At 70.5% G+C, this 114,282-nt stretch carries 100 protein-coding genes, 2 tRNA genes and 1 riboswitch (1 of these 103 only partly in view); of the genes, 34 read left to right on the top strand and 68 right to left on the bottom strand.

All coding sequences use genetic code 11. The features are described 5' to 3' along the window. Positions 1-519, bottom strand: partial view of an NAD-dependent DNA ligase LigA gene (ligA, locus tag ASH02_RS07720; protein WP_057294532.1) — the beginning only. Its footprint begins 1,590 nt before the window's first position; only the first 519 of its 2,109 coding nucleotides appear in the window; the start codon lies at positions 517-519; its stop codon lies beyond the left edge, outside the window. A 111-nt stretch (positions 520-630) separates the two neighbouring features. On the opposite strand from ligA, the gene ASH02_RS07715 reads away from it, so the two are divergent. From ASH02_RS07715 to ASH02_RS07705, 3 genes are all read left to right on the top strand, one after another. Continuing rightward, entirely contained in the window at positions 631-1,251 is a 621-nt protein-coding gene (locus tag ASH02_RS07715) for an alpha/beta hydrolase (RefSeq protein WP_057294531.1), read from the top strand. Positions 1,252-1,364: 113 nt separating this feature from the next. Beyond that, positions 1,365-1,961, top strand: coding sequence for a TetR/AcrR family transcriptional regulator (locus ASH02_RS07710; protein WP_057294530.1), 597 nt, complete (start codon positions 1,365-1,367; stop codon positions 1,959-1,961). 76 nt (positions 1,962-2,037) lie between these two features. Continuing rightward, positions 2,038-3,687 (top strand): MFS transporter, encoded by a 1,650-nt coding sequence (locus tag ASH02_RS07705; protein ID WP_082599674.1) that lies wholly within the window; start codon positions 2,038-2,040, stop codon positions 3,685-3,687. Positions 3,688-3,788: 101 nt separating this feature from the next. Here ASH02_RS07705 and ASH02_RS07700 read toward each other — a convergent pair whose 3' ends face one another. The 13 genes from ASH02_RS07700 to ASH02_RS07640 all read right to left on the bottom strand — a co-directional run bounded on the left by ASH02_RS07700 (position 3,789) and on the right by ASH02_RS07640 (position 19,204). Then, positions 3,789-5,057, bottom strand: a complete 1,269-nt coding sequence (locus ASH02_RS07700; RefSeq protein ID WP_057294529.1) for a hypothetical protein — start codon at positions 5,055-5,057, stop codon at positions 3,789-3,791. Further along, entirely contained in the window at positions 5,050-5,565 is a 516-nt protein-coding gene (locus tag ASH02_RS07695; RefSeq protein ID WP_057294528.1) for a SigE family RNA polymerase sigma factor, read from the bottom strand. Before ASH02_RS07695 ends, ASH02_RS07700 begins: the two co-directional genes overlap by 8 nt. A gap of 154 nt (positions 5,566-5,719) precedes the next feature. Continuing rightward, positions 5,720-6,733, bottom strand: a complete 1,014-nt coding sequence (locus tag ASH02_RS07690; RefSeq protein WP_235539012.1) for a methionine synthase — start codon at positions 6,731-6,733, stop codon at positions 5,720-5,722. Continuing rightward, on the bottom strand, positions 6,730-7,836 hold the full coding sequence (gene mnmA, locus ASH02_RS07685; protein ID WP_057294527.1) for a tRNA 2-thiouridine(34) synthase MnmA: 1,107 nt from the start codon (positions 7,834-7,836) through the stop codon (positions 6,730-6,732). Before mnmA ends, ASH02_RS07690 begins: the two co-directional genes overlap by 4 nt. Before the next feature lies 1 nt (position 7,837). Continuing rightward, complete coding sequence (locus ASH02_RS07680; protein WP_057294526.1) at positions 7,838-9,016, bottom strand: cysteine desulfurase family protein; 1,179 nt, start codon at positions 9,014-9,016, stop codon at positions 7,838-7,840. A gap of 26 nt (positions 9,017-9,042) precedes the next feature. Then, a complete protein-coding gene (locus ASH02_RS07675) occupies positions 9,043-9,675 on the bottom strand; it encodes a nucleotidyltransferase domain-containing protein (RefSeq protein WP_057294525.1) in 633 nt (210 codons plus the stop codon). A 101-nt stretch (positions 9,676-9,776) separates the two neighbouring features. Further along, a complete protein-coding gene (gene proB, locus ASH02_RS07670) occupies positions 9,777-10,892 on the bottom strand; it encodes a glutamate 5-kinase (RefSeq protein ID WP_056892287.1) in 1,116 nt (371 codons plus the stop codon). Beyond that, positions 10,889-12,535 (bottom strand): GTPase ObgE, encoded by a 1,647-nt coding sequence (gene obgE, locus ASH02_RS07665; protein WP_082563485.1) that lies wholly within the window; start codon positions 12,533-12,535, stop codon positions 10,889-10,891. Before obgE ends, proB begins: the two co-directional genes overlap by 4 nt. 89 nt (positions 12,536-12,624) lie before the next feature. After that, complete coding sequence (gene rpmA, locus ASH02_RS07660; RefSeq protein WP_056675906.1) at positions 12,625-12,879, bottom strand: 50S ribosomal protein L27; 255 nt, start codon at positions 12,877-12,879, stop codon at positions 12,625-12,627. 75 nt (positions 12,880-12,954) lie between these two features. Next, positions 12,955-13,257, bottom strand: a complete 303-nt coding sequence (rplU, locus tag ASH02_RS07655) for a 50S ribosomal protein L21 (RefSeq protein WP_056675903.1) — start codon at positions 13,255-13,257, stop codon at positions 12,955-12,957. A gap of 191 nt (positions 13,258-13,448) precedes the next feature. Beyond that, positions 13,449-16,913 carry an Rne/Rng family ribonuclease gene (locus ASH02_RS25580; RefSeq protein ID WP_082620832.1) on the bottom strand — a complete coding sequence of 1,155 codons (3,465 nt, stop codon included), beginning with the start codon at positions 16,911-16,913 and terminating at the stop codon, positions 13,449-13,451. Positions 16,914-17,255: 342 nt separating this feature from the next. Beyond that, a complete protein-coding gene (locus tag ASH02_RS07645) occupies positions 17,256-17,963 on the bottom strand; it encodes a TIGR03936 family radical SAM-associated protein (protein WP_057294524.1) in 708 nt (235 codons plus the stop codon). Positions 17,964-18,022: 59 nt separating this feature from the next. After that, positions 18,023-19,204 carry a winged helix DNA-binding domain-containing protein gene (locus ASH02_RS07640; RefSeq protein WP_057294778.1) on the bottom strand — a complete coding sequence of 394 codons (1,182 nt, stop codon included), beginning with the start codon at positions 19,202-19,204 and terminating at the stop codon, positions 18,023-18,025. 142 nt (positions 19,205-19,346) lie between these two features. Here ASH02_RS07640 and ASH02_RS07635 point away from each other — a divergent pair, with 142 nt between their 5' ends. Genes ASH02_RS07635 through ASH02_RS07625 form a run of 3 tightly spaced genes read left to right on the top strand, consistent with a single transcriptional unit; the run spans position 19,347 to position 22,269 of the window. After that, on the top strand, positions 19,347-20,216 hold the full coding sequence (locus tag ASH02_RS07635) for a hypothetical protein (RefSeq protein ID WP_056892284.1): 870 nt from the start codon (positions 19,347-19,349) through the stop codon (positions 20,214-20,216). Then, entirely contained in the window at positions 20,213-21,022 is an 810-nt protein-coding gene (locus ASH02_RS07630) for a DUF4190 domain-containing protein (protein WP_056892283.1), read from the top strand. Before ASH02_RS07635 ends, ASH02_RS07630 begins: the two co-directional genes overlap by 4 nt. Further along, entirely contained in the window at positions 21,019-22,269 is a 1,251-nt protein-coding gene (locus tag ASH02_RS07625) for a CynX/NimT family MFS transporter (protein ID WP_235539011.1), read from the top strand. Before ASH02_RS07630 ends, ASH02_RS07625 begins: the two co-directional genes overlap by 4 nt. A 64-nt stretch (positions 22,270-22,333) precedes the next feature. Here ASH02_RS07625 and ASH02_RS07620 read toward each other — a convergent pair whose 3' ends face one another. Together ASH02_RS07620 and ASH02_RS07615 are read right to left on the bottom strand one after the other, a co-directional pair. Beyond that, positions 22,334-22,711 (bottom strand): nuclear transport factor 2 family protein, encoded by a 378-nt coding sequence (locus ASH02_RS07620; protein WP_057294523.1) that lies wholly within the window; start codon positions 22,709-22,711, stop codon positions 22,334-22,336. Between the two features lie 133 nt (positions 22,712-22,844). Beyond that, on the bottom strand, positions 22,845-24,812 hold the full coding sequence (locus ASH02_RS07615) for a TIGR03960 family B12-binding radical SAM protein (RefSeq protein WP_235530201.1): 1,968 nt from the start codon (positions 24,810-24,812) through the stop codon (positions 22,845-22,847). Positions 24,813-25,020: 208 nt separating this feature from the next. Between ASH02_RS07615 and ASH02_RS07610 the strand changes: the two genes are divergently transcribed. Then, complete coding sequence (locus tag ASH02_RS07610) at positions 25,021-28,851, top strand: adenylate/guanylate cyclase domain-containing protein (protein ID WP_162254305.1); 3,831 nt, start codon at positions 25,021-25,023, stop codon at positions 28,849-28,851. A 3-nt stretch (positions 28,852-28,854) separates the two neighbouring features. Here the strand turns inward: ASH02_RS07610 and ASH02_RS07605 are convergent, their stop codons facing one another. Beyond that, on the bottom strand, positions 28,855-29,760 hold the full coding sequence (locus ASH02_RS07605; RefSeq protein ID WP_056892280.1) for a hypothetical protein: 906 nt from the start codon (positions 29,758-29,760) through the stop codon (positions 28,855-28,857). Positions 29,761-29,979: 219 nt separating this feature from the next. Between ASH02_RS07605 and ASH02_RS07600 the strand changes: the two genes are divergently transcribed. The 4 genes from ASH02_RS07600 (at position 29,980) to ASH02_RS07585 (ending at position 35,333) form a co-directional block, all read left to right on the top strand. Next, positions 29,980-33,141 (top strand): MDR family MFS transporter/patatin-like phospholipase family protein, encoded by a 3,162-nt coding sequence (locus ASH02_RS07600; RefSeq protein ID WP_162262578.1) that lies wholly within the window; start codon positions 29,980-29,982, stop codon positions 33,139-33,141. A 134-nt stretch (positions 33,142-33,275) separates the two neighbouring features. Then, the gene (locus tag ASH02_RS26015; RefSeq protein WP_156393476.1) at positions 33,276-33,917 is read left to right on the top strand and encodes a sensor histidine kinase; all 642 of its coding nucleotides are present in this window, start codon (positions 33,276-33,278) and stop codon (positions 33,915-33,917) included. Then, positions 33,914-34,639 (top strand): response regulator transcription factor, encoded by a 726-nt coding sequence (locus ASH02_RS26010; protein ID WP_056675871.1) that lies wholly within the window; start codon positions 33,914-33,916, stop codon positions 34,637-34,639. Before ASH02_RS26015 ends, ASH02_RS26010 begins: the two co-directional genes overlap by 4 nt. Before the next feature lie 16 nt (positions 34,640-34,655). Next, on the top strand, positions 34,656-35,333 hold the full coding sequence (locus ASH02_RS07585; RefSeq protein WP_056675868.1) for a response regulator: 678 nt from the start codon (positions 34,656-34,658) through the stop codon (positions 35,331-35,333). 170 nt (positions 35,334-35,503) lie between these two features. Here the strand turns inward: ASH02_RS07585 and rodA are convergent, their stop codons facing one another. The 5 genes from rodA to ASH02_RS07560 are packed head-to-tail and all read right to left on the bottom strand — an operon-like array spanning position 35,504 to position 41,262. After that, positions 35,504-36,688, bottom strand: a complete 1,185-nt coding sequence (rodA, locus tag ASH02_RS07580; protein ID WP_056675867.1) for a rod shape-determining protein RodA — start codon at positions 36,686-36,688, stop codon at positions 35,504-35,506. Between the two features lie 3 nt (positions 36,689-36,691). Beyond that, on the bottom strand, positions 36,692-38,806 hold the full coding sequence (gene mrdA, locus ASH02_RS07575) for a penicillin-binding protein 2 (RefSeq protein WP_056892275.1): 2,115 nt from the start codon (positions 38,804-38,806) through the stop codon (positions 36,692-36,694). Further along, a complete protein-coding gene (mreD, locus tag ASH02_RS07570; protein ID WP_056675861.1) occupies positions 38,806-39,318 on the bottom strand; it encodes a rod shape-determining protein MreD in 513 nt (170 codons plus the stop codon). The genes mrdA and mreD overlap by 1 nt, the downstream gene beginning before the upstream one ends. 1 nt (position 39,319) lies before the next feature. Further along, positions 39,320-40,234: a rod shape-determining protein MreC gene (gene mreC, locus ASH02_RS07565; RefSeq protein ID WP_056675858.1), complete on the bottom strand. Its 915-nt coding sequence runs from the start codon at positions 40,232-40,234 to the stop codon at positions 39,320-39,322. Beyond that, positions 40,234-41,262 carry a rod shape-determining protein gene (locus ASH02_RS07560; RefSeq protein WP_056675856.1) on the bottom strand — a complete coding sequence of 343 codons (1,029 nt, stop codon included), beginning with the start codon at positions 41,260-41,262 and terminating at the stop codon, positions 40,234-40,236. The genes mreC and ASH02_RS07560 overlap by 1 nt, the downstream gene beginning before the upstream one ends. A gap of 303 nt (positions 41,263-41,565) precedes the next feature. Here ASH02_RS07560 and ASH02_RS07555 point away from each other — a divergent pair, with 303 nt between their 5' ends. Together ASH02_RS07555 and ASH02_RS07550 are read left to right on the top strand one after the other, a co-directional pair. After that, complete coding sequence (locus tag ASH02_RS07555) at positions 41,566-42,153, top strand: YciI family protein (RefSeq protein WP_056675853.1); 588 nt, start codon at positions 41,566-41,568, stop codon at positions 42,151-42,153. Positions 42,154-42,241: 88 nt separating this feature from the next. Continuing rightward, the gene (locus ASH02_RS07550; protein ID WP_056675850.1) at positions 42,242-42,781 is read left to right on the top strand and encodes a DUF937 domain-containing protein; all 540 of its coding nucleotides are present in this window, start codon (positions 42,242-42,244) and stop codon (positions 42,779-42,781) included. Positions 42,782-42,848: 67 nt separating this feature from the next. Here the strand turns inward: ASH02_RS07550 and ASH02_RS07545 are convergent, their stop codons facing one another. From ASH02_RS07545 to ASH02_RS07505, 9 genes are all read right to left on the bottom strand, one after another. Beyond that, positions 42,849-43,478 carry a PepSY domain-containing protein gene (locus ASH02_RS07545; RefSeq protein WP_056675846.1) on the bottom strand — a complete coding sequence of 210 codons (630 nt, stop codon included), beginning with the start codon at positions 43,476-43,478 and terminating at the stop codon, positions 42,849-42,851. A 207-nt stretch (positions 43,479-43,685) separates the two neighbouring features. Continuing rightward, a complete protein-coding gene (locus ASH02_RS07540; protein ID WP_056675841.1) occupies positions 43,686-45,056 on the bottom strand; it encodes a sensor histidine kinase in 1,371 nt (456 codons plus the stop codon). After that, positions 45,049-45,726 (bottom strand): response regulator transcription factor, encoded by a 678-nt coding sequence (locus ASH02_RS07535; RefSeq protein WP_056675836.1) that lies wholly within the window; start codon positions 45,724-45,726, stop codon positions 45,049-45,051. The genes ASH02_RS07540 and ASH02_RS07535 overlap by 8 nt, the downstream gene beginning before the upstream one ends. An 82-nt stretch (positions 45,727-45,808) precedes the next feature. Beyond that, positions 45,809-46,798: a hypothetical protein gene (locus tag ASH02_RS07530; protein ID WP_056675834.1), complete on the bottom strand. Its 990-nt coding sequence runs from the start codon at positions 46,796-46,798 to the stop codon at positions 45,809-45,811. After that, the gene (ndk, locus tag ASH02_RS07525; protein WP_056675831.1) at positions 46,798-47,226 is read right to left on the bottom strand and encodes a nucleoside-diphosphate kinase; all 429 of its coding nucleotides are present in this window, start codon (positions 47,224-47,226) and stop codon (positions 46,798-46,800) included. The genes ASH02_RS07530 and ndk overlap by 1 nt, the downstream gene beginning before the upstream one ends. A 42-nt stretch (positions 47,227-47,268) precedes the next feature. After that, positions 47,269-47,763, bottom strand: a complete 495-nt coding sequence (locus ASH02_RS07520) for a VTT domain-containing protein (RefSeq protein ID WP_056675828.1) — start codon at positions 47,761-47,763, stop codon at positions 47,269-47,271. A gap of 4 nt (positions 47,764-47,767) precedes the next feature. Next, complete coding sequence (locus ASH02_RS07515) at positions 47,768-48,136, bottom strand: DUF4233 domain-containing protein (RefSeq protein ID WP_235530199.1); 369 nt, start codon at positions 48,134-48,136, stop codon at positions 47,768-47,770. Next, complete coding sequence (gene folC / locus ASH02_RS07510) at positions 48,133-49,497, bottom strand: bifunctional tetrahydrofolate synthase/dihydrofolate synthase (protein ID WP_056675822.1); 1,365 nt, start codon at positions 49,495-49,497, stop codon at positions 48,133-48,135. The genes ASH02_RS07515 and folC overlap by 4 nt, the downstream gene beginning before the upstream one ends. A 39-nt stretch (positions 49,498-49,536) precedes the next feature. Then, on the bottom strand, positions 49,537-50,451 hold the full coding sequence (locus ASH02_RS07505) for a GNAT family N-acetyltransferase (RefSeq protein WP_056675820.1): 915 nt from the start codon (positions 50,449-50,451) through the stop codon (positions 49,537-49,539). Between the two features lie 117 nt (positions 50,452-50,568). Here ASH02_RS07505 and valS point away from each other — a divergent pair, with 117 nt between their 5' ends. After that, positions 50,569-53,193 carry a valine--tRNA ligase gene (valS, locus tag ASH02_RS07500; protein ID WP_056675817.1) on the top strand — a complete coding sequence of 875 codons (2,625 nt, stop codon included), beginning with the start codon at positions 50,569-50,571 and terminating at the stop codon, positions 53,191-53,193. 79 nt (positions 53,194-53,272) lie between these two features. Here valS and ASH02_RS07495 read toward each other — a convergent pair whose 3' ends face one another. The 4 genes from ASH02_RS07495 to ASH02_RS07480 form a co-directional block, all read right to left on the bottom strand. Further along, the gene (locus tag ASH02_RS07495) at positions 53,273-53,950 is read right to left on the bottom strand and encodes a hypothetical protein (RefSeq protein ID WP_056675815.1); all 678 of its coding nucleotides are present in this window, start codon (positions 53,948-53,950) and stop codon (positions 53,273-53,275) included. A gap of 154 nt (positions 53,951-54,104) precedes the next feature. Continuing rightward, positions 54,105-55,391, bottom strand: coding sequence for an ATP-dependent Clp protease ATP-binding subunit ClpX (clpX, locus tag ASH02_RS07490; RefSeq protein WP_056675811.1), 1,287 nt, complete (start codon positions 55,389-55,391; stop codon positions 54,105-54,107). A gap of 88 nt (positions 55,392-55,479) precedes the next feature. After that, positions 55,480-56,088, bottom strand: a complete 609-nt coding sequence (locus ASH02_RS07485; protein ID WP_056675808.1) for an ATP-dependent Clp protease proteolytic subunit — start codon at positions 56,086-56,088, stop codon at positions 55,480-55,482. Positions 56,089-56,092: 4 nt separating this feature from the next. Then, on the bottom strand, positions 56,093-56,725 hold the full coding sequence (locus ASH02_RS07480; protein WP_056675805.1) for an ATP-dependent Clp protease proteolytic subunit: 633 nt from the start codon (positions 56,723-56,725) through the stop codon (positions 56,093-56,095). Positions 56,726-56,895: 170 nt separating this feature from the next. Then, a riboswitch (SAM riboswitch) is annotated at positions 56,896-57,009 on the top strand. A 37-nt stretch (positions 57,010-57,046) separates the two neighbouring features. Between ASH02_RS07480 and ASH02_RS07475 the strand changes: the two genes are divergently transcribed. After that, entirely contained in the window at positions 57,047-58,258 is a 1,212-nt protein-coding gene (locus ASH02_RS07475) for an aminotransferase class V-fold PLP-dependent enzyme (protein ID WP_057294520.1), read from the top strand. Positions 58,259-58,280: 22 nt separating this feature from the next. On the opposite strand, the gene ASH02_RS07470 is transcribed toward ASH02_RS07475, so the two are convergent. The 11 genes from ASH02_RS07470 to ASH02_RS07420 form a co-directional block, all read right to left on the bottom strand. Beyond that, positions 58,281-58,742, bottom strand: a complete 462-nt coding sequence (locus ASH02_RS07470) for an SRPBCC family protein (RefSeq protein ID WP_056675798.1) — start codon at positions 58,740-58,742, stop codon at positions 58,281-58,283. Then, positions 58,739-59,908 carry a lipase family alpha/beta hydrolase gene (locus tag ASH02_RS07465; RefSeq protein WP_056675793.1) on the bottom strand — a complete coding sequence of 390 codons (1,170 nt, stop codon included), beginning with the start codon at positions 59,906-59,908 and terminating at the stop codon, positions 58,739-58,741. The genes ASH02_RS07470 and ASH02_RS07465 overlap by 4 nt, the downstream gene beginning before the upstream one ends. Positions 59,909-60,023: 115 nt before the next feature. Continuing rightward, the gene (locus ASH02_RS07460) at positions 60,024-60,893 is read right to left on the bottom strand and encodes an esterase/lipase family protein (protein WP_056675790.1); all 870 of its coding nucleotides are present in this window, start codon (positions 60,891-60,893) and stop codon (positions 60,024-60,026) included. A gap of 289 nt (positions 60,894-61,182) precedes the next feature. Further along, positions 61,183-62,583 (bottom strand): trigger factor, encoded by a 1,401-nt coding sequence (tig, locus tag ASH02_RS07455; RefSeq protein WP_056675786.1) that lies wholly within the window; start codon positions 62,581-62,583, stop codon positions 61,183-61,185. A gap of 50 nt (positions 62,584-62,633) precedes the next feature. After that, a tRNA-Pro gene (locus tag ASH02_RS07450) sits at positions 62,634-62,706 on the bottom strand. 34 nt (positions 62,707-62,740) lie between these two features. Then, positions 62,741-62,814: transfer RNA gene (locus ASH02_RS07445), tRNA-Gly, on the bottom strand. Positions 62,815-62,897: 83 nt separating this feature from the next. Continuing rightward, complete coding sequence (locus ASH02_RS07440; RefSeq protein ID WP_056675783.1) at positions 62,898-63,923, bottom strand: PP2C family protein-serine/threonine phosphatase; 1,026 nt, start codon at positions 63,921-63,923, stop codon at positions 62,898-62,900. Positions 63,924-64,030: 107 nt separating this feature from the next. Continuing rightward, positions 64,031-64,879 (bottom strand): Fpg/Nei family DNA glycosylase, encoded by an 849-nt coding sequence (locus ASH02_RS07435; protein WP_056675780.1) that lies wholly within the window; start codon positions 64,877-64,879, stop codon positions 64,031-64,033. Beyond that, complete coding sequence (locus ASH02_RS07430) at positions 64,872-65,381, bottom strand: ribose-5-phosphate isomerase (RefSeq protein ID WP_056675778.1); 510 nt, start codon at positions 65,379-65,381, stop codon at positions 64,872-64,874. Before ASH02_RS07430 ends, ASH02_RS07435 begins: the two co-directional genes overlap by 8 nt. 13 nt (positions 65,382-65,394) lie before the next feature. After that, positions 65,395-66,315 carry an alpha/beta hydrolase gene (locus ASH02_RS07425; RefSeq protein ID WP_056675775.1) on the bottom strand — a complete coding sequence of 307 codons (921 nt, stop codon included), beginning with the start codon at positions 66,313-66,315 and terminating at the stop codon, positions 65,395-65,397. A gap of 38 nt (positions 66,316-66,353) precedes the next feature. Then, on the bottom strand, positions 66,354-66,923 hold the full coding sequence (locus ASH02_RS07420; protein WP_056675772.1) for a hypothetical protein: 570 nt from the start codon (positions 66,921-66,923) through the stop codon (positions 66,354-66,356). 103 nt (positions 66,924-67,026) lie between these two features. Here ASH02_RS07420 and ASH02_RS07415 point away from each other — a divergent pair, with 103 nt between their 5' ends. Next, positions 67,027-68,274 (top strand): S1C family serine protease, encoded by a 1,248-nt coding sequence (locus ASH02_RS07415; RefSeq protein WP_082563478.1) that lies wholly within the window; start codon positions 67,027-67,029, stop codon positions 68,272-68,274. Between the two features lie 41 nt (positions 68,275-68,315). After that, positions 68,316-68,687 (top strand): DUF2568 domain-containing protein, encoded by a 372-nt coding sequence (locus ASH02_RS07410; RefSeq protein ID WP_082563477.1) that lies wholly within the window; start codon positions 68,316-68,318, stop codon positions 68,685-68,687. A gap of 20 nt (positions 68,688-68,707) precedes the next feature. Here the strand turns inward: ASH02_RS07410 and metG are convergent, their stop codons facing one another. After that, positions 68,708-70,501 carry a methionine--tRNA ligase gene (gene metG, locus ASH02_RS07405; RefSeq protein WP_056675763.1) on the bottom strand — a complete coding sequence of 598 codons (1,794 nt, stop codon included), beginning with the start codon at positions 70,499-70,501 and terminating at the stop codon, positions 68,708-68,710. Positions 70,502-70,574: 73 nt separating this feature from the next. After that, positions 70,575-71,300, bottom strand: a complete 726-nt coding sequence (locus ASH02_RS07400) for a lysophospholipid acyltransferase family protein (RefSeq protein WP_056675759.1) — start codon at positions 71,298-71,300, stop codon at positions 70,575-70,577. A 48-nt stretch (positions 71,301-71,348) separates the two neighbouring features. Between ASH02_RS07400 and ASH02_RS07395 the strand changes: the two genes are divergently transcribed. Then, complete coding sequence (locus tag ASH02_RS07395; protein ID WP_056675756.1) at positions 71,349-72,029, top strand: GOLPH3/VPS74 family protein; 681 nt, start codon at positions 71,349-71,351, stop codon at positions 72,027-72,029. Between the two features lie 18 nt (positions 72,030-72,047). Here ASH02_RS07395 and ASH02_RS07390 read toward each other — a convergent pair whose 3' ends face one another. Further along, entirely contained in the window at positions 72,048-73,313 is a 1,266-nt protein-coding gene (locus ASH02_RS07390) for an N-acetylmuramoyl-L-alanine amidase (RefSeq protein ID WP_156409728.1), read from the bottom strand. Positions 73,314-73,412: 99 nt separating this feature from the next. Continuing rightward, complete coding sequence (locus ASH02_RS07385) at positions 73,413-74,012, bottom strand: mycothiol-dependent nitroreductase Rv2466c family protein (RefSeq protein WP_056675750.1); 600 nt, start codon at positions 74,010-74,012, stop codon at positions 73,413-73,415. A 111-nt stretch (positions 74,013-74,123) separates the two neighbouring features. Here ASH02_RS07385 and pepN point away from each other — a divergent pair, with 111 nt between their 5' ends. Continuing rightward, the gene (gene pepN / locus ASH02_RS07380) at positions 74,124-76,667 is read left to right on the top strand and encodes an aminopeptidase N (RefSeq protein ID WP_057294776.1); all 2,544 of its coding nucleotides are present in this window, start codon (positions 74,124-74,126) and stop codon (positions 76,665-76,667) included. A gap of 130 nt (positions 76,668-76,797) precedes the next feature. On the opposite strand, the gene ASH02_RS07375 is transcribed toward pepN, so the two are convergent. Further along, the gene (locus tag ASH02_RS07375) at positions 76,798-77,187 is read right to left on the bottom strand and encodes a DUF5130 family protein (RefSeq protein ID WP_056675747.1); all 390 of its coding nucleotides are present in this window, start codon (positions 77,185-77,187) and stop codon (positions 76,798-76,800) included. Continuing rightward, a complete protein-coding gene (locus ASH02_RS07370) occupies positions 77,174-77,521 on the bottom strand; it encodes a hypothetical protein (RefSeq protein ID WP_156388844.1) in 348 nt (115 codons plus the stop codon). Before ASH02_RS07370 ends, ASH02_RS07375 begins: the two co-directional genes overlap by 14 nt. A gap of 88 nt (positions 77,522-77,609) precedes the next feature. On the opposite strand from ASH02_RS07370, the gene ASH02_RS07365 reads away from it, so the two are divergent. Further along, complete coding sequence (locus ASH02_RS07365) at positions 77,610-78,665, top strand: mechanosensitive ion channel family protein (protein WP_082563474.1); 1,056 nt, start codon at positions 77,610-77,612, stop codon at positions 78,663-78,665. Here the strand turns inward: ASH02_RS07365 and ASH02_RS07360 are convergent. Further along, positions 78,654-79,079, bottom strand: coding sequence for an OsmC family peroxiredoxin (locus ASH02_RS07360; RefSeq protein ID WP_056675739.1), 426 nt, complete (start codon positions 79,077-79,079; stop codon positions 78,654-78,656). The two genes, ASH02_RS07365 and ASH02_RS07360, sit on opposite strands and share 12 nt — an antisense overlap. Positions 79,080-79,194: 115 nt before the next feature. Here ASH02_RS07360 and ASH02_RS07355 point away from each other — a divergent pair, with 115 nt between their 5' ends. Continuing rightward, positions 79,195-79,581: a globin gene (locus ASH02_RS07355; RefSeq protein ID WP_056675735.1), complete on the top strand. Its 387-nt coding sequence runs from the start codon at positions 79,195-79,197 to the stop codon at positions 79,579-79,581. Here ASH02_RS07355 and ASH02_RS07350 read toward each other — a convergent pair. Further along, entirely contained in the window at positions 79,565-80,434 is an 870-nt protein-coding gene (locus tag ASH02_RS07350) for an acyl-CoA thioesterase (RefSeq protein ID WP_056675732.1), read from the bottom strand. The genes ASH02_RS07355 and ASH02_RS07350 overlap by 17 nt on opposite strands. Before the next feature lie 118 nt (positions 80,435-80,552). Here ASH02_RS07350 and ASH02_RS07345 point away from each other — a divergent pair, with 118 nt between their 5' ends. Then, positions 80,553-81,767 (top strand): acetyl-CoA C-acetyltransferase, encoded by a 1,215-nt coding sequence (locus tag ASH02_RS07345; RefSeq protein ID WP_056675729.1) that lies wholly within the window; start codon positions 80,553-80,555, stop codon positions 81,765-81,767. Between the two features lie 101 nt (positions 81,768-81,868). Continuing rightward, positions 81,869-82,387 (top strand): MarR family winged helix-turn-helix transcriptional regulator, encoded by a 519-nt coding sequence (locus ASH02_RS07340; RefSeq protein WP_056675726.1) that lies wholly within the window; start codon positions 81,869-81,871, stop codon positions 82,385-82,387. Between the two features lie 142 nt (positions 82,388-82,529). Here ASH02_RS07340 and ettA read toward each other — a convergent pair whose 3' ends face one another. Continuing rightward, complete coding sequence (gene ettA, locus ASH02_RS07335; RefSeq protein ID WP_056675723.1) at positions 82,530-84,212, bottom strand: energy-dependent translational throttle protein EttA; 1,683 nt, start codon at positions 84,210-84,212, stop codon at positions 82,530-82,532. A 139-nt stretch (positions 84,213-84,351) separates the two neighbouring features. Here ettA and ASH02_RS07330 point away from each other — a divergent pair, with 139 nt between their 5' ends. Both ASH02_RS07330 and ASH02_RS07325 read left to right on the top strand, forming a co-directional pair. Then, complete coding sequence (locus ASH02_RS07330; RefSeq protein WP_056675721.1) at positions 84,352-84,876, top strand: SigE family RNA polymerase sigma factor; 525 nt, start codon at positions 84,352-84,354, stop codon at positions 84,874-84,876. After that, on the top strand, positions 84,873-85,820 hold the full coding sequence (locus ASH02_RS07325) for a hypothetical protein (RefSeq protein WP_056675719.1): 948 nt from the start codon (positions 84,873-84,875) through the stop codon (positions 85,818-85,820). The genes ASH02_RS07330 and ASH02_RS07325 overlap by 4 nt, the downstream gene beginning before the upstream one ends. 36 nt (positions 85,821-85,856) lie before the next feature. Here ASH02_RS07325 and ASH02_RS07320 read toward each other — a convergent pair whose 3' ends face one another. The 4 genes from ASH02_RS07320 to ASH02_RS07305 all read right to left on the bottom strand — a co-directional run bounded on the left by ASH02_RS07320 (position 85,857) and on the right by ASH02_RS07305 (position 91,152). Further along, a complete protein-coding gene (locus ASH02_RS07320) occupies positions 85,857-86,357 on the bottom strand; it encodes a single-stranded DNA-binding protein (protein ID WP_056675716.1) in 501 nt (166 codons plus the stop codon). Between the two features lie 218 nt (positions 86,358-86,575). Beyond that, on the bottom strand, positions 86,576-88,231 hold the full coding sequence (locus ASH02_RS07315) for a GTPase family protein (protein ID WP_056675714.1): 1,656 nt from the start codon (positions 88,229-88,231) through the stop codon (positions 86,576-86,578). A 57-nt stretch (positions 88,232-88,288) separates the two neighbouring features. After that, on the bottom strand, positions 88,289-90,022 hold the full coding sequence (locus ASH02_RS07310; protein ID WP_235530197.1) for a dynamin family protein: 1,734 nt from the start codon (positions 90,020-90,022) through the stop codon (positions 88,289-88,291). After that, positions 90,019-91,152: a PrsW family intramembrane metalloprotease gene (locus ASH02_RS07305; protein WP_056675711.1), complete on the bottom strand. Its 1,134-nt coding sequence runs from the start codon at positions 91,150-91,152 to the stop codon at positions 90,019-90,021. The genes ASH02_RS07310 and ASH02_RS07305 overlap by 4 nt, the downstream gene beginning before the upstream one ends. A 49-nt stretch (positions 91,153-91,201) precedes the next feature. Between ASH02_RS07305 and ASH02_RS07300 the strand changes: the two genes are divergently transcribed. Next, positions 91,202-92,647 (top strand): aminopeptidase P family protein, encoded by a 1,446-nt coding sequence (locus ASH02_RS07300; RefSeq protein ID WP_235532472.1) that lies wholly within the window; start codon positions 91,202-91,204, stop codon positions 92,645-92,647. Next, a complete protein-coding gene (locus ASH02_RS07295; RefSeq protein ID WP_056675704.1) occupies positions 92,647-93,435 on the top strand; it encodes an endo alpha-1,4 polygalactosaminidase in 789 nt (262 codons plus the stop codon). The genes ASH02_RS07300 and ASH02_RS07295 overlap by 1 nt, the downstream gene beginning before the upstream one ends. Before the next feature lie 14 nt (positions 93,436-93,449). On the opposite strand, the gene ASH02_RS07290 is transcribed toward ASH02_RS07295, so the two are convergent. Next, the gene (locus ASH02_RS07290; protein WP_056675702.1) at positions 93,450-94,208 is read right to left on the bottom strand and encodes a class I SAM-dependent methyltransferase; all 759 of its coding nucleotides are present in this window, start codon (positions 94,206-94,208) and stop codon (positions 93,450-93,452) included. Between the two features lie 153 nt (positions 94,209-94,361). On the opposite strand from ASH02_RS07290, the gene pyk reads away from it, so the two are divergent. Continuing rightward, the gene (gene pyk / locus ASH02_RS07285; RefSeq protein WP_056675699.1) at positions 94,362-95,810 is read left to right on the top strand and encodes a pyruvate kinase; all 1,449 of its coding nucleotides are present in this window, start codon (positions 94,362-94,364) and stop codon (positions 95,808-95,810) included. Between the two features lie 192 nt (positions 95,811-96,002). Here the strand turns inward: pyk and ASH02_RS07280 are convergent, their stop codons facing one another. From ASH02_RS07280 to ASH02_RS07245, 8 genes are read right to left on the bottom strand one after another with little or no spacing between them, the layout of a single operon-like run. Further along, positions 96,003-96,707 carry an SDR family oxidoreductase gene (locus tag ASH02_RS07280; protein WP_056675687.1) on the bottom strand — a complete coding sequence of 235 codons (705 nt, stop codon included), beginning with the start codon at positions 96,705-96,707 and terminating at the stop codon, positions 96,003-96,005. A gap of 16 nt (positions 96,708-96,723) precedes the next feature. Continuing rightward, positions 96,724-97,566 (bottom strand): bifunctional allantoicase/(S)-ureidoglycine aminohydrolase, encoded by an 843-nt coding sequence (locus tag ASH02_RS07275; protein WP_056675680.1) that lies wholly within the window; start codon positions 97,564-97,566, stop codon positions 96,724-96,726. Then, positions 97,563-98,936 carry an allantoinase AllB gene (gene allB / locus ASH02_RS07270; protein ID WP_056675672.1) on the bottom strand — a complete coding sequence of 458 codons (1,374 nt, stop codon included), beginning with the start codon at positions 98,934-98,936 and terminating at the stop codon, positions 97,563-97,565. Before allB ends, ASH02_RS07275 begins: the two co-directional genes overlap by 4 nt. Positions 98,937-98,943: 7 nt before the next feature. After that, entirely contained in the window at positions 98,944-99,819 is an 876-nt protein-coding gene (locus tag ASH02_RS07265; protein WP_056675665.1) for a fumarylacetoacetate hydrolase family protein, read from the bottom strand. Between the two features lie 59 nt (positions 99,820-99,878). Beyond that, a complete protein-coding gene (locus ASH02_RS07260; protein ID WP_082563472.1) occupies positions 99,879-101,060 on the bottom strand; it encodes a glycerate kinase in 1,182 nt (393 codons plus the stop codon). Positions 101,061-101,071: 11 nt separating this feature from the next. Further along, complete coding sequence (gcl, locus tag ASH02_RS07255) at positions 101,072-102,847, bottom strand: glyoxylate carboligase (RefSeq protein ID WP_056675660.1); 1,776 nt, start codon at positions 102,845-102,847, stop codon at positions 101,072-101,074. 1 nt (position 102,848) lies between these two features. Further along, on the bottom strand, positions 102,849-103,751 hold the full coding sequence (locus ASH02_RS07250; protein ID WP_056675656.1) for a 2-hydroxy-3-oxopropionate reductase: 903 nt from the start codon (positions 103,749-103,751) through the stop codon (positions 102,849-102,851). A gap of 20 nt (positions 103,752-103,771) precedes the next feature. Beyond that, complete coding sequence (locus ASH02_RS07245) at positions 103,772-104,605, bottom strand: hydroxypyruvate isomerase family protein (RefSeq protein WP_056675651.1); 834 nt, start codon at positions 104,603-104,605, stop codon at positions 103,772-103,774. 119 nt (positions 104,606-104,724) lie between these two features. Between ASH02_RS07245 and ASH02_RS07240 the strand changes: the two genes are divergently transcribed. The 6 genes from ASH02_RS07240 (at position 104,725) to ASH02_RS07215 (ending at position 114,270) form a co-directional block, all read left to right on the top strand. Beyond that, positions 104,725-106,251 (top strand): PucR family transcriptional regulator, encoded by a 1,527-nt coding sequence (locus ASH02_RS07240; protein WP_056675643.1) that lies wholly within the window; start codon positions 104,725-104,727, stop codon positions 106,249-106,251. Positions 106,252-106,384: 133 nt separating this feature from the next. Next, positions 106,385-108,304 carry a 2-oxo-4-hydroxy-4-carboxy-5-ureidoimidazoline decarboxylase gene (uraD, locus tag ASH02_RS07235; protein ID WP_200950146.1) on the top strand — a complete coding sequence of 640 codons (1,920 nt, stop codon included), beginning with the start codon at positions 106,385-106,387 and terminating at the stop codon, positions 108,302-108,304. Between the two features lie 11 nt (positions 108,305-108,315). Beyond that, entirely contained in the window at positions 108,316-109,785 is a 1,470-nt protein-coding gene (locus ASH02_RS07230) for a xanthine dehydrogenase small subunit (protein WP_056675628.1), read from the top strand. Then, a complete protein-coding gene (gene xdhB, locus ASH02_RS07225; RefSeq protein WP_056675620.1) occupies positions 109,782-112,082 on the top strand; it encodes a xanthine dehydrogenase molybdopterin binding subunit in 2,301 nt (766 codons plus the stop codon). The genes ASH02_RS07230 and xdhB overlap by 4 nt, the downstream gene beginning before the upstream one ends. A 14-nt stretch (positions 112,083-112,096) precedes the next feature. Further along, a complete protein-coding gene (gene xdhC, locus ASH02_RS07220; protein WP_235532471.1) occupies positions 112,097-112,951 on the top strand; it encodes a xanthine dehydrogenase accessory protein XdhC in 855 nt (284 codons plus the stop codon). After that, entirely contained in the window at positions 112,951-114,270 is a 1,320-nt protein-coding gene (locus tag ASH02_RS07215) for a guanine deaminase (protein WP_056675610.1), read from the top strand. Before xdhC ends, ASH02_RS07215 begins: the two co-directional genes overlap by 1 nt. The last annotated feature ends 12 nt before the right edge of the window (positions 114,271-114,282 follow it).

Here is a 114,282-nt window from a genome sequence, read left to right as displayed (position 1 = left end):
CGGGAACTCGTCGGTGCCGGTGAGCCGGTGCGGGATCGAGTCGATGGTCTTGACGTTGGGCGTGACGTCTTCACCGGTGCGCCCGTCGCCACGGGTCAGCGCCCGCACCAGGCGGCCCTTCTCGTAGAGGATGTTGATCGCGAGCCCGTCGACCTTCAGCTCGCACAGCAGCGCCGGTTTCTCGACCCCGTCGCGCACCAGCCGGGCGTGCCACGCCTCGAGCTCGTCGTAGGAGAACGCATTGTCGAGGCTCTCCATGCGCTGGAGGTGGTCGACGGCGGTGAACTCCGTCGACACCGCTCCCCCGACCTTCTGGGTGGGCGAGTCGGGCGTGCGCAGCTCGGGGAACTCGTCCTCGAGCGCCTCCAGCTCGCGCAGGCGTACGTCGAAGTCGGCGTCGGACAACGTCGGGTCGTCGAGCACGTAGTAACGCCAGCGGGCGTCCTCGACCTGCTCGGACAGCAGTCGGTGGCGGTCACGGGCCTCGGGGGTCGCGGAGGAGACCTCGGAAGAACTCATGGGCACATCTTGCCGTGTCGCGCCCACAGTCGGGAGAGGCCATCCGATCCGCCCTTCCGCTCCGAAGACCACGTGCGAACATCGGACCACGCCCCATGAGAGGAACCCTGCGTGCACGAGCCCACCCTCACGCGGTACGACGCACCCAACGGCGGTCGTGGCGTGATCCTGATGCTGCACGGCGGCAAGCAGCACTCGTTCATGCCGGTCGACTGGCGCAGCACGTCCTGGCGCCGCTCGCACGCGATGCAGAAGTCGATCACGCCGCGGGCGCACGACGAGGGCGTCGGCACCTGGTTGCTGCGCTACCAGCACCGAGGCTGGAACGACGTGCACGCGCCCTCCCCGGTCCCCGACGCGCGGTGGGCCGTCGAGCAGGTCGTCCGGGCACTGGGCGACGTACCGATCGTCCTGCTGGGGCACTCGATGGGCGCGCGCACCGCCGTGCACGTCGCCGACCACCCGCAGGTGGTCGGCGTGGTCGCGTTGGCGCCGTGGTTCGAGAAGCACGACCCCGTGGCCACGCTGGCCGACAAGCACCTCGCGGCGGCCCACGGCAGCCGCGACCGGATCACCAGCCCCAAGGCCACCGCCGCGTTCGTACGCCGGGCGCGGGACGTCGCCTCCTCGGTCGAGATGCACGACATGGGGCCGGTCGGGCACTACATGTTCAAGCGCATTCCCCAGTGGAACGACTTCGCGATCACGAGGTCCCTGAAGTTCTTTTCGTGACGGACAGAAAAATTCTTTCCGGATCCGGGAATTGATTGGACGCCGGTCGCGGTTGGGTTCTACATTGATGAAACGAAACAGTTTCGTTCCATCCGAGAACGCGAAGGAAACACATGACACCGACCGGCCAGTCCGAGGTCTCCAGCCCACGGCCCCGCATCGAGGGCGACCGTGAGCAGGAGATCCTCGAGGCGACCCTGTCGGTGCTCTGCGACGTCGGCTACGACCGGCTGACCATGGACGCCGTGGCCACCAGGGCCAAGGCGAGCAAGGCCACCCTCTACCGACGTTGGTCCAGCAAGGCCGCCCTGGTGATCGACGCCTTGATCGCCGAGAAGCAACACCCCGACATCCCCGACACCGGAAGCCTGCGCGACGACCTGGTCCAGGTCAGCTGTGCCATGGGCGGGCTGTCCGACGAGAAGCCGATCGGCATCCTCGCCAGTGTCCTCACCGCGATCAACCGTGACCCGGAGTTCGCCGCGGCGTTCCGCGAGCGCTTCATCGGGCCCAAGGTGGCCGCCAACCGCATCATCTACGACCGGGCGCGAGAGCGAGGCGAGATCCGTGACGACCTCGACATCGACATCATCGCCCCGGCCCTCGCCGCGATCGTCCTTCACCGGACGTTCCTCCTCGGCGACGCCCCGACGCCCGAGCTGATCACCTCGGTCATCGACCAGATCATCGTGCCGGCCTGCCGGCGCTGAGTTCCGCACCACAGAACGGTCCGTCACCACGGGCCGTCGACCTCCCGACCGCTCGAAACCCGAGATTGGATCCACCATGTCCGAAAAGTCCCTGTCCGAGGCGCTACCCGAGGTCCCGCCGCCGGTCTCCAAGGCCGAGAAGAAGCGTCTGGCCTGGGCCCTCGTGCTGATCTCCCTGGCCCAACTGATGGTGGTGCTCGACAGCACCATCGCCAACATCGCCCTCCCGTTCATCGGCGAGGACCTCCACATCAACGAGGCGAACCTGACCTGGATCGTCACCGGCTACGCACTGGCCTTCGGTGGCCTGCTGCTGCTCGGTGGCCGACTCGGTGACCTCTACGGTCGTCGTCGCATCTTCATGGTCGGCGTCGTGGTCTTCGCGATCGCCTCGCTGCTCGGCGGCATCGCCTGGACCGAGCCGCTGCTGCTCTCGTCCCGTGCCCTCCAGGGTGTCGGGGCCGCAATGGCCTCCCCCGCCGCCCTCGCGCTGATCACCACCACGTTCCCGGCCGGCCCGCAGCGCAACCGCGCCTTCGCGGTCTACGCCGCCATGTCCGGCATCGGTGCGGCCGTCGGCCTGATCCTCGGTGGATGGCTCACCGGTCTCGACCAGCCCCTCGGCGTCGACGGATGGCGCCTGACCTTCCTGATCAACGTGCCGATCGGCCTGGTCGCGGCGGGCCTGGCCCCGCGCTTCTTCGAGGAGTCCGAGAAGCACGAGGGTTGGCTCGACATCCCCGGTGCGATCACCGGAACCTTCGGCCTGCTCGGTCTGGTCTACGGCTTCAGCCGCGCCGGCGACGAGCGCTACGGCTGGGGCAACGAGTGGACCATCGCCAGCCTTGCTGCCGGTGTCGCCCTCCTGGTGTTCTTCGCCGTGATCGAGTCGCGTGTCGAGCACCCGTTGCTCCCGGTGCGCGTCTTCGCCCACCGGACCCGCGCGGTCAGCTTCATCGCGATGATGATCCTGCCGGCCGCCATGTTCGCGATGTTCTTCTTCCTCAGCCTCTTCATCCAGAACGTCGTGGGCTACAGCCCGCTGCACGCCGGCTTCGCGTTCCTGCCGTTCTCGGTCGGCATGATCATCTCGGCCACGGCCGCGTCGAGCCTGATCAGCCGCGTCGACCCGCGCATCCTGGCCGGCACCGGTTCACTGGTCGCCGCCGCCGCACTGTTCGGGTTCTCCCGGCTCAGCGTCGACGAGTCCCCGAGCAACCTGCTCGGCGCACTCTCCGGTGACGCGGTAGGCGCGGACGTGAACTACTGGACCCAGATCCTGCCGTACGTGTTCCTGATGGCCCTCGGCATGGGCATGGTCTTCGTGCCGCTGACCCTGACCGCCGTGCACCACCTGCGGGCCCAGGACTCCGGCGTCGGCTCGGGCGTCCTGAACACCATGCAGCAGGTGGGCGGTGCGCTGGGCCTGGCCGTCCTCGCAACGGTCTCGCTGCACTTCACCCGCAACACCGGCGAGGAGATCGCACCCGGCCTGACCAAGGCCGCGATGGACGCCGGCCTGCAGGAGAAGCTCAGCCCGGCGAAGTTCGAGGAGACCATGGGTCAGCTGACCTACCTCGGCGCCTTCACCGACGGTGCGACCACCGCGTTCCTTGTGGGTGCCGCAATGATGCTGACCGCCTCGGTCATCATCTGGCTCTTCCTCGACGTCAAGCACGAGGAGCTCGCCACCGACGGCCCCGAAGCCCAGGTCCACGTCGGCTGATCATCTTCACCAAGTCACGAACGGGCCGGTCGGGAGTAAGTCTCCCGCCCGGCCCGTTCGGTCATTTCAGTCGAGGTCGATCACTGCGTCGGGTCACCGGGTCACTGGGGCGTCTCGAACTCCAGCGCGGAGCCCTCGTCGACCCGTTCCGGCGTGGTCAGCAGGTCGTACGTCGGATCGAGCAGCATCGCCTTCATCTCATCGAGCGAAACCTCGAGTTCGGGATTGGCGTCGGCGCTGAACGGCCTCTCGCGCATGTTCGTCGAGTCCAGGGAGATCTGCAGCAGTCGGTCGTCGTCCTGCAAGGTCACGCTCAGCCGTCCGGGTTGACGCACTGGACCGATCTCCCAGGTGACGCGCATGGTGCCGCGATCGGTCTCCTCCTCGACGCACCGGCCCGTGCAGGACCCCGGTGCCTCGTCACCGGGTGGGGCCGACGAGGCCGACAGGATCAACACGTTGGGTCCGGTCTCGATGCCACCCGGGAACAGGAGCCTCACGGCGGTGACCTCCTGCGGCGTGGTCTCCTCGAACTCCTCCTCCATGGAGGTCGGCTCGGCGGCCATGTGGTCCAGCGCGATCGCGGCCAGCGCCGGGAAGGTGATCGGCACTCGCGTCTCCGCAGTCTCGGTCTCGAATCCGTCGAGCCTCGACCCGGCGTCGACGGCCTCCTGCGTCGTCTTCAGCCCGAACCGGGGGTCGGTGGCGATCGACGTCATCTCGTCGACGCTGATCGACAGGTCGAGCTCGCGCGGGTCGCCGGTGATCTGGTCGCCGGCGTACATCACCCACGTGTACTCGCCCTTGCGCTGCTGGGCCACGATCACGATGCCGGGGTCCTCCTCCGGCATCTCCTCCTGCCACGCGAGCGTGACCTTGCCCTGGTCCGTCGACCACGAGTCGCAGGTGGTCCCGTCCTCGCCACAACCGAGGTCGTCGATCGCTCCCGGGGCCGCGGCGGCCAGGAGCAGGTCGCCATCCTCCGCCTCGCCCGGGTCGAAGCGCAGGTCCGCACCGACCGCGCCCGGGTCGAGGCTCCCCTTGAAGTCGTCCGCGTCACCCATGGACGCCGGCTCGGCGTCGACGTGCTCGAGCACGATCGCGGCGAGGGCCCCGGGAGTCGTGACCGCGACCAGGTCGGCCGGGGTGGTGGTCACCACGTTCCGGTCCGCGTCGCCGCCCTGGAGAGCAGCGACGACTCCCGCCGTACCCACGACGACGGCAAGGGCCGCGACCCCGGCCGCCCCGACCGCGAGGCGACGTCGGCGACGGGCGCGGTGGCCGACGTCGAGCAGTGCACCGGTGTCGAGCGGCGGTACGTCGATGGAGGTGGTGGCGTCGTGCAGACGATCGCCGAACGGGTCAGTCATGGGTTCCTCCTGCGGGGACGATCTCGGGGCCGAGGGTCGTGCGCAGCCGCTTCAGCGCGTCGGAGCACTGGCTTTTCACCGTGCCCTCGGAGATGCCGAGGATGCGAGCGGTCTCGGCGACGCTGAGGTCCTCGAGGTAGCGCAGCACCACGACCGCCCGCTGTCGCGGCGGCAGCCCGGCGACCTCGTCGACCAGCCAGCGCCGGTCCTCGGGGTCTGCGTCACGGGTTCCGCGGTCCGGGAGCTCGGCGGTCGCGTGCTCCTTCTGCCAGGACTTCCTGCGGAACCACGACAGCGCCGTGTTCACCAGGATCTTGCGGGTGTAGGCCTCGGCCGCATCCGCGACGCGCAGTTTGGGCCACGACACGTAGGTCTTCACCAGCGCGGTCTGCACCAGGTCCTCGGCGAGCGCGTGGTCGTGGACCAACAGGTAGGCGGTGCGGTAGAGCGCGGCCCAGCGTGCGCTCGCGAACTCCGCGAACTCGGCGTCCCCCGGTGGACGGGTCATGTGTGTTCCTCCTCGGCATGCACCCCATCAGATGCGCGTGACCCGCGGTTGGGTTGGGTCGGTCGCCGAAAGGAAGACTTCGCGACAAGGATGCGATTCACTGTCACCCGGTGACAGTGAATCGCATCGTTGTCAGAGCGTCGCGGGTTGGCCCTCAGCCGTCGAGGTTCGCCGCGCTCTTCCGGGAGAGTTCGAGTGCGGCGCGCGCCCAGGCCGGGTCGGCCCCGGCGAGGCCGCACGAGGGCGTGACCACCAGTCGGTCGGTCGGCTCGAGGCCGAGCATGTCGAGGAGCCGCAGCAACCGCTCGGAGACACTGCCCTCGGTCGGCCGCGGGTTCGGGACCAGGGACGGGACGGCGCCGAGCAGCACCCGGTCCCCCGCTTCGACGGCCTCGGCCAAGGCGTCGTACGACCCGGGCACGAGCAGGTCGAGGTCGATGCTGATGCCGCGGGCACCGGCGCCGCGGAGCAGCGCGATCGGCACGTCGGGGGCGCAGCAGTGCACGATCGGGGTGGCCCCGGCGCCGGCGATCGCGGCCATCACCTGCTCGAGTGCCCCTGAGGCCTCGGGCGGGTGCACGGCGCGGTGCTTGCCCCAGCCGGACGCAGTCGGGATCTGCGCGGCGAGGACCGCAGGGAGCGCGGGCTCGTCGACCTGCACGAGGATCTCGGTGGCACCCGGAACCCGACGGCGTACGTCGGCGACGTGGTCGCGCAGCCCTTCGGCCAGTGCCTCGGCGAGCTCGCGTCGGGCACCGTGATCGCTCAGGACCTTGTCACCACGCGGCTTCTCGACCGTGGCGGCGAGAGTCCAGGGCCCCGCGACCTGCACCTTGAAGACACCGGTGAAGTCCTGCACCTGCTCCTCGATCGCGTCGAGGTCCTGTGACAGGAGCGACCGGGCCCGGCGGTGGTCGATGCCGGAGTGGTCGGTCAGCCGCCAGCCGGCGGGCTGCAGGTCGGCACCAAGTCCGCTGACCACCGCGAGCCCACGGCCGGTCATGGTGGCGGCGGCGCCGCGCCCGGGCAGCTCGGGCAGGTGCACCAGGTCGGGCAGCTCCCCGACCACCACGCGCACGGCCTCGCCGAAGTCACGCGCGTTGTCGGCCTCGTTGGCCAAGGCTCCACCGCCGGGCATCGAGCCGATGCCGGTCGCCAGTGCGCTCACGCGGTGCCGACTGCCGTGCGCGACGTGGCCGAGATCGTTGCCGAGCCGACCACGCGGGTGCCGTCGTAGATCACCGCGGCCTGGCCGGGCGCGATGCCCTCGGCCGGGTCGAGCAGCTCGATGACGACGTCGTGCCCGTCCGTCGTGACGACGGCCCGGTGCTCGGAGCCGTGCGCCCTCAGCTGCACGGTGCCCCCGAGTCGCTCGGGGACGGTGCCGCACCAGCGGGCCTTGATGCCCTCGATCCGGTCGATGCGCAGCTCTTCGCGTGGGCCGACGGTCACGGTTCCGGAGACCGGCTCGATGTCGAGCACGAAGCGCGGCTTGCCGTCGGGCGCCGGGCGGCCGATGCGCAGGCCCTTGCGCTGGCCGATGGTGTAGGCCGTGGTGCCCTCATGCTGTCCGAGCACCTCGCCGGTGGCGTGGTCGACGATGTCGCCGCTGTCGTTGGGGGCCCGGTCGCCGAGCTTCTCCTTCAGCCAGCCGGCGTTGTCGCCGTCGGCGATGAAGCAGATGTCATGGGAGTCGGGCTTGTTGGCCACCATCAGGCCACGGCGCTCGGCCTCGAGGCGGACGTCGCCCTTGACCGAGTCGCCGAGTGGGAACAGCGAGTGGGCCAGCTGCTCCTGGGTGAGCACGCCGAGCACGTAGGACTGGTCCTTGCCCATGTCGACCGCGCGGTGCATCTCGATCAACCCGTCGGAACCGGTCTCGAGCTGCGCGTAGTGACCGGTGACCACCGCGTCGAAGCCGAGCGCCAGGGCACGGTCGAGCACGGCGGCGAACTTGATCTTCTCGTTGCAGCGCAGGCACGGGTTCGGCGTACGGCCGGCGGCGTACTCGGACATGAAGTCCTCGACGACGTTCTCGTGGAACTCGTCGGACATGTCCCAGACGTAGAACGGGATGCCGATCACGTCGGCGGCCCGGCGCGCGTCGTTGCTGTCCTCGATCGTGCAGCAGCCGCGGGCGCCGCTGCGGTAGGACTTGGGGTTGCGCGACAGGGCGAGGTGGATGCCGGTGACGTCGTGGCCGGCCTCGGCAGCGCGTGCGGCAGCAACGGCGGAGTCGACGCCGCCGGACATCGCGGCCAGAACCCTCATGTCACGAGCCCTTCCGGGCACCGGCCGCGCGGGCCCGCTCGACTACCGGACCGATCGCCTCGACCAGTGCGTCGATGTCGGACTGCGTGGTGGTGTGGCCGAGCGAGAAGCGCAGCGAACCCCGCGCCTCGGCCTCGGTGCAGCCCATCGCCAGGAGCACGTGCGAGGCCTGCGGCACACCGGCGTTGCAGGCCGAGCCGGTGGAGCACTCGATGCCGCGGGCGTCGAGCAGCATCAGCAGCGAGTCTCCCTCGCAGCCCGGGAAGCGCAGGTGAGCGTGACCGGGCAGCAGGTGCGCCGGTTCTCCGTTGCGCACGGCGTCGGGGACGATCGCGCAGACCCGGTCGACGAGCTGGTCGCGCAACGCGGCCAGCCGGACGTAGTGGTCGGCCTGCGACTTCACCGATGCCTCGACCGCGGCCGCCAGTCCGGCGATCGCGGGAGTGTCGATGGTGCCGCTGCGGATGTCGCGCTCCTGTCCGCCGCCGTGCACCAGCGGCGTGACCTCGAGCTCGCGGCGTACGACGAGGGCGCCGACCCCGAACGGGCCACCGACCTTGTGCCCGGTGAGCGTCAGGGCGTCGACTCCCGAGGCCGCGAAGTCGACCGGCACGGCGCCGATCGCCTGGACGGCGTCGGTGTGGACGGGAATACCGTGGGCGGCGGCCAGCTCGACGATCTCGTCGATCGGCTGGATCGTGCCGACCTCGTTGTTGGCCCACATCACGGAGATGAGCGCGACGTCGTCGGGGTTGCGCTCGACCGCGGCGCGCAGCGCGTCAATCTTGAGGCGACCGAGCGAGTCGACCGGCAGCAGCTCGACCTGCGCGTCCTCGTCCTCGGAAAGCCAGTGCAGCGGGTCGAGCACGGCGTGGTGCTCGATGGCGCTGCTGAGGATGCGGGGGCCCCGGTTCGCCGAGCGCATGCGGGCCCAGTAGATGCCCTTGAGCGCCAGGTTGTCCGCCTCGGTGCCACCGGAGGTGAAGACCACTTCGCCGGGTCGGCAGTTGAGGGCCTGCGCGATCTGCTCGCGCGACTCCTCGACCACCCGGCGCGCGTGACGCCCGGAGGCGTGCAACGACGACGGGTTGCCGACCGAGGTCAGCTGTGCAGTGAGTGCGTCGACGGCCGCCGGGAGCATCGGCGTCGTGGCGGCGTGGTCGAGGTAAACGGTCGTCATTGCATCTTCAAGGGTACGGCGCGCCGTCATATGACGCCTAACCACCGGTGCTCCGCGTCCTCACGACGTACGGCGTCGCGCAGCCACGCCCGCTCGTTCTCCCCGAGCAGTGGCCACGCGGCCACGAGGTCGCGCAGGTCCTTGGATCGGTCGAGGCGGGCCTTGTGCTGGAGCACGACCTCGGGCCGCAGGTAGCGGATGCCGTCGGCGGCCACCCAGGTCACGTCGTCCAGTGGCGCGTGCCATGCGGGGTCACGCCGCGAGACCCACTGCCCCTCGTGGTCCTCGCTGAGGATGCAGTCCATGATCCACGGTGCCGTGGCGTGCTCCCGCAACCAGACCTGGCTGGCTCCCTCGTGCAGCTCGGGCCACGTGTCGTTGACCGGGCGTATGGCGCCGGCCCCGGCACCCCACGCGTGGTAGCGCCCACGCACCACGTCGAGCAGCTTCGGCAGGTCACGCGCGAAGATCACCACGTCGATGTCCTCATGCGGCCGGGGGACGCCGGTGAACGCCTCGATCGCCCAACCGCCGACGACCCACCACGGTGCCTCGAAGTCGCGGAGGAACTCCACGGTCTCCGCCGGGTCGAGGGAGTCCCACGCGCCGTACAGCCGCTGGAACTCGATCTCTTCCTCGTCCTCGGTCAGGTCGGCCACCCGGACAGGTTAGAGGGTCCGCGGTCCAGCATGTCGGCCAGGGATTCGAGGACAGTCCCGTCCGCGGCACGGTGGCCGTCACGGTCCGATGGAGTCGACGCTCAGAGCAGCACGAGGTCGTCGCGGTGCACGACCTCGCGTTCGTAGGCCGCACCGAGCTCCTTCTTCAACGCGTGCGACGACTTGCCGGCCAGCGACGGGATCTCGTCGGCGTCGAAGTTCACCAGGCCGCGGGCCACGGGGACGCCGTCGGGCCCGACCAGGTCGACCGGGTCACCGCCGACGAAGCCACCGGTCGCGCCCACCACGCCGGCCGCCAGCAACGACGCACGCCGTTCGACGACGGCCTTGACCGCGCCGGCGTCGAGCAACAGCTGACCCTTGGGCTCGGTGGCGTGCGCGAGCCACAGCAGTCGCGTGGGCCGGCGCTTGCCGGTGGCGTGGAAGAGCGTGCCGACCGGCTTGCCGGCCAGGGCCTCCCCCGCCTGCGGGGCCGAGGTCAGGACGACGGGGATGCCGGCACCTGTCGCGATGGCGGCTGCCTCGACCTTGGTGTGCATGCCGCCCGTGCCGAGGCCGGCTGCGCCGGTCGACCCGATCGACAGGCCTGCCAGGTCGGCCGAGGAACGCACGTTCGGCACGAGCGAGGTGCCCGGGGTCGCGGGGTTGCCGTCGTACAGCCCGTCGACGTCGGAGAGCAGCACCAGAAGGTCGGCGTGCACGAGGTGGGCGACCAGGGCGGCCAGGCGGTCGTTGTCGCCGAAGCGGATCTCGGACGTGGCGACGGTGTCGTTCTCGTTGACGATCGGCACCACCCCGAGCTCCAGCAGCTTGGCCATCGTCTGGTGCGCGTTGCGGTAGTGGGAGCGACGGGTGACGTCGTCGACGGTCAGCAGCACTTGCCCGGCGGTGAGTCCGTGCCGGGCCAGCTCCTCGGTGTAGCGGTGCACCAGCAGGCCCTGGCCCACCGACGCGGCGGCCTGTTGCGCGGCCAGCCCGCGCGGACGCCGAGCCAGCCCCAGCGGAGCCAGGCCGGCGGCGATGGCACCCGAGGAGACCAGCACGACCTCGACGCCACGGGCGCGGACGGCAGCCAGCGTGTCGACCAGGTCACGAACTCGCGACGGGTCGATGCCGCCGGCGGCGGTGGTCAGCGACGACGACCCGACCTTGACCACGACGCGGCGCGCCGCGGTCACCTGGTCGCGCGCGCTCATGACTCGTCGGCCTCCGTGGCCCGCTCGGTGGTCGCGTCCTCGGCAACATCGGTGCCGTCCACCTGCTCGGCGACAGCGTCCTCGGAAGCATCGGTGCCTTCGCCGGCCACCTGCGCGTCGGGGTCGAACTCGTTCCAGTCGGGGTCTTCCTCGGAGCCGACGACGTACGACATGGGGCCGGCGTCGCCGCTGTCGAGGCGACGGGCCACGTCGGCACGGGTCTCGGTCTCGGAACGCTCGGGCATCTGCTCCTGGATGTCACGACGGCGGGTCGCCGCGGGGCGCTCCTCACGCAGCCGTTCGTCCTCGCCACGACGGCCGAGCATCTCCGCACCGGCCTCGATGCCGGGCTTGAAGTCGAAGACGACCGCGTTGTCGGCGTGGCCGATCAGGACGGCGTCGCCCTCCTCGGCGCCGAGCTCGACCAGCTTCTTCTCCACGCCGAGGGCGTTGAGGCGGTCGGCGAGGAAGCCCACGGCCTCCTCGTTGTTGAAGTCGGTCTGACGCACCCAGCGCTCGGGCTTCTCGCCACGCACGCGCCAGCCCTCGCCGGTCTCCTTGATCGTGAAGTCGCCCGAGCCGTCGGCCGACTTCGGACGGATCACCATGCGGGGCACCTCGACGACCGGCTTCTCCGCACGAGCCCGCGAGACCAGCTCGGCCATCGCGAAGGTCAGCTCGCGCATGCCCTCTCCGGAGGCGGCGCTGACCTCGAAGACCCGCAGGCCGCGGTCGCGCAGCTCCTCGACGACGAACGAGGCGATGTCGCGCCCGTCGGGCACGTCGACCTTGTTCAGGGCGACCAGGCGCGGGCGGTCCTCGAGGCCGCCGTACCGGCTGAGCTCGTTCTCCATGATGTCGAGGTCCTCGACCGGGTTGCGGCCGGGCTCGATGGTGGCGGTGTCGATGACGTGCAGCAGGGCCGCGCACCGCTCGATGTGGCGCAGGAAGTCGTGGCCGAGACCGCGTCCGTCGGCGGCACCCTCGATCAGGCCGGGCACGTCGGCCACGGTGAACGTCGTGTCACCGGCGCGTACGACGCCGAGGTTCGGCACCAGTGTCGTGAACGGGTAGTCGGCGATCTTGGGCCGGGCCCGCGAGATCGCCGCGATCAGCGAGGACTTGCCGGCGCTCGGGAAGCCGACCAGGCCGATGTCGGCGACGACCTTCAGCTCGAGGACGATGTCGAGCTCGTCGCCGGGCTCGCCGAGCAGCGCGAAGCCGGGCGCCTTGCGCTTGGAGGAGGCCAGTGCGGCGTTGCCGAGGCCACCGTTGCCGCCCTTGGCGATGACCAGCTCGGTGCCGGCGCCGACCATGTCGGCGATCACGTTGCCCTTGTCGTCGGTGACGACGGTGCCGTCGGGAATGGGCAGCACCATGTCGGCACCGTGGGCGCCGTTCTTGTGCGACCCGGCGCCCTGGCGGCCGTTCTCACCTCGGCGCACCGGGCTGTGGTGGTAGTCGATGAGTGTCGTGATGTCGGGGTCGACGCGGAGGATCACGGACCCGCCGGGTCCACCGTTGCCGCCGTCGGGGCCACCGAGAGGCTTGAACTTCTCCCTGTGGACCGACGCGACACCGTTGCCGCCCCGGCCTGCTGCGACGTGCAGCTTGACCTGGTCGACGAATGTCGGAACTGCCATGGAGATCTCCTGGTGGTCTAAATGCCGAAGGCGCCCCTAGATCCTAGGGACGCCAACGGGATGATGCGTGGGTGCGGGTGAGCGTCAGTTCACTCGCCCGGCAGGATGTTCACGACACGACGGCCGCGCTTGGTGCCGAACTCGACCGCGCCGCCGACGAGGGCGAACAGGGTGTCGTCACCGCCGCGGCCGACGCCGCTGCCCGGGTGGAAGTGCGTGCCGCGCTGGCGGACGATGATCTCGCCGGCGTTGACGGTCTGGCCGCCGTAGCGCTTCACGCCGAGGCGCTGGGAGTTCGAGTCGCGACCGTTCTTGGTGGACGCGGCGCCCTTCTTGTGTGCCATTTCTGAATCCTTTGTCGAGTCGAGGAACAACCAGGGCGGCAGCGCGGCGACGAAGTCGACCCGCTCGCCCCAATGTCACTGGGAGATGTCGGTGACCTTGACCTGGGTGTACTTCTGACGGTGACCCTGGCGCTTCTTGTAACCGGTCTTGTTCTTGTACTTCTGGATGATGATCTTGGGGCCCTTGGTGGCGCCGAGGACCTCGACGGTCACGGATGCCTTGTCGAGGCCGGTCGAGGTGACGTCTTCACCGTCGACGAGCAGGACCACGGGGAGGGTCACCGACTCACCGACAGCGGTCTCCACCTTGTCGATCTCGATGACGTCGCCCACGGCAACCTTCTGCTGGGTGGCGCCTGCGCGCACGATCGCGTACACCGCGGTCTCCTTCGTCGAGTGACTTCTACTTCAAATCTCTGGGCTCCGGGGCCAGTCACGCGCGGGCGCGGATGTCCGTCAGGACAACGCCGGGTGGTGGCCACGCAGAGAGGGCATACGGATGCATACCGAAGAGCAATACTACGGTTCCCGGGGCCCGACCGCAAAACGAGCGGACCCCGGTCGCCCGGTCAGTGCTTGCGGCCGCCCTTGTTCTTCACCGGGACGTGCAGGTCGGCGCCGCCCTCGGAGGCCGGAGCGCCTGCCTCAGCGGTCTCCGGTGCGGCCGTGGAGCCGGCTCCGGAGGCCCGGCTGGCACCGCGACGACCACGCGTGCGCGTGACCACCTTCGGGGCCTCGACGGGTGCTGCGTCGGAGACCTCGGGGGCCGCCGGCGGTGCGGTCACGGTGAGCGCCTCCACGACCGGGGTCGTGTGTACGCCGCTGGGCCGGCTGGCCCGACGACGGGTACGGGTGACCACCTTGGGTGCCTCGACCGGAGCTGCCTCGACGTGTTTCTCGGCCTCGACGGGCTTGTCGGTCTCGACAGGTGCCACGGCGACCGGCTTCTCGGCCTCGACCGGGGCCGACTGCTCGCCCCGAGCCTGGTTCTGCGTGCTGCTCCCGCCCTGCGCGTCCGCGTCGTCGGCAGCCCTGTCGGCTGCGGCGTCTGCCGTGTCCGACGTGTCGGCGGACCTCGTCGTACGACGGCGGTTGGCATTGCGCGAGCCGCGAGTGCGGGTCGTGGTGGTGGTCGTCGGTGCGGGTGCCTCGGCCGGGGCCTCGGACGTGGTGTCGACGGTGGGCTCGGCGTCGCCCGTCGCCTCGTCCGACGCGTCGACCGGGGACCGGTCGGCGTTCTCCGGACGGGCCACCGCGGCCACGTCCTTCGGCGAGGGCGGTGCCGGCGGGGTGGCCCGGGAGTCGTTGCCCCGCTGGTTGCCGTTGCCGCTTCCCTGGTTGCCCTGGTTGCCGCTGTCGTCGCCCTTGCGGCCGCGGCCGCGACGGCCACCGGAGCGGGCGCCGTCGTCGGTGTTCTTCTGCTCGACGGGCATGTCGTGCACCATGATGCCGCGGCCCTGGCAGTGCTCGCAGTCCTCACTGAAGGCCTCGAGCAGGCCGGTGCCGATCCGCTTGCGGGTCATCTGGACCAGGCCGAGCGAGGTGACCTCGGCGACCTGGTGACGGGTGCGGTCGCGACCCAGGCACTCGACCAGGCGACGCAGCACCAGGTCGCGGTTGCTCTCGAGGACCATGTCGATGAAGTCGACGACGATGATGCCGCCGATGTCGCGCAGCCGGAGCTGGCGGACGATCTCTTCAGCGGCCTCGAGGTTGTTCTTGGTGACGGTCTCCTCGAGGTTGCCCCCCGAGCCGGTGAACTTCCCGGTGTTGACGTCGACGACCGTCATGGCCTCGGTGCGGTCGATGATCAGCGAGCCACCGGAGGGCAGCCAGACCTTGCGGTCGAGCCCCTTGGCGATCTGCTCGTCGATGCGGTAGGTCGCGAACGAGTCCTTGCCGTTGGGCGACTCGAAGCGCTCGAGACGGTCCTGGAGGTCGGGCGCCACCTCGGCGACGTAGCCCTGGACGGTGTTCCAGGCGTCCTCGCCCTCGATGACCAGCTTGGCGAAGTCCTCGGTGAAGAGGTCGCGGACCACCTTGAGGGTCAGGTCGGGCTCTCCGTAGAGGAGCTTGGGAGAGTTGCCGGACTTGGCCTTCGACTCGATCTCGTCCCAGCGGGCCTTGAGGCGCTCGACGTCCTGGGTCAGCTCCTCCTCGGAGGCACCCTCGGCTGCCGTGCGCACGATGACGCCGGCGGTGTCGGGGACGATCTCCTTGAGCAGCGTCTTGAGGCGGCTGCGCTCGGTGTCGGGCAGCTTGCGGGAGATGCCGCTGGTGGTGCCGTCGGGCACGTAGACCAGGAACCGGCCGGCGAGGCTGACCTGGCCGGTGAGGCGGGCACCCTTGTGGCCGATCGGGTCCTTGGTGACCTGCACCAGGATCGACTGGCCGCTGGTCAGCACCGACTCGATCTTGCGGGGCTGGCCGTCCTTGTGACCGAGCGCGGCCCAGTTGATCTCACCGGCGTAGATCACGGCGTTGCGGCCCTTGCCGATGTCGACGAATGCCGCCTCCATGGAGGGGAGCACGTTCTGCACGCGGCCGACGTAGACGTTGCCGATCAGCGACGTCTGGGACTCGCGGGCGACGTAGTGCTCGACGAGGACCTTGTCCTCGAGCACGGCGATCTGGGTGAGGTCGGGGCGCTGGCGGATCACCATGTTGCGCTCGACCGACTCGCGGCGGGCCAGGAACTCGGCCTCGCTCACGATCGGGGCGCGGCGACGTCCGGCCTCGCGGCCCTCGCGGCGACGCTGCTTCTTGGCCTCGAGGCGGGTGGAACCGGCGACGGCGGTGATCTGGTCCTCGGCCGAGCGCGACTGGCGCACCCGGGTGACGGTGTTCTCGGGGTCGTCGGAGGCTCCCCCACCGGAGTCACCGGCGCGGCGGCGACGGCGACGACGACGGGTGCCACCTGCGCCGTTCTCGCCGGTCTCGTCGTCGTCTGCGGAGTCGTCCTCGTCGGTGTCGGCGTTCTGCTCGTTGCCCTCGCCCGCGGAGTCGGGGCCGTCGCCGGCCTTGCGACGGCGGCGGCCGCCACGGCGGCGACGACGACGCGGTCCGCCGCTCGTCTCTCCCGCCTCGTCGTCGGCGTCGGTGCCGTCGGTGCCGTCGATCGACTCATCAGGGGCGGCGTCGTCGGAGGCAGCCTCGTCGGCCTCTTCCTCGAGTTCCTCGGCCTTCGCCTTGGCACCCTTGCCCTTGCCGCCCTTGCCCTTGTTGCCGCCCTTCTTGGCCGGCTTGTCGGACTTCTCGGCTCCGGACTTCTCGTCCTCGGCCGGGGCATCGTCGGTCTGCGCCTCGTCGACCTTGGCGTCGTCGGCCTTGGCGGTCTGTGCGTCGGCTGCCTCGGGGGCGGTGGCCTTCTTGGCCTTGCCACCGGACTTCTTCTTGGGCTTCGGCTTCTCCTCGGCCGCCGCGCTCTCCGGCGCGGCGTCCTCGACGGCCGGCGAGGCGGTGGCCTCGGGCTCAGTGTCCTCGGGTGCGGCCGACTCGGCCTCGACCGAGACGACCTTGGTCCGGCGGGTACGCCGCACCGGTGCCTTGGTCGGCTCGGGAGCCTGGAACAGCAGTGCCGTGGCGGGTGCCGGCGACTCGGCCTCGGCCTCGGCCGTGGTGTCGGTGGCGGGCGCGTCGGTGGTCTCGTCCAGGGGCAGGACTTCCTGGGCGGCGACCTTCTTGGCTGCGGTGCGCTTGGCCGGGGCCTTCTTGGCCGCGGTCTTGCGGGCGGTGGTCTTGCGGGCCGCCGTCTTCTTGGCGGGGGCCGCCTCGGCGGGAGGGGCCTCGTCGGACGTCGGCGCGTCGCCGGCGACGGGCTCGACGGCCGGCTCGTCAGCCGGGCCCGCAGCAGCGGTCTTCTTCGCGGCGGCACGCTTGGCGGGCGCCTTCTTGGCCGCGGTCTTGCGGGCGGTGGTCTTGCGAGCCGCCGTCTTCTTGGCGGGGGCGGCGTCGGTCTCGACCGCCGCGGACTCGGTGGGCACCGGGTCCGAGGGAGTTGATTCCGTGGTGCCGGTGTTGTCGTCGTCGAGCATGTTGCGCTCCTCGGCAGCCGTGGCCCTTTCAGGTGGCCTGCTACCAGTCCGACGCGTGATGCTCCGTGTGGGTCACCACGCGTTAAGCCTTCAGGTGGCGACGAAGAACTCCGCAGGGCGTCATCGAGTGCCTGCCATGTCACCTGCCGCGGTCGCCGGGCCTGATCGTGTCGCTCTCACCAACACGGGGCCGCGTCGCGGTCTGGTGACGACCTCCACTCCATGTGCCGGTGCCTCGGGGGCCTCGGCGAGAACGTCGTCGGGTCGGTGTGTGCGGCAAGCCGCAGCACGGTGACCTGTGGCGAGTATCGCACACAGGCGCCGAAACCCGGCCAATGCCGATCAGGCCAGCGGGTCGCCGATCGCGCCGTCGTCGAGGAGGACGCCCTGGGCGGCCCGGGTCAGCAGGGTGCCGCCGGAGGCCAGGTCGAGGCCGGCCACCTGCGCCAGACCGGTGAGCACGTCGTCGGGTCGCACGCTGGGGACGCCGTGGACCAGCACGACGTCGATCCGCACGCCCCGCTCGGTGGCGGAGGCCGACATCGAGCGCACGGCGCCCCGGCAGTCGAAGGTGCGCAGGCCCTTCTTGGTCATCCGCTCGACCGAGACCTCCTCGGCAGCCAGGAACTGCGCGACCGCGTCGACGGCCACCTGGGCGTCGAGGGCGAGGTCGATCTGCCAGTGGCTGGCCTGCAGGTTGTCGGCCAGCGACCCGCCCGGCGACACGACGACCTCGAGGATGTCGAGCCCGTCGGGGAGCGCCTCGGCGAGGAGCTCGTGCATCGCGGCCGGGTCGACGATCTCGGCGAGCGCGATCTCGAGGTATTCGGCCTCGCTGGCGGACCCGGTCGGCGCCGCGCCGGCGTACGAGATGCGAGGGTGCGGGTTGAAGCCCGAGGAATAGGCCATCGGCACGCGGGCCCGGAAGACGGCGCGTTCGAAGGCCCGGCTGAAGTCGCGGTGGCTGGTGAACCGGAGCCGGCCCCGCTTGGCGTACCGGATGCGGAGTCGCTGGACCGGAGGGGCTTGTTGTTCGGGCTGTTCACGCACGGGGGCACGATATCGGGCGCGGCACGGTCACGCCGATTCCGCGCGGGCCGCCTCCGGGCTCAGGGCAGCCGGGCCGACTTCATCTGCCGGGATGCGTAGACGCTGGAGATGCGGACGCCGCCGAGCCAGCGGGTGAGCCGGTCGCACTCGACGTCGAGGGCGGCGCGCGCACCGGCCGGCAACGGGCCGCGGGGCACCACCGAGACCACGCCGGCGTCGTCCTGCACCCAGCAGCCGATGATCCGCCCGTTCCACCAGGCGGTGGTGCCGCCGTTGCCGTTGCTGTCGAAGAGATAGGGCACGTCGGCAGGGTCGAGATAGAAGTCGCGCTCCTTCCAGCCCATCGTGGTCGGGTCGAGCACCGGGAGCAGCGCGGCCCAGTCGTCGACCGGCTCGACCGGGTCGAGGTCGTCGGGCAGCACCCACCCGGTGCCACCCCCGTCGAGGGACACCTCGACCGCGTCGACGTCGGCGAGTGCGCGACGGGCCGCGGTGACGGTCGACCCGAGCCACCACTGCACGTCGCGGGTGGTGCCGGGGCCGAAGGTCCGCAGCCAGCGGCGGACCAGCTCGGCGTAGCCTTCGTCGGTCGAGAGAGGCTCGGGCAGGTCACCGATCCACTCCCCGGTGGGCGTCCACGCCGCCCGCGACAGCCGCCAGTGGCCGTTGTTGACGCCGCGCATGATCAACCCACGTGCGCCGAGCCAGGTCAGCACGCGCGGGGCGATCGGCACCTCTCCGCCCCACTTCGCGTCGGGGTTGCCGACCATGACCTTGCCGTCGAGCTGCGGCACCGCCTCCCGGATCTGCGTGGTGGACCGCGGTGCGTCGGCCAGCAGCGCGAGCACGGCCTCCTCGGCGCGGGCCAGCCAGGCTGCTCCGTCGTCGTCGAGACCGGCGCGGACGACGTCCTTGCTGATCTTGGCGTGCTCCTGCGTGGCCACCCGCGCCGAGGCACTCCCCCACGCCGCGGGCAACAGGTCGCGAGGGAAGACGAACAGCGTGCGGCGCATCGCGAGCTGCTTGACCAGGGTGCGGTCGTCGTACAACGCGGCCTCGACGTCGGCGACCGACGAGTCGGACCTGGCCGCGACGGCGAGGTGCACGCTGGGCGGCTCCGTGGCGTGCAGGACGGTCATCGCCCGGGTGGCCGGGACGGGGCCGTCGACCCGGTGCGCGGGGGCGATCGCATGGCGCCTGGCGAGGCGGGCCCGGCGCTGGTCGTCGTCGATGTGGTGCATGACCACCAGCATGCCGTCCGGCGCCGACACCCGGCTCGGGCACGCCCGGTGCGGGGAACAGGTTTGTGGAGGCCAACTGTCGGATAGTCTGCCCCCGAATCACCAACCGCCATGGGCCACAGCCGACCCGGAAGGTCAGTACATGTCGAACCAGCCGCCGTACCCCGGCCCACCCGAGGAACCGACCCGTCAGACGGGCGGCCAGCCGCAGAACCCTTACGGGCAGCCGCAGCAGCCTCAGAACCCGTACGGCCAGCCGCAGCAGGGCAACCCCTACGGGCAGCCCCAGCAGCCTCAGAACCCGTACGGCCAGCCCCAGCAGGGCGCACCGCAGCAGGGCAACCCCTACGGACAGCCCCAGCAGCAGAACCCCTACGGCCAGCCCCAGCAGGGCGCACCGCAGCAGGGCAACCCCTACGCGCAGCCGGGCCAGCAGAACCCGTACGCGCAGCAGGGTCAGCAGCAGTACGGCGGCCCGCAGCAGCAGTACGGCCAGCAGTACGGCGCGCCCCAGGGCGGCGGTTCCGGCGGCGGCAGCAAGAAGAAGTGGCTGATCCCGGTCCTCCTGATCGTGCTGATCGCGGCAATCGTCGGCGCCGTCTTCGGTGTCATGGCCCTGACCGGCGACGACGACAAGGACTCGGGCGTCGCCATCGACGACCTGACGGCCGGCACCTGCATCAGCAGCGACGACATCGCCGACGGCAGCGGCACGATCGACTCCATCGAGGAGACGAAGTGCGACGAGGACCACGACGCAGAGGTCTTCGCCACCTACGAGCTCAGCGGTGACGACGCCAAGGAGTTCGACATCGACGCTGCGGGCAGCAAGTGCGTCGAGGAGCTCGAGAGCAAGGGCACGTCGTTCGACGACCTGGCCAGTGACGGCAACGAGGTCCGCCCGCTGGTGGGCAGCGACGACCCGTCCGAGGGCGACCAGGTCGTGTGCTTCATCCGCAACAGCGACGGTGACGCACTCACCGAGCAGATCGTGTCAGGAGACAGCGAATGACCCAGCCCCCCTATCCGGGTTCCGAGGGCGAGTCGGGCGACCAGTCCGGCAACAACGACCTTCCGCCGACGCACCAGCCGTACGGCCAGAAGAACGACCCGCCGGCCTACGGTGGCGACCAGCCCGCCTACGGCCAGCAGCCCTACGGCCAGCAGCCGGCGTACGGCCAGCCTGCTGGTGACCCGTACGGCGCCTGGCAGGGCGGCAACGACGCCGGCAAGGGCACCGACGGCCTCTCGATCACCGCCTTCGTGCTGAGCATCGTGTGCTGCTTCCTCGGCATCATCGCGGTCATCCTCGGCATCATCGGCCTGGGCCGCACCAAGAACGGCCAGCGCAAGGGCCGCTGGGCTGCAGTCACCGCGATCATCCTCGGCATCATCGGGCAGCTGGCCGCGATCGGCATCGGCATCGCCATCTTCGTCGTCGCCAGGAACACGGTCACCCTCGACAACGCCGAGGTCGGCCAGTGCGTCAACGTCGACAAGGACGGCGACTCGGTGATGATCACCAAGAAGGACTGCTCCGACGACCACGACGCCCAGATCGTCCACGTCGGCAAGTTCGAAGAGGTCGAGAACTCCGGCTTCATGCCGTCCAACGCCGACGACGTCACTGACGCGGGCATCGCGCTCGGTGTCTGCTCGACGCTCGTGGGTGACCAGGCCGCCACCATCGAGGAAGACCTCGACGGCAAGGTCGAGTACGGCATCGCCAACGAGGACAACAGCCCCTCGTCCGACGAGAAGTTCCTCTGCTACGTCGGCCGCAGCGACGACGAGAAGCTGGACAAGAAGATCGGTTGAGCGACTCACCCGCTTCAAGGAACGGCCGTCGGAGCTTCTCCGACGGCCGTTCTGGTCATCGCGTCTCGGGCAACTTGCTGATCCTTGGCGCGATCGTGATGCTGGCGCTCAACCTGCGTCCGGCCGCGGTCAGCGTCGGCCCCGTGCTCGCCGAGGTCTCCGACGGGCTGGCCATGTCGCACACGCTGGCCGGCGTCCTCACCTCGCTGCCCGTCGTGGCGTTCGCCGGCTTCGGCGCACTCGCCCCGGGGCTGGCCCGGGCCGTCGGCGTCCACCGGGTCACGCTGCTCTCCCTGGTCGTGGTCGCGGCCGGCCTGGGGCTCCGGGCCGTCGTCGACTCTCCCGCTGCCTTCCTCGCGCTCTCGATGGTGGCGCTGGCCGGCATGGCCGCCGCCAACGTGCTGCTGCCCTCCCTGGTCAAGCTGCACTTCCCCGACCGGGTCGGCGCAGTCACCGCCATCTACACCACCGCCCTGGCGATCGGCCTGACCGGTGCCCTCACCCTCACCGTGCCGATCGCCGACACGTACGGCGGCTGGCGGATCGGTCTCGGTGTCTGGGCGATCGTCGCACTGGTGGCCGCACTGCCCTGGCTGTTCATGGTCGGGCACGACCAGCACCCCGACGCCGAGCCGCATGACATCCGGCTCGCCCAGGTCGCCCGCACCCGGCTGGGGTTGGCGATGGCGCTGTTCTTCGGGCTCCAGTCGCTGCAGGCCTACGCCGTCTTCGGCTGGTTCGCCCAACTGTGGCGCGACAACGGCTACTCCGCGACGCATGCGGGGCTGTTGCTCGGCGTGGTGGCGGCGGTCAGCATTCCGCTGTCGTCGTGGATCCCCGCGGCCGCTGCTCGCCGTACCGACCAGCGCGGCGTGCTGCTGGCCGTGATGGCCTGCTACCCCGTCGGGTACGTCGGCCTGATGCTGGCGCCCCACTCGCTCGCCATCCTGTGGGCGCTGCTGGTCGGCATCGGCGCCTGCACGTTCCCGCTGATCCTGACCATGATCGGCCTGCGCTCAAGGACTCCCGCGGGCACCGCCGCGCTCTCCGGATTCACCCAGTCCGCCGGCTACCTGCTCGCCGCGGTCGGCCCGTTCACGGTCGGCGCGATCTACGACGCCACGGGCGGCTGGACCTGGCCGCTGGCCTTCCTGCTGGCGCTGACCGTGCCGCAGCTGCTGATCGGGCTGTACGCCGCCCAGCCCCGCTTCATCGAGGACGAGCTGTCGCGACCCGTGCATTCTTGATGCGCGAACCGTGGGTTCTTGACGCGCCAACCGTGCGTTCTTGACGCCCATCGACCTGCCCGGGTCACCAGCGCTCGATCAGGCCTTCGGGTCGCGCGGGCGGGTCGTACGGCTCGGGCCAGAAGTCGGTGACCTTCGTGATCAGCCCGGCATCGTCGAACTCGAAGAAGGCCTGGGCGTCTCCGGCCTCGCTGCCGTCGAGCCGCCAGGTGAACCAGACGACTGCCTGGGTCCCGTCGCCGATCACGACGTACGGCGTCAGCTCCCACTCGCCGGGGTAGGTGCGGTTGAACTCGAGATAGCCCTCTCGTCCCGCGATCCGCTCACGGGTCTGCGGCATCTCGTAGACCACGTCGACGGTCATCAGTGCAGCCCAGGCCTCCCAGTCACGCCTCTGTAGGGTCTCGACGAAACGGCGGGCCAGGGCAGCGGTGTCGGTCATGCCGCACAGCCTAGAAGGCCCGGCACGCCCGGATGGCCGATGACTTCGGCCGCGAGAGTTGCAGTTCGTACGCGTTCACGCAGGAGACTCGTACGAACTGCAACTCTCGGTGAGCGATGGACCGGGCCCGCGGTCAGACGACGGAGAGCGGCAGGAGCCTCTGGCCGGTCGGGCCGATCTGGATCTCGGTGTTCATCTCGGGGCAGACGCCGCAGTCGTAGCACGGGGTCCAGCGGCAGTCCTCGACGTCGATCGACTCGGGGTCGAGCGCGTCCTCCCAGTCGGCCCAGAGCCAGTCCTTGTCGAGACCGGAGTCGAGGTGGTCCCAGGGCAGGATCTCGTCGTACTCGCGCTGGCGGGTGGTGAACCAGTCGAGGTCGACGCCGGTGCCCTCGAGGCCGCGCTCGGCGGCGGACTCCCAGCGCTCGAAGGAGAAGTGCTCGCTCCAGCCGTCGAAACGACCGCCGTCGCGCCACACCTCCTCGATGATGCGCCCGACCCGGCGGTCACCGCGCGAGAGCAGGCCTTCGATGATGCCGGGGCGACCGTCGTGGTAGCGGAAACCGATGGCGCGGGCGAACTTCTTGTCGGCCCGCACGGCGTCGCGCAGCTTCTGGAGACGGGAGTCGGTGGTCTCGTGGTCGAGCTGGGAGGCCCACTGGAACGGGGTGTGCGCCTTCGGCACGAAGCCGCCGATCGAGACCGTGCAGCGGATGTCGTTGCGACCGGAGACCGCGCGGCCCTCGGCGATCACCTTCTTCGCCAGGTCGGCGATCTCGAGAACGTCTTCGTCGGTCTCGGTCGGCAGGCCGCACATGAAGTAGAGCTTCACCTGGCGCCAGCCGTGGGAGTACGCCGCGGAGACCGTGCGGATCAGGTCTTCCTCGGTGACCATCTTGTTGATCACCTTGCGCATGCGCTCGGAGCCGCCCTCGGGCGCGAAGGTCAGGCCGGAGCGACGCCCGTTGCGGGAGAACTCGTTGGCCAGCGAGATGTTGAACGCGTCGACGCGCGTCGACGGCAGCGAGAGCGAGACGTTGGAGCCCTCGTAGCGGTCGGCCAGGTCCTTGGCCACCTCGGCGATCTCGGTGTGGTCGGCGCTCGAGAGCGAGAGCAGGCCGACCTCTTCGAAGCCGGACTTGCGGATGCCGTTCTCGACCATCGCGCCGATCGTCTCGATCGACCGCTCGCGGACAGGGCGGGTGATCATGCCGGCCTGGCAGAACCGGCAGCCGCGTGTGCAGCCGCGGAAGATCTCGACGGAGAAGCGCTCGTGCACGGTCTCGGCCAGGGGCACCAGCGGCTTGGCCGGGTAGGGCCAGGCGTCGAGGTCCATCAGCGTGTGCTTGCGGACCCGGTCGGGAACACCCGGCCGGTTCGGGGCCACGGAGCCGATGCGGCCGCGGTCGTCGTACGACACGTCGTAGAACTTCGGCACGTAGACGTTGTTGCTCTTGGCCAGGCGCAGCAGGAGCTCGTCGCGCCCGCCGGGACGGCCCTCGATCTTCCACTCCTTGATCACCTCGGAGATCGCCAGCACGATCTCCTCGCCGTCGCCCAGAACGGCCGCGTCGATGAAGTCGGCGATCGGCTCGGGGTTGAAGGAGGCGTGTCCACCGGAGAGCACGATCGGGTCCTCGTCGGTGCGATCGACCGCGTGCAGCGGGATCTGCGCCAGCGACAGGGCGTTGAGCATGTTGGTGTAGCCGAGCTCGGTCGAGAAGCTCAGACCGAAGACGTCGAAGGAGCGCACCGGGCGGTGGGCGTCGACGGTGAACTGCGGGATCGGGCCGTGCGCGTCGCCCTCGCGCATGATCTTCTCCATGTCGGGCCACACCGAGTAGGTGCGCTCGGCGACGATCCAGTCACGCTCGTTGAGGACCTCGTAGAGGATCGCGACGCCCTGATTGGGCAGGCCGACCTCGTAGGCGTCGGGGTACATCAACGCCCAGCGGACCGTGGGTCCTTCGGGCGCGCAGTCCCAGTCCTTGACGGTCGAGTTCAGCTCGCCGCCGACGTACTGGATCGGCTTCTGCACCGAAGGAAGCTTCGGCTCGAGACGTGAGAACACGGACTCGGGTGCGGTGATGGTGGCGGGCACTACGTAACCTCTCGGGGGCGCAAGGGGACGACAGACAAGGGTACGCCGGGGTGTCGGTGACCGCGATTCCTCGACCGGCGCCACCGGCCGTCCCGATCCCGGGCGCGGCATGCCCCGCCCGTGCGACAGCCGGACCCTCCCCAGATTTGGGGACGCCCGACCCGAGGGTTCCTGCGACGCTGGACGTGGAATGAGAGCTGTGGGTCCCGTGAACGTCCGACCGGAGCACGCGGCGTACCTGCCCCGCTTCCTCCCCCGATGGGCGGAGACCACCGAGGGCCTGGTCCACCGTGAGGTCGACGCGAGCCTCGTCATGTTCGACATCAGCGGCTTCACCAGGCTGACCGAGCGCCTCTCCGGGCAGGGACGAGCGGGCGCCGAGGAGCTCAGCGAGGTCCTCGACACCGTGTTCAGCGCGTTGGTCGTCGAGGCCGAACGCGAGGGCGCCGACCTGCTCAAGTGGGGCGGCGACGCCGTGTTGCTGATGCTCGACGGCGACGAGCACGCACCACGGGCGGCCCGTGCCACGCTCGGCATGCACCGGGTGCTGGCCAAGGTCGGGCACCTGAGCACCTCCGTGGGGCGGGTGGTGCTGCGTGCCTCCAGCGGCATCGATTCCGGCATCACACACCTGGTCCTGGCCGGAGACCCACTGGTGCACCGGGAGCTGATCGTGCTCGGCCCGACGGCGAGCGAGGTCTGCCGGGTCGACGCCAGCGCGGAAGGTGGGCAGATCGTGGTCAGCCCGGCCACCGCGCGGCTGCTGCCGACCGCGTCGCTCGGGGCGCAGGAGCCCCGCGGCCGACTGCTCAACGCGCTGGCCGGGGCGACTGCCGCTCCCCCGCACCCGACGGCCCCGATCCCCTCGGAGGTGGTCGCCTCCCTGTTGCCTCCGCAGTTGCGCACGCACCTCACGCGCACGCACGAACCCGAGCACCGCGTGGTCACCGCCGCCTTCGTCCTCTTCGACGGCACTGACGACCTCCTGCGCGAGCAGGGACCCGAGCACCTGGCCCGGGCGGTGGACGAGCTGGTGCGCAACGTGCAGGGCTCGGTGGCCAGGCACGGGGTCTCCTTCCACGAGACCGACATCAGCATCGGTGGCGGCAAGTTCATGCTCGTGGCGGGAGCGCCGCTCAGCACGGGCGACGACACCGATCACCTGCTCTCGACCGTTCGGCTGATCCTCGACCGGGCCGGTGAGATCCCGATCCGCGCCGGCATCGCACGTGGTCGCGTGTTCACCGGCGACCTGGGTCCCACGAGCCGGCGCACGTACTCGGTCAAGGGTCACGCGGTGAACCTGGCTGCACGCCTTGCCTCCAAGGCGGCCCCCGGTGAGTTCCTCGCACCCAGCGAGCTGCTCCACCACTCTCACCGCGGGTTCGACCTCACCACCCGGGCGCCGCTGGCCCTCAAGGGCATTGCCCGTCGGGTCAGCACGGTCGCGGTGGGCTCACCCCGCGGCGGGGAGGACTCCAGGGCCGCGACCGTGCTGGTCGGTCGCGAGGCCGAACTCGACGTCCTCACCTCGACTCTCGACCGCCTCGGCGGGGACAGCGCGGGCGCCGGACGCACCGGTGGCGCGGTGGAGATCGTGGGCGACCCCGGAATCGGGAAGACCCGACTTGTCTCCGAGGTGCTGTCCGGGGCGGACGACTTCGCGACGCTGGTCGGCTCGGGCGACCACGGCGGAGCCCAGGCCCCCTTCGGCGCCGTGCGCCCCCTCCTGGTCACCGCCCTGGGAATCGGTGGGCTCCGGGACCGCGTCGTAGCTGCCACACGGGTCCGTGACCGGGTCGACCGCGCGGCCCCGGAGCTGGTCGCGAGGCTGCCGCTCCTCGACGCGATCCTCGACGTCGGACTCGTCGACGTGCACGACGAGGTGGCTGCCCTGGACGAACAGTTCCGTAGCGAGGCCCTCCAGCAGCTGGTGATCGACCTGCTCGGCGCGCTCTTCCACGACCCACTCCTCCTTGTCGTCGAGGACACCCACCTGCTGGACGCGGCCAGCGGCGAGATCCTGTCGCGGATCGCGGCCGAGACGGGGCGTCGTCCGTGGCTGCTCGTCACGTCCTGTCGCGAGGACTCCGGAGGATGGCGGTCACCGGACGCCGAGCGAATCATGCTCGGACCGTTGGACACGAGCTCGGCTCGCACTCTTGCCGAGGTGGTGACCGCCGAGGCCCCATTGCCACCCGCCGCTGCGGAGGCGCTGGTACGCCGAGCCGGTGGCCACCCGCTGTTCCTACGCGAGCTCACCCTCGCTGCCGTACGAGGGGACGACCTCGGCGAGCCACCGGAGTCGGTCGAGGAACTGTTCGCCGTCCAGCTCGACGGCCTCCCCGGTGTCGACCGGGCGCTGCTACGTCGAGCCGCGGTGCTCGGCGACTCGTTTCCGCTGGGCCTGCTCGGCCGGATGCTGGAGGAGCCCGGCCGCGCACCCGTGGGACTGTCCGTCCTTCGTCGGGCGCTCGGCCGGCTGGACGGGTTCGTGGTCTCCGAAGAGGGCGGGCGGATGGCGTTCCGACATGCGATCCACCGGGAGGTGGCCTATGCCGGCCTCCCCTTCCGGACCAGGGCGGCGCTCCACGTCCGCGCGGCCGAGATCCTCGAGGAGGACCCCGGGGTGGCCGCCACGCACCCCGAGCTGCTGGCCCACCACTTCTTCGCCGGCGGCCGGTTCGAAGAGGCGTGGCGGCACGCCCGCAATGCCGGGCGTCGCGCCAACGAGCGCTTCGCACCGGCCGCGGCGGCCGACGCGTTCGCCCGCGCCGCGCAGGCCGGCCGCCGCAGCCACCAGGTCCCGCCCGAGGAACTGGCCAGCGATCTCGAGGCGCTCGGTGATGCGCTCTTCCTCTGCGGCCGTTCAGATGCCGCGGACACCGCCTATCACCAAGCCGGCTGGGCCAGTGGGCACTCCTCCTCCGGCACGGCACTGCTGATGCTCAAGCTGGCCAAGGTCGCGCAGCGGCAGGGGCGCCACTCGCTGGCCCTTCGAAGGCTGACCCTCGGCCTGCGCAGCGCCGGCGCCTCACCCGACCCCGACTCGGCGGCCCATCGGGCCCGGATCCTGGCCCGCCGGGCCGTGGTGCTGATCAGCCAGGGACGGTACGGCGCCGCCGAGGTCGCCGCACGGGAAGCCGTGGCTGTGGCCTTGCTGGCCGACGAGACGGACGCCCGCGCCCAGGCACACCTCGTGTTGCACAGCGTTCACCTCTTCACCGGCACCCCAGACCTCGACCACCACGGCGAGGCCGCCCTGCGACTGTTCGAGGAGACCGGCGACCTGGGTGGTCAGGCGCACTCGCTGAACAACCTCGCGATGCGCAGACTGCTCCAGGGCGACTGGGCCCAGGCCCTCGAGATGTTCGGCAGGGCCGCGGCCATGTTCGCCAAGGTCGGCGACGCGGCCAATGAGGCCAACGCGTCCTACAACCGGGCCGATCTGCTCAACCGTCAGGGCCGGTACGCCGAGGTCGCCGTGCAGTTGGAGGGGGTCATGCGGGTGGCCCGGGCGGTCGGCGACGAGGAGCTCGTCGGACTCGTCCTGCGCGAGCAGGGTCGGGCGCTGTCCAGGGACGGCCGGCCCGAGGGCCAGGCGCTCCTGCTGTCCGCCCGCGCGCTGCTGGACGGTTTGGGCGAGCCGCACGAGGTGACCGACACCGACATCGCGCTTGCGGAGGCGCACCTCATGGCGGGGCGCCCCCGCCCGGCCCTCGACACGAGTGCCGCGGCCATCGCAGCCGCCCGGGCACTCGGCGCCGTGACGCTGCTGCCCTCGGCGTACCGCATCCGCGCCGCGGCACTGATGGAGCTCGACGACCTCCCCGGTGCCGCGCTGGCGCTGACCGAGGGCCTCGAGCTCAGCTCGGCGACCGAGCTCGCGCACGAGCGCGGGTTCCTCAGGGTTGTGGCCGCTCGTCACGCCACGCTGACCGGGCGGGGCAACGGCTGGCCGACCCCCGCCGAGGCCCAGCGGACCCTGGAGGAGCTCGGGGTGGTCAGGGTGCCTCTGCCGTGGCCCACCGGCACGTGAGCGTCACGGGTGGCTGGCGCGGATGTCGAAGTCGAAGAGGAGCACGCTGAAGAGGTCTCCCGCGCCGTCGCGGTTGCTCTGCACCGCGTCGAGGCACACGGTCTGGTCGTCGCCGAGTCGTCCCTTGGCCGGGCACTGCGGGGCCTGGGCGAACGCTCCCTGGTTCGTCACGTCCACCAGGAGCGGGAACTGCCCCACGCCTCCCTTGCCGCACAGCGACTTGTCGCAGCCGATCACGAAGGACGCGGGCGCCACCTTCGTGTAGAGCGGCGCGCCCGACCCGTCCTTGAGGTCGACGGCGGCGGTGACCAACCCGGCCTGGTTCGTCGGGTCGGTGATGCAGGCGAGGATGCCGGTGCAGGCGCCCACGGACATCAGGATCTGGCCGTTGGCGCCGTTGGGCAGCTGAAGGTAGCCGCAGACCGGGGCGGTGGCGGTCGGGACGGCGCATCCCGGGTCGGTGACCGTCGTCGGTGCACCCGGCGTGCCGCCGGCGCGTACGGCCGTGGCGGCGACGTCGATGGTCGCCCCTCCGGGATCCAGGTCGACCCCGGAGGAGACGGCGACGTCCAGGACGACGCCGTTGCCGAAGGCGGAGTAGGTCGCCGTGATCGTGGTGCGGGACCCGCCCCTCGGGATCACCCCGCTCGGCCTCCCGGACAGCGCGCCCGGGCCGGACTGCTCCGACAGGACGACGGTGGTCGCCTTGGTGACCGGCAAGGGGACGCCCTGGGGGTCGCGCGCCTCCACGACGACAGAGAAGGGGCGCCCCTTCACGGCACCGGCGAGGCCCGTGCCGGCGTCGTTGACCGCCACGACCACGAGGGAGCCCTTCGACTGGCCGCCGACAGCAGACTGCGACACCACACCGGTCAGGGTCGCGGCCACGACGAGCGCGAAGACTGCCATGAGGCGGAGTGGACGACGAGCTGAGTGTCGGGACATGGGCGTCGCCTGTTCTGGTCGGGATTGGGCACCGTCTCCAGACTGGCCCCAAACCCCGCCGGGCGCATGCTCAGAATGGCGTACGCCGGCACGCCCGTCACCTCCCCCAGATGTATTAGCACCGCTGACCGAGCACGCCCTCGTCGGTGCTCTCTAGCCTTCGGACTGGGAAGGGGAACACGAGTGACAGTGCACCTGAAGTCGGCCTCGGACGCGGCAGGAACGAGCCGGTTGGCGCAGGGGACAGTGTTGTTCGTCGCGGCCATGGGCGCCTTCCTCGCCTTCCTCGACGTGACGGTCGTGAACATCGCGTTCCCCAGCATTCGCGCGTCCTTTCCGGGGACCTCCATCAGTGAGCTGTCGTGGGTCCTCAACGTCTACAACATCGTGCTGGCCGCGGCCATGGTCGTCTTCGGACGCCTGGCCGACCTGTTCGGGCGCCGCCGTCTCTACATCGCCGGGCTCACGCTCTTCGTGGCGGCATCGGTGCTGTGCGCGGTCGCCGGATCCGTGCCGTGGCTGCTGGTGGCCCGCGGGCTGCAGGCGTTGGGGGCCGCGATGCTGGTACCGGCGTCCCTGGCGCTGGTGGTGGAGGCCTTCCCCGCTGCGCGGCGGGCCCACGCGGTCGGCCTGTGGGGGGCCAGCGCCGCGGCGGCGGCGGGGCTCGGTCCACCGATCGGGGGCGCGCTGGTCGAGTGGGGCAACTGGCGCTGGGCCTTCCTGGTCAACGTGCCGTTCGGGCTCCTCGCGATCGTGGCGGCCCGGCGGGGCCTCGTGGAGAGCCGCAGCCCGGGACGTCGCAAGGTGCCCGACCTGCGCGGCGCCCTCGCCCTCGCGGTCGCCCTCGCCCTGCTGACCACCGCCATCACGACCGGGAACGACTGGGGCTGGACCAGCATCGGCGTCCTCCTGTGCGTGGTCGGCGCCGTGGTCGCCACCGCCGCCTTCGTCGCCAGCTCGCGCGTGCATCCTTCCCCGCTCGTCGACCGCGACCTGCTCCGGGTGCGTGGCTTCGTCGTCGCCAACACCGCATCGACGATCGCCGGCATGGGCTTCTACGCCTACCTGCTGACCAACGTGCTCTGGCTGCAGTACGTCTGGGGCTACGACGTGCTGACCTCAGGGCTGGCACTGGTCCCGGCGGCCCTGGTGGCCGCCGTGGTCGCTGGCGTGCTCGGACCGCTCGCACAGTCCCACGGGTACCGACTGGTCGTGATCCCCGGCGCGATCCTCTGGGCTGCCGCCTACGTCTGGTACGCGCTCGAGGTCGGCGTCGAGCCGCGCTTCGTGTCCGAGTGGCTGCCCGGGCAGGTGCTCAGCGGGATCGGCGTCGGGGCCACCCTGCCGATCCTGGGCAGCGCGTCCCTCGCCTCGGTCCCGGGAGGTGGTTACGCGACCGCGTCGGCGGTCAACGCGAGCCTCCGGCAGCTCGGGGGCGTGCTCGGCATCGCCGCGCTCGTGGCCATCATCGGTACGCCGGGCCCTGGCGAGGCCGTGGAGGCATTCCGCCACGGGTGGCTCTTCGCGGCCGCCTGCTTCGCGGCCTGTGCCGTGGTCAGCCTCGCGCTCGGGGGGCGGCACGAGGGCGAGGCGACCGGCGCCGACGACCTCCTCGCCACGGCCGGGAGGGGGCTCGTGATCACGGTTCCCGAGCCCGGTGCCGACGGCGCCGGGGACGAGGTGTCGACCGGGACGGTGGGGCAGGCAGACTCCCTCCTCTCCCGGCTCGGCCCGGAGGCCCGAGCAGACCTGGAGGCCTCGTCCGAGCGGGTCCTGCTCGCGGCCGGCGACGTGTTGTTCCGGGCCGGCGACCCGGCGGACGCGGCGTACACGGTGGTCACCGGACGGCTGGAGGTCTCGGTCGCCGGGAGGTCTCTCCGGCTGCTCGGCCCGGGCGCGGTCCTCGGGGAGCTCGCGCTGCTCACGGACTCGGACCGGAGCGCCACCGTCAAGGCCAGACGCGACTCCGTGCTCCTGCGGCTGCGGCCTCGGGCCTTGCGCGAGGTGATGGACAACGCGCCGGGCGCGGGGCGCGCGGTGGCCACGGTCCTGGCCGGTCAGCTGGCGCACCCCGCCGTACCCGTGCGCGGCCAGAGTGGCTCACGAACCGTCGCCGTCGTCGGGCTGCATCGCGGTGCCCCGTCGCGCGAGGTGGCCGAGGGGATCCGCTCCTGTCTCGTCCCGCACCTCGCCGTCGAGCTGACCGGCCCACTGGACGACGAGTCGCTCGCCCGTGCCGAACGGACGAACCCCTGCGTCCTCCTGGTCGCCGAGGACCCGGGGACCGACCCGGAGTGGTGGGCCCGGGCGGTCCGGCAGGCCGACCAGGTCGTCGCCGTCTGCAGCGGCGACCGGCGGCCCGAGCAACCGCGGCCCGAGCTGCCGCCCGGGCCCGACCTGGTCCTCGTCGGCCCGGGACCCACCGGGAAGGACCGCTCCGGGTGGGCGCGGGCGACCGACGCCTGGCAGGTGACCGCCGTCGACAACCTGGTCCCCGGTGCCCTGCGCCCCCTGGCCGATCGGATCACCGGTCGCTCCCTCGGCCTCGTGCTCGCCGGAGGAGGCGCCCGCGCACTGGCCCATGTCGGCCTCCTGGCGGCACTGGAGGAAGCCGGTATCGTCGTGGACCGGATCGCGGGCTGCAGCATCGGTGGGGTCCTCGCGGGCCTGCACGCGTCCGGCCGGTCCGCAGCCGAGATGCGCGAGATCGTGTACGCCGAGTTCGTGCGCCGCAAGCCGTTCTCGGACTACACGGTGCCGCGGGTGTCGTTGGCCAAGGGCGACCGCCAACGGGCCGCACTGCTCCGCAGCTTCGGCGAGACCACGATCGAGGAGCTGCCGGCGCAGTTCCGGTGCGTCAGCACGGACCTGCTCGCGCGTGAGGTGGTGGTGCACCGACGAGGAAGCGTGGTCGATGCCCTGATGGCCACGTCCGCGCTGCCGGGACTGTTCCCGCCGGTGCAGCTCGACGGTCGGCTGCTGGTCGATGGTGGCGTGCTCGCCAACCTGCCCACGGGGGCACTGCTCGAGCGGGACGAGGGCCCGGTGATCGCGGCCAACGTGGGGATGGGGGGCTCCGCCGAGAGCGGTGGTGCCACACGCAACGACCGAGCCCTCCGCACTCCCTCACTCGGCGAGACCCTCCTGAGGACCATGCTGATCGGAAGCGGCGGTGCAGCGGCCGGCGCGCTCGCGGCCGGTGCGACCGTGGTGACCCTGCCCTCGATGGGAGCCGGCCTGCTCGAGTTCCACCAGTTCGACCTGCTCTACGACGCCGGACTGCTGGCCGGCCGCCGGCTCGTGGCCGCCAGGGAGGGCGCGCCCGCACCTACCGCAGACGGGTGACGCAGCACCCCGGATCGATGGTCCGATGTGACTATTGTCCGTCGGCTGTGGGCGCCCATAGGTTGTAGGGATCAACCGCCTGTGGCACGGGCGGATGCTGCCCACCTCGGCTCCGGGCCGGCGGAGGGACACGCATGACCACGACAACGACGAGAGGTCGGGTGTCGCACGAGCCCGACGTCGACCCGGTGCGCGGCCTGTGCCACGACATGCGGCAACCTTTGGCGGCGATCCTGGCCCTCGCCTCCCCCTCGCCTCGCGACACCGCGGACGGCGACCTGCTCCGCAGGCTCGGGCTGATCTCCGACCAGACACGTTGGCTTGCCCGCCTGGTGGACGAGGTGCTCGTCGACGCGGCCGACGACGAGGTCGCCGCGCTCGACGTGGCTGCCTGTGCCTCCCTGGTCGTGGCGGCGTCCGCTGCCACGACCACCTGCGCGGTGAGTGTGGAGGGATCGTCGCCTCGGTGCCTCGCGCGTCCGACCGCCCTGACCCGCGCTCTCTCCTGCGTGGTCGACAACGCCGTACGAGCGGCTGGACCGGACGGCGCCGTCGCGGTGACCGTCGACCGGGAGGCAGAGCACGTCATCGTCACGGTCCGGGACGACGGCCCGGGTCTGGGGTGGGTGCCGGAGCGGACCTCCCTCGGACTGGCCCTCACCCGGGCGCTGATCGCCGCGTGCAACGGCACCTTCGACCTGCGGCCGCACCCGGACGGCGGCATGGTCGCCCGCATCGGTCTGGCCAACGCCCCTTCGTCTCCGGTGGCGTCATGAGGCTGGTCCTCGGCGACGACCACCTCCTGCTGCTCGAGGCGATGGCCCTGGGCTTCACGGACCATGGGCACGAGGTGCTCGCCCTGGCCACGACGCGCCGGCAGACCCTGGAGGCCGTGCGCACCCGCGCCCCCGACGTGTGTCTGCTGGACATCGGGTTCCCGGACGGCAGCGGTCTCGACCTGATCGGTCCGCTGCTGGCTGCGAGCGCGACCACCCGGGTGGTCATCATGTCCGGCTGGACCGAGCACACCTCGGTCGCCCGGGCCCTGCGCGAGGGCGCCAGCGGCTTCGTCGGCAAGGGAAGGCCCTTCCCGGACATCGTGTCGTACGTCGAGCGAGCCGGAGCCGGGCACCTGGCGGTGGACCCCGACCTGGTGCACGGGGCCGGGCACGGCGATGCGATCCGCCCGGATCCGCTCTGGCAGCTGCGCTTCCTGACCACTCGCGAGTGGGACGCTCTGGGTTGCCTCATGGACGGACTGACCACTGCCGAGATCGCGACGCGGCTCGGGGTGCGCGCGAGCACCGCGCGCACGCACGTGCAGGGCGTGCTCACCAAGCTCGGCGTCCACTCACGACTCCAGGCCGCCGCCCTGCTCACCGCCCATTCCTCCTCAGTCACCTGGCCTGCCCACCTGCGGGGTGGGGCCGTGACCTGGTCTCCCCCCGATGACGCAGCCGACGATGGCCCGCTCGGAGGTTCACGCCAGGCCATCTGAGGCGGAAGGTGGAACCGTGTCCACACGAACCAGGATCGCGATCGTGGACGACCATCGGGTCTTCAGCGACGCAATCGCAAGCCGCCTCGGCACGGAACCCGACCTCGTGGTGGTCGGCACGGCACGCGACTCCGCCGCGACGTGGGCCCTCTTCCGGGACCGGCCCGTCGACCTCGTCGTCCTCGATCTCTACTTGCAGCAGGAGGACGGCCTGGAGCTGGCAAGGGACCTGCTCGCCACGTGGCCGGCACTGCAGGTGGTGCTGGTCACCGGCATGGACGCCGACCATCGCGGCCTCGAAGCGCTCCGCTCGGGGGTCCGTGGGTGGGTGTCCAAGCTGGACTCCGCCGAGAGCCTGATCGAGGCGATCCGTGCGGTGGCCGACGGCCAGACCCGGGTGCCCGGGCGTCTCCTGACCACCGTCTGCGCATCATTGCCGGCCTGGGGCACCAGGGAGGCCGACGACGACAACGCGATCCGACGGCTCTCCGAGCGCGAGCTCGAGGTCCTGCGCTGCCTGGTCGACGGTCTCTCCCGCAAGGAGATCGCCCTGCGGTTGGGCATCGCGGCGAACACCGTCCGCTCACACGTCCAGAGCATCCTGCACAAGTTCGAGGTGCACTCGACCTTGACGGCTGTGGCCGTCGCCCGACGAGCCGGGGTCAAGGGCACTCCTCGGTCGGTCGGCCCCTGACGCAACCGGGCGGCCCCGCACTGAGCGCAAGGACTGCCGGTTCGTGCATCAAGCATTGCCGGTTCGTGCATCAACAATTGCAGGGTCGCGACGCAAGAGCACGCGGTTCGCGCATCAAGAACACACGGTTCGCGCATCAAGAACACACGGTTCGCGACGGTACGGCGAACTCAGCGGGAGACGAGGGAGCGCGGAGTGACGAACCGGGTCGGCAGTGAGGCCGTCGAGCGCAGGTGGATGTTCTGCAAGAGGCCCAGCGCGAGCATGCCGGCGAACATCGACGAGCCGCCGTACGACACGAACGGCAGCGGCACACCGGTGACCGGCATGATGCCCAGGCACATGCCGATGTTCTGGAACGCCTGGAAGCCGATCCAGCAGGCGATGCCGGCCGCGGCCACCCGCCCGAACATGTCCTCGGAGTGCATCGCGATCGCCAGGCTGCGCCACACGACGACGCCCAGCAGTGCGATCAGCACGCCGGCGCCGACCAGGCCGAACTCCTCGCCGGCGACGGTGAAGATGAAGTCGGTGTGCTGCTCGGGCACGAAGCCGGAGCGGGTCTGGGAGCCGTCGAAGAGGCCCTGTCCGAAGACTCCGCCGTTGCCGATCGCGATGCGGGCCTGCTCGACGTTGTAGCCGGCCCCGCGCGGGTCGAGCTCGGGGTTCGTGAACGCCATGAACCGGTCGATCTGGTAGTCCTTCAGGAACCCGGCCGCCACGGCCACCCACGCCACGACCACGCCGGCGCCCAGCAGGCCGGCCAGCCAGCGGCGCGGTGCACCCGAGATCGCCAGCACGCCGAACACGGTGGCGGTCAGCACCAGCATGGTGCCGAGGTCGGGCTGCAGCAGGATCAGCGCGGCGGGTACGGCGGCGATGGCGAGCATGCCGACCACGTCGCCGGTGCCGACCTTGCGACGCCACGACCCCTCGGAGCGTTCGGCGACGAGCAGGGCCATGCCGATCACCACAGCCAGCTTGGCGAATTCCGAGGGCTGGATCGACATGCCACCCAGCATCAGCCAGGAGCGCGACCCGTTGATCGTGCTGCCCATGACGAGCACCAGCACCAGCCCGATCACCGACGCGAAGTAGATCAACGGCGCGACGATCCGCACCCAACGGTGGTCGGTGGCCAGCACCATCACCATCAGCACGATGCCGATGGCGACATTGACCAGCTGCTTCTTGAGGTACGTCGTCGGGTCACCGTCGGTGAGCCCGTCGCGGTGGGAGGTGGCCGACCAGACCAGCAACGAGCCCAGGGCGACCAGCGCCATGGACGCGGCCATCAGGATCCAGTCAAGGCCCGGCGCCCTGCGCGCAGCCGGCGATTGCCGTGTGGGAGACATGGCCTAGTCCTTCTTCCTGGGCGGCAGCACGCTGCCGTCCTGGGCGAAGACCGGCAGCTCCTTGCCGGCCACGACTCCGGGGATCGCAGCGCGGTCGCGCTTCACGGCCTCGCCGTCGATGCCGTAGAGCGTCTCCCAGATCTTGCGTACGGCGGGCCCGGAGGTGCCCGAGCCGGTGCCGCCCTGCGAGACCATCATCACCACGACGTAGTCGCCGGAGTACGACGCGACCCATGAGGTCGACTGCTTGCCGTAGACCTCGGCGGAGCCGGTCTTGGAGCGGATCGGCACCTCGTCGAGCGGGAATCCGCCCATCCGCCAGGCCATCGTGCCCTGACGCGTGACGCCCTTCAGTGCGTTGTCGATGTAGCCGAGGACGCTCTTGGGCACCTTGACCTGCCCCTGCTTCTCGGGCTTGATCCGGCGGACGAGGTTGCCGGCGGGGTCGACGATCGCCTTGCCGACCCGCGGCTTCCAGAGCGTGCCGCCGTTGGAGATCGCGGCGTACGCCCGGGCCAGCTGGAGCGGGGTGACGATCGTGTCGCCCTGGCCGATCGCGAAGTTCACCGCGTCACCGGCGCGGTAGGCGTAGCCCTCCACGCAGAACTCGTGGGCGAACCGGCGCAGGAACGAGCTGGCGTCCTTCGGCGGGTTCTTCTCGAGGCCGCAGTAGTAGTCCTTCATCGACTCGTAGTAGGCGCGCTTCCACTTGCGGTCGGCGATGCGCCCCGACGCCTCGCCGGGGAGGTCGAGCCCGGTGGTGGAGCCGAAGCCGAACTTCTTGGCCTCCTCGACCAACGGGTCCTTGGCGTTGACGTCGGAGACGTCGGAGCCGAACCGGCGCCAGAAGTCGTAGCCGACGCGGTAGAAGAAGGTGTTGCACGAGACCTCGAGGGCCTTGTCGAAGCCGATGAACCCGTAGGCACCGGACTCGTAGTTCTTGAACGCGCGGTTGCCGACCTGGAAGGCCGACGAGCAGTTCAACCGGGTGTCGGTCGTGTAGCCGTGGGTCAGGGCGCCGGCGGTCATCATCGGCTTCCACGTCGAGCCGGGGGCGAACTGGCCCTGCGTGGCCCGCGACAGGAGTGGGGTGCCGGCCTGCTCGGAGTAGAGCCGCGCCAGCTGCTTCTGGGTGATGCCGTTGACCCACACCGACGGGTCGTACGTCGGCTGGCTGGCCATCGCCACCAGTCGACCCGTGCGGGCCTCCATCACCACGATGGCGCCGGAGTCGGCGACGTAGTTCTTGCCGGAGACCTCGTCGAAGGTCTTGCGCGCGGTCTTGATCGTCTCGGCCAGCTGCTGCTCGGCCACGGCCTGCACCTTGGCGTCGATCGAGGTGACCAGGGTGTCGCCCGGCGTGCCGGCGTCGAGGCTGTGCTCCTTCATCACCGCACCCATGGAGTTCACCTCGACCCGCTGGTAGCCGGGCATCCCGCGCAGGAACGCGTCGTACTCCTTCTCGACCCCTGCCCGTCCCACGCGTGAGGCACCGTTGACCGAGATGTCGTCGTCGGCCTCCGCCTCGTCGAGCTCACCCTCGGTGATCGGGCTCAGGTAGCCGAGGATGTGCGCGGCGTTGACGCCGTAGGGCTGGGGGTAGGCACGCACGGACTCCTGCTGGGCGAGCACACCGGGGTAGTCCTCGGCCTGCTCCTTGATCAGCAGCGCGACCCGGGTCTTGACGTCGGCGGCGATCGGCACGGGCTGGTAGGGCGAGCCGTTCCAGCACGTGCCGACCACGGCGTCGGCGTCGCCACAGTTGACCAGGCGCGCCTTGACGGCGGACACCTTGGCGCCGGTGGCCTTCGCCACCCGGCGGATCAGCTGGAGGCGTTGGTCCTCGGGCAGCTTGCCGAGCGTGGTGCGGTCGAGCGAGATCACCCACGAGCTGCGGTTCGCGACCAGTGGGCGGCCCTGCGCGTCGACGATCAGCCCACGGTCGGGCTGGAGCACGATCTCGCGGATCGACTGCGAGGCGGCCTTGGCCTGGTAGACCTCGCCGGCGGCGACCTGGAGGTACCAGAGCCGGGCGAACAGGGTGACGAAGAGACTCAGCACCAGGGCCTGGACCACGATCAGTCGCAGGCGGCTGCGCTCCCCCGTGCTCGACGCCATCAGTAGGCCACCTGGGCGGGCTCGAGCCGCCGGAACAGCAGCATCACCGGTGGCAGCACGAACGGCGTGAGCAGGACGTCCCAGACCACGGCGACCAGGATCACTTCGAGCATGTCGGACACGCCGACGACGGGGTCGCGCAGCAGCAGCCCGGAGAGGGCGAAGATCGAGGACCCGACGAACGACGCGGCGGCCACGGTCAGGACGGTGACGACCGCGGTGGGGCGGATGTCCTGGCGGGCCCGGCCTGCGAGATAGCCGACGATGACCAGGGCCAGCGCCCAGCGCCCGGCGATGTGGTCGGCGGGCGGTGCGAGGTCGATCAGGACGCCGGCGACGAAGCCCAGGGTGGCCGCGAACTGCGGCCCCCGGACCAGCGCGGCACCGACGACCACGAGCAGGGCGAGGTTGGGCACGATGCCGTCCCAGGCGAAGTGCGGGAACAGGCTCACCTGGAGCACGGTCGCGAAGGCCACCACGGCAAGGGCGACGAGGCCACGGAGCAGCGTCATGTCAGTCCTCTCCCTGTCCGGCGCGGACCACGTCACGGTCGGAGCTGGAGCCGGTGGGTACGACGACGCCGACCAGGTCGAGGGCGGTGAAGTCGACGAAGGGTTCGATCACGGCACGTCGGGAGGTCTCGCGCGGGCTGTTGATCACCGAGACCACGCGGCCGATCGGGACGCCGGCGACGTACGGCGTGCCGTCCTTGCTGCCCCACGTCGTGACGACGTCGCCGGCGTTGGCGACCACGGAGTCGTCCATCAGGTCGAGGTCGAGGCGGCCGGTGCTGTCGATGATGCCGCGACCGCCGAGGAAGCCGATCTCCATGCTCGAGGCCAGGCGGCCACCGACCACGGAGTCGGCGTCGACGATCAGGAGCACGGTCGCGGTGGTGCGGGTGACCCGGATGACCCGGCCGACGAGGCCGTCGTTGCTGAGCACCGTCATGTCGGCGTGGAGTCCGGAGTCGGTGCCGGCGTCGATGGTCACCGTGTGGGAGAACGACTGGCCGGAGCCGACCGCGATGACATGGGCCGGCACCAGGTCGTAGCCGGTGTCGGCGGCCGCACGCGTGAGGCCGTCGTACTCGGCGAGGCGGTTGCGGTCGAGCCCTGAGGTCTCGACGGTGCGCCGCAGCTCGGCGTTCTCGGCCTCGAGCTCGGAGACCTGCTCGCGGAGGTCCTTGCGGGTGCCGAAGTAGTCGGGGACGGCCGCGAAGGGTCGTACGACGCCCGCGGTGAACGTCTCGACGGGACCGAACGCCTCACCGGCGACCCGGCGGGCAGGTTCGATGGGCGAGTCCTGGCCGCCGTGGGCGTCGAGGGTGATCAGCGTGGCGCAGGCCAAGAGCAACGCGACGACCACGGACCCGGACGGACGGTTGCCCTTCTCGCGGCCGTCGGAGCCCTTCCAGCGTTGCTCCATCAGAACCGCCGCGGGTCGGTGACCAGCACCTGCTGGAGGGCTTCGAACTCCTCCACGCACTTGCCGGCGCCGAGGGCGACCGAGCTGAGTGGTTCGTCGGCGACGTGCACCGGCATGCCGGTCTCGTGACGGATCCGCTCGTCGAGGCCGCGCAGCAGTGCGCCGCCCCCGGTGAGCACGATGCCGCGGTCCATGATGTCGCCGGCCAGCTCGGGAGGCGTCTGGTCGAGCGTGGTGCGCACCGAGTCGACGATGTTGTGCAAGGGCTCCTCGAGGGCCTGGCGGACCTCCGCGCTGGAGACCACGACGGTGCGCGGCAGGCCGGAGACCATGTCGCGGCCGCGGACCTCGGCCTCGGGCTCCTTGGGCAGCGGGAACGCCGACCCGAGGGTCATCTTGATCTCTTCGGCGGTGCGCTCCCCCAGCATGAGGGAGTACTCCTTCTTCATCCACGCGATGATCGCCTGGTCGAGGTCGTCGCCGGCGGTGCGGATGCTGAGACTGGTCACGATGCCGCCGAGTGAGATCACCGCGACCTCGGTGGTGCCGCCGCCGACGTCGACGACCATGTTGCCGGTGGCCTCGTGCACGGGGAGCCCTGCGCCGATCGCCGCCGCCATCGGCTCCTCGATGATGTAGACGCGTCGGGCGCCGGCCTGGTAGCCGGCCTCCTTGACGGCGCGCTGTTCGACCGCGGTGATGCCGCTCGGCACGCAGATCACCAGGCGGGGCTTGGCGAAGTAGCGACGGCGGTGCACCTGCTGGATGAAGAAGCGCAACATCTGCTCGGTCGCGTCGAAGTCGGCGATCACGCCGTCCTTGAGGGGCCGGATCGCGGTGATGTTGTCCGGCGTACGGCCGATCATCCGCTTCGCCTCGTGGCCGACGGCGAGGATCTCATTGGTGGTGGAGTTGAGGGCGACCACGGACGGCTCGTCGAGCAGCACGCCCTTGCCGCGGACGTAGACGAGTGTGTTCGCCGTACCGAGGTCCACGGCCATGTCGCGACCGATGAGGCTGTTCGCCATCCGAAACCCTTGCTCGTGTGCGGTAGTTGGGGGAAGTTGCGTGTCGCAACCGCACGACACGCCCGCATCCGAGGGTAGGTTCGGCGACCGGCGTTCCCCGGTAGGACACGCGGTAACAGGCCCGCAGCGGTCGTGGCCGGCGGGCCGGTCAGTTGGCTGCCCGCAGTCAGAGTAGGACTTGGACCTCCGGACACCATGGTGGTGATCGCTGCCTGCTACGCGGCGGGCAGCCCGGAACGCCCGTCGCCGACGAGCCAGACCCCTGGCTCTCCGGACGCATGACTCCGACAACCAAGGATCCGCATGGACTACCTCATCCACAGCCGCGCCTCAGCCCTCGCTGCGGAGACTGACGACGACCACGATCTCGACGAGCGCCACTGGGCGTACTACGACAGGGTCGCCGACGCGCTGACGGCGCGCGGCCCCCTGTTGGGCCCCGACCGACAATCCTGGTTGGGCAGCATCCACGTGCTGGAGCTGCCCACCCCCGAGGCGGTTCTGGCGTTCATCAATGACGAGCCGTACCACCAGGCCGGGGCGTACGCCGAGCACTCGGTGTGGCGCTTCACCAACCTCATCGGCCGCACCATGTGGGAGTTTCCTCAGCCCGTGGACCTGCCGATGTTCTTCATGCTGGTCCGTCCGGAGAATTCGGCCGCACTGCAGGACAGCGAGTCGTGGCAGCTCCCTCCCGGCGTGGCCGGGGAGCTCGCGGTCTGCGGGATCCTTGAGGAGGCGGACGCCGAACACAGTCCTGCCCGGGGCGTCGCGGTCGCCGCTCCCGCGCCGAACCGTGACGCAGCGAACGCGGTGTTCGAGAAGGCGTTTCCGTCCCTGGCCGGGGAACCGCTGGAAGTTCACGACTGGCGCTTCGGCGGCCGCCAGTGACCCGCCAGTCCGGGCGCGGGACCACCGCTGACACTGCGGCTCACTGAGGCCATGGTCAACCCGCGGCTCCGCGCAGTAGGTTGCCTCCATGTCAGACATCGACGACCTCCTGGCCTCCCTCCCCCTCGACCGGATCAGTGCCGATCTCGGTGAGGACCCGGCCGCCGTGGAGCAGGCCGCCAGGGCCGCACTGCCCGCCTTGCTCGGCGGCCTCGACGCCAACGCCCAGGATCCGGCCGGCGCCGCGTCGCTCCTCGACGCGCTCGGCCAGCACGAGGACGGCGACCCCGCCGACCTGTCCCGGGTCGACACGGCAGACGGCGAGAAGATCGCGGCCCACATCTTCGGCAACCAGCAGGACCAGGTCATCAACCAGCTCGGCAGCACCGGCGCCTCGTCGGGCCTGGTCAAGAAGCTGCTGCCCATCCTGGCGCCGATCGTGCTGTCCTGGCTGGCGTCCCGGATGACCTCGAAGGGCGCCGCCCCCTCCAAGACCGAGGACAAGTCCGTGCTCGGCAGCGTGCTGGAGCAGGTGCTCAAGGGCGCCATCGGCGGCGGCGCGTCCGGCGGCGCGGGCAAGATCATCTCCGACGTGCTCGGCGGCCTGCTGGGCGGCGGCCGCCGCTAGCCGCGGTCAGACGCAGAACGGCGTGCATCCCGTGGGGACGCACGCCGTGTCTGGGTCTGGGAGGAGATCAGTCGTCGCGATGGCTGTCGAGAACAGTGAAGTCCTTGTCGAGCCGCACGCTCCACTCGGTGCCGTCGGCCTTCGTCACCTCGACCTCGTAGCGTCCGGCACCGCCGTCGTCATCGCGGTCGACGTCGGTGACGTTGCCGCTCCCGATCTCCGCGAGCGCGGCCTTCTTCGCCGCGGTGTCCTCGGCGGCGGTCAGCGGCTTGTCGTCGGCGTCACGGTCACCATCGCGGTCGTCGTCGGTGCGGCCGTCGTCGTCGCGGTCGTCGTACCGGTCGTCGTCGGGGCCGTCGGTCTCGGTGCCGACCACCTTGTAGTCCTTGTCCAGACGTACGTCGACCTCGGTGCCGTCCTCGCGGGTGACCTCGAGCTCGTAGAACCCGTCATCCTTCTCGGCCTCGGTGACCTTGCCGCCACCGGCCGTGTCGACCGCCACCTGGGAGGCGCGGTCACGCTGGTCGCCACGGAGGTCGTCGTCGGCCGACGCGCTCCACACGACTCCTCCCACGCCGAGCACCGCGAGCGCTGCCACGGCCGGGACCAGCACCCGGCGGCTGCGCCAGCTGGGCGTGCCGGTGGCGGCTGCCTCGTCGTTGTTGGTGCCGGTCTCGTTGGTGGGTGTCTCGTTCATGGGACTCGTCCTCTCGTTGATTTTCAAGCGATGAGACGAGCCTGTCAGCGGGCCGCTGAACCCACGCTGAAAGCACCTGAAGGCCCTTTCAGGCTGGCGATCAAGCGCAAATCCACTGCAGACTGGTGGCTGCTGGCTGTTTCGCCGACCAGGGACAGCCAACAGCCACCAACGAGTCACCGGGTGCGCGTCGCGGAGCGAGCGCGATCAGGCGCGTGGGAGCCGTACGACGAAGCGCGCGCCGCCTGGCGCGGACGCGGTGACGGACGCTTCTCCGCCGTGGGCGCGGGCGATCTCGCGCACGATGGCCAGGCCGAGCCCGGAACCGCCGTCGTCGCGGGCCCGGGCCTCGTCCAGACGGACGAAACGCTCGAAGATGCGCTCGCGCTCCCCTTCGGGCACCCCGGAGCCGTCGTCCTCGACGACCAGCTCGACGCCGGCCGGGTCCGAGGACACACTGACCCGCACCTGGGTGCGTGCGTGCCGCAGGGCGTTGTCCACGAGGTTGCGGGTCACCTGCGCCAGGGCGGCCCGGTCGCCGAGCACCCGGCCCGGAGCGATGGCGCTGCCATCGACGTGGACCTCCCGCGGCTGCCCGAGCCGGCGGGCCCGGTCGACCTCGGCCAGGGCCAGGTCGTCGAGGTCGACCTCGCGGGCGGGTCCGCCGGCCACGCCCTCGTCGGCGCGGGTCAGCATCAGCATCTGCTCGACCAGCCGTTGCATGCGCGCGGACTCCTCGAGCACGGCCTCCGCGAGCTCGCCCTCGGGCATGGCACCGGGGTGCGACATCACGACCTCGGCGGTCTGGCGCATGCCGGCGAGGGGCGAGCGCAACTCGTGACTGGCGTCGGAGACGAAGCGTTGCTGCCGGTCCCGCGAGGTCTCGAGCCGGTCCAGCATCGAGTTCATGGTGCGTGCGAGACGGTGGATCTCGTCGCGTGATGCGGGCACGTCGACCCGCCCGCTGAGATGCTCACCGGTGATCTGGTCGACCTGCCCGCGCATGCGGTCCACCGGGGCGAGGGCACGGCCGACGACGACCCAGGTGGTGGCGCCGACCACGAGCAGCACGAGGGGAAGGCCGAGCCCGAGCAACGGGACCAGCGCGGACGTCGACTCGTCGGCGTCCTCCTGGGAGATCCCGACACTGACGACGTAGTCCCCCTCGTCGGCGTCGGCCTCCTCCGCGGCCACCACGTAGTCGTGGTCGCTGCCCGGCAGCTCGACGCCTCGAGCGTCGTCGTCCGGCAGCTCGGCCGCCACCGCCTGTGAGGTGACGACGACGGACCCGCCGGGGCCGCGCACCACGATCACGACGTCGTCGGGGTCGTCGTCCTCGTCATCGTCGTCCCCCGGCTCGTCGGCGCCGAGAGACTCGGGTACGCCGGTCTGCTCGATCTGGTCGGCCAGCGACGAGGCGCGCTGCTCGGCGCTCGTCTCGAGACCGTCGAGCAGCGACTGCCGCATCAGCACGACCAGCAACGCGGCCCCGGCGGCGAGGGCCACGAGCACGACCAGGAGCGCCCCGACAGTGGCACGCAGGCGCACCGAGGCCCGGCCGCCCAGTCGGCTAGCCACCGTTGCCCGCCAGTCGGTAGCCGGCTCCGCGCAAGGTCTGGATCGCCTCGCGCCCGAACGGCCGGTCGACCTTGTTGCGCAGGTGGCGGATGTAGACCTCGACGATGTTGGGGTCGCCCTCGAAGTTGACGTCCCAGACTGCCTCGAGGATCTGGGTCTTGGAGACCACGTCGCCGGTGTGCCGCATCAGGAAGGCGAGCAGCGAGTGCTCCCGCGCGGTCAGCTCGAGCTCGGTCTCGCCCCGCCACACGCGTCGCGCCGCCGGGTCGAGGCGCAGGTCGCCGGCCTCGAGCACGGTGGGGCGCTCGGTGGCGCCGCGCCGGATGATCGCGCGCAGACGGGCCACCAGGACCGGGAACGAGAACGGCTTGGTCAGGTAGTCGTCGGCACCGGTGTCGAGCCCCTCGACCTGGTCCCACTCGCCGTCCTTGGCGGTGAGCATCAGGATCGGCGTCCAGTTCTCCTCCTCGCGGAGGGTGGCGCACACCCGGTAGCCGTTGATGCCGGGAAGCATCAGGTCGAGCACGATCGCGTCGTAGTCGTTCTCGCGGGCCAGCCACAGCCCGTCGGTGCCGTCGGCCGCGACGTCGACCGCGAAACCCTCGGCCTCGAGTCCGACCTTCAGGGATCGGGCCAGCCGCTTCTCGTCGTCGACCACCAGCACGCGCATGGGGTCGATTGTGACGGGTGCCGGCTGAACGCGCGCTGAACGCGCCGCCGAGCGTCGCACTCGCCGTTCGAGGCCGTGTCGCCTAGAAGTCGCAGGCCGACCGTGCGCGGAGCACCGTGGCCCGGTCGAGCCGCAGCAGCATCGGCACCCGCTCCTCGTCGATCCACGGTTCGGCGCCCGCCTCGCTGACCACCCAGAGGTCGCGTCCGCGGAACTGCACGTCCTCGGCGCCGGGGACCGACGCGACCTCACGTCTGCCCGGACCGTGCAGCTCACCGCACGAGATACGCGACGACGAGTGCCACACCCCGGCCGCGTCGCCGGTGATGCCCTGCACCCGGTTCGGCACGCGACCGCGCCCGGTCACCCCGGCGTCGGTCGCGTCGCGCGCGTCGTGGCGGAGGTCGTCGACGCCCGGGCGTCGTACGTCGTCGAGCGCGAACCACGTCATCCGGCCCGACCCCTCTGCGGCGTACGTCGCGAAGCCGAGGCGCCCGTCGTGGATGAGCAGTGTCGACCCCTTGATGCCGGGCTCGATCCGCCAGACCCTCACGACGGGGTCTCCGCGGCCGATGCGGTCGGGGTCGAGCAGCCAGAGGCGTTCGGCCTCGGCCAGCCAGAGGCCGTCGTCGGTCAGCTCGAGGCCGCCGCCGTGCCGGCAGAACGTGAGGCGACCGCCGTACACGTCGGCCTCGATGCGCGGCGTGAACCCGGTCGTGCGCCCGGTGCGCAGGTCGACCTTCGCCACCTGGCACGCGCGATCGGTGCGCTTCTCGACCCAGCCGTAGCCGCCGACGTACGCCGTACGCCCGCGCAGCGCCAGGCCCTGCGGCACGAACCCGTCGTCGGCGTGGTCGATCCAGTACGCCGCACACACGGCGTGGTCGACCGGGTAGGAGCGCAGCCGCTTCGCGCCGTACGACGGCGCCCGGCCGCGCACCTCGTCGTGCGAGACGCCCCGGCAGCGGTCACCGGGTTCGGCGCGTGGTTCGTCGGAATCGCCGGAGTCGCCGGAGGAGGTGCACCCGGCGAGGAGCAGGAGCAATCCCAGGACCGCCCCCGCGATGCGCATCAGAGCTCGGGGAACCAGATGCCGATCTCGCGGGCGGCCGACTCGGGAGAGTCGGAGCCGTGCACGATGTTCTGCTGCACCTTGAGGCCCCAGTCACGGCCGAGGTCGCCGCGGATGGTGCCGGGCAGGGCGCCGGTCGGCTCGGTGGACCCGGCCAGGGACCGGAACCCCTCGATGCAGCGCTGGCCCTCGATGACCATCGCGGTCACCGGGCCGGAGGACATGAACTCCACCAGGGGCTCGTAGAACGGCTTGCCCTCGTGCTCGGCGTAGTGCTCGGCGAGCTGCTCCCGGGTCGGGGTCAGGACGGCCAGCGCCACGGGAACGTAGCCCTTGGCCTCGATGCGGCGCAGCACCTCCCCGCTGAGTCCGCGACGGTAGCCGTCGGGCTTGACCAGGACGAGGGACTTCTCGATCGATTCGCTCACGGCGCACAGCCTAACCAGCGGAGCAGCGAGCCGGTCCCCCGGTCAGGCGGTACGCCGGGCGCGGCGCCGGAGCAACCCGATGCCCAGTCCCGCGGCGAGCACGACGACCACGGCAGCGACCACTCCCCACTCGGTCGAGAGGCCGGCGCCGATAGCGGCGTAGAACGCCGAGATCCCGATCGTGGTCCACACCAGCGCCCAGGCCGCGCACCCCGGAAGCATCACGAGGGTGTAGCGCCAGGCCGGCATCCGGATCACGCCGGCGCCGGCGTTGACCACGGTCTGGGCGCCGATCGTCAGGAACGAGAGCGGGACGGCGAGGGCGCCCCACCGACGCAACGAGTCGACGCCGCGCCGGGCCGACGTACCGTCGAGCCAGGCATGCACCTTCAGCGCGAAGCCGTGGGTCGGTGCGGTGTGGTCGAGGGCCTGCTGGGTCACCGCCCTGGCGATCCAGTACGTCGCCTGGGCGCGCAGGAACACCACGACGAAGAAGACGGCCCAGACCGTCGGGCCGGACCCCTCTGGGAGGTGCACTGCCTCAGTTCTCGGCCTCGTAGGCGGCGTACGCGGCGGCCCGTTCCCGTTCGATCTTCTTGCCGAGGAAGTAGGCCGTGCCCCACAGCAGGGCGAACAGTCCGCCGAGGAAGAACATCGTCGGCACCAGGAAACCGAGCGCGATCGCCGCGACCTGGATCGCCCAGCCGAGGCCGTAGGCCCACTCGGCGCGCAGCATGCCGGCCGCCACGATGCAGGCGACGGCCAGGCCGAGGCCGAGGGTCAGGGCGGTGCCGACGGACACGTCGGCGATGGTGATCAGCACGGGCGTGGTCAGGCCGAGCGCGATCGCCTCGAGGGTGAGGATGCCCGCGCACATGCCGCGGCGAGGTGACCTCTGCGGCCCGCTCACTGGTTGCGCCCCTTCAGCATCGCCCTCGCCTCGCCGACGGTGACCACGGAGCCGGTGACCAGCACGCCGCCGGCACCGAAGGTGTCGCTGATCGCCTCGCCGGCCTCGGCCATCGTGGTGGCCTGGTCGATCGCGTCGGCCAGGCGCGGCGTCGTCGTGACCCGGTCCTCGCCGAAGACCTCGCGGGCCACTTCGGCCAGCGCCTCGGCACTCTTCGACCGGTCGGTCGAGTTCTGGGTGCAGATGATGTGGGAGAAGTGCGGCTCGAACGCAGCCAGCACACCCTCGTAGTCCTTGTCGGCCATCACGCCCATCACCCCGATCAGCGGCGAGAACGCGAAGGAGTCCTCGAGCGCGGCCGCCGTGGCCTCGGCGCCGTGCGGGTTGTGAGCGGCGTCGAGCACCACGGTCGGGCTGCGGCGGATCACCTCGAGTCGACCGGGTGACGTGACGGAGGCGAACGCCTCACGCACCACCTCGTCGGAGAGTGCCTCGTCGCCGGCGAAGGCCTCGACGGCGGCCAGGGCGACCGCGGCGTTCTGGGCCTGGTGGGCGCCGTAGAGCGGGAGGAACAGGTCGTCGTACCGCCCCCGGAGGCCCTGCAGGCTGATCGTCTGGCCGCCGATGGCCGGCACCCGGGTGATCACGCCGAACTCCATGCCCTCACGCGCCACGGTGGCGTGCACCTCGGCCGCGCGGGCCAGCAGCACCTCGGCCACCTCGGGGGTCTGCTCGGCAATCACGACCTGGGCACCCTCCTTGATGATGCCGGCCTTCTCCTGGGCGATGGCGGTGGCACTGTCGCCGAGGTACTTCGAGTGGTCGATCGCGATCGGGAGCACGACGGCCACCTGGCCGTCGGCCACGTTGGTGGCGTCCCACGAGCCACCCATGCCGACCTCGACGATGGCCACGTCGACGGGGGCGTCGGCGAACGCGCTGAACGCCATGCCGACCACGGTCTCGAAGAACGACAACGGGTGGGGCTGGTCGGAGTCGACCAGGTGGGTGTAGCCCGCGACGTCGTTGAACGCGCGGACGAACGCCTCGTCGTCGAGCGGCTCGCCGTCGATGCTGATCCGCTCGCTCATCTTCTCCACGTGCGGACTGGTGAAGCGACCGGTGCGCAGGTTCATGGTGCGCAACAGCGAGTCGATCATCCGCGACGTCGAGGTCTTGCCGTTGGTGCCGGTCAGGTGGATCACCGGGTAGGAGTGCTGCGGGTCGCCCAGCAGCTCGGTGAAGGCACGGATCCGGTCAAGGCTGGGCTCCAGCTTGCTCTCGGGCCAGCGGGACAGGAGTGCGTCCTCGGCCTCGGCGAAGCTCTCGGCGGGACGGGGCTGCGAGGAAGGTTCAGTCATGGCGCCTTGAGTCTAGTTGCGGACTCTCGCGCCCACGATTCACGGTTCGAGGCGCAGGATCGCCATGTCGACGACGGGCCGGTAGCCCAGCCGCTGGTAGATCGCGTTCGAGACCGGGTTGGCCTGGTCGGTGAACAGGCACACCCGCACGCCTGCTTCGACGTACGACCTCGACACCTCGGCCACGGCCGCGCTGGCCAGGCCATGCCCGCGGTGTTCCCGCGGCGTGTAGACCGGCCCGATGCGGGTCACGCCGTACGACGGCAGGTTGGCGCCGGTGACGTGGACCGGGACGTCGTGCTCGTCGACCCAGACCCAGATGCGCTCCTCCGTGATCCGCTCGAGGAGGTCCTCGATCCCGAAGCTCTCACCGACCGTCGGGTCGGACGTGCGGCCGGCCTGCTCGGCGGCCTCGACGCGGAAGGCCCGGAACCAGCCGAGGCAGAGCTCGGCCTCGGCCGGCCTGGCCAGTCGCAACGACCCGGCCGGCAGCGTCGATGGCGGGGTCAGCTCGCCGAGCTCGAAGAGCCGGGTGTGCTCCTCGATGACCGCGCGGCCGCCGCTGAGCAGCGCGAGCTCGTCCATCAGCTGCTGGGCCGCGGGCAGGGCGCCGTTCGCCGCGGCGATCACGGCGCCACGGGCGTGCAGCACCCGGGCCAGCTCACGGGCACCCGCCTCCGGCATCTCCTGCACGAACAGTGGGTACGGCGGGAACGGTGCCGTGCGCATCGCCGTACCCACGACGGCGCCCGAGGCATCGCGCACGGCCGCCCACCACTGCTCGTGGCCGCGGTCGACGACCGGCTCGCCGGCGTCGCGGGCCCGCGCCATCCGGGCCGTGACGGTGGTGACGACGGTGCGGGTGACCGGGTCCTCGGCCAGGTGGTCACCGGCCACCGCGAGGAAGTCGCGCGGGTCGGTGAAGAGCTCCAGGGTCACGTCGTCGTCCGCCATGCACGAACGCTAATCGGGAGGGCCCGGCTCGGGGATCGGGTTTTCGCCGGATCCGCCGCCGTCCGCCACCGGGAACGGGTTCGCGGCACATCGCTTCCCACACGTAACATTCGGCCCATGACTGAGAACCCTGACAACGCCGACCTGTCCGAGACGACGCCCGCCGCCGCGCGCGCCGTCGTCGTACCGGACAAGCCCGCGCTCGAAGGGCTCGAGGCCAAGTGGTCCGAGAAGTGGAAGGCCGAGGACACCTACCGCTTCGACCGCACCCAGCCGCGCTCGATGGTCTACTCGATCGACACTCCCCCGCCGACCGTCTCCGGCTCGCTGCACGTCGGCCACGTCTTCTCCTACACGCACCCCGACCTGATCGCGCGCTACCAGCGCATGCAGGGCAAGTCGATCTTCTACCCGATCGGCTGGGACGACAACGGCCTGCCGACCGAGCGCCGGGTGCAGAACTTCTACGGTGTCCGGTGCGACCCGTCGCTGCCGTACGACCCCGACTTCACCCCGCCCGAGAAGCCCGACCCGAAGAAGCAGGTGCCGATCAGCCGGCCCAACTTCGTCGAGCTCTGCGAGGAGCTCGTGGTCGAGGACGAGAAGGCGTTCGAGGCCCTGTGGCGCACCGTCGGCCTGTCGGTCGACTGGAAGGAGCACTACACGACCATCGGGCCGAAGGCCCAGACGGTCAGCCAGCGCGCCTTCCTGCGCAACTTCGCCCGCGGCGAGGCCTACCTGCAGGAAGCCCCCACCCTGTGGGACGTCACCTTCCAGAGCGCGGTCGCCCAGGCTGAGCTCGAGGCCCGCGAGTACGCCGGCGCCTACCACCGGGTCGCCTTCCACAAGCCCGACGGAGACCAGATCTTCATCGAGACCACGCGTCCCGAGCTGATCCCGTCGGTGGTGGCGCTGATCGCGCACCCCGACGACGAGCGGTACGCCGAGCTGTTCGGCACCACGGTCACCTCGCCGGTCTTCGGCGTCGAGATCCCGGTGCTGGCCCACACCGCGGCCGAGCCCGACAAGGGCGCCGGCATCGCGATGTGCTGCACGTTCGGTGACCTCACCGACGTCACGTGGTGGCGCGAGCTCCAGCTGCCGGTGCGCACCCTCATCGGCCGCGACGGACGCTTCCTGCGCGAAACCCCCGACTGGCTCTCCTCCGAGCAGGCCTCCGCCGCCTACGAGGAGCTCAAGGGCAAGACCGCGTTCAGCGCCCGCGAGGCCGTGGTCGCCCGGCTCAAGGAGACCGGCGACCTCGACGGCGACCCCAAGCCGACCAAGCGGATGACGAACTTCTACGAGAAGGGCGACAAGCCCCTCGAGATCGTCGCCACCCGCCAGTGGTACATCCGCAACGGCGGCCGCGACACCGAGCTGCGCGACGAGCTGGTCGAGGACGGCAACGCCATCACCTGGGTGCCGACCCACATGAAGCACCGCTACGACAACTGGGTCGGCGGCCTCAACGGCGACTGGCTGATCTCGCGCCAGCGCTTCTTCGGCATCCCGTTCCCGGTCTGGTACTCCCTCGACGCCGAGGGCGAGCCCGACTACGACCACCCGCTGCTGCCCACCGAGGACCAGCTGCCGGTCGACCCGTCGACGGTGGCCCCGCAGGGGTACGACGAGGGGCAGCGCGGCAAGCCGAACGGCTTCATGGGCGACCCCGACGTGATGGACACCTGGGCGACCTCGTCGCTGACCCCGCAGATCGCCGGCGGCTGGGAGTCCGACCCCGACCTCTTCGGGCGGGTCTTCCCGATGGACCTCTGCACCCAGGCCCACGACATCATCCGCACCTGGCTGTTCTCACGGGTGGTCCGCTCGCACCACGAGAGCGGTGCCGTGCCGTGGACGCACGCGATGATCTCCGGCTTCATCATGGACCCCGACCGCAAGAAGATGTCGAAGTCCAAGGGCAACGTCGTGGTGCCCAACGAGATCATCGACAAGTTCGGCGCCGACGCCGTGCGCTGGCGCGCTGCGATGGCTCGACCCGGTCTGGACTCGCCGTTCGACGAGACCCAGATGAAGGTCGGCCGTCGCCTGGCGATGAAGGTGCTCAACGCCTCCAAGTTCGTGCTCGGCATGGTCGGGGCCACCGAGCTGAACCCGCCGGCGATCTCCGCTCCCCTCGACTGCGCGCTGATGGGCGGCCTGGCCAACGTGGTCACCGAGGCGACCGAAGCCTTCGAGGCCTACGACTACACCAGCGCCCTCGAGGCCGTCGAGAAGTTCTTCTGGGAGTTCTGCGACGACTACCTCGAGCTGGTCAAGGAGCGGGCGTACGCCGAGGACGGCGGCAGCGCCACCGAGTCGGCCCAGGCCACCCTCGCCGGAGCCCTGCACGTGCAGCTGCGCCTGCTGGCGCCGTTCCTGCCCTACGTGACCGAAGAGGTCTGGTCGTGGTGGCAGGAGGGTTCGGTGCACACCGCGTCCTGGCCCACCGCCACCGAGCTGGGCTCGGCGGCCGCCGCTGACCCGAGCATGCTGACCCACGTGGCGGCTGCCCTCGGTGGCATCCGTGGCGCGAAGTCGCAGGCGAAGGTCACCCAGCGCACCGAGGTCACGCGGGTGGAGTTCACCGGCACCCCCGAGGCACTGGCTGCCATCGACAAGGCCCGTGACGACCTGAGTGCGGTCGGCAAGGTCACCGGCGAGTTCGTGCTGACCCCTGTCGAGGACGCCACCGCCCTGACCGTCGCGGCCGAGCTGGCTCCCGCTCCCGAGAAATGAGCATCGACCTGTCGTGAGTTCGCGAACTCACGACAGGTCGCCGCGAACTGGCGACGGGTCGACACGAACTGGCGACGGGTCAGCGGTGGTGGCCGTGCGCCTTGCCGTGGTGGCCGTGCGCCTTGCCGTGGTGGCCGTGCGCCTTCGAGTGGCTGTGCGCCTTGCCGTGGTGGCTGTGCGCCTTCGAGTGACCCCGTGCCTTGCCGTGACCGTGACCGTCGAGCTTGAAGTGACCGCGGGCCCTGAAGTCGCCGCGGACCTTCAGGTTGTCGACACGCAGGTTCAGGCTCTTGTGGTTCGCCTTGCCGTGCGCCTTGCCGTGCTTCGAGTGGTCCAGGACGGAGGCGTGCGGCCCGGCCGGCCGGCGTACGGTCACCCGCGGCTGGGCGCGATGCACATTCGTGCTGCGGGCCTTGTGGTGCGAGGTGGCCTTGCGCGGAAGGTACGCCGCACGGGCGCGCGGCTTGGCCTTCGTCCTGGTCGTCGGCGAAGTCGTGGCCTGCTCCGGCCCGGAACTGCTCGACGTGGGCCCGGCGGTCTCGCTCGGCCCGGTCAGTGCGACGAGGACGCTCGGAGACGTGGTCCGTCGTGCGTCACCGCCGAACAGGTCGGCTCCCGTGTTGATCGCGGACGCGGCGAACCGCGGCAGCCCGGGGGCGTTGATCGCATCCGACTTCACGGTGAAACCCATGAAGACAGCACAGATCACCGCAATCACCACGAAGGCGAACAGCGGCTTCTTGTGTTCGGAGCTCATGCACGTCCCTGACTCGACCGGACCAGACGCGTCAATCTTCCCTGAACAGGTCGAGATTCACCGCATCAGAAGCGGGAAATGACCCGAACGGACTATGCGCACCCACCCGTGTCGGCCCCCCGGGCCGCACGCGGTGATCAGGCCCGGCGAGGGGTCAGGCCGACTTCTTCTTCTTCGGCTCGGCCTCGCGCGGGATCAGGGTCGGGTTCACGTTGTCCTCGACGACTTCACCGGTCACCACGACCTTGGCGATGTCGCCTCGGGACGGGACGTCGTACATGACGTGGAGCAGGACTTCCTCGATGATCGCGCGCAGGCCGCGGGCACCGGTGCCGCGCTCCATCGCCCGGTCGGCGATCGCGGCGATGGCCTCGTCGGTGAACTCGAGCTCGACGCCGTCGATGGCGAAGAGGCGCTGGTACTGCTTGACCAGAGCGTTCTTCGGCACGGTGAGGATCTCGACGAGCGCCTCACGGTCGAGCTTGGTGACGCTGGTGATCAGCGGGAGGCGGCCGATGAACTCGGGGATCAGCCCGAACTTGGTGAGGTCTTCGGGGCGCACCTGGGACATGAGGTCCTCGGCGTCGCGTTCGGCCTGGCCGCGGACGTCGGCGGTGAAGCCGAGCGTCTTCTTGCCGACCCGCTGCTCGACGATGTGCTCGAGGCCGGCGAAGGCACCTCCGACGATGAACAGGATGTTGGTGGTGTCGATCTGGATGAACTCCTGGTGCGGGTGCTTGCGCCCGCCCTGGGGCGGCACCGACGCCGAGGTGCCCTCGAGGATCTTCAGGAGGGCCTGCTGCACGCCCTCGCCGGAGACGTCGCGCGTGATCGAGGGGTTCTCCGACTTGCGGGCCACCTTGTCGATCTCGTCGATGTAGATGATGCCGGTCTCGGCCTTCTTGACGTCGTAGTCGGCGGCCTGGATCAACTTGAGCAGGATGTTCTCGACGTCCTCACCGACGTAGCCGGCCTCGGTCAGGGCCGTGGCGTCGGCGATCGCGAAGGGCACGTTGAGCATGCGCGCGAGGGTCTGGGCCAGGTAGGTCTTGCCGCACCCGGTGGGGCCCATGACGAGGATGTTGGACTTCGCCACCTCGACGGCCTCGTCCTTGGCGTGCTTGCCGGCCGTGTCGAGCGACGCACCGGCCTGCACCCGCTTGTAGTGGTTGTAGACCGCCACGGCGAGGGACTTCTTCGCGTGCTCCTGGCCGATCACGTAGGAGTTGAGGAACTCGAAGATCTCCTTCGGCTTCGGCAGCTCCTCGAGACCCACCTCGGAGCGCTCGCTGAGCTCCTCCTCGATGATCTCGTTGCAGAGGTCGATGCACTCGTCACAGATGTAGACACCCGGTCCGGCGATCAACTTCTTGACCTGCTTCTGGCTCTTTCCGCAGAAAGAGCATTTCAACAGGTCGCCTCCGTCACCAATGCGTGCCACGGGCGGTCATCCTTCCTCTGCCTGATCAACTTCTCGACGGTACCCCGTGCCCGGCCGCTTGCGCTGCCGGACACGAGGTCCGATCGGGTCATGCGAGCGCGGGGAGCGCCTTGCGGGATTCGAGGATCGCGTCGACCAGGCCGTATTCCACGGCCGCGTCGGCGGTGAGGATCTTGTCGCGCTCGATGTCGCGGCTGACCTCCTCGACCGGCTTGCCGGTGTGGTCGGCGATCATCTTCTCGAGCAGCTCACGCATGCGGATGATCTCGTTGGCCTGGATCTCCAGGTCGGAGATCTGGCCGCCCTGACCCTCGGTGTAGGGCTGGTGGATCAGGATGCGGCTGTTGGGCAGCGCCAGGCGCTTGCCGGGCGCACCCGCGGCGAGGAGTACGGCGGCAGCCGAGGCAGCCTGCCCCAGGCACACGGTCTGCACCTCGGGCTTGATGAACCGCATCGTGTCGTAGATCGCGGTCAGCGCGGTGAAGGAGCCACCGGGGCTGTTGATGTAGATGGAGATGTCGCGATCGGGGTCCATCGACTCGAGGCAGAGCAGCTGCGCCATCACCGCGTTGGCGATGTCGTCGCTGATCGGCGTGCCGAGGAAGATGATGCGGTCCTCGAAGAGCTTGCCGTAGGGGTCGATGCGCCGGAACCCGTAGGAGGTGCGCTCTTCCCACTGGGGGATGTAGTAGTTCATGGGGTCAGGCCTTTCCGTGGGCCGGGCGGCCTTCGTCTGCGGTCTCGCGGGCGTTGGTGATCACCTTGTCGATGAGGCCGTACTCGAGGGCCTCGCCGGGGGTGAACCAACGGTCACGGTCGGAGTCGCGCTCGATCTCTTCGATGGTGCGGCCGGTGTGGTGGGCGATCAGCTCACCGAGCTGCTTCTTGAGCAGCAGGCTCTGCTGGGCCTGGATCTTGATGTCGGAGGCCGAACCACCGATGCCGCCCGACGGCTGGTGCATCATGATGCGCGCGTGGGGCAACGCGTAGCGCTTGCCCTGGGTGCCGGCGCAGAGCAGGAACTGGCCCATCGAGGCGGCCAGGCCCATGCCGACCGTGGCGACGTCGTTGGGGATGTAGTTCATCGTGTCGTAGATCGCCATGCCGGCGTCGACGGACCCGCCCGGACTGTTGATGTGCAAGAAGATGTCGGCCTCAGGGTCCTCGGCCGAGAGGAGCAGGAGCTGGGCGCAGATCGCGTTGGCGTTCTGGTCGCGCACCTCGGAACCGAGGAACACGATGCGCTCGCGGAGCAACCGCTGGTAGATGTGGTCGTCAAGCCCGTAGGACGCGCCGCCGCCGTTGGCTTCGACAGAGCGTCGGGGCTCATTCATGTGGCTCTGATTCTGGTTCACGAGAGCGACATTAGCCGCCCGGACCGACACATCCACGCGTCGGACACCCCTGTTCGCCCACAGCAGATTCGACAGGCGGGGCCATCCCGGAGCGAACCCGGGATTCCCGGGTCGCGGCCGGGCAGGGTTCCGGCTAACATCCTGACCACGGTCATGAGTGCCAGCACCAAGCCCCGGCTTGCTGGCCGCCAACCCTCCTCCGCGGTGGGGTGGCCCGGGTGACGACCTGGCCCGTTGCGCGGTGCAACGGGCAAGCGCGGATCTCGACGCTTCGGGGTCCCGGAAACCCGGAGGTCACCCATGTCCCTGCTCGCCACTCTCCCTGCCGTCGTCGGTGCCGATCTCACGGTGCCCGTCGGCGACGGCGTGCTGCCGTACGCCAACCTCGACTACGCCGCCTCGGCGCCCTGCCTGGCCGCTGTGCAGGAGGCGGTCACCCGGGCCCTGCCGACGTACAGCAGCGTGCACCGGGGTGCGGGCTACGCCTCGCAGGTCACGACCCGCGCCTACGAGGAGGCACGCGGGACCGTGCGGGAGTTCCTCGGCGGGCCGCAGGCCGTGGTGTTCGTGCGCAACACCACCGACGCCTTCAACCTGCTGGCCCGGGCCGTGCCCAATGGCACCGGCGTGGTGGTCTTCGACTCCGAGCACCACGCCACGCAGCTGCCTTGGCGCCACGCCGTACGCCTCACTCCCCCGGCCACCCCGGCCGCGGCCGTCGCCGCCGCACGCGAGGCGCTGGAGGCCTGTCCGGTCGGGCCGCGACTCCTCGTGGTCACCGCCGCCTCGAACGTCACCGGCGAGCTGTGGCCGGTGCGGGAGCTCGCCGACCTGGCCCACGCGTGCGGCGCGCGGATCGCGGTCGACGCGGCGCAGTACGTCGCGCATCGACCGCTCGACGCCACGGGCCTGGACTACGTGGCCTTCTCGGGTCACAAGCTCTATGCACCCTTCGGGACGGGCGTGCTGGCTGGCCGGGCGGACTGGCTGCGCGCCGCGGCGCCGTACCTCCGCGGCGGTGGGGCGACCCGCAGCGTGGCCCTTGACGGGCGCGTCGAGTGGACTGCGGACGCCGAGCAGCGACACGAGGCCGGCACCCCCAACGTGCTCGGCGCGGTCGCCCTCGCCGCTGCCTGCCGCGAGCTCTCCGCCGACTGGGACGCCGTCGTGGCGGCCGAGACGCGCCTCCTCGAACGGCTGCGTTCGGGCTTGGCGCAGGTGCCCGGCCTGCGCGAGCTCAGCCTGTGGGGACCCGACCACCCACGGCTCGGCATCCTGGCCTTCACCGTCGAGGGCCACTCAGCCCGCGACGTCGCACAGCATCTCGCGGACAGGCACGGCATAGGCGTGCGCGACGGCAAGTTCTGCGCCCACCCGTTGCTGGCCCACCTGCTCGGCGGGTCCGGCGGCTGCGACGAGGACGGTACGGCGGTGCGCGCCAGCCTCGGCCTCGGCACGGTGGACGAGCACGTGGACCGCCTCGTCGCCGGGCTGCGCGAGCTGGTGGGGTGACCGGCTCGAAACGGTGCGGAGCTCAGCGCTCGACGGCGGCCTTCAACCGGTCGAGGGTGCGGGCCATGCCGGCCTCGAGCTCGTCGGCGTGGTCCTCCTTGCCACCGAGGGCCAGGGTGGCGAACACCCTGCCCAGAAGGGTCAGCTGCCGTGGCACGGGCCGACGGTGCACGACACGGGTGCCGCTTCCCGACTCCTCCAGCTCGTAGATCCAGCGGGCGCCGCTGGACGTGGTGTCCCAGCTGAGGCGGCGGACCGGCTCGACCTCGGCGACCACGTTGCGCGTCGGCCACACGACGAGCTTGCGCCGGTTCACGCCGAGGTACCACTGCCCGACGCGCAGGCCGCCCCTCTTCAGCGGCAGCATGCGCACGGTCTCGGGACTCAGCTCGGGCATCCGGGAGAGGTCCGAGAGCACCGCCCAGACCTGCTGGGGCGTCGCCTCGATCGTGGTCTCGGCGCGCAGCTCTCGCTCGGCGGTCATCGCAGCCAGCTCCTCATCGCGTCGTGGACGTCGGGGTGGTTGAGCAACCCGAAGTGGTCGGATCGTGGCACGTGCAGCACGTCGGCGTCCGGGAAGAGGTCGGGGTGCCTGCGGGAGCGGCCGTGCGCGGACGGCACCCGCACCAGCAGGTCACCGACCAGGTGCCCGACGGGGTGCCGGGCCGACCCGGTGAGCGTCGCCGCGACGAGGCGGTAGTGCACCCCGGGCAGCGGCGGTACGTCGTGGCCGAGTCCGTCGACCAGGTCCTCGATGCCGACCGAGCGGTGGTCGAGGATGCGCCCGAACGCCGAGGTCTCCGGCAGGTGGGCCAGCAGCCGGCTGCCGTGGCCGACGGCGATCGCGAGCGGTGCTCCGGCGTGGGGGCTGCCCAGGGTGATCACGTCGCTGATCAGGCCCGTCCACGGCCGGTCGTCGTCGATCGCGACGGCGCAGGCGGCGCGCGCCACGAGCCCGCCCATCGAGTGGCCGACGAGGGCGATCTGCGAGACCTCGACGGGCCACCCCGTGGTGAGGTCGCGCAGCAGGGCGGCCACCTCGATGCCGTTCTCGCGGATCGGACGGCCGGTGTTGAGCCGCACCATGACCACGCTCCAGCCGAGGCCGGCCAGGGTCTCGGCGTACGTGCTGCCGACGGTGTCGCGGTGGAGGTCCCAGAAGGACTCGTTCTCGGACAGCCCGTGGAGGAGCACGGCGACCCGGCCGGTCGCAGCCGGGAAGGCCTCGGCGAGGGCGTCGGGCGTAACCGGCACGTCGCGGCCGTCGCGTCGTACGGCGGTGGTGATCGAGAGGCGCGACCCCTCGTCAGCGAAGCGGTCGCCGATCAGCCCGTTGAGCGCGGCCCGGACGAACCTGCCGCGCGGCGAGTCGTCGAGGCGTGGGCCGACGCCTTGGCTGCCGGCGGCCTTCAGGGCGACGGTCCCGGCGGAGAGTGCGACGCCGATCGAGGTGTAGACGGTCGACGAGATGCCGTCGTGCACGAGTCGGACGCCGCGGGCCTTGCCGCCCGTGGCACGGTCGAGCACGCCGTACACCCGTCCGGCCCAGGCCCGGTGGGTGTCACGGACGGTGCGCAGCACGATCTCGTCGCCGTACGCCGGCAACAGGCCGAGCACGTCGACGACTCCGGGACCGGACGCGTCGCGCATGGTGCACCTCCAAGAACATTGAGTGCACACATGTTCACTCAATTGTCGGGGTCAGCGCAACCCGTTGAGGGTCAGGTCACCCCGAACGGCCGCGCGAACTGCCCCCGATCGAGGCTCAGGCCAGCCAGGCGAGCATGGCCTGGTGCACGTCGGGATGGTTGACCAGCCCGATCTCGTGCGTCGGCACGTGGTGCAGCGTTGCGCTCGGGAAGAGCGAGCGGGCCTTGCGGGGACGCATCGGCAACCGGTGCCGCCACCACAGCACGTCGCCGAGCAGCCCGCCGAGGCGGCTCTGCTGCAGGCGGGTGTGCGGCGTGATCAGGGCGTAGCGCGCATGCGGCAGGGGCTGTGCCGACACGTCCACCACGTCATCGGTGACGATGCCGGCCAGCTCCTCGTCGACCCGACGGGACAGCGGGACCATGGTGCGCCCTGCCGGCACGGCGAGGTGCGGCGTGCCGAGGAGCACCACGTCGGAGACCAGCTCGTGCCATGCGTCGGGCGTCTGGTGGCGCAGTGCGCAGGCCGCGCGCAGCACCAGTCCCCCGCGACCGTGCCCGACCAGCGCGATCCGGCGTACCGGCACCGGCCAGCCGTCGACCAGGGCCTGGAGCGTGGTCGCGATCTCGACGGCCGTGCCCTCGCCCGGGGACACCCGCACGTTCACGGGCGTCCAGTCGAGCAGCGCGGCAAGGCGGCTGGCGTAGGTGCCACCCACCTGGTCGAGGTGCCGCAGCCAGGCCGATTCGTCCTCGTCGGTGTCGGGCACCAGCACCACGATGCGGTCGGTGGCGTGCGGGAAGGCCGACTCGAGGGCGGCGGGCTCGGCGGCCACATCGGCGCCGGCAGCGCGCAGCGCGACCGGCGCCAGGTCGGGGTCGGGCCGGGTGCGGACCAGCGGCGCGGCCAGTGCCAACGGCGAGCTCCGCAGGCCCAGGCGCCACAGGAGGCGCCACGGCGCGGTGACGACCGACGAAGTGCTCACCGGGACAGTGTCCGGGGTGCCGGTGGCCGGGACAACCATCCACGCCGTGATGAGACGCGCGATCCGCCCACCCGAGGGCTACCCCTCGTCCTCGACGTGTTCATGTGAACAGGCAGTTCGCGTGTCGGGGTGAGACGGTGACCGCGCACCGTGCCCCTCGCCGGTCGAACTGCCTGCACAAGTGAACTCCAGCGCTGGCCGGACAATGCGCAACGCGCCCCGGTCAGCACAGCTGCTGTCCGGGACGCGTCGTCGACGGTGTTGCCCAAGCGGCTGCCCGGGCGGTTGCTCAGGCCTCTTCGGTGGTCTCCGCGTCGGCGTCCGCTGCGTCCGCGGACGCCTCTTCGGACGTCTCGGGCTCGCCGATGGTGCCGTCGGGGCGGAGGTTCTTCAGCTCGACCACGTTGCCGGAGGCGTCCTTGACGACCGCCGACTCGACGATCGTGGCCAGCGCCTTGCCGCGCAGGATCTCCTGGACGAGGTCCGGGATGTGGTTGTGCTCGAACATGTGGTTCGCGAACTCCTGCGGGTCCTGGCCGGACTGCTGCGCGCGACGGATCAGGTGCTCGGAGAGCTCCTGCTGGTCGACACCGAGCTCCTCCTTCTTCGCCACCTCGTCGAGGATGAACTGCGCGGTCACCGCGTCGCGGACCCGGCGGTCGAGGTCGGCCTCGAACTCCTCGACGGTCTGCTTCTCGTCCTCGAGGTACTTCTCCATCGTCAGGCCTGCGTAGACCAGCTGCTGCTCGACGTTCTGGCGACGGGCGTTGAGCTCCTCGGTGACCAGGGTCTCGGGAAGCGGGATCGAGACCTGCTCGAGCAGCTTCTCCAGGACGGCGTCACGGGCCTCGGCGGCCTGCTCGAGGCGCTTGCCGCGGGTCAGGCGCTCACGCACGTCGGCGTTGAACTCGTCGACGGTGTCGAACTCGGAGGCCAGCTGGGCGAACTCGTCGTCGACCTCGGGCAGCTCCTGCTCCTGCACCTGGCCGACCGTCACCTCGACCTCGACGGGCTCGCCGACCAGGTCGCCACCGACCAGCTCGGAGCTGAAGTTCTTCGTCTCGCCGGCGGCCATGCCGACCAGCGCCTCGTCGAGTCCGTCGAGCATGCCGCCGCGACCGACCTGGTAGGACATGCCGGCGACCTCGGCGCCCTCGAGCACCTCGCCGTCCTTGGTGGCCTTGAGGTCGAGGGTCACGAAGTCGCCGTCGGCGGCCACGCGCTCGACGGTCTTCAGGGTGCCGAAGCGCTCACGAAGGGCCTGCACCTGCTCCTCGACGTCGGCGTCGCTCACGGCGACGTCCTCGACCTGGGCCTCGACGCCGTCGTAGGCCGGCACCTCGATTTCGGGCTTGACGTCGACCTCGGCGGTGAACTCGAGGGTCTCGTTGTCCTCGAGCTTGGTCACCTCGATCTCGGGCTGGGCCAGCGGCTCGAGGTTGTTCTCCTGGAGGGCCTCGATGTACTTCTTGGGAAGCATCTCGTTGATCGCCTCGTCGAGGACGGCGCCACGGCCGACCTGACGGTCGATGACCGCTGCCGGGACCTTGCCACGGCGGAAGCCGGGGACGTTGATCTGCTGGGCGATCTTCTTGTACGCCGCGTCGAGGCTCGGCTTGAGCTCCTCGAAGGGCACCTCGACGGTCAGCTTGGCCCGGGTCGGGCTCAAGGTCTCGACGGCGCTCTTCACAGGTTTCTCCTCATGGGTCAGGGAATGGTGCGGGTGCAGGGGATGTGCTGTCGGGGCGACAGGACTCGAACCTGCGATCTCCTGCTCCCAAAGCAGGCGCGCTAGCCACTACGCTACGCCCCGCCAAGTAGCCGTCAGAGCGAGCCTGAGCGGCACTTGGAGCGGATGACGGGAATCGAACCCGCGTAATCAGTTTGGAAGACTGAGGCTCTACCATTGAGCTACATCCGCGCGCACATTTGTGCGGTGTCATGGTGCCACATGCGCGGGGGTCGCTCCCAATCAGGTTCACCCGGCTGCGGGCAGCCGAGCAGTCAGCGGCGGTGCAGCAACAGGAGCGCCCGGTCGTCGTTGCGCGAGCCGAGCGCGTCGATCAGTCTCCGTGCGGCGTTGTCGAACCCGCTGCGCAGCAACCGCTCGCCCTGTCCCTGGAGCTTGTCGATGCCGAGGCTGATGTCACGGGTCGGCGTCTCGACCAGACCGTCGGTGTAGAGCAGCACGGCGTCACCCGAGCGCATCCGGCCCCGCACCACCGTGAACTCGGCGTCGTCCATGAGTCCGAGGATCGGGCCCTCCGACTCGTGCACGATCCACTTGCCCGACCCGGCCAGCAGCTGGATCGCGGGTGGGTGCCCCGCCGTACGCACGGCGAAGTCACCGGTGTCGAGGTCGATGGTGAGGTGTACGGCGGTCGCGAAGCCCTCGTCCCAGTTCTGCCGCATCAGGTAGTCGTTGGCGGCCGGCAGGAACTCCTCCGCGGTGAGCGCCACCAGCAGCCCGCCGAACGCCCCCGAGAGCAGCAGGGCACGGGTGCCGGCGTCCTCGCCCTTGCCCGACACGTCGACCACCACGAAGTCGAGGCGGCTGTCGTTGCCCTTGCGTGAGGCGACCACGAAGTCGCCGGCGAACGGCGTACCGCCGGCCGAGCGCAGCGCCGACTCGGCGTACCAGTTGGCCGGGAGGTCGGGCAGCGTGCCCTGGCTGAGGATGCGGTCGCGCAGGTCGACCAGCATCGACTCCCCCTGCATTCCGGCGACGCCGAGGCGCGAGCGCCGGAACGACGAGAGGAGCGTGATGAAGCCCAGCAGGAACAGCACCACCACCCCGATCACCAGTCGAGGTGTGAGCGGCGACTGCTTGGTGACCGCGAACGCCAGCACGGCAAGCACGAAGACCAGGAACCACGGCAGGTCTCGCGGGCTCAGGAACAACCCGCCCAGGAACATCGGCAGCACGACGAGGGTGAGCGGCCAGACGCCAGGCGCGACCGCGAAGAGGGCGGCGCACACCGCGGTGAGGACGATCAGTGACATCAGGGTGAGGTTGTCGGTGGCGACCATCCTGCGCCGCCACGTGGTCCACCGTCGCCTCGCTCGCCTGCTCAGGGGTTGACCGGACCGGGCCACGTCAACCCCTCTCTGGAGACGAACACCGGAAATTCCAGCCCTTACCCTAGGCCAGCGCGCGAGCGGAAGCGCGGCTGACAGCGTGGACACCAGAACGAGTTTCGGCCGACCAGCGGCTCCGTCCTGATCGCCGCACCACACACGTGGCATGCGCGACCAGTACGACGGTAGACGTAGACCTCGCCTCCGTGGTCGTCTTTCCGCGGATCTCTTCCCATCGCCTCGGGGGTGTGCTCCGGGCGCACCGTGTCGATCCGGCCAACCCGGACGCCGTACGACATCAGCTCGACGAGGTCGTCCCAGATCGCCTGGAACTGGCTGCGCCGCAGGCTCCGGCCCGGCCGCAGCGGGTGCATCCGGTGCCGGAAGAGCACCTCGGCGCGGTAGACGTTGCCGACGCCCGCGATCACTGCCTGGTCCATCAGCAGGTCGCCGATCGGGCGGTGGCTGGCCGAGATGCGGCGCCAGGCCCGCTCGGGGTCGGCGTCGGCGCGGAGCGGGTCCGGTCCGAGCCTGGCCAGGATCGCGTCGCGTCCCGCCACTCCGGTCAGGTCGCACTGGGTGGCGCCACGGAGGTCGGCGTACGCCGGCCGCTCGCCGCCGGCGAACAGGCGGAGCCGCACCTGGCCCTGCGGGTGCGGGATCTCCTCGACCCCGGCCGCGACGTCGAACTTGCCGATCAGGCCGAGGTGGACGTGGACGAACCGCTCCCCCTCGAACTCCACGAAGAGGTGCTTGCCGGCAGAGTCGGCACCGACCAGCAGGCTGCCGTCGACGACGGCCGCGTCGGCGGCCGAACGGCCGGTGGGACTCTGCACACGCACGGTTCGGCCGGCGAACGCGTCACCGAGCTCGTTCGCCAGACGGCGGAGGGTGTGTCCCTCAGGCATCCGCGGGCCCGCGCAGGGCGGACTCCGGCAGGGGCGGCAGCTCGCCGTCGATCTCGTACGTCGACAGCTGGCCGATGCGACGCACGTGGCGCTCCTCGTCGGTGAACGGCGTGGCCAGGAAGACCTCGACGAACCGGGTCATCTCCTCGACGGTGTGCATGCGACCGCCCACCGAGATGACGTTGGCGTCGTTGTGCTCGCGGGCCAGCACGGCGGTCTCCTCGGACCACACGAGGGCCGAGCGGACACCCTTGACCTTGTTGGCCGCGATCTGCTCGCCGTTGCCCGAGCCGCCGATCACCACACCGAGGCTGTCCTGGCCCTCGGCACGCTCGGCGGCGACACCCTCGGCCGCCCGCAGGCAGAAGACCGGGTAGTCGTCGAGGGCGTCGTAGACGAACGGGCCGTGGTCGACGACCTCGTGGCCGGCCTCGACGAGCCAGTTGAGCAGGTGGTCCTTGAGTTCCAGTCCGGCATGGTCGGATCCGAGGTGAACGCGCATGCGGCGGATTCTGTCAGACGAGCATTCGCAGGAATCCGGCGACCTGACGGGTCAACGGCTCGGCCGCGTCGAACGCGTCGGGGTGGCGCCAGAAGCCGTGTACCATGCCCAGCTGCCGGCTCGCCACGACCTGGACGCCGGACTCGGCGAGCAGGTGCGCCAGGTGCTCGCCCTCGTCGCGCAGCGGGTCGTGCTCGGCCGTGACGACGAGCGTCGGCGGCAGGGTGTCGAGGTTCTTCGCCAGCAACGGCGCAAAGTCGGGGTCGGTGTGGTCGGCGGGCGTGGCGGCGTACTGCTCCCAGTACCACTGCGCCTCGGCCCGGTCGAAGCCCTCGGCCGCGGTCTCGTAGGACTCGAAGCCGCCGGTCGGGTCGAGGAACGGGTAGATCAGCGCCACGCCCGCGAAGCGTCCCGGGTGGCGCAGCGCGGCGACCAGCGCGAGGTTCGCCCCCGCACTGTCACCGTGCACGAAGACGGGGATCCTGTCCCGCCGTTGCGCGTCGTCGTACGTCAACCAGCTCTGGCCGGCCAGCGGGAAGTTCTCTTCCAGCCAGGCGAGCACCGTGTCGACGTCGTCGGGCGCTGCGGGGAACCGGTGCTCGGGTGGCCGGCGGTAGTCGACGCTGAGCACTGCGAGGCCACTGCGGTTCGCCAGCCGACGGCAGGCGGCGTCGTGGACGTCGACGTCGTTGAAGACGAAGCCGCCGCCGTGCAGGTGCACGACGAGCCCGGCCGTCGACGAGGCCGGTCGGTAGAACCGGCACGGCACTCCCCCGGCGTCGACGTCACGCACCTCCGCCACGTCCTCGCGGGGTTGACGGGCCGCGACCGCGCGCGCCTCGGCACGCGCGGCCGCGATGTCGTACGACGGATCATTGACCGGCTGTACGCCGGCCTGGGCTTCGACGGCGCGCCGCGCCTGGGGATAGAGCACGCCCGGATCGTAGCCAGCCCGACAGCAGGATCAGTGGGTCAGCGGGCCAGCAACGCGTCGAGGCCCACGGCCACGGCGGCAGCGACGCGGAAGTCGACGCGCTGGTCGTGCACCGTGACGGTGTACTTGTCGCGCAGCGATCCCTTGCGCTCACTGGAGAACAGCTGGGCGCCGTTGGGGTCGGTGAAGTCGAAGTGGAACCGCAGGAACGGGATGTCGCTGAACCGGCGGAGCACGGCCACCAGGCCGCTGCGCTCCTGGCCGGTGCCGGCGAACCCGGGCCCCTCGATGTGGAAGGTCGAGCGGAACAGGCTGGCCTTGAAGTCCTTGCGGAAGAAGCCGATCGGCTGCCCCTGCTCGTCGGTCACGTCGTAACCGGCGTTGAGGTCGATCTTCTTGCGGGCCTTGAAGCCGAAGACCGGGCGGGTCTTGGCGGCGTCGCTGAAGAAGGTCACCTGCTCCTTGAAGGCCATCCGCTTCTGCTCGGCGAGGGCGAGAAGCTGTCCTTCGGTTCCGTCGGGGTTGGCGGCGATGATCTCGTAGCGGTTCACCATCATGGTGATCTTCTGCTTGACGAAGAACTGGGGGACGTACATCTCGGCTGTCATGGTCTGGACCTTAACCAGCCGGACAGCACCACAAACCCGGACCCACACCGAACTCACAGGTTCTTCTGAAGAGATCTTGGGTTTTGCGCGGTGAACTCTTCCCATGGCCCCCTCAACCTTCCCGCCGCAACAGCCCACGTCACCTCTCCCGCCGCAGCAGCCCGCACCGACCGCGGGCGCCGGCAAGTCGCGTCGACGTTGGCGACCGGTGGCGGCTGGGCTCGCCGTGGGAGCCACGCTCTCCGCGGCCGTGGCAGTCCCCCTGACCTGGCAGCTGGTGGACGCCTCGAACGACGGCGCCCGCATGGGCGCGAGCGCAGCGCCGGCGAGCGGCACCGACCTGCCGGGCACCGGCGACTCCGACATCTCCGGTGGCGGATCGACCACACTGCCGTACGGCGACCAGGGCCAGGTGCAACCCCAGGACATCGGCCGGTCGACAGCCGAGGCGGCCACCGACGAGCAGTCGAAGGGCGTGCTGCTGATCGAGAGCACCCTGACCGACGGGTCGGGTGCCGGCACGGGGATGGTGATCGACTCGGACGGTGTGGCCCTGACGAACTACCACGTCGTCGACGGCGCCACCGACCTCAAGGCGACCGTCGCGGCCACCGGTGAGACCTACCCGGTGACGGTGATCGGGCACGACGAGTCGGCCGACGTGGCGCTGATCCGGCTCGAGGGCGCCAGCGGTCTCGACACGGTCGCCACCGATGACGACGACGTGGCGACCAGTGACGCCGTGACCGCGGTCGGCAACGCGCAGGGCCAGGGTTACCTGACCGCCCTGGGCGGCACGGTCACCGCGACCGGGCAGCAGATCACCGCCGGCGGCACCGGGTCCTCCGAGCAGCTCACCGGCCTCGTCGAGACCGACGCCCCCGTGGTCGGCGGCTACAGCGGCGGCCCGATGTACGACGCCGAGGGCGAGGTCGTGGGGATCACCACGGCGGCGGCCTCCAACGGCACCCGCAGCTATGCGATCCCGATCGACACCGCCCTGGCGGTGGCCCAGAAGATCGAGAGCGGCGACGAGTCCGGGACCGTGCAGATCGGCCCGAACGCGTTCCTCGGCATCTCGATCGCCGCCACCACCGGAGCTGCGAACGGCGGCACGGGCAGCGGCGCGACAGTCGCGGGCGTCGAGGACGACGGCCCCGCCGCGGGAGCCGGGATCGTCGCAGGAGACACCATCACCGCGGTCGGCGACGCCACGGTCGGCTCGGCCGAAGACCTGCTGGCCGCGGTCGCCGACCACGAGCCCGGCGACAGCGTGCAGATCGCCTGGACCGACGCCTCCGGCGCCACCCACCAGCAGACGGTCACCCTCGCGGAGAGCCCGCTCGCCTGAGCCTGACCCGGGCCACGCCCTGCGGGCCCTAACCTTGCGGCATGACGCGAGTGCAGGCCCCAGCGGCCGTCGGCTGGACCGTCCTGACCCTGGTCTTCGTCGACGAGCTGCTGGCCATGGCGGCCGCGGGGGTCTGGGGTGCCCACGCCGGTGGAGTCCCCCTGGCCGTCGTCATGCCGGTCGTCGTGGTCGCCGTGTGGTGGGCGTTCGCCTCACCCAAGGCGCCGTACGGCGGGCCGGTCGTCCGACCGGTCACCAAGGTGCTGGTCTTCGGACTCGCCACCGCCGGCCTGGCGCAGGCCGGTCACCACGAGTGGGCGCTGGCCTTCCTCGCGTTCTCCGTGATGGTCAACGCCGCCGCACAACTGCCCGAGGTGCGGGGCCTCACCGAGTCAGCCGACCTGGCCGGCTGAGCAGGCTCAGCCGAACAGGGTCACTCGGCGAGCCGGGCCAGCTCCTCGTCGACGATCGCGGTGTCGAGCTTCACGAAGACGGGGGTCGGCTTGGCGACCGGCGTACCGACCTTGATCGGTGCCCGCTCCCAGGCCCGCACCCCGGTGTAGTCGCCGGTGATGATCGGGTAGCCGGCACCGCCGTCGAGGTCGTCGGCCTCGACCACGTGCGGCATCGGCTGCACGTCGCCGGCGCCACCGAAGACCTCGTCGACCGCGTTGGCGGAGAACGGCAGGAACGGCGACAGCACGAGATTGAGGTCGGCCACGCACTGGGCGACCACGTGGAGCACGGTGCCGAGCCGCTCGCGCTGGTCGTCGCCCTTGAGGGTCCACGGCGCGGTGTCGGTGACGTACTTGTTCACCTCGGCGACAGCCCGCATCGCCTCGCTGATCGCCTGCTTCTGGCGGTGGGCGCCGAGCAGCTCGCCGACGCTGCCGAAGGCGGCCTCGACGGTGGCCAGGATCGTGGTGTCCTCGTCGGTGAGCTCACCGGCGGCCGGGATCTCGCCGAAGTTCTTGGCGATCAGGGTGGCCGTGCGGTTGACCAGGTTGCCCCAGCCCGCGACGAGCTCGTCGTTCGTGCGGCGCACGAACTCGGCCCAGGTGAAGTCGGAGTCCTGGTTCTCCGGGCCGGCCGCGGCCACGAAGTAGCGGAACGCGTCGGGCTGGTAGCGGCTGAGCAGGTCGCGGACGTAGATCACGACGCGCTTGGAGGAGGAGAACTTCTTGCCCTCCATGGTGAGGAACTCGCTGGAGACCACCTCGGTCGGCAGGTTCAGCTCGCCGTACTCGCGCGGCTTGCCGCCCTTGTCGCCCTTGCCGGAGTAGGCCAGCAGCTCGGCCGGCCAGATCTGGCTGTGGAAGGTGATGTTGTCCTTGCCCATGAAGTAGTAGGACAGCGCCTCGGGGTCGTTCCACCAGGCGCGCCAGGCGTCGGCGTCGCCGGAGCGACGGGCCCACTCGATGCTCGCCGAGAGGTAGCCGATCACCGCGTCGAACCAGACGTAGAGCTTCTTGGTCGGGTTGTCCTGCCAGCCCTCGAGCGGGACCGCGATGCCCCAGTCGATGTCGCGGGTCATCGCCCGCGGCTTGATCTCCTTGAGGATGTTCTGGCTGAACCGGATCACGTTGGGGCGCCAGGTGCCCGATGCCTCACGCTCGTCGAGCCAGCCGGTCAGCGCCTCGGCCAGCGCGGGCAGGTCGAGGAAGAAGTGCTGGGTCTCGATGAACTCCGGCGTCTCGCCGTTGATCTTCGACTTCGGGTTGATCAGCTCGTGCGGGTCGAGCTGGTTGCCGCAGTTGTCGCACTGGTCGCCGCGCGCGCCGTCGGCGCCACAGATCGGGCAGGTGCCCTCGATGTAGCGGTCGGGCAGGGTGCGCCCGGTCGACGGCGAGATGGCGCCGTACGTCGTCTGCTCGACGAAGTAGCCGTTCTCGTAGACGCCCAGGAACATCTCCTGCACGACGGCGTGGTGGTTGCGCGCCGTCGTACGCGTGTAGAGGTCGTAGGAGATGCCGAGCGCGGTGAGGTCCTCGGCGATCAGCCGGTGATTGTGGTCGGCGAGCTCCTGAGGGGGTACGCCGGCCTCGTCGGCGGCGATCAGGATCGGCGTGCCGTGCTCGTCGGTGCCGGAGACCATGAGCACGTCGTGGCCGGCCATCCGCATGTAGCGACTGAAGACGTCGGAGGGCACGCCGAAACCGGCCACGTGGCCGATGTGGCGCGGGCCGTTTGCGTACGGCCAGGCGACGGCGGACAGGACTTTGCTCATGGGGGTGATCCTAGATGGGTCATCTGGGTCGGGCGGTCGGGGCCGGTCACACCGGTTTCCCAACGATGGATCACTACCGGTGGCGCAGCCTGTGCACCAGCACACCGAGACCGACCGCAGCCACGCCGGCCGCGATCACTCCGGGGCGGGACTTCAGTCGTCGGTAGTCCTCGTCGATCGTGGGCCAGAGCGTCTGCGCGGTCAGGGCCTGGGCCAGCTCCGGGGTGGCGGTCAGGTCGTCGACCGGGACCGGCTCGCCGAACGCGATCTGCACTCGGCGCGGCAGCGGCCAGCGTCGCTTCTCGGTGCCGGTGATCGCCGTCGGGATGATCGGTGCGCCGGCCTCGATGGCGATCCTTGCGGCCCCGCGTCGTGGCGTGCCCAGGGACAGCGGGTCACTGACCCGGGTGCCCTCGGGGAAGAGCGCCAGCACGTCGCCGCGCTCGAGGATCGCCTTGGCGGTCTCGATGGCCTCGGCGTCGGACTCGCCGCGCTTGACCGGGAAGCCGCCGAGCAGCAACAGGAGCCGGCCCCTGCGGCCGCGGAACAGCTCGGACTTGCCCATGAAGAAGATCCGGCGCCTGGTCACGGCGGAGATGAAGAAGGCGTCCCAGAAGCTCTTGTGGTTGGGCGCGATCACGGCCGGCCCGTGCTCCGGGATGTTCTCCCTGCCGGTCGCGCGCATCATGAAGAGCAGCCGCAGGACGGGCATCATCAGCACCTTCACCAGCAGCCAGGCGACCTTGCTGGTGCCGCGTCGGGCGATCTCGTGGGCTTCCTCATGGCTCAGGTCAGGCATGCCGACATGCTGTCACGCCGCCTTCCCGCGGGCGCTACGGTCGTGGTCATGTCCACGCTGATCGCCGAAGACCTGCTCCTGCTCCTGCTCGACGACGACTCCGGGAAGCTCGACGCCACCTACCTCACCCCGCTGCTCGGCGGTGCGGTGCTGATCGAGCTGGCCATGGCCGAGGCCCTCGAGGTCCGCAAGAACGGGACCTGGTCGTCCGCGAAGGTGCACGTGCTGACCGACGCCCGGCAGCCGGCCGACGCGATCCTGGTCGAAGCGCTGCGCACCATCGGCGACAAGGAGCGCACCGCCCAGGACCTCGTGAACCGCCTCGGCAAGGGGCTGAAGGAGACCCTGCTCGAGCGCCTGGTCGCGCGCGGCATCATCGCCCACGAGGAGGACAGGGTGTGGGGCATCTTTCCCCGGGAGCGGTGGCCCGCGATCGACTCCAGCCACGAGGACGCCGTACGCCGGCAGCTGGCTGGGGCCCTGCTCGAGGGCGCGCGGCCCGCGGACCGGACCGCCGCGCTGGTCGCGCTGCTGCACGCCGTGAGCAAGGCACACCGCATCCTCGCTGACAACCACGGCATCGCCGCCAAGCAGATCCGCAGCCGGGCCAAGGAGATCGCCGACGGCGAATGGGCGGCCAAGGCCGTGCGCGACGCGGTGGCCTCGGCGCAGGCCGCGATGACCGCAGCCACCACGGCCGCCACGACAGCCGCAGTCGTCTCCTCCTGACGGCCTCGGTCGACGCCGTCAGCTGTAGTAGCGGAGCCGGCGCTCGGCTCGCGTGCGGATGTCCGGCAGCAGCCGGTAGAGGCGTGCCCCCGGGCAGGCCGTGTCGTTGGTGTCGCGGTGACCGTCGATCCGGTACAGCGCAACCCGCCTGCCGGCCGGATACTTGTCGCTCCCCTTGGAGTACATCCAGGTGCGGCCCGTTGCGTGCTGGCCGTCCAGGTCGAGCTTCCAGGCCGCGAGACGGACGATCGCGGTGACGGCGTACGTCGTCGGGTTCCTGGACTCGTAGTTGCCGATCACCGCGATGCCGACACTGTTGTGGTTGAAGCCGAGGGTGTGCGCCCCGCGGACTCGCTTGCGGGCCCCACCCGACCGGCCGATCCAGCTGCGGCCGAAGCGGTCGACCAGGAAGTTGTAGCCGATGTCGAACCAGCCGAGCGTCTGCGTGTGGTAGCGGTACATGCCGCGCAGGATGGCGGGGACGTCGGCACGCGAGTAGGTGTTGGCCGAGGCCGTGTGGTGCACGTGCACCTGCTTGATGATGTTGGTGTAGACCGGGGAACCGTTCAGGTAGTCGGGGTTGGGCTTCCACACCGACCGGTCGTAGAGCGGCGGCCGGGGCGCCTTGTTCGGGCGGGCAGCCGCCGACGTCGTGCCTGCCGACGTCGTCCGGGCCACGGTCGTCGCCGTCGCCGCACCCGGACCCTGCGTCGCGGACGCGGCCGGGGTCGCGGTGGCGTCCGCGGCCAGCGCACCCGGGTCGATCAGCACGAGGTCGAGGCCGGTCGTCGCCGTCGTGCGCACCTGGACGCCGTCTGACCTCCCGACCCAGAGCAGCTCGGTGCCGCGTCTCGTGGCCTGCCGTGACTCGGCGTCACCGACTGTCGGCCCGTCGGTCAGCGCCTCGAGATGCGTCCACTCCGACCAGCCGCGCGCGTTGCGGAAGCGCACGTCCACCTCGGGCCGGCCGCTGGCCCAGGTGACCGCGACCATCTTGTAGGCGTCGGTGGTCAGTCGCTGCGTCAGGTGCCGCCCACGCGCATCGGCGACCAGTCCGCGACCTCGCGCCAGCGGCACCGTCGCGGCCCGCACGACACTGCCCTTGTCCTTCACCAGGGGGACGTCGGGAGCGGCGCCGCTCGTGGTGCGCGCGGCGTGGTCGTCGGTGTCGTCGCCCGACCACAGCAGGGCGACCAGGCCGGTGCCCACGAGGGCGGTGACGACGGCCAGGCACAGGGCAACGCGAACGGGCGGGCGGACATGGTCTTTCCGAGTAACAGACATGACCTGATCCATCATGCGTCACATCCGTCACAAATTCGACTCTGCGCGAGCCGTCGACGTGTCGTCGTACGGCCCGCGCACGGTCGCCGTACGGGCGACTCAGCTGAAGTCGAGGTCTCCGGTGCGGGTGCGCTTGAGCTCGAAGAAGTACGGGTACGCCGCCAGCCCGACCGCCGCGTCCCAGAGCTTCCCGGCCTCTTCGCCGCGGGGCACCTTGGTGATCACCGGGCCGAAGAACGCGGAGCCCTCGATCGAGATCACGGGCGTCCCGACGTCCTCGCCGACCTGGTCCATCCCGGCGTGGTGCGACTTCTTCAGCGCCTCGTCGTAGTCGGTGGAGTCCATCGCGTCGGCCAGCTCGAGCGGCAGGTTCGCCTCACCCAGCGCCTTCTCGACCAGGTCGCGGTCGATCGGCTTCTTCTCCAGGTGGATCTGGTTGCCCATCGCCGTGTAGAGCGGCAGCAGCACCTCGTTGCCGTGCGCCTGCTCGGCGGCGATCGCGACCCGCACCGGGCCCCAGGCCGGCTCGAGGAGCTTGCGGTAGTCGGCGGAGATGTCCTTGTCCTGGTTGAGGTAGGCGAGGCTCATCACGTGCCACTCGACCTCGATGTCACGCACCTCCGCGACCTCGAGGACCCACCGGGAGGTGAGCCAGGCGAAGGGGCACAGCGGGTCGAACCAGAAGTCAGCTTTCGTCATGCAACGATCAACCGGCCGGGTCCGGCGATTGTTCCCGGCCTCACAGGACTTGCTCCCGGGAGGTCGGTAACAATTGGATCGCGTTGTGACGTGGGTGACATGATGCGCAGCATGCCTGGAACCAACCTCACCCGCGAGGAAGCGCAGATCCGCGCCGCCCTCCTCAGTGTCGAGTCCTACACCGTGGACCTCGACGTGACCACGTCCGAGACCACCTTCGCCTCGACGACGACCGTGCGCTTCACGTGCACCGAGCCCGGCGCGACGACGTTCGCCGACCTGGTCGACGCGACGATCCACTCGATCACCCTGAACGGCGAGACCGTCGACCCCGCGACGGCGTACGCCGACAGCCGGATCACGCTCGCCGGCCTGGCCGCCGAGAACGAGCTCGTCGTGACCGCCGACTGCACGTACTCCCACTCGGGTGAGGGTCTGCACCGCTTCGTGGACCCGGTCGACGACCGGGTCTACCTCTACTCGCAGTTCGAGGTGCCCGACGCCCGTCGCGTGTTCACCACCTTCGAGCAGCCCGACCTCAAGTCCGTCTTCACGTTCAACGTGACCGCGCCGTCGCACTGGAAGGTCGTCTCCAACGCGCCGACCCCGTCTCCCTCCGACCTGGGCAACGGCAACTCGGTGTGGAACTTCCCCGAGACCAAGAAGATGTCCACCTACATCACCGCGGTCGTGGCCGGCGAGTACCACGAGGTCCTCGACACCTACGAGGGCAAGTTCGGCACGATCCCACTTGGCCACTACTGCCGCCAGTCGCTGGTGGAGTTCCTCGACCGCGACGAGCTGGTGAAGGTGACCAGCCAGAGCTTCGAGTTCTTCGAGGAGCAGTTCGACTTCCCCTACCCGTTCGAGAAGTACGACCAGCTCTACGTCCCCGAGTACAACATGGGCGCCATGGAGAACGCCGGCTGCGTGACACTGCGCGACGAGTACCTCCCCCGCTCCCGCCAGCCGCGCTCGTTCTACGAGTTCCGCACCTCGGTGATCACCCACGAGATGGCGCACATGTGGTTCGGCGACCTGGTCACGATGAAGTGGTGGGACGACCTCTGGCTCAACGAGTCGTTCGCCGAGTGGGCCTGCTACTGGTGCGAGGCCGAGGCCACCGACTTCACCGACGCCTGGACCGGCTTCGCCAACGCGCGCAAGCAGACCGGCTACCGCCAGGACCAGATGCCGTCGACGCACCCGATCGCGGCCGACAACTACGACCTCGAGGCGGTGGAGGTCAACTTCGACATGATCACCTACGCCAAGGGCGCCTCCGTGCTCAAGCAGCTGGTCGCGTGGGTGGGCCTCGACCCCTTCCTCGCCGGCCTGCGCCAGTACTTCAAGGACCACGCCTACGGGAACTCCGAGTTCACCGACCTGCTCAGCGCCCTCGAGAAGGCGTCGGGCCGCGAGCTCGACAGCTGGGCCAAGGAGTGGCTGCAGACCGCCGGCGTGAACACGCTCGCCCCGGTCTTCGAGCTCGACGCCGAGGGCAACTACTCGTCGCTCTCCGTCGCCCAGACCGCCCACCCCGACTGGCCGACGCTGCGTCGCCACCGTCTCGGTATCGGGTTCTACAACCGGGTCGACGGCACGCTGGTCCGCGACACCTATCTCGAGGTCGACGTCGAGGGCGAGTCCACCGACATCACCGAGGCCGTCGGCCTGGCGCAGCCCGACCTGCTGCTGCTCAACGACAACGACCTGGCCTACGCCAAGATCCGGCTCGACGAGCGGTCCCTGGCGACGGTCATCGACGGGCTCTCCTCGCTCGAGGACTCCCTGGCCCGGGCGCTGTGCTGGGGCTCGGCGTGGGACATGACTCGCGACGCGGAGATGGCGGCCACCGACTTCGTGAAGCTGGTGCTGGCCAACATCGGCACCGAGACCGACTCGTGGGGCGTCAGCCGCATCCCGACGTACGCCGCCCAGGCGGTGCACAGCCTCTCCGCACCCGCCAACCGGGCCGCGCTCTCCGACCAGTGGGAGACCGGGCTCCGTGAGCTGCTCGGGTCGGCCGAGCCGGGCAGCGACCACCAGCTGACCTTCGCCCGCAGCTTCGCCGCGACGGCACACACCGACGCAGCACTGGCCGACCTCGAGGCCCTGCTCGACGGCTCACTGGTGCTCGAGGGCCTCGCCGTCGACCAGGACCTGCGCTGGGCGCTGCTGACCGCGCTGGCCAGCGCCGGTCGCGCCGACGACGCCCGCATCGACGCCGAGCTGGAGAACGACAACACCATCTCCGGCAAGGAGCACGCGGCCGCCGCCCGTGCCGCACGCCCGGACGCCGACGCCAAGGCCGCCGCGTTCCAGGCCGCCATGCTCGACGCGTCGACACCCAACGAGACCGCGCGCAGCATCGCGCTCTCGTTCCACCAGCCGGGGCAGGAAGAGGTGCTGGCGCCGTACGTCGCGAAGTACCTCGAGGCCGCCGACTCGGCGTGGAGCACACTCGGCGCGCACAAGGCGTCGGTGGCCATGGAGTACATGTTCCCGCGGGTGCTGGCCTCGTCCGAGCTGCTCGAGAGCGTGGACGCCTGGCTCGCGTCGACCCGGGCCAACCCCGGCGCGAAGCGCTACGTGCTCGAGGGCCGGGCCGACGTCGCCCGCTACCTGGCCGCCCAGGAGCGCGACGCGCAGTAGCTCCGGCGCGCTTCCCACGAAATACAGTTGCTCCCCACGGAAAATTCTCCGTGGGGAGCAACTGTTTCCCCGGTGCACCGGGGAAAACGACAGCGGTGAACCAGCCTGCCGGGCGTCGGCCGGGCGTCAGTCAGGCGTTGGTCTGGTGCAGGGTCTTCGGGCCGTGGGCGTGCTCGGCGATCTGCGTGATGCCCTGGCGCACGCCGTCGGCGAGGTTGCCCTCGGCGAAGTGCGACTGCATCGCGGTCACGACGTGCGCGATCTCGGCGTCGGTCACCTTGCGGCGTACGGCGGCACCCGTGACGATCTCGAGGATCCGCGAGCCCGGGTCGACCAGGATCAGGATGCTCTTGGTCGGTGCGACCAGGGTGTTGTGCAGGCGCGTCGCGAACGGCCGGGGCTCACCCTCGACCGGGCCGACGAACACCGAGAACTCGAAGCGGCACAGCTGCTCCGCCTTGCGGATCGTGGTGTCGATCGCGAGCCGCTCGGCGTTGCTGAAGTAGTCACCACTTGCCACTTGCGCCACCCGCCTGCGAAGCCTCGGTGTCGGGAGCGGCGAGCTCGTCGTTGCTCTTGCGCGGGCCGCCGAACCACTCGGGGTCGGGGCCGTGGGCGCCGCCGGAGAGCTTCTCGCCGCGGGCCAGGGCCGGCAGGTAGACGGCCAGGGCGATCAGGAGGAACAGGAGGATCGGGACACCCGCGAGCAGGGCGAGAGCGTGCACCGGGTCGACGTCGGCCGGGTTGCTCCAGCCGTCGGGCACGCTGGCTCCGGCCGGCGAAGCGAGAATCACCCCTCCACCGACGATGCCGAGCATCGCCGTGGCTGTCGCGAACCGTGCAGCGCGTCGCATCGCGCGAAATTCAGTCGAGGTGTTCACACCCAGCATGATATCGGCTCCTGACTTTGCCTCGCGCCATGGTGCCCGTAGCCTCCGTCACATGCCAGCACTCGACCAGTACGACCAGTGCGGACAGGACGGAGCAGTCTCCTGCCGCGTGGTCTGGAAAATGACCGGAAACGAGACCGCGGCCGACCTCGCCGAGTGGCTGATCGGCAAGCCCCTGGCGATCGCCGGGCTCATCCTGATCGCGCTCGTCGCGAGGTGGCTGCTCCACCGACTGATCGACCGGGTCGTGCGCCAGACCGAGGACGGATCGGTCACCGGGCGGGTCAGCAACATGACGTTCGGCGGCCGTTCCGTCGGCTCACGCTTCGGCATCAGTCCCACCGACGCCGCCACCCGCAGGATGGCTCGGGCGCGCACCATGGGCTCGCTGCTCAAGAGCATCGTCACCGGCGTGATCTTCACGATCGTGCTGATCATGACGATCTCGGAGCTCGGCTACGACGTGGCTCCACTGATCGCCAGCGCCGGAATCCTCGGTGTCGCGCTCGGCTTCGGCGCCCAGGCGCTGGTGCGCGACTTCCTCAGCGGCATCTTCATGATCTTCGAGGACCAGTACGGCGTGGGCGACTCGATCGATGTCGGCGAGGCCACCGGCACGGTCGAGGCGGTGGGCCTGCGGGTCACCCGTCTGCGCGACGTGAACGGCACCGTCTGGTACGTCCGCAACGGCGAGATCCTGCGAGTCGGCAACATGAGCCAGAACTGGGCCCGCACCGTGCTCGACGTGGCCGTGGCCTACCACGAGGACATCTCTCGCGTACGCCGCGTGCTCGCCGACGTCGCCCACGACCTGTGGCAGGACGACGAGTTCCGCGGTGTCGTCATCGAGGAGCCGGAGATCTGGGGCGTGCAGGAGGTCGGCGCCAACGGCGTGCTGATCCGGGTCGCCCTGAAGACCGCGCCTCAGGAGCAGTGGGCGGTCGGTCGCGAGCTGCGCCAGCGGATCAAGGCGCGCTTCGACTTCGAGGGCATCGAGGTGCCCTATCCCGAGTGGGTCGTGCGGGACCCCGCCCACCAGGGCAGTGCCGTGGCACCGACGGGCTCCACGGCACCCACCCCGGAGGCGGACGGCTCGTCAGCCGAGTGACGCGCTCAGCGTGATCGTCGTACCCGTGAGGGCCTGACTGACCGGGCAGTTCGCCTTCGCGTCCTCGGCGGCCGCGACGAACGCTGCCTCGTCGATGCCCTCGACCGCGCCGACCACCGTCAGGTGGATGCCGGTGATGCCGGTGCCCGGGGTGAACTCGACGTCGGCCTTGGTGTCGAGCGTCGTCGCGGGGGTGCCGGCCTTGGCCAGGCCGTTGGAGAAGGCCATGGAGAAGCAGGCCGAGTGTGCGGCGGCGATCAGCTCCTCGGGGCTCGTCTTGCCGCCCGGCTCCTCGGCGCGGGCCGGCCAGGACACGTCGTAGGTGCCGAGTCCGCTGGAGTCGAGGGTGACCTTGCCGGAGCCCTCGAACAGGGTGCCTTCCCAGCGAGTGCTGGCGGTGCGGGTCGTTGCCATGGTGCTCCTCCGTGTGCGGATGGGGTGCCGGTGTCGGCGGGACGCTGCCGAGTCTTCCACGGCGGGGTCGGCCCCGGGTAGGAGTCGGTTCGGGCGTCCCGGCCACAATGGGGGCATGGGCAGCGACGACGTGACGTTCTACGACGAGATCGGTGGCTTCGAGACCTTCCGCCGCATCGTCGGCCGGTTCTACGAGGGCGTCGCCACCGACCCGCTGCTGCGGCCGATGTATCCCGAGGAGGACCTCGGGCCCGCGACCGAACGCTTCACGCTGTTCCTGGTGCAGTATTGGGGTGGCCCCACGACCTACTCCGACAACCGTGGCCACCCTCGTCTTCGCATGCGGCACGCGCCGTTCACGGTGACCCCGGCCGCGGCCGAGCGCTGGCTGGTGCACTTCCGGGCCGGTCTCGACTCCGTCGAGCTGACACCAGAACAGGACAAGCGGTTCTGGGACTACGTGACACACGCAGCCCAGTTCATGGTCAACTCGCTCGAGTGAGCTCGCGCCGCAGCACCTCGCGGTAGGCCTCCGGGGCCGGGGCCGCGGTCTGCGTCTCCTGGTCGAAGGTCACCATCACGACTCGGGCCCGGCTCAACACCCGCTCGCCGTCGAGGATCTCCGACTCGACGACGAACGACGAGTTCCCCACGTGTGAGATCCGGGAGCGGACGTCGTACGCCTCGGGGCGGAAGAGGATCGGGGTCTTGTAGGTGACGTTCATCTGGGCCAGCACCATCGGCACCCGGGTGGTGCCCTCGCTGACGCCCTCCCAGATCTGCATCATGTAGGCGATGCGGGCCTCCTGGAAGTACTCGAAGTACTTCACGTTGTTGACGTGGCCGTAGACGTCGACGTCGGAGAACCGCACCCGCAGCGGGTAGTGCCCACCCTCCACGGCGGGAGCCGGCGTCAGCGGCGCGGTCGGCGGCAGCGGGCTGTCCTCGAGGAACCGGGTCAGGGTCGCGCGCTCGTCGGCCGAGATGCGGCGCGGCCGTTCCTCGGCGAAGACGAACGGGGTGAGCACCGAGGTCGCCTGCAGGTAGACCACGCGGCCCTCGGGAGTCTCGTCGTACACCTCGTAGGCCATCGTGAACGTGGCCGCCCTGATCTCGCTGACCCAGCTCTCGATCTTGACCGGCTCGGCACGGAAGGTGAGCGGGCGGGTGTACTTCACGTCGTGGCTGACCACGACCACGCCCTCGGCCAGGTCGTTGGCGCGACTGTCGGGGGCGTGCGTCAGCAGCATGTCGATGCGCGCCTCCTGGAGGTAGTCGACGTACGTCACGTTGTTGACGTGACCGAGCAGGTCGAGGTCGGCCCAGCGGATGGGGCACTCGTAGACATGGCGCACGCCGTCAGTCTCCCAGAGGGATGCGGGCCCGGCTGATGGGACCTCCTCCCCGGACAGACGTCGGACCGGATTACTCTGGCCGGAGTAGCACGACCCCTTCACCCCTGATCGGAGAAACATGCCCGAGGCAGTCATCGTTTCCGTTGCTCGCTCCCCCATCGGGCGAGCCAACAAGGGCTCGCTCAAGGACTTCCGTCCCGACGATCTCACCGCACTGATCGTCAAGACGGCGCTGGACAAGATCCCTGCTCTCGACCGCAACACGGTCGACGACCTCTACCTCGGCTGCGGTCTCCCCGGTGGCGAGATGGGCAACAACATGGGGCGCATCGTCAACGTGCTCAACGACATGGACCAGGTGCCGGGCGCAACGATCACCCGCTACTGCGCTTCGTCGGTGCAGACCACCCGGATGGCGTTCCACGCGATCAAGGCCGGCGAGGGTGACGTGTTCATCTCGGCCGGCGTCGAGACGGTGTCGCGCTTCAAGAACGGCACCTCCGACCACATCCCGAACACCCGCAACGCGGTCTTCGACGACGCCATCGCGCGCACCGACAAGTACGCCGAGGGCGGCCAGGACTGGCACGACCCGCGCGAGGACGGCCTGCTCCCCGACGCCTACATCGCCATGGGCCAGACCGCGGAGAACGTCGCCCGGCTGCGCGGTCTTGACCGCAAGGAGCTCGACGAGTTCGGCGTCCGCTCGCAGAACCTGGCCGAGAAGGCGATCAACGACGGCTTCTGGGCCCGCGAGATCACCCCGGTCACCACGCCCGACGGCACCGTGGTCTCCACCGACGACGGTCCCCGGGCCGGCGTCACGTACGACGCGATCTCGCAGCTGCAGCCGGTCTTCCGGCCCGACGGCGTGGTCACCGCCGGCAACTGCTGCGCCCTCAACGACGGCGCCGCGGCCGTGGTGATCATGTCCGACACCAAGGCCGCCGAGCTCGGCCTCACCCCGCTGGCGCGCATCGTGTCGACCGGCGTCTCGGGCCTCTCCCCCGAGATCATGGGCCTCGGCCCGGTCGAGGCGACCAAGCGCGCCCTGGCCAACGCCAACATGAGCATCGGCGACATCGACCTCGTCGAGATCAACGAGGCGTTCGCCGCCCAGGTCGTGCCGTCGTACCAGGACCTCGGCATCGACATCGACCGGCTCAACGTCAACGGTGGTGCGATCGCGGTCGGCCACCCGTTCGGCATGACCGGCGCGCGCCTGCAGAACACGATGATCAACTCGCTGGACTGGCACGACAAGTCCACCGGCCTGATCACCATGTGCGTCGGTGGCGGCCAGGGCATGGCGCTGATCCTCGAGCGCGTCTGAGCTCCACACCGCCTGTACGAAGGCCCCCGGGACACTCCCGGGGGCCTTCGTCATTCGCGACATCGCATGTTCGGGGGTCCCGCACGTCTAGACTGCCCGGCATGACGGACAGCATCTCGGACGCTGCCGCCGCGAAGACTCGTTGGCTCGATCCTGATCAACAACGTGCGTGGCGTGCATACATGGTGGGGACCACCCTGCTCACGGACCGCCTCGACGACGAGCTTCGTGACGCCTTCGGCATCGGCCTGAACGAGTACGAAGTGCTGGTGCGCCTCTCCGAGCGCGAGGACCACTCCCTGCGGATGTCCGCGCTGGCGGACGCCATGCGGTTCAGCCGGAGCCGGGTCACCCACACCATCAAGCGTATGGAGGCCGCCGGCTGGGTGCGCCGCAGCGAGGCCACCGACGACGGGCGCGGCATCTTCGCGCACCTCACCGAGACCGGTTTCGCCCTGCTGGTCAGGGCCGCCCCGATCCACGTGGCCGGCGTCCGCGCCCACCTGGTCGACCTCGTCGCGGGCGACGACTTCGCCGCGATGGGCCGGGTCATGGACGCGGTCGTCGACCAGCTGGCCGAGGACCACCCCGAGGCCGATCTCCGCACCCCCGGCAGCTGAGCGGCCTCGTGGGCGCTCGCGGAGCGACCACGATCGTGCACAGGGGCTGTCTAGACACACGAGAACGCGAAGAAGCGACCCGGACCATGCAGGTGCACGGTCCGGGTCGCTTCACGTCGTACGGCGGGTGCCGCCATCCGAGTCAGTCGCGGGTGAGGCGGCGGTGCGTGACGCGGTGCGGACGGGCCGCGTCTGCGCCGAGGCGCTCGATCTTGTTCTCCTCGTAGGAGGCGAAGTTACCCTCGAACCAGAACCACTTGGCCGGGTCCTCCTCGTCGCCCTCCCACGCCAGGATGTGGGTGGCGACACGGTCGAGGAACCACCGGTCGTGCGAGGTGACCACGGCGCAGCCGGGGAAGTCGAGGATCGCGTCCTCGAGTGACGACAGGGTCTCGACGTCCAGGTCGTTGGTGGGCTCGTCGAGGAGCAGCAGGTTGCCGCCCATCTTCAGGGTCAGCGCCAGGTTGAGGCGGTTGCGCTCACCACCGGAGAGCACGCCGGCCTTCTTCTGCTGGTCGGGGCCCTTGAAGCCGAACGACGCGACGTAGGCCCGCGAGTTCATCTCGAAGTTGGCGACCTTGATGAAGTCGAGCCCGTCGGAGACGACCTCCCACACGTTCTTGTTGGGGTCGATGCCGCCGCGGCTCTGGTCGACGTACGACAGCTTCACCGTCTGGCCGACCTTGAGCTCGCCCTCGTCGGGTTGCTCGCCGCCGGTGATCATGCGGAACAGCGTGGTCTTGCCGACGCCGTTCGGGCCGATGACGCCGACGATGCCCGCGCGGGGCAACGTGAACGACAGGTCGTGGAACAGGGTGCGGTCGTCGAAGCCCTTGGCCAGGTCATGGGTCTCGAGCACGATGTCGCCGAGTCGTGGGCCTGCCGGGATGTTGATCTCGGACGTGTCGATCTTGCGCATCCGGTCGGCTTCCTTGGCCATCTCCTCATAGCGCGCGAGACGCGAGCGGCTCTTGGTCTGCCGGGCCTTGGCGTTGGAGCGGACCCACTCGAGCTCCTTCTCCAACATCTTGGCGCGCTTGGCGTCCTTCTGGCCCTCGATCTTGAGCCGGGACTGCTTGGTCTCGAGGTACGTCGTGTAGTTGCCCTCGTAGGGGTGGGCCTGGCCGCGGTCGAGCTCGAGGATCCAGGTCGCGACGTTGTCGAGGAAGTACCGGTCGTGGGTGACCGCCAGGACGGCGCCCGGGTAGTCCTTGAGGTGGTTCTCGAGCCACTGCACGGACTCGGCGTCAAGGTGGTTGGTGGGCTCGTCGAGGAGCAGCAGGTCGGGCTGCTGGAGCAGCAGCTTGCAGAGGGCGACCCGGCGACGCTCGCCACCGGAGAGGTTGTCGACGATCGTGTCCGGCGGCGGGCAGCGCAGTGCGTCCATGGCCTGCTCGAGGCGGCTGTCGAGGTCCCACACGTTGGCGGCGTCGAGCTCGCTCTGGAGGTCACCGGCCTCCGCGTTGATCTTGTCGAGATCGGCGTCGGGGTCACCCATGGCCATGTAGAGCGCGTCGAGGCGTGCCATCTTGGCCTTGGTCTCGGCGACGGCCTCCTCGACGTTCTCGAGGACGGTCTTGCCCTCGGACAGCGGCGGCTCCTGCTGGAGCATGCCGACGGTCGCGCCAGGGGTCAGGATGGCGTCGCCGTTGTTGGCCTTGTCGAGCCCGGCCATGATCTTCAGCAGGGACGACTTGCCGGTGCCGTTGGGCCCGACGACGCCGATCTTCGCGTCGGGGAGGAACGAGAGGGTGACGTTCTCGAGGACAACCTTGTCGCCGTGCGCCTTGCGGACGTTACGCAGTGTGAAGACATACTCAGCCATGGGCGCGAGCCTACGGTGCGCGGGCGGTTCGGCTCCAACCGGTGCCCGCCGAGGAACCTGTCTGAGACCAATCGTCCGGTGAGGGCGTCTTGAGGGTGACGGTCCCAACGGGGGACCGAACGGACAAGGAGGCGCAGGCGTGAAGGACCCACGGGGGAACGATCGCGACTACTCGGAGTTCGTCGCCGCACGGTCGAACCAGCTCTACCGGCACGCCTACCTGCTCACCACCTCGCCGCACGGTGCCGAGGATCTCCTGCAGATCGCCCTCGCCAAGGCGTACGTCGCCTGGTCGCGGGTGGCCCGTGCCGATGACCCGGTGGCCTACGTGCACGGCATCGTCACCAAGTCGTTCCTCTCCGAACGGCGTCGGCGCAGCAGCACGGAGCTCACGCTCGCCGAGCTGCCCGACCGTGGAGCGACCGACGCGGACCCGGCCCAACGCCTGGCCCTGATGCAGGCACTGGGCACGCTCGGGCGACTCGACCGGGCCGTCGTGGTGCTGCGCTACTGGGAGGACCTGAGCCTGCGCGAGACCGCGCACCAGCTCGGGATCAGCGAGCCGGCGGTGAAGAACCGCAGCCTGCGCGCGCTCCGCTCCCTGCGGGAGCTGCTGGGTGAACCTGCCGCCCTGTCCGATTCAGCGAATGGAGACCAGCGATGAACCTGGAACCGCACCACGACGACTGGGCAGACCACGACGAGCATGCAGTGCGCGACGTGCTGCACTCCTCGATGAACGACGTCTCGGCACCCCTCGGTGTCGAGGTCGGCGCCCGCCGGCTCGGACGCCGGATGCGGACGCGTCGGCGCCTCGGAGGACTCGCGGCCGGCGGCGTGGCAGCAGCCGCCCTGGCGATCGGCGTACCCATGGTGATCGGCGGCGGCAACGGGGTCGACGAGCGCCCCGACAACAGCGCCGTCGCCACCGAGCCCTCCTCGTCGCCCAGCGAGGACGGCACGCAGCGCGACCCGAACGCCCCCGCCTGGTGGAGCATGCCGGCCGGCGAGATGGCCGAGACACTCGCCGACCTCCTCCCCGCCGGCGTGACGCTCAGCGACCCGGTGACCACCAACACCGACCGTGCACCGGGTGAGCCACTGGCCGAGATGGAGGGCTATCTGGTCGCCACGCTCACCACCGAGGACGGGCCCGGCAAGGTCAACCTGGCCTTCTCCGGCAGCGAGCCTGCCGGCGCCTCCACCGTCGACGGTGGGGAGGAGTCGGAGGTCCCGTCGTCGATCGGCGAGTCGCAGCCCGACGCCGAATCCTCGGAGGACGACCCGGTCGAACCGGCCGGGCCGGAAGGCGATGCCCGCTACAACTGCGACCCGGCCGGGGTCACGAATCCGAAGGACTGCACGGTGATCCGTGACGACGCCGGCCGGGTAATCGGGCGCATCCTCGACACCACGGTCAAAGGCGTGCGTGACCTGTCGGTCACCCTGGTCACCCCGGACAACGGCACGGTGATGATCAACGTGGCCAACACCCTGTCCGAGAAGTGGCCCTACGGTGCGACGCCCACGGCTCCCGACGTGGCCCTCACGCTGGCACAGTTGAGGACCATCGCCGAGAACCCGGTCTGGACGTCGTACCGACCCTGACCCCGGTCGCCCGGTGCAGCACCGGGAGTCGGTCGCTCAGGCGGCCGGCTCCTCGGTGCGTTCGCGGGCCACGAAGTCGTCGATCGTCTCGCCGTTGCTGCTGATCTGGGGCCCACCGACGCCGAAGCCGGCGTTGTGCTCGGCGATGACCTGCGGGTCGATTCCCTCACCCGAGCCGCCCTCACTCTTGGTGAACGAGGCCGTGCCCTTGTTGAAGTCGTGGCCCACCGAGATCGCCTCGACCACGTGGTTGACGTGTTCGTTGCCCTGCTCGTCCTTCCAGATCTGGGCGGTGAGTCGGCCGTGCACCACCACGGCGTGGCCGGAGGCCAGCGACTCCGCGCAGTTGATGCCGAGGGTGCGCCAGGCATTCACGGTGTACCAGTTGGTCGGCGAGTCGACCCACGCCGACTGCGGCTTGTTGTAGCGCCGCGGCGTGGAGGCGACCCGGAAGGTGGCCAACGGTGCGCCGCCCGCGTCACGGAAGTTCACCTCCGTGCCGACCCAGCCCTGGAAGGTGATCATCGTTTCGTTCATGTCGTGCGTCCTTGTCTCTCGATCGGTTTCGATGGGACAAGACTGCGGAGCCGGTACGACGAACGCCGGCCCGAGCAGCACGCACTGTGGAGAACCCGCACACGAACCGACATGTGAGCGAAAACCGGTCGCCCACCGTCGCAACTGGCGACGGGTCGACCCGAACTGGCGACGGGTCGACCCGAACTGGCGACAGGTCGACCCGAACTGGCGACAGGTCAGCGCAGGGCGGCGGCGAGACCTTCGCGGACCCGGCCGTAGGCGTCGAGCTCGCCCTCGATCGGCTGGATCACGAGGTTCTGGCTGATCCCGCGGATCTGCGCCCGCAGACCCTTGTCGGCGGCGCGCGCCCGCGACCGCGCGGTCAGTGAGACCAGCACCTTGCAGAACAGGGCCAGCACGATGCCGAGCAGCACTCCCCCGATCAGCATCAGCGTCGGGATCGGGAAGCCGGCCAGGTCGGGCGTCGGCGGCTCGGGCATGCGCAGGTAGGCCATCACGGCCAGCACGCCGAGCCAGATGCCCCCGGCGAGCGCAGTGAGGATCAGCAACCACTGCAGCACCCGGACGGTGCTGGCCCACCACGGCAGCTTCGCGACGCCGAGGTCGGTGCCGGCCAGCGCAGTGTCGAGCTCGTCGCCGATGCGCTCGTTGTTGGACACCGAGGCGTTGCGGACCGCGGTACGCCACGGCTCGGTCAGCCCGGAGCCCACCTCGTCGGCGACACCACGCACGGCCGCATCGACCCGGGCCCGCTGCACCTTGGTGGCCTGCGGGATCGAGGTGCGCGAGGCCCTGGTCAGCGCCCGCCCCTCCTTGCCGAGGTCGAGGTGCAGCCGCTTGAGCGGGTCGGGCTTGAGCTTCGAGATCCAGGAGGTGACCGGCCAGCCGGTGGCCCGTCCGGCGCGGATCCGGGTGGAGGACTCCACTGCGTCGACCACGATCGGCACACCGGCCGCGTCGGCGAAGGCGTTCTCCAGCTCGGCGACGCGCTCCTTGGTCGGAGAGGCGGCACGGCCGGTGCCGGAGGCCGCGGAGAGGCTCTCGGCGACGGCCTTCACGTCGGCCTCCAGCCGCGACTTGGTGGCCTTCTTCCCGGCCACCCGCTTGGCGAGCTCGTCCTTGAGCGCGTTGAGCCCGAGGTCCTCGCGTGCGCTGATCGGGAGCACCTTCACCTCGCCGAGGCCGTCGGCGTCGAGCAGCCGGCGTACGTCGGCGACCATCGCGTCACGACGGTCGGGGGCGACGGTGTCGATGTGGTTGAGCACCACGATCATGATGCCCGCGTGGCCGGCCAGCGGCTTGAGGTAGCGGTCGTGCACCGCGGCGTCGGCGTACTTCTGCGGGTCGAGGACCCACACGAGCACATCGGCCAGCTTGACCAGCCGGTCGACCTCGAGGTGGTGGGAGACCTCGGTGGAGTCGTGGTCGGGCAGGTCGAGCAGCACGGTGCCGTTGAGGCGCCTGTCCTCGCGACCCGTGTCGAGCATGGAGTCGCGGGTGACCTGGTGCCGGGAGGGGATGCCGAGCCACTCCAGCAGCTCCTCGGCGCCGTCGCGGCCCCACACGCAGGCAGTGGCCCACGACGTCGTGGGGCGGCGTACGCCGACCGCGGAGAGCTCGAGCCCGGTGAGTGCGTTGAAGGTCGAGGACTTGCCGGACCCGGTCGCACCGGCCAGCGCGATGACGGTGTGCTCGGCGGAGAGCCGCAGGCGGCTGCTCGCGCGGTCCACCACGGCCTGGCCCTCGTCGACGAGGGCGTCGTCGAGCCGGCCGCGTGCCTGCTGCACGGCGGCCTCGAGCCCGGCGACGCGAGCTCCCAGATCGGATCCCCTGGAGACCAGCTTCTTGGCCCCTTCGAGCAACGACGTCATCTTCTCCCTCGGAGATTCACATGGGCTTGTGGCGAAACTCTATGCAACGGCTGGTGCTCAGGCCGAATGGTCGCCGCCGCCGGGACGCTCACGGTTCGCGAATCGCTCGTCGGTGACCCTGCGGGCGGCCTTGCGCAGCCGCTCCGGCCCGTCGGCGTCGACCCCGAGCGCGTCGACGAGTGTCGTGAACCGCGCACGCTCGGTGGCCAGCAACGCGTCCACCCGCCGGGTCAGGTCGCGCCGGGCCCGCTCGGCCAGCTCGCGGACCGCCTGGTCGCCGAACACCGCCTCGAGGAGCTTCTGCCCGATCACCGCACTGCCCCCCGCGATGCCGGCCTCGGCACCGGTCACGCCGGCGGTGTGGGCGAAGACGATCACCATCAGGGCAACCGAGAGGCCGTTGACGCCGTAGGCCAGGAACCGGGCGGTGCCCCGCTTGTCGGCGCCCTCGCTGCGCACCATGTCGAGCACGTCCTGCTGCCACTCGCGCACGGCCCGCTCGGCGTCGCGCCGGAACTCGCGTGACGCCCGGCCGAGGTCGACGGAGCCACCGGCCAGCAGGGCCTTGCCCTGGGCGGTCGAACGCCAGGCCCCGGCGGCACGTTCGGCCGCGGCCTCGGCGTGCTCGAGCAGCAGCGTCTCGAGGCCGGACTCGACCGCGACGGTGACCCGCTCGGCCTGGTGCGGCTTGCCCTTCACGGCGGCGACCACACGGTCGCGCACGCGTCCGACCCGGGACTCCAGGGAACGCAGCAGCTCTCCGGTGCCGACGAACTCCTGCCACCGGGCCAGCACCTCGCCGCGCAGCAGGGTGCCGTCGGCACTGGCGCTGGCGATCGCCTCGGCCGCGTCGTCGTACGCCGTGTCGACGTCGGCGCGCAGGGATGCGGTGGCCGCCACCTGCTCGTCCAGGGCGTCGGCGACGGCGTACGCCCGCGAGGACACGGAGCGGATGGCGCCCTCGAGGGTCTGCTTGACCACGGCAGCCCGCGCGTCGGCGTCGGCGGCCAGCGACTCGAGCCAGCCCCTGATGTCCTTCACCGCGGCGGCGGGCAGCAGGCCCTGGTCGTCGACGGTGCCCTCGGTGACCACGAACAGCGGCGAGTCCTTGAGCCCGCGGCTGGCCAGCATGCGGGCCAGGTGGGCGGCAACGGTCTCGATGGCGTCGGCGGGAGTGCGGTCGAGGACGATCGCGACCGCGGTGCTGCGGTCGGCTGCCTGCTTGAGGAACTCCCACGGCACCTGGTCGGCGTACCGCGCGGCGGAGGTGACGAAGAGCCAGAGGTCGGCGGCGGCCAGCAGCTGCGCGGCCAGGGTGCGGTTGCGCTCCTCGACGGAGTCGATGTCGGGTGCGTCGAGCACGGCCAGCCCGGCCGGCACGGAGTCCGCGGGCACCAGCTGCAGGGCGGACGGGTCACCGGTGGCCCGCTCGGTGCGCTCGAGGTCGGGGAGGATGCGGTCCTGGCCGAACCAGTGCGCGTCCTCGGGGTTGTGCACGAGGACGGGAGACCGCGTCGTCGGGCGGAGCACGCCGGGCTCGGTCACCCGGGTGCCGACCAGCGAGTTCACCAGCGTCGACTTGCCGGCGCCCGTCGAGCCACCGACCACGGTCAGCAGGGGCGCGTCGATCGTCATCAAACGCGGGATGACGTAGTCCTCGAGCTGGTCGACCATCTCGGTGCGAGCGGCACGCTGCTCGTCCACCCCGGGTACGTCGAGCGGGAGCGGCGACTCCTGGAGCGCGCCGCGCAGTCGCACGAGCGCGGTGAGCATCGTCGTGGAGCCACTCATCGGTGACGGCCTCCTGCAGGAATGGGCGTGGGGAACGCGATCAGGGGCCGAACCGCGTGCATGCGCTCCACGAACGCCTGTCCCCGCTGGGCAAAGTTACGGGGCGCCGTGCCCCGGAGCACGCGATGGTGAAGGTACCCCAGTTCGACTGCCGCCTGCTGATAGTCCCTCATCGCCTGCGCGCCGCGGGCACCGCCTCGGGCCCGGGCGAAGGCGCGGGCCTGGCGTCGGGCGCGCAGGTCGACGACGTGCGGGATGTCCTGCGGCGCGATCAGGCCCCGGGCCGCGGCGTCCTGGAGTGCCCGGGCGAGCAGGTCGCGCTCACGGGTGCGGGTCCACACCGCGAGCACCACGAGCAGCACGAACACCGGGATCATCACCAGCAGGTAGACGCCGAAGAAGCCGGCGCCGTTGGCCAGCAGCGTCGAACCGTTCCAGGCGGCGTGCAGCCCGACCGCGAGGGCGTAGCCGACGACCGGGCCGAGGATGCGGACGGCGGTCGACCGGCTCGAGACCGCCAACCCGATGCCGATGCCGGTCATCGCGGTGAACAGCGGGTGCGCGAACGGGCTGACGATGCAGCGGACCACGAAGGTCGCGCCGAGTCCGGGGAGCCCGCCGGGCGCACCGCCCTCGGTGCCGTTGTAGGCCGCGGTCAGATAGAGGATGTTCTCGGTGAACGCGAAGCCGATGCCGACCATGCCGGCGTAGACGATGCCGTCGAGGATGCCGTCGAACTCCTGGCGTCGCCAGACCAGCAGGAGCACCAGGAACAGTCCCTTGGTGAGCTCCTCGGACAGCGGCGCGACGATCGCCAAGGATGCTTCGTTGGACCAGCCGCCCACGAAACCGCCGACGCCCTGCACCACCAGGGCCAGGAACGTCGCGACGAAGGCACCCCAGGCCAGGCCGAGCGCGAGCAGCGTCTTCGGCTCCGGTTCGTAGCGGTCGAGCCACAGGTAGCAGGCGATCAGCGGCCCGACCGGGACCAGCGCGAAGATCGCCGCGAGCACCACCGAGGGGCCTTCTCCGGACAGCGCTGTCACCAACGCGATCGGGATCGCCGCCAGCGCCGCGATCAACGAGACCACGATGGTGAAGACGAGGCTCTCGTGGCGGCGTACAGGCATGGGGGGAAGCGTATCTGCTCGCGTGGCGGGTGAGTCGTATGGTGGAGTCGTGAGCGAGATCGAGAACACACACCCCGAGTCCTCTGACCATTCGGCAACACCCCAGCCGAAGACCGAGTCCCACGACCAGGCCGTCCCGGAGGCATGGTCCGCCTTCATGCGCCAGGGCTGGGCAGACCGCGAGTCCGACGTACCCCCGCATCCCGTGACGGCGCCCGCCGCGGCCCGCCGCCAGCGCCTGTCCGACGCGTTCCCCGGTGAGCGCCTGGTGATCCCGGCCGGCAACTACAAGGTGCGCGCCAACGACACCGACTACCGGTTCCGCCCCGACACGGCGCACACCTACTTCTCCGGCAACCAGACCTCCGACGCGGTGCTCGTCGTCGACGGTGGCGAGGCGGTGCTCTACGCGCGCCCGCGCTCGGGCCGTGACACCGACGAGTTCTTCCGTGACCGCCAGTACGGCGCACTCTGGGCCGGCCGGCGTGCCTCGCTGGGCGAGATCTCCGCGTCCCTCGGCGTGACCACCAAGCACATCGACGACCTGCCGGCGGCGCTGTCCGGCACCGGGAAGACCCGCGTGCTGCGCGGCATCGACCGCACGGTCGACGGCCTCGTCACCGGCGACGAGGAGCGCGACCGCGACTTCGCCCGCGTCGCGTCCGAGATGCGACTGGTCAAGGACGACTGGGAGCTCGGCGAGCTGGCCGAGGCGTGCGACATCACCACGCTCGGCTTCGAGGACTCCGTCCGTGACTGGGACAACGTCCTGAAGTACGGCGAGCGCTGGATCGAGGGCACGTTCTTCCGCCGGGCGCGCGCGATGGGCAACGACATCGGCTACGACTCCATCGTCGGCGGCGGCAGCCACGCCACGACCCTGCACTGGATCGAGAACTCCGGCCCGGTCACGCCCGGCGAGATGCTGCTGCTCGACATGGGCGTCGAGGGCACCAACCTCTACACCGCCGACGTCACCCGCACGATCCCGGTCGACGGCACCTTCACCCCGTTGCAGCGCGACCTCTACGACCTCGTCCACACCGCGCAGGAGGCCGGCATCCAGGCCGTGCGCCCCGGCGTACCCTTCCTCGCCGCGCACCACGCCGCGATGGAGGTGCTGGCCACCGGGCTCGGCGACATGGGCCTGCTCCCGGTCTCCGTCGAGGAGGCGCTCGACCCCGAGTCGAAGGTCTACTCCCGTTGGACCCTCCACGGCACCAGCCACATGCTCGGCCTCGACGTGCACGACTGTGGCTCCGCGGCGCCGGAGGTCTACCCGAAGGGCGACCTGGCCGAGGGCATGGTGCTCACGGTCGAGCCGGGGCTCTACTTCCAGGAGGACGACCTGCTCGTCCCCGAGGAGCTGCGCGGCATCGGCATCCGCATCGAGGACGACATCGTGGTCACCGCCGACGGGTTCAAGAACCTGTCGGAGTCCCTGCCCCGCACGTCGTCCGACGTCGAGGCCTGGATGGCGCGACTGCAGGGCTGATGCGCTGGTTCGCGGCAATGCTGGCCGTCGCCGGGCTGACGCTGGTCACTCTGTCTGTGGGCGCGCTCGTCCCCGGCACGGCGCAGGCCGCCGACCGCTTGCCGTTGCCGGTCGGGACCCACTGGGACTACCAGCTCGGCGGTGCCCGGCCGGTGCCGGCGTCGGTCGGCGTCGTGCTGCGTGATCGCCGCGCGACGCCGGTCCGGGGCCGCTACAACATCTGCTACGTCAACGCGTTCCAGACCCAGCCCGACGAAGGACGGTTCTGGCGCACCCGCCAGCACCTGATCCTCAAGCGCGACGGTCGCCCGGTCGTCGACTCGGCCTGGGGCGAGAAGCTCCTCGACCTCCGTACACCGGCCAAGCGGCGCGCCCTCGCCCACATCGTGGGCGCGTGGATGTCCGGCTGCGCCCGGGCCGGCTTCGACGCCGTCGAGCTCGACAACCTCGACTCGTTCTCCCGCAGCCGACGACTCATCACGCCGCGCCAGACCAAGGCGTACGCCGCATTGCTGACGCGCCGGGCCCACCGGTCCGGGCTCTCGGTCGCCCAGAAGAACTGGCCGGCCCTCGACGGACGACGCATCGGCTTCGACTTCGCGGTCGCCGAGGAGTGCGCGCGCTGGCACGAGTGCGGCGCCTACGCGGCCCACTACGGACGCCGGGTCCTCGTCGTCGAATACCGCGACCGCGACTTCAGGCGGGCCTGTCACAACCAGGGCCGGAGGTTGTCGGTGCTCCGCCGTGACCTGGCACTGTCGCGCACCGGCGTACGGCGTTGGTGCTGAGCGGGCTCACATGACTAGACGCGGCCGACCACGCACCACGTCGTACCCGTGATCTCGAGGTCGGTTGCCGGCATGAGGGATGCGGCGGCCTCACGCAGGGCTTGGCGCTTCTCCTCGTCGAGTCGCGCGTAGTGGTCGCCGACCGGTCCGGTGCCGTTCGTCATCGGTTCCCACCAGTCCTCGAACGTGGGCAGGTGCACGTGGATGGTGAGCTCCGACTCCACCCGGTCCTCGAAGCCGGCCTCCGCGAAGAGCTGGGCGAGGTGGCCGCGCCGGCAGCCGGGGATGTTCGCCTCGCTGGCACCCCCCGGCTCGACTCGCTCGGCGGCCCGCCAGTACGTCGTCAGCGGGGTCCGCTCGCCGGCGTGGTCCCAGGCGCAGGCCGCCACGACTCCCCCGGGTCTGGTCACCCGGGCCATCTCGCGCAGCCCGGCCACCGGGTCGGCCATGAACGGCACCACCAGCTGGGCCATCGCCACGTCGAACGTGTCGTCGTCGTACGGCAGCGCCTCGGCGGACCCCCGTCGTACGTCGACTTCTGGGAGGCGGTCGCGGAACGCGGCTACGAAAGACTCGGACGGGTCGATCGCGCAGACCGCCTCGGCTCCCAGCTCTCGCACCAGCACCGTGGTGAGCGCGCCGGGACCGCAGCCGACGTCGAGCGCGCGCTGGCCGGCACGCACCCCCGCCGCACGGATGAACTCCTCGGCCATCGGCGTGGAGTAGCGGCCCATGAACCTGCCGTAGGCGTCGGCCGCGACCTCGAATCCCATGTCAGAACGCTAGTCCGCAGCGGCCGACCACGACATCACCCGCATGGGTCAGAAGTGCGTCACTCGGCGCGATTTCGGAATTTCTATTCCAGATTGTGGAATCCTTGCTCGGATGTCACCCACGCACGAGCCGACGCGCCTACCGTCGGTCTCATGCGCAGAGCAAAGATCGTCGCCACCCTCGGCCCGGCCACCTCGACCCCCGAGCAGATCGGCGCGCTCGTGGACGCCGGCATGGACGTCGCGCGCCTGAACATGAGCCACGGCACGCAGGCCGACCACGAGAAGTCCTACCTGATGGTGCGCGAGGCCGCCGAGGCCTCGGGCCGCGGCGTCGGCATCCTGGCCGACCTGCAGGGGCCCAAGATCCGCCTCGGCCTCGTGCCGGACGGCCCGATCCGGCTGGCCCAGGGTGACCCCTTCACGATCACCACGCGGGACGTCCCCGGAGACGCGCGCCTCTGCTCCACGACGTACGCCGGCCTGGCGGGCGACGTCTCCCCCGGCGAGCGCATCCTGATCGACGACGGACGGGTCACCCTCGAGGTCACCGCCGTCGAGGACACCGAGGTGCACACCGAGGTCGTCGTCGCCGGGCCGATCAGCAACCACAAGGGCATCAACCTCCCGGGCGTCGCGGTGTCGGTGCCGGCCCTGTCCGAGAAGGACAAGGACGACCTGCGCTTCGCCCTGCACCTGGGCGTCGACCACATCGCGCTGTCGTTCGTGCGCTCGGCCCAGGACGCCGAGGACGTCCGCGCGATCATGCGCGAGGAGGGCATCGTCCGCCCGGTCATCGCGAAGATCGAGAAGCCCCAGGCCATCGACAACCTCGACGAGGTGATCAAGGCGTTCGACGCGTTCATGGTCGCCCGCGGCGACCTCGGCGTGGAGTGCCCACTGGAGGACGTGCCCTTCCTGCAGAAGCAGGTGATCGAGAAGGCCCGCCGCAACGCGAAGCCGGTCATCGTGGCGACCCAGATGCTCGAGTCGATGATCTCGGCACCGCAACCCACCCGGGCCGAGGCCAGCGACGTCGCCAACGCCGTGCTCGACGGCGCGGACGCCGTGATGCTCTCCGGCGAGACCAGCGTGGGCGACCACCCCGTCGCCGCCGTCGCCACGATGGCCCGGATCATCGAGTCCACCGAGGACCACGGTCTGGCCCGGATGGCGGCGATCGACTGGCAGCCACGCACCAAGGGCGGCGTGATCGCCAAGGCTGCGGCCGAGGTCGCCGACAGACTGGGTGCCCGCTACCTGGTCGCGTTCACCACCACCGGCGACTCGGCCCGCCGCCTCTCGCGCTACCGCAGCCGGATCCCCGTGCTGGCCTTCACGCCCGTCCCCCTGGTCCGCTCGCACCTGAGCCTTTCCTGGGGCGTCGAGACGTTCGTCAGCGCCGAGGTCGAGAACACCGACGCCATGGTGCTGCAGATCGACGAGGCACTCCTCGCCTCCGGCCGGGTGGCCGCGGGTGAGCTGGTAGTGCTGATCGCCGGCACGCCGCCCGGCACCCCCGGCTCGACCAACGCACTGCACGTGCACCGGGTCGGCGACGCGTTCAACGCCGTGCCGCCGGCGTACCGCCGAAGGGCCTGACGAGAGGCAAGACACCCAACCGCGGCGCGACGACGAGGTCCGGCGACCACTGCGTCTGCCGGGCCGACCGGCTCGTTCTGCCCTGGGTAGTTGAGGCCAATCGGCCCAGCGTGCGACGAACTTCTCGCCGACCCGGACAAGCGGCACAGCACAGCACAGCACGGCGCCTGACGGCCGCTGCGGACGAGCTGTTCAGCCGCGACCGGCGTAGGGCATGCCCGTCGCGAGGATCGTCATGGCGGGCACGCTGACTCCCAGTGGGAGCCGCGCCATCGCGACGACGGCGTCCGCCACGTGGCGGGGGTCGAACGTCGGCTCGGTCTGCCCGAAGCCCGAGGTCATCTCGGTCGCGGCATTGCCGATGTCGATCTGACCGACCGCGATGTCGTGGGCGCGCCCGTCCAGGGCCAGCGCCTTGGTCAGGCCGGTCATCGCGTGCTTGGTGGAGGTGTACGCCGCACTCCCCGGCCGCGGCGTGTGTGCGGAGATCGACCCGTTGTTGATGATCCGGCCGCCTCGCGGGTCCTGGCGCTTCATCTGCCCGAAGGCCGCACGGGCACAGAGGAAAGCGCCGGTCAGGTTCACCGAGACGGTGTCGAGCCAGTCGTCCACGGCGATCTCGTCGACCTCGCCCTTCGGGCCGAAGGTGCCGGCATTGTTGACGAGCACGTCGACCCGACCCCAGGCGTCGACCACCGCGGCGAAGGCCGTGTCGACACTCGAGGGCACCGTGACGTCAGTCGGCAGCACGAGGGCGTCAGCGATCGACTCGGCGGTCTCCTCGAGCGCGTCGGCACGACGACCCAGCAGGGCGACCGTGAAGCCGGCCCCGGCCAGGCCGTGCGCGATGGCACGACCCAGGCCGGAGCCGGCTCCGGTGACGACGGCAACAGGCATCAGAGGGCCAACGCCGTCACACGAACTGACGGCTCAGCTTGGCGTGCCGGTTGACGTCCTTGTAGAGCAGGTAGCGGAACCGACCGGGGCCGCCGGCGTAGCAGGCCTGCGGGCAGAAGGCGCGCAGCCACATGAAGTCGCCCTCCTGCACCTCGACCCAGTCGTTGTTCAACAGGTACATCGCCTTGCCCTCGAGCACGTAGAGCCCGTGCTCCATGACATGGGTCTCCGGGAACGGGATCGAGCCGCCCGGCTCGAAGTTGACGATGTTGACGTGCATGTCGTGGCGGACGTCGGTCGGGTCGGCGAACCGCTGGGTCGACCACGCACCGTTGGTGCCGGGCATCTCGCCGGCCTCGACGTCGACCTCGTTGGTCACGAACGCCTCGGGCACGTCGATGCCGTCGACGAACTGGTAGGCCTTGCGGATCCAGTGGAAGGTGGCGGTGGCGTCGCTGGTGTTGTGCAGGGTCCAGGCCGAGCCGGGCGGCAGGAACGCGTAGCCACCGGGCCCGAGGTCGTGCTTCTCCCCCTCGAGGTCGAGGACCAGGTCGCCCTCGACCACGAAGACCACGCCCTCCGCGCCCTCGTCGAGCTCCGGCTTGTCGCTGCCACCTCCCGGCGAGACCTCGACGATGTACTGCGAGAACGTCTCGGAGAAGCCGGACAGCGGCCGGGCGATCACCCAGAGCCGGGTGTTCTCCCAGAACGGCAGGTTGCTGGTCACGATGTCGCGCATCGTGCCGCGCGGGAGGACGGCGTACGCCTCGGTGAAGGTCGCCCGGTCGGTGGTGAGCTCGCTCTGGGCCGGGTGCCCGCCCTTCGGGGCGTAGTAGCGCGGCGATGCTGGGGTGGTCATGCTCCTCCTCGGGTCAGCAGGCGGCCCTGGGGCTCGGCCTGCTCGGTGATGTCGATGCGCCGACCGCGCAGCCAGGTGCTGCGGACGACACCGGCCAGCGGGCGACCGGCGTACGGCGTGATGGCGTTCTTGTGGTGCAGCTTGTCGACGTCGACGACGAACGCGTCGTCCGGCGCGAAGACGGCGAAGTCGGCGTCGTAGCCGATCTCGATCCGGCCCTTGCTCCGCAGGCCCGTCTGCCGGGCCGGGGCCTGGCACATCCAGCGGGCCACGTCGACCAGGGTGAAGCCGCGACGGCGGGCCTCGGTCCAGACCGCCGACAGGCCGAGCTGGAGCGAGGAGATCCCGCCCCAGGCGACCCCGAAGTCGCCCGTGTCGAGGCACTTGAGGTCGACAGTTGACGGCGAGTGGTCGGTCACGACCATGTCGATCACGCCCTCGCGCAGACCCTCCCAGAGCAGCTCCCTGTTGGCCGCCTCGCGGATCGGCGGGCAGCACTTGAACTGCGTGGCGCCGTCGGGGACCTCCTCGGACGAGAAGGTCAGGTAGTGCGGGCAGGTCTCGGCGGTGATCTGGACGCCCTCGCGTCGCGCGCTGGCCAGCATCGGCAGCACGTCGGAGCTCGACACGTGCAGGATGTGCACCCGGCAACCTGTCCAGCGGGCCAGCTCGATCACCTGCGCGACGGCGAGGTTCTCCGCGCCACGCGGTCGGCTGTGCAGGAAGTCGTCGTACGTCTCACCGTGGGCGGTCGGCGCCCGCTCGATCGCGTGGGTGTCCTCTGCGTGCACGATCATCAGCCCGTCGAAGGAGCGCAGCTCGCGCATCGCCTCCTCGAGCTGGTCGGGGTCGAGGTGCGGGAACTCGTCGACGCCCGAGTGCAGGAGGAAGCACTTGAAGCCGAACACTCCGGCGTCGTACAACGGCCGCAGGTCGGGCACGTTGCCTGGGATGGCGCCACCCCAGAAGCCGACGTCGACGAAGGCCTGGCTCTCCGCAGTCTTGCGCTTGAGCTCGAGGGCCGGGACGTCGCAGGTCGGCGGAATGCTGTTGAGCGGCATGTCGACGATCGTGGTGACGCCGCCGGCGGCGGCGGCCCGGGTGGCGGACGTGAAGCCCTCCCACTCGGTGCGCCCCGGGTCGTTCACGTGCACGTGCGAGTCGACCAGGCCGGGCATCAGCACCTCGTCGTCGGCCAGCTCGAGGAGCTCGGCACCGTCGAGCTCGGAGTCGAGCGGCTCGATCGCGACGATCCTGCCGTCCTTGACGCCGATGAGACGGCCCACCTCCCCAGACGTGCTCACCACACGGCTGGCACGGATCACCAGGTCGCAGGGCTCGTTGACCTGTGCTTCGACTTCTGTACTCATCAAGACCTCACTGTAGTTCCAGAGATGCGTCGTGGATCCCCGAAACCGGGGTGCGCTGTCGCCCCAGACCGATGACCTCGGCCTCGACCACGTCGCCGTCCCGGAGATAAGGCTTGGGCTCAGGGCGGCCGGCGGCGACTCCCCCGGGGGTTCCGGTCAGCACCAGATCCCCCGGCTCGAGGGTCATCAGGGTCGAGACGTAGGCCAGCAGCTCGCCGACGCCGTACGCCATCAAGGAGGTGGTGCCGGACTGGCGCACCTCGTCGTTGACCGTGAGGGTCAGCGTCAGCGCCTGCGGGTCGCCCACCTCGTCGGGCGTCACCAGCCACGGCCCGATCGGGGTGAAGGTGTCCGCGCACTTGCCCTTGGCCCAGGTCGGCCCCGCGGCGATGCGCGAGCGTTCGGAGACGTCGTCGGCGGTGACGTAGCCGCCGACCGCGGCGAGCGCGGCGGAAGGGTCGTGACAGCGCGACAGGCGAGCGCCCATCACCACCCCGAGCTCGACCTCGTGGTCGGTCGTGGTGCTGCCCGCGGGCAAGGCGATCGTGTCGGCCGGGCCGCACACCGAGGTCCCCGGCTTGAGGAACACCACCGGCTCGTCCGGGATCGACGCGCCGGTCTCGAGGGCGTGGTCCTTGTAGTTCAGCCCGATCCCGACCACCTTGCCTGGACGGGCCACGGGTGCGCCCAGCCTGAGTCCGGGTGGCAGGACCGGCAGCGCGCAGGCGTGCACCGCCTGTCGTGTAGCCGCCATCCGCACCGGATCGGTGAGCAGCCGGGCGTCGATGTCGTCGGCGACCGAGCTCAGGTCCCGCAGCAGGCCGCTCGCGTCGAGGGCTGCCGGGCGCTCGCGGCCGATCGCGCCGACCCGGAGCAGCTTCATGCCTCACCGCCGTCGGCGATGACGAAAGGGGGTGCTTGGTCAGCACTCATGGGGTCTCCTCAGTTCATGGCGAGTGGGTGTCGCCGCAAGTTCGTCGCGACACACGACGAGCTTCCGGTGGTCCCCACCAGGTGGGTCTCAGCGATCTGCTGGCCCAGTCGTTCGAGCAGGGGGACGCCGTCGCTCATGCAGCGACTGACGTCGGGTTCGAGATCGGTGAGGGCGTACGCCGCCTCGATGCCGGCCGTGTTCAACCGCGCGGCGTCGAGCCGGTTGACGCCACACACGGCGACGACCGCGATGCCCAACGCCCCGGCGGCCTCGGCCACTCCCGCGGGTGCCTTGCCGTGCAGGGTCTGGGCGTCGAGTGCGCCCTCACCGGTGATCACCAGATCGACGCCGGCCAGCCGTTCGTGAAAGCCGACGAGATCGAGCACCAGGTCGATGCCGGGCCGGAGCTCGGCACCGAGCAGGGCCAGGGCGGCGAAGCCCACACCACCGGCGGCCCCGGCTCCGGCGGCCTCCCGGAGGTCGGTGCCGGTGGTGGTGGCCACGACGTCGGCCCAGTGGCTGAGCGCGTCGTCGAGGTCGATCACCTGGCCGGGACCGGCTCCCTTCTGCGGGCCGTAGGTCGCGGCCGCGCCGACGGGCCCGGTGAGCGGGTTGTCCACGTCGCAGGCGACCACGAACTCCACTCCGTCGGTCCGCGCGCGCAGGTCGGCGAGGTCGAGCGACTCGAGATCGGCGAGGGCCGCTCCCCCGGACCCGATCGGCCGACCGGCGCCGTCCAGGAGACGCGCGCCGAGGCCCTGCAACAGCCCGGCGCCCCCGTCCGTGCTGGCGCTGCCGCCGATGCCGACCACGATGCGTCGGCAGCCGTCGGCGATCGCGGCGGCGATGACCTCACCGGCGCCCAGGGTGCCGGCCGTCATGGGGGCCTGGTCCGACGGCAGCCGGACCAGGCCGGACACGTCGGCCAGCTCGACGACGGCCACGTCGTCGCGGCGCGCGTAGGCCGTGTCGACCGGCTCACCGGTCGGGCCGGTGGCGGTCACCGGGATGTTCGCGAAACCGGCCGCGAGCGCGGCCGCCAGGGTCCCGTCTCCCCCGTCCGCGACCGGCACGGAGTCGACGTCGACGTCCGGCCGGGCACGACGTACGCCGGAGCCCACCGCCGCCGCAACCTCGGCGGCGGTGAGCGACCCCTTGAACTTGTCGGAGGCGATCAGGACCCTGGGCATCGAGAGTCCACTCAGTCCAGCGGAGTGATCGCGGTGGGCGCGTGCTCGCCGCGTTCGGCCAGCTCCTCGAACTCGACGACGTTGTCGATCTCGAGCCCCATGGACACGTTCGTGATGCGCTCCATGATGACCTCGACCACGACCGGGACCTCGAACTCGACCATAAGCTTCTTGGCCTGTTCGAGCGCCGGCAGGATCTCGTCGGGCTCGAAGACGCGGATCGCCTTGCAGCCCAGGCCCTCGGCGACCTTGACGTGGTCGACGCCGTAGCCGTTGAGCTCGGGGCTGTTGACGTTCTCGAACGACAGCTGGACGTGGTAGTCCATCTCGAAGCCACGCTGTGCCTGACGGATCAGGCCCAGGTACGAGTTGTTCACCACGACGTGGATGTAGGGCAGGTGGAACTGCGCACCGACCGCGAGCTCCTCGATCAGGAACTGGAAGTCGTAGTCGCCGGACAGCGCGACCACGGTGGCCTCGGGGTCGGCGGCCGCGACGCCGAGGGCGGCGGGAACGGTCCAGCCCAGGGGGCCGGCCTGGCCGGCGTTGATCCAGTTGCGCGGCTTGTAGACGTGGAGCAGCTGCGCGGCCTGGATCTGGGACAGGCCGATCGTGGAGACGTAGCGGGTCTCGGGACCGAAGGCCTTGTTCATGTCCTGGTAGACACGTTGCGGCTTGACCGGCACGTTCTCGAAGTCGGTCCTGCGCTGCAGCGTCCGCTTGCGCTCGGCACACTCGCCGGCCCAGGTGGTGCGGTCGGCCAGCTTGCCCTGTGCCGCCCACTCCTTCGCCACCTCGACGAAGACCTCGAGCGCGGCCCTGGCGTCGGAGACGATGCCGTAGTCGGCCCCGAAGACGCGACCGATCTGGGTCGGGTCGATGTCGACGTGCACGAACGTGCGGCCCTGCGTGTAGGTTTCGACGCTGCCGGTGTGGCGATTGGCCCACCGGTTGCCGATGCCGATCACGAAGTCGCTGGCCAGCATGGTCGCGTTGCCGTAGCGGTGCGAGGTCTGCAGGCCGACCATGCCCGCGGTCAGCGGGTGGTCGTCGGGGATCGTGCCCCAGCCCATCAGGGTCGGCACGACCGGCACACCGGTGGTCTCGGCGAACTCGACCAGCAGGTCGGACGCGTCGGCGTTGATGATGCCGCCGCCGGCGACGATCAGCGGGCGTTCGGCCGCGTTGAGCATGGCCAGTGCCTTCTCGGCCTGGGCGCGGGTCGCCGCGGGGCGACTGACCGGGAGCGGTTCGTAGGTGTCGATGTCGAAGTCGATCTCGGCCATCTGGACGTCGATCGGCAGGTCGACCAGGACCGGGCCCGGACGTCCTTCGCGCATGATCTGGAACGCCTTCTGGAAGGTGCCCGGCACCTGCGCGGCCTCCATGACCGTGACCGCCCACTTGGAGACCGGCTTGGCGATGGAGGCGATGTCGACCGCCTGGAAGTCCTCCTTGTGCAGCTTGGCCACCGGCGCCTGTCCGGTGATGCAGAGGATCGGGATCGAGTCGGCGGACGCGGAGTAGAGGCCGGTGATCATGTCGGTGCCGGCCGGGCCCGACGTACCGATGCAGACTCCGATGTTTCCGGCCGCGGCCCGGGTGTAGCCCTCGGCCATGTGCGAGGCAGCCTCGACGTGGCGGGCCAGCACGTGCTTGAGCCCGCCGTGTGCGCGCAGGGCGCTGTAGAACGGGTTGATCGCGGCACCGGGGAGGCCGAACAGCTGGGTGGCCCCTTCCTTCTCCAGGATCAGGACGGCGGCGTCGACCGCGCGCATGCGTGCCATGTCAGTTCTCCTTCTGGGTGGTCGAGGTCTCGGTGCCACTGAGGCGCTCGACGCCTCGCAGCAGGCCGGAGTGGTCCAGGGCGCCGTCGCCGTTGGCGAGGGCGCTGCCCATCAGCTGGGCGACGAGCGAGCCGAGGGGTACGACGACACCGGCCTCGCGGGCGGCGCTGGTGACGATGCCCATGTCCTTGTGGTGCAGGGCGATCCGGAAGCCGGGCTCGAAGGAGCGGGACAGCATGTTCTCCTTCTTCTGGTCCAGCACCTTGGAGCCGGCCAGTCCGCCGCCGAGCACCTCGAGGGCGGCCTTGGTATCGACCCCGTAGGCCTCGAGGAAGACCACGGCCTCCGACAGGGCCTGGATGTTGGCGGCGACGATGAGCTGGTTGGCCGCCTTGACGGTCTGGCCGGAGCCGCTCGGGCCGACGTGGACGATGGTCTTGCCGACCGCGTCGAAGACCGGCTTGGCGGCCTCGAAGTCGTCGGCCGCACCGCCGACCATGATCGACAGGGCGGCGTTGACCGCGCCGGCCTCGCCACCGGACACCGGGGCGTCGACGAGCCGGAACCCGTTGTCCTGCGCCTGCTTCGCGAGCTCGACGGTGACGTCGGGGCGGATGCTGGAGAAGTCGATGATCAGCGCGCCCGCCTTGGCGCTGGCAAAGACGTTGCCGTCGCCGGCGAGCACGTCGGTGACGTCCGGCGAGTCCGGCACCATCACGCACACGATGTCGGCGTCGCGCACGGCGTCGGCGATCGACTCCGCGGCGCGGCCGCCGGCGTCGACGAGCGGCTTGGCCTTGTCCGGGGTGCGGTTGTAGCCCGCGACCGAGTGGCCGGCGTTGGCCAGGTGGACGGCCATGGGGCTGCCCATGATGCCGAGTCCGATGAAGGCGATGTTCGTCATTGGTGTGGCTCCTCTTCGTTTCAGTGGGCGGCGGCGGCCGACGTACGGCGCTCGCGGGAAAGCCAGCCGAAGCTGTCGACCGAGGTGGTGGACGGCTTGTACTCGAGGCCGACCCAGCCGGTGTAGCCGCCGGCCTCGAGGGCGGCGAGCTGGCGCATCAGCGGAAGGTCGCCGGTGCCCGGCTCGTTGCGGCCGGGTGCGTCGGCGATCTGCACGTGGGCGACCCGGTCGACGTGGTCCGCGATCACCCGGTCGACGTCGTCGCCGTTGACGGCCAGGTGGTAGAGGTCGGCAAGCAGGCCGACGTTGGTGACGTCGTGGCGCGTGCGGACCCGGTCGATGACCGCGAGGGCGTCGGCGGCCGTCTTCAGCGGGTACGTCGGGGTGCCGCTGACCGGCTCGACCAGGACGGTGCCGCCGATGCGGTCCGCGACACGGGCCGCGAGTGCGAGGCTCTCGGCGCCGATCTCGTCCTGCTCGTCGGCGGAGACCCCGTCGACGCGGTTGCCGTAGAGGGCGTTGAAGGCCCTGCAGCCGAGTCGCTCGCCGATGCCGACGGTGACGTCGATGTTGTCGCGGAACTCCGCGGAGCGGGCCGGCCAGGAGACCAGGCCGCGGTCGCCGCCGGGCATGTCGCCGGCGAAGAAGTTGAGACCGACGAGCTGCACGCCGGCGTCCTGGATGGCACCGACGAAGGCGTCGACGTCCCGGTCCGTGGGCACGGCCTCGGCGAAGGGCCACCAGAACTCGACCGCGTCGAAGCCGGCCGCCCTGACCGCGGCGGGGCGCTCGAGCAGGGGAAGTTCGGTGAACAGGATCGAGCAGTTCACCTCGTAGCGCAGGGTGTGGTCCATGAGGGTTCCTCGTATTCCGTATTTCGCATTGCGGAAGATTACTTCTGTACTTCGGAATCACTGTAGGGCGTGACCCCAGTCACGTCAACCTGTACGTTCCACTCAGGAAGGAGCCGCACATGTTGCTCTCGGAGCTGCTCGCCGCCCCCGGTCTGGGGCTGCGCGTGCTGCACGAGTCCCCCGGATCGCTGGGTCGTCCGGTCGGCCGCGTGATCACCACGGACCTGCTCGAGCCGGGTCGTTACCTGACCGGTGGCGAGCTGGTGATGACCGGGCTGGCCTGGCGCCGCACGCCTGATGACAGCGAGACCTTCGTGGCTTCGGTCGCCTCCCGCGGGGCGACCACGGTGCTCGCCGGCGACGCGCTCCTGGGTGCCGTGCCCGACGACCTGGTCGAGGCCTGCCGCCGGCACGCGTGCACCCTCATCGAGGTCCCGATCGAGGTGGCCTTCGCCGACATCACCGAGCACGTCTCCGCGACCCGCTCGGCGGTCAGCGGAGCCCGGCTCTCACGCCAGCGCCAACTGGTCTCCTCGCTCGCCGACGGCCGCAGCCTCGACGAGCTCGCCGCCCGGGTCTCGGCGGAGGTCGACCGGCCCTGCCGGGTCCTCACCACCACGGGGCGGCACGTCGCGGAGGGACCCGGCCCGCTGGGCCCCACCACGCTCGACGCGCTGGTCCGGGGCTTCCTCGCCGCCGACCGGCTGCCGGCCGTGGCCCGCGACGACGACTCGACGTACAGTCTGTTCCCGGTCGGCCCCGGCCTCGGCAACCGACTCACCTCCTGGCTGGTCGCCGTCGACGGCGACCACGAGCAGTGGCCGCGCGACCACGTCGAGGCAGTGCAGGAGCTCTGCTCGATCGCGGCCCTCGACCGGTCACGCCGTGACGAGGGCGTGCGCGCGCTGCGGCCGACGTCCGCCGACGTGCTGGCGCTCGTCGAGGGCGGGGCGCCGTACGCCGAGATCGCCGTACGGCTGCGCCAGGCCGGCCTCGACCCCGACGGCCCGGTGACCCTCGTCGTACTCGACCTCGACGGCGACGCCCCCGACGACTCCGCCCTTCTGCTGTTCGAGGACGTCGCACTGTCGGTCGGCGGCTCGCCGGTCGTGGCGCCGGGCCGGGACGGCCGCCTGGTCGGGATCCTCCCCTCCGCCCCCGACCTCACCGACCGGTTGCGCACGTCGTTCGCCCGGCTGGCCCCGGGCACCGGTCGCGGTCACCTGGCCGTCGGCCTGAGCGGCGAGGCCCGCACCGACGCGATCACCGGGGCGCTCGAGGAGGCGCGGTTCGCCCACCGGGTGGCCCGCTCCGGCAGTGCACCGGTCTCGGTGGTGGGCTCCGACGAGGTCGCGTCCCACGTGCTGCTGCTGGCCTGCGTCCCCGACGACGTACGCCGCTCCTACGCGCAGCGGGTCCTCGGCGCGGTGCTCGAGCACGACCGGCGCACCAACGGCGAGCTGATCGGCACGCTCGGCGAGTTCCTGTCCTGCTCGGGCTCCTGGGCGCGTACGGCGGAGTCGTTGCACCTGCACGTCAACACGGTTCGCTACCGGATCGAGAAGGTGCAGGAGCTGACCGGCCGCGACCTGTCCCGCCTCGACGACCGGGTCGACGTCTTCCTCGCCCTGGAGTCGCTTGGGTGATCGCACAACGACGAGGGCCTCCACACGCACCACCTTCGGAGGTTCGTCGGGTGCCGCTGGGACCGCCGCGAGCGGATGCTGTTGTGCAGGTCACAAAGACATGCCACGCAGTCATGCCCCCGAGGAGACACCAGTGAAACGATCTCGCAGCCCCCGTACCGCCGTACATCCCGTGGACGAGGTCCTCCCGGTCGGCAAGCTCGCGGTCTACGGCACGCAACACGTGCTCGCGTTCTACGCCGGAGCGGTGATCGTGCCGATCCTGCTGGCGAACTCGATCGGCCTCAGCACCGAGCAGCTGATCCACCTGATCAACGCCGACCTGCTCACCTGCGGCATCGCCTCGATCATCCAGTCGGTCGGCTTCTGGAAGGTCGGCGTACGACTCCCGCTGTTGCAGGGCGTCACGTTCACGGCGGTCTCGCCGATGATCGCGATCGGCCTGGCTGCCGGGGGCGGCACCGACGGCCTGCTGGTGATCTACGGCGCGGTGATCGTGGCCGGCCTCTTCACCTTCGCCATCGCCCCGTGGTTCAGCAAGCTGATCCGCTTCTTCCCGCCGGTCGTGACCGGCTCGGTGATCACCATCATCGGTCTGGCACTGCTGCCGGTCGCGGCCGCGGACGCCACCGGTGGTGCCGGCCCGACCTCCGACCCGACCAGCGGCAAGAACCTGGCCTACGCCCTCGGCACCCTGGCCCTGATCGTCCTGATCCAGCGCGTCTTCAAGGGCTTCATGGCCACGGTCGCCGTCCTGGTCGGCCTGGTCGCCGGCACGGCCGTGGCCTGGATGCTGGGCGACGCCCACTTCGGCTCAGTCAACGACTCAGCCTGGGTCGGCGCGACCACCCCGTTCTACTTCGGCTGGCCGCAGTTCTCCTTCGCCGCCATCGTCTCGATGATCGTGGTCATGCTGATCACCGCCGTCGAGACCACCGGCGACGTGTTCGCCACCGGTGAGATCGTCGAGAAGCGGATCGACCGCGACGACGTCGCCCGGGCCCTGCGTGCCGACGGACTCTCCACCACCCTCGGCGGCGTGCTCAACTCGTTCCCCTACACCTGCTTCGCGGAGAACGTCGGCCTGGTCCGGCTGACCCGCATCAAGAGCCGGTACGTCGTCGCGGCCGCTGGCGCGATCATGATCCTGCTCGGCCTGATCCCCAAGGCCGGTGCGGTCGTCGCCGGCATCCCGCACCCCGTCCTCGGCGGCGCCGCGATCGCGATGTTCGCCACCGTGGCCGTGGTCGGCTTCCAGACCCTGGGCAAGGTCGACTTCCACGACCACCGCAACGTGGTGATCGTGGCGACCAGCATCGGCCTGGCCATGTTCGTCACCGCCCAGCCGCAGGTCGCACAGGCCGTCCCGAACTGGGCCGAGATCATCCTCGGCAGCGGCATCACTCTGGGCAGCCTGACCGCGATCGTGCTCAACATCGTCTTCCACCACATCGGCAAGGACTTCGGCCCGGCCGTGGCCGGCCAACCCGGCGACTCGGTCCGCCTCGACCAGGTCAACAAGATGACCCGTGCCGAGTTCGTCGAGACCTTCGCTCCCCTGTTCCAGGGCCCGCGCTGGGCCGTCGAGCGGGCCTACGACCTGCGCCCGTTCCACGACACCCACGCGCTGCGCCGCTCCTTCCAGGAAGTGCTGTTCTCGGGCTCGAAGGACGAGCAGCGCCAGCTGATCGAGTCCTACCCGGCCCTCGGCTCGAAGCTGGTCTCCGACGGCCTCAGCGGCGAGGCGTCGCTGCGCGACCAGTCCACCCGCGGCCTGACCCACCTGGCCGAGCCCGAGCAGGACGTGCTGACCGCGATCACGTCGGAGTACTCCGAACGGTTCGGATTCCCGCTGATCATCTCGGTCCGCGACGCCTACTCCTTCGAGCGGATCCTGGAGGAGGGCCGCTCCCGGCTGACCAACTGCGAGACCCAGGAGCACGCGGCCGCGCTGCTCGAGATCGCGAAGATCGCGGGCTACCGGTTCGACGACTTCCTCCAAGTTGCCAACCCGATTCACAGTGCGCGGAGCAGAATGGTGAACAAGGGATGAGGAGACCAGCCATGGAGTCATCGACCATCACCGTGAACGGCGAGGCGACCGAGGTCACCGACGTCGCCGCGCACACCACGACGCTCGACTGGCTGCGCAGCCGCGGCCTGACCGGCGCGAAGGAGGGCTGCGCCGAGGGCGAGTGCGGTGCCTGCTCGGTGCTGGTCGCCCGGCCCGGCGCCGACACCCCGACCGAGTGGGTCGCGGTCAACGCCTGCCTCGTGCCGGTCGCCGCACTCGACGGCCAGGAGCTGGTCACCTCCGAGGGCCTCGGCTCGTGCGACTCGCTGCACCCCGTGCAGCGGGAGATGGCGGTGCGCGGCGGCTCCCAGTGTGGCTACTGCACGCCGGGCTTCGTGTGCAGCATGGCGGCGGAGTACTACCGCCCCGGCCGGGTCTCGGCAGGCGCGGCACCCTCGACCGACGGCAACGGCAACGGCTCGGCAGGCGACCACGAGCACGGCGCCAACGGCTTCGACCTGCACGCGCTCAGCGGCAACCTCTGCCGGTGCACTGGCTACCGACCGATCAAGGACGCCGCCGACGCCCTCGGTGCCCCGGCGGCAGGCGACACGTTCGCCGCCCGCACCTCCGCACCTCCGCCGGCGGCCGTGGCCACGGTGCTGAGCGTGGACGGCGCAGAGTTCCGCCGGCCCACCGACCTCGCCGAGGCTCTCGATCTGCTCGCCGAGAACCCCGAGGCGCAGGTGGTCGCCGGCTGCACCGACTTCGGGGTCGAGGTCAACATCCGTGGCGTGCGTGCGCCGTACGTCGTCGCGGTCGACCGGCTGCCCGAGCTGCGCGAGTTCTCGTTCGGGGACGACGAGGTGGTCCTCGGCGCCGGCCTCACCCTCAGCGAGATCGAGCGACTGCTCGAGGGCCGTGTGCCGCTGCTGGCCGAGATGTTCCCGCAGTTCGCCTCGCGCCTCATCCGCAACGGAGCGACCATCGGCGGCAACCTCGGCACCGGCTCGCCGATCGGTGACACACCCCCCGCGCTTCTGGCCCTCGACGCGTCGCTGGTGCTGTCGTCGCCCCGGGGCGACCGGGTGGTGCCGCTGGCCGACTACTTCACCGGCTACCGGACGACGTTGAAGGAGCCGGGTGAGCTGATCCGCGCCGTACGCTTCCCGCTGCCGCTGTCGCCGGTGACCGCGTTCCACAAGATCGCCAAGCGCCGCTTCGACGACATCTCCAGTGTGGCCGTCGGGTTCGCCCTCGACGTCATCGACGGCAGCGTGATCCGCGCTCGCATCGGGCTCGGCGGAGTCGCCGCGACGCCGCTGCGCGCCAGTGCCACGGAGGCCGCCCTGGTCGGTCGCCCGTGGACCGAGCAGACGGTCCGCGAGGCCGCCGCGGTGATGGCCGGCGAAGGAACCCCGATGGACGACCACCGGGCCAGCGCGTCGTACCGCTCGGCGATGCTCGGCCAGTCCCTGCTCCGGCTGTACGCCGCCCACCGACAGGAGGCGATCGCATGATCGGCGAACCCCTTCCCCACGAGAGCGCGTCACTGCACGTGACCGGCGAGGCGCTCTACACCGACGACCTGGTGTTCCGCACCAAGGACGTCCTGCACGCGTGGCCGGTCCAGTCCCCGCACACGCATGCGCGCATCACCGCGCTCGACGTGGCACCGGCGTACGCCGTTCCGGGTGTGGTCCGGGTGCTCACCGCCGACGACGTCCCGGGGGTGAACGACGCCGGGGTGAAGCACGACGAGCCACTGTTTCCCTCCGAGGCGATGTTCCACGGGCACGCACTGTGCTGGGTGCTCGGCGAGACGCTGGAAGCAGCACGCCTGGGCGCCCTGGCCGTCGCGGTCGACTACGAGCCGCTCCCCTCATTGGTCAGCGTCCGCGACGCGATCGACGCCGACAGCTTCCAGGGCGCGACCCCGCACCTGGCCCGCGGCGACGCCGAGGGCGCGTTCGCCACGGCGGAGCACGTCTTCTCGGGTGAGTTCGAGTTCGCCGGGCAGGAGCACTTCTACCTAGAGACCCACGTGTCGCTGGCGCTGGTCGACGAGGGCGGGCAGGTGTTCGTGCAGAGCAGCACCCAGCACCCGTCCGAGACCCAGGAGATCGTGGCGCACGTCCTCGGTGTGCCGAGCCACGAGGTGACCGTCCAGTGCCTGCGCATGGGCGGCGCGTTCGGCGGCAAGGAGATGCAGCCGCACGGGTTCGCCGCGATCGCCGCCCTCGGCGCGCGGCTCACCGGTCGCCCGGTCCGGCTCCGCCTCAACCGCACGCAGGACATGACCATGACCGGCAAGCGGCACGGCTTCCACTCCTCGTGGCGGGTCGGCTTCGACAGTGCCGGCAGGATCGTCGCGCTCGACGCGACGCTGACCGCCGACGGCGGCTGGAGCCTCGACCTCTCCGAGCCGGTCCTGGCGCGCGCGATGTGCCACATCGACAACGCCTACTGGATCCCCAACCTCCGCGTCGACGGTCGGATCGCGAAGACCCACAAGACCTCGCAGACCGCGTTCCGCGGCTTCGGCGGGCCACAGGGGATGCTCGTGATCGAGGACATCCTCGGCCGGTGCGCTCCCATGCTCGGCGTCGACGCGAGCGAGCTGCGGCACCGCAACTTCTACGAGCCCGGCCAGGACACGCCGTACGGCCAGGAGGTGCGGCACGCCGAGCGGCTCGAAGCCTGCTGGAGCCAGGTGCTCGCGAACGGTGACGTCGCCCGCCGGCAGGCCGAGATCGAGCAGTTCAACGCCAGCCACCCCGACGCCCGACGAGGTCTCGCGCTGACCCCGGTCAAGTTCGGCATCTCGTTCAACCTGACCGCGTTCAACCAGGCAGGTGCGCTGGTGCACGTCTACAAGGACGGCTCGGTGCTGATCAACCACGGCGGCACCGAGATGGGCCAGGGCCTGCACACCAAGATGCTGCAGGTCGCGGCGACCACGCTCGGCGTACCCCTCTCTCGGGTCCGGCTCGCGCCGACCCGCACCGACAAGGTGCCCAATACCTCCGCGACCGCGGCGAGCTCCGGTGCCGACCTGAACGGCGCCGCGATCAAGAACGCCTGCGAGCAGATCAAGGCCCGTCTCGCCGAGGTCGAGAGCGATGGCCTCACCTGGGAGGAGCTGGTGCACAAGGCCTACTTCCAGCGCGTCCAGCTCTGGGCCGCGGGCTTCTACAAGACCGAGGGGTTGCACTGGGACGCCGCCGCGATGCGCGGCACGCCGTTCAAGTATTTCGCGTACGGCGTCGCGGCGGCAGAGGTGGAGGTCAACGGGTTCGACGGCTCCTACACGCTGCGCCGGGTCGACATCGTGCACGACGTCGGCGACAGCCTGTCGCCGCTGATCGACATCGGCCAGATCGAGGGCGGCTTCGTGCAGGGGGCCGGCTGGCTGACCCTCGAGGACCTCCGTTGGGACGAGTCCGACGGCCCGAACCGGGGCCGGCTGGCGACCCAGGCGGCCAGCACCTACAAGCTGCCGAGCTTCTCGGAGATGCCCGAGGTCCTCAACGTGAAGCTGCTCGAGAAGGCCCACGAGGACGGCGCGGTCTACGGCTCCAAGGCCGTCGGTGAGCCGCCGTTGATGTTGGCGTTCTCCGTGCGCGAGGCGCTGCGCCAGGCCGCCGCCGCATTCGGGCCGGCCGGGACCAGCGTCGAGCTGGCCTCCCCCGCGACGCCCGAGGCGGTCTACTGGGCTCTCGAGTCGGCGCGCTCCTCGCTGCCCGCCGACCCGGCAAGCGGCCCGGCCCGCGACGTCGCCCGCGACTCCGCCCTCGCCGAGCTGGGTGGGGTGTGACCGAGATGCAGTGGATGCGAGCAGTGCAACGGCTCCGCGAGCAGCGGCAGCCAGGCGTCCTCGTCACGATCACCGCCGTGCGCGGCCACTCACCGCGCGAGGCCGGCGCCAAGATGGTCGTCTCGGCCGACCAGACCTGGGACACCGTCGGCGGCGGCAACCTCGAGGCGGTCGCCGTCGAGCGGGCCCGGGTGATGATCGCCGACGGTGTCGCCGAGCCGGAGGGCTTGGAGATCGCGTTGTCCGACAAGGCGCCGTTCCAGCACGGCGTCCAGTGCTGCGGCGGTGAGGTCGACCTGCTGCTCGAGCCGCTGGCCGTCGTACCGTCAGTCGCGATCTTCGGCATGGGCCATGTCGGCCTTGAGCTCGCGCGCATCCTTTCCCGGCACGACGTCGAGCTGCACCTGGTCGACTCCCGTGCCGACCAGCTGACCGCCGAGCGACTGTCCTCGTTCGACGACGCGGTCGCCAACGTGCACGTGCACCAGGTCCCGGTGCTGCCCGAGCTGGTCGTCGGTGAACTGCCCCACGGCACCCACATGCTCGTGATGACCCACGACCACGCGGAGGACGCCGCCCTGTGCGACGCCGCCCTGCGCAGCGACCGGCTGGCCACCATCGGCCTGATCGGCTCCAGCGCCAAGTGGGCGCGATTCCGCAAGAAGCTCGCCGACGAGGGCCACTCCCCCGAAGCGATCGCCCGCATCACCACTCCCATCGGCCTGTCCGAGCTGACCGGCAAGGTCCCCGCCACCATCGCGGTGAGCGTCGCGGCCTGGCTGCTGCAGCTCTTCGCCGCCGACGTACCCACTGACCACGCCGACCAGGCACCTGCCGCCGACGTACCCACGAACCATGAGGTCTCCTGATGACGCTCTTCCGGGGAACCTTCCTCGACACCCCCGACGACCCGTTCGCCGGCGGCGCACTGCGCGCCGACAGCGACGGCGCCCTGCTGGTGCAGGACGGCGTGATCGTCGCCCGCGGACCGTACGCCGACCTCCGCCGCCAGCACCCCGGCGAGGACGTCGTCGACCTCAGCGGTGGCCTGGTGCTGCCCGGCTTCGTCGACACCCACGTCCACTTCCCGCAGGCGCGGGTCATCGGTGCGCTGGGCATGCCGTTGCTCGACTGGCTCGACCAGTGCGCGCTCCCTGAGGAGGCGCGGATGGCTGACCTGCCCTACGCCGTCGGCGTCGCTTCCGACTTCGTGCGCGGCCTGGTCGCCGCAGGCACGACGAGCGCCCTGGTCTTCGGCGCCCACAACGCCCCTGCCGTCGACGCCCTGTTCACCGAGGCCTCGCGGGTCGGCGTGCGGGTCACAAGCGGACTCGTGGTCGGCGACCGTCGCCTGCTCCCCCCGTTGCACACGACGCCGGAGCGCGCGTACGCCGAATCGCTAGCCCTGGCTGGGCGTTGGCACGGTGTTGGCCGCAACCGCTACGCCGTGACCCCGCGTTTCTCCCTCTCCTCGACGGACGATCTGCTGGCTGCGTGCGGTGCCGTCCTGTCCGAGGTGCCCGGCGCGATGCTCACCTCTCACGTGAACGAGAACCCGTGTGAGATCGCGGCGGTCGGCGAGCTCTTCGGCGGCAGTTCGTACGTCGACACCTACGACAAGCACGGCCTCGTCGGACCCCGCACCGTCCTCGCGCACAACGTCCACGCGACCGACCCCGAGCTCGCAGTGCTGGCCTCACGGGGCGCGGCCGTGGCGCACTGCCCGACGTCGAACGCGGCCTTGGGGAGCGGGCTCTTCCCGCTGGCCCGCCATCTCTCTGCGGGAGTCCGGGTGGCGCTCGGGTCCGACGTTGGCGCCGGCACCGGGTTCTCCTTGCTGAAGGAAGGCCTGCAGGCCTACTTCGCCCAGCAGCTGCTCGGCGAGCTCGGCCATCCGCTCACCGCCGCCCACCTGCTCCATCTGGCGACCAGCGCCGGCGCTGCCGCCCTCGGCCTGGACGAAGTCGGCGACTTCTCGGTCGGCAAGCGCTTCGACGCCCAGTGGCTCTGCCCTGCCGAAGGATCAACGCTGGACGTCGGCCTCGCACATGCCTCCGACGCCGCCGAGGCCCTGGCCCGCACCTTCGCCCTCGGCACCCCCGCCGACGTCCGAACCGTCTGGGTCGACGGCGACCTGGTCAGCTCCGAGGACTCCGACCAGGCAAGCGTTCTCTCGCTGGTCGAGTAGGTCGCGGAGCCT

The organism is Nocardioides sp. Soil796 (assembly GCF_001429525.1).
GTDB lineage: Bacteria > Actinomycetota > Actinomycetes > Propionibacteriales > Nocardioidaceae > Nocardioides.
The sequence above is the reverse complement of the archived record's forward strand: the minus strand, read 5'-3'. Positions and strand labels throughout refer to the sequence as shown.

Bases quoted from the DNA above. Each gene is read 5' to 3' on its own strand.
- ASH02_RS07295 (WP_056675704.1), top strand. From the start codon at position 92,647: ATGCGCTGGTTCGCGGCAATGCTGGCCGTCGCCGGGCTGACGCTGGTC.
- ASH02_RS07240 (WP_056675643.1), top strand. From the start codon at position 104,725: ATGTTGCTCTCGGAGCTGCTCGCCGCCCCCGGTCTGGGGCTGCGCGTG.
- ASH02_RS07345 (WP_056675729.1), top strand. From the start codon at position 80,553: ATGCCCGAGGCAGTCATCGTTTCCGTTGCTCGCTCCCCCATCGGGCGA.
- proB (WP_056892287.1), bottom strand. From the start codon at position 10,892: ATGAGCGCGCGCGACCAGGTGACCGCGGCGCGCCGCGTCGTGGTCAAG.
- ASH02_RS07495 (WP_056675815.1), bottom strand. From the start codon at position 53,950: ATGAGCTCCGAACACAAGAAGCCGCTGTTCGCCTTCGTGGTGATTGCG.
- ASH02_RS07550 (WP_056675850.1), top strand. From the start codon at position 42,242: ATGTCAGACATCGACGACCTCCTGGCCTCCCTCCCCCTCGACCGGATC.
- ASH02_RS07700 (WP_057294529.1), bottom strand. From the start codon at position 5,057: ATGACTGACCCGTTCGGCGATCGTCTGCACGACGCCACCACCTCCATC.
- ASH02_RS07280 (WP_056675687.1), bottom strand. From the start codon at position 96,707: ATGCCTGTTGCCGTCGTCACCGGAGCCGGCTCCGGCCTGGGTCGTGCC.
- gcl (WP_056675660.1), bottom strand. From the start codon at position 102,847: ATGGCACGCATGCGCGCGGTCGACGCCGCCGTCCTGATCCTGGAGAAG.
- mnmA (WP_057294527.1), bottom strand. From the start codon at position 7,836: ATGAGGGTTCTGGCCGCGATGTCCGGCGGCGTCGACTCCGCCGTTGCT.
- xdhC (WP_235532471.1), top strand. From the start codon at position 112,097: ATGCGAGCAGTGCAACGGCTCCGCGAGCAGCGGCAGCCAGGCGTCCTC.
- ASH02_RS07230 (WP_056675628.1), top strand. From the start codon at position 108,316: ATGGAGTCATCGACCATCACCGTGAACGGCGAGGCGACCGAGGTCACC.
- pyk (WP_056675699.1), top strand. From the start codon at position 94,362: ATGCGCAGAGCAAAGATCGTCGCCACCCTCGGCCCGGCCACCTCGACC.
- ASH02_RS07535 (WP_056675836.1), bottom strand. From the start codon at position 45,726: ATGCGCGTGCTGGTGGTCGACGACGAGAAGCGGCTGGCCCGATCCCTG.
- ASH02_RS07475 (WP_057294520.1), top strand. From the start codon at position 57,047: ATGTCCCTGCTCGCCACTCTCCCTGCCGTCGTCGGTGCCGATCTCACG.
- ASH02_RS07245 (WP_056675651.1), bottom strand. From the start codon at position 104,605: ATGGACCACACCCTGCGCTACGAGGTGAACTGCTCGATCCTGTTCACC.
- ASH02_RS07260 (WP_082563472.1), bottom strand. From the start codon at position 101,060: ATGCCCAGGGTCCTGATCGCCTCCGACAAGTTCAAGGGGTCGCTCACC.
- ASH02_RS07390 (WP_156409728.1), bottom strand. From the start codon at position 73,313: ATGTCTGTTACTCGGAAAGACCATGTCCGCCCGCCCGTTCGCGTTGCC.
- obgE (WP_082563485.1), bottom strand. From the start codon at position 12,535: ATGGCAGTTCCGACATTCGTCGACCAGGTCAAGCTGCACGTCGCAGCA.
- ASH02_RS07605 (WP_056892280.1), bottom strand. From the start codon at position 29,760: ATGGCAGTCTTCGCGCTCGTCGTGGCCGCGACCCTGACCGGTGTGGTG.
- ASH02_RS07530 (WP_056675834.1), bottom strand. From the start codon at position 46,798: ATGCGCATCGCGGGGGCGGTCCTGGGATTGCTCCTGCTCCTCGCCGGG.
- ASH02_RS07620 (WP_057294523.1), bottom strand. From the start codon at position 22,711: ATGACCGACACCGCTGCCCTGGCCCGCCGTTTCGTCGAGACCCTACAG.
- folC (WP_056675822.1), bottom strand. From the start codon at position 49,497: ATGACTGAACCTTCCTCGCAGCCCCGTCCCGCCGAGAGCTTCGCCGAG.
- ASH02_RS07305 (WP_056675711.1), bottom strand. From the start codon at position 91,152: ATGCCTGTACGCCGCCACGAGAGCCTCGTCTTCACCATCGTGGTCTCG.
- ASH02_RS07370 (WP_156388844.1), bottom strand. From the start codon at position 77,521: ATGCGACGCGCTGCACGGTTCGCGACAGCCACGGCGATGCTCGGCATC.
- ASH02_RS07480 (WP_056675805.1), bottom strand. From the start codon at position 56,725: ATGAATGAGCCCCGACGCTCTGTCGAAGCCAACGGCGGCGGCGCGTCC.
- ASH02_RS07400 (WP_056675759.1), bottom strand. From the start codon at position 71,300: ATGCCTGACCTGAGCCATGAGGAAGCCCACGAGATCGCCCGACGCGGC.
- rodA (WP_056675867.1), bottom strand. From the start codon at position 36,688: ATGTCTCCCACACGGCAATCGCCGGCTGCGCGCAGGGCGCCGGGCCTT.
- ASH02_RS26015 (WP_156393476.1), top strand. From the start codon at position 33,276: ATGACCACGACAACGACGAGAGGTCGGGTGTCGCACGAGCCCGACGTC.
- ASH02_RS07415 (WP_082563478.1), top strand. From the start codon at position 67,027: ATGGCCCCCTCAACCTTCCCGCCGCAACAGCCCACGTCACCTCTCCCG.
- ASH02_RS07545 (WP_056675846.1), bottom strand. From the start codon at position 43,478: ATGAACGAGACACCCACCAACGAGACCGGCACCAACAACGACGAGGCA.
- ASH02_RS07395 (WP_056675756.1), top strand. From the start codon at position 71,349: ATGTCCACGCTGATCGCCGAAGACCTGCTCCTGCTCCTGCTCGACGAC.
- mreD (WP_056675861.1), bottom strand. From the start codon at position 39,318: ATGACGCTGCTCCGTGGCCTCGTCGCCCTTGCCGTGGTGGCCTTCGCG.
- ASH02_RS07320 (WP_056675716.1), bottom strand. From the start codon at position 86,357: ATGAACGAAACGATGATCACCTTCCAGGGCTGGGTCGGCACGGAGGTG.
- ASH02_RS07640 (WP_057294778.1), bottom strand. From the start codon at position 19,204: ATGCACCACATCGACGACGACCAGCGCCGGGCCCGCCTCGCCAGGCGC.
- ASH02_RS07290 (WP_056675702.1), bottom strand. From the start codon at position 94,208: ATGGGATTCGAGGTCGCGGCCGACGCCTACGGCAGGTTCATGGGCCGC.
- ASH02_RS07215 (WP_056675610.1), top strand. From the start codon at position 112,951: ATGACGCTCTTCCGGGGAACCTTCCTCGACACCCCCGACGACCCGTTC.
- ASH02_RS07440 (WP_056675783.1), bottom strand. From the start codon at position 63,923: ATGGTCGCCACCGACAACCTCACCCTGATGTCACTGATCGTCCTCACC.
- ASH02_RS07250 (WP_056675656.1), bottom strand. From the start codon at position 103,751: ATGACGAACATCGCCTTCATCGGACTCGGCATCATGGGCAGCCCCATG.
- ASH02_RS07325 (WP_056675719.1), top strand. From the start codon at position 84,873: ATGAACCTGGAACCGCACCACGACGACTGGGCAGACCACGACGAGCAT.
- ASH02_RS07420 (WP_056675772.1), bottom strand. From the start codon at position 66,923: ATGACAGCCGAGATGTACGTCCCCCAGTTCTTCGTCAAGCAGAAGATC.
- valS (WP_056675817.1), top strand. From the start codon at position 50,569: ATGACTGAGAACCCTGACAACGCCGACCTGTCCGAGACGACGCCCGCC.
- ASH02_RS07555 (WP_056675853.1), top strand. From the start codon at position 41,566: ATGGACTACCTCATCCACAGCCGCGCCTCAGCCCTCGCTGCGGAGACT.
- ASH02_RS07365 (WP_082563474.1), top strand. From the start codon at position 77,610: ATGCCAGCACTCGACCAGTACGACCAGTGCGGACAGGACGGAGCAGTC.
- ASH02_RS07315 (WP_056675714.1), bottom strand. From the start codon at position 88,231: ATGACGTCGTTGCTCGAAGGGGCCAAGAAGCTGGTCTCCAGGGGATCC.
- ASH02_RS07465 (WP_056675793.1), bottom strand. From the start codon at position 59,908: ATGCGCGACGCGTCCGGTCCCGGAGTCGTCGACGTGCTCGGCCTGTTG.
- mreC (WP_056675858.1), bottom strand. From the start codon at position 40,234: ATGGAGCAACGCTGGAAGGGCTCCGACGGCCGCGAGAAGGGCAACCGT.
- ASH02_RS07340 (WP_056675726.1), top strand. From the start codon at position 81,869: ATGACGGACAGCATCTCGGACGCTGCCGCCGCGAAGACTCGTTGGCTC.
- ASH02_RS25580 (WP_082620832.1), bottom strand. From the start codon at position 16,913: ATGCTCGACGACGACAACACCGGCACCACGGAATCAACTCCCTCGGAC.
- ASH02_RS07695 (WP_057294528.1), bottom strand. From the start codon at position 5,565: ATGACCCGTCCACCGGGGGACGCCGAGTTCGCGGAGTTCGCGAGCGCA.
- pepN (WP_057294776.1), top strand. From the start codon at position 74,124: ATGCCTGGAACCAACCTCACCCGCGAGGAAGCGCAGATCCGCGCCGCC.
- ASH02_RS07355 (WP_056675735.1), top strand. From the start codon at position 79,195: ATGGGCAGCGACGACGTGACGTTCTACGACGAGATCGGTGGCTTCGAG.
- rpmA (WP_056675906.1), bottom strand. From the start codon at position 12,879: ATGGCACACAAGAAGGGCGCCGCGTCCACCAAGAACGGTCGCGACTCG.
- ASH02_RS07635 (WP_056892284.1), top strand. From the start codon at position 19,347: ATGTCGAACCAGCCGCCGTACCCCGGCCCACCCGAGGAACCGACCCGT.
- ASH02_RS07505 (WP_056675820.1), bottom strand. From the start codon at position 50,451: ATGGCGGACGACGACGTGACCCTGGAGCTCTTCACCGACCCGCGCGAC.
- ASH02_RS07630 (WP_056892283.1), top strand. From the start codon at position 20,213: ATGACCCAGCCCCCCTATCCGGGTTCCGAGGGCGAGTCGGGCGACCAG.
- mrdA (WP_056892275.1), bottom strand. From the start codon at position 38,806: ATGGCGTCGAGCACGGGGGAGCGCAGCCGCCTGCGACTGATCGTGGTC.
- ettA (WP_056675723.1), bottom strand. From the start codon at position 84,212: ATGGCTGAGTATGTCTTCACACTGCGTAACGTCCGCAAGGCGCACGGC.
- ASH02_RS07265 (WP_056675665.1), bottom strand. From the start codon at position 99,819: ATGAAGCTGCTCCGGGTCGGCGCGATCGGCCGCGAGCGCCCGGCAGCC.
- ASH02_RS07680 (WP_057294526.1), bottom strand. From the start codon at position 9,016: ATGACGACCGTTTACCTCGACCACGCCGCCACGACGCCGATGCTCCCG.
- ASH02_RS07385 (WP_056675750.1), bottom strand. From the start codon at position 74,012: ATGACGAAAGCTGACTTCTGGTTCGACCCGCTGTGCCCCTTCGCCTGG.
- metG (WP_056675763.1), bottom strand. From the start codon at position 70,501: ATGAGCAAAGTCCTGTCCGCCGTCGCCTGGCCGTACGCAAACGGCCCG.
- ASH02_RS07360 (WP_056675739.1), bottom strand. From the start codon at position 79,079: ATGGCAACGACCCGCACCGCCAGCACTCGCTGGGAAGGCACCCTGTTC.
- ASH02_RS26010 (WP_056675871.1), top strand. From the start codon at position 33,914: ATGAGGCTGGTCCTCGGCGACGACCACCTCCTGCTGCTCGAGGCGATG.
- allB (WP_056675672.1), bottom strand. From the start codon at position 98,936: ATGAGTACAGAAGTCGAAGCACAGGTCAACGAGCCCTGCGACCTGGTG.
- ASH02_RS07275 (WP_056675680.1), bottom strand. From the start codon at position 97,566: ATGACCACCCCAGCATCGCCGCGCTACTACGCCCCGAAGGGCGGGCAC.
- xdhB (WP_056675620.1), top strand. From the start codon at position 109,782: ATGATCGGCGAACCCCTTCCCCACGAGAGCGCGTCACTGCACGTGACC.
- ASH02_RS07430 (WP_056675778.1), bottom strand. From the start codon at position 65,381: ATGCGCGTTCACCTCGGATCCGACCATGCCGGACTGGAACTCAAGGAC.
- ASH02_RS07560 (WP_056675856.1), bottom strand. From the start codon at position 41,262: ATGGCGAACAGCCTCATCGGTCGCGACATGGCCGTGGACCTCGGTACG.
- ASH02_RS07435 (WP_056675780.1), bottom strand. From the start codon at position 64,879: ATGCCTGAGGGACACACCCTCCGCCGTCTGGCGAACGAGCTCGGTGAC.
- ASH02_RS07485 (WP_056675808.1), bottom strand. From the start codon at position 56,088: ATGAACTACTACATCCCCCAGTGGGAAGAGCGCACCTCCTACGGGTTC.
- ASH02_RS07710 (WP_057294530.1), top strand. From the start codon at position 1,365: ATGACACCGACCGGCCAGTCCGAGGTCTCCAGCCCACGGCCCCGCATC.
- ASH02_RS07705 (WP_082599674.1), top strand. From the start codon at position 2,038: ATGTCCGAAAAGTCCCTGTCCGAGGCGCTACCCGAGGTCCCGCCGCCG.
- ASH02_RS07470 (WP_056675798.1), bottom strand. From the start codon at position 58,742: ATGACCGCCGAGCGAGAGCTGCGCGCCGAGACCACGATCGAGGCGACG.
- ASH02_RS07310 (WP_235530197.1), bottom strand. From the start codon at position 90,022: ATGAGTGGCTCCACGACGATGCTCACCGCGCTCGTGCGACTGCGCGGC.
- ASH02_RS07410 (WP_082563477.1), top strand. From the start codon at position 68,316: ATGACGCGAGTGCAGGCCCCAGCGGCCGTCGGCTGGACCGTCCTGACC.